Annotated in this window: 96 protein-coding genes (2 of these 96 only partly in view); 30 read left to right on the forward strand and 66 right to left on the reverse strand. The window is 66.2% G+C overall.

Annotated elements, in window-relative coordinates; all coding sequences use genetic code 11:
* The 4 genes from catA to antC all read left to right on the forward strand — a co-directional run.
* Window positions 1–403: the 3' portion of a catechol 1,2-dioxygenase gene (gene catA, locus AB1Z25_RS10470; protein WP_486637198.1), read on the forward strand. The gene continues 509 nt to the left of window position 1, outside the view; only the last 403 of its 912 coding nucleotides appear in the window; the start codon falls outside the window, past its left edge; its stop codon occupies window positions 401–403.
* Window positions 404–473: 70 nt separating this feature from the next.
* Entirely contained in the window at window positions 474–1,868 is a 1,395-nt protein-coding gene (gene antA / locus AB1Z25_RS10475) for an anthranilate 1,2-dioxygenase large subunit (protein ID WP_486637199.1), read from the forward strand.
* Complete coding sequence (antB, locus tag AB1Z25_RS10480) at window positions 1,865–2,356, forward strand: anthranilate 1,2-dioxygenase small subunit (RefSeq protein ID WP_486637200.1); 492 nt, start codon at window positions 1,865–1,867, stop codon at window positions 2,354–2,356. The genes antA and antB overlap by 4 nt, the downstream gene beginning before the upstream one ends.
* A gap of 16 nt (window positions 2,357–2,372) precedes the next feature.
* Window positions 2,373–3,395 carry an anthranilate 1,2-dioxygenase electron transfer component AntC gene (gene antC / locus AB1Z25_RS10485; RefSeq protein WP_486637201.1) on the forward strand — a complete coding sequence of 341 codons (1,023 nt, stop codon included), beginning with the start codon at window positions 2,373–2,375 and terminating at the stop codon, window positions 3,393–3,395.
* 364 nt (window positions 3,396–3,759) lie between these two features.
* Here the strand turns inward: antC and AB1Z25_RS10490 are convergent, their stop codons facing one another.
* The 21 genes from AB1Z25_RS10490 to AB1Z25_RS10590 form a co-directional block, all read right to left on the reverse strand.
* Window positions 3,760–4,137, reverse strand: coding sequence for a DUF6277 family protein (locus AB1Z25_RS10490; RefSeq protein WP_253314353.1), 378 nt, complete (start codon window positions 4,135–4,137; stop codon window positions 3,760–3,762).
* Window positions 4,138–4,221: 84 nt separating this feature from the next.
* Window positions 4,222–7,677: a type VI secretion system membrane subunit TssM gene (gene tssM, locus AB1Z25_RS10495; RefSeq protein WP_486637202.1), complete on the reverse strand. Its 3,456-nt coding sequence runs from the start codon at window positions 7,675–7,677 to the stop codon at window positions 4,222–4,224.
* A complete protein-coding gene (icmH, locus tag AB1Z25_RS10500; protein ID WP_486637203.1) occupies window positions 7,674–9,299 on the reverse strand; it encodes a type IVB secretion system protein IcmH/DotU in 1,626 nt (541 codons plus the stop codon). Before icmH ends, tssM begins: the two co-directional genes overlap by 4 nt.
* A 169-nt stretch (window positions 9,300–9,468) precedes the next feature.
* Window positions 9,469–10,830, reverse strand: a complete 1,362-nt coding sequence (gene tssK / locus AB1Z25_RS10505) for a type VI secretion system baseplate subunit TssK (RefSeq protein WP_486637204.1) — start codon at window positions 10,828–10,830, stop codon at window positions 9,469–9,471.
* Window positions 10,827–11,426, reverse strand: coding sequence for a type VI secretion lipoprotein TssJ (locus AB1Z25_RS10510; RefSeq protein ID WP_107800057.1), 600 nt, complete (start codon window positions 11,424–11,426; stop codon window positions 10,827–10,829). Before AB1Z25_RS10510 ends, tssK begins: the two co-directional genes overlap by 4 nt.
* Window positions 11,426–11,812: a DUF4150 domain-containing protein gene (locus AB1Z25_RS10515; protein WP_043593253.1), complete on the reverse strand. Its 387-nt coding sequence runs from the start codon at window positions 11,810–11,812 to the stop codon at window positions 11,426–11,428. The genes AB1Z25_RS10510 and AB1Z25_RS10515 overlap by 1 nt, the downstream gene beginning before the upstream one ends.
* 11 nt (window positions 11,813–11,823) lie before the next feature.
* Window positions 11,824–12,420, reverse strand: coding sequence for a DUF3540 domain-containing protein (locus AB1Z25_RS10520; RefSeq protein WP_486637205.1), 597 nt, complete (start codon window positions 12,418–12,420; stop codon window positions 11,824–11,826).
* A complete protein-coding gene (locus AB1Z25_RS10525; protein WP_486637206.1) occupies window positions 12,420–13,499 on the reverse strand; it encodes a pentapeptide repeat-containing protein in 1,080 nt (359 codons plus the stop codon). The genes AB1Z25_RS10520 and AB1Z25_RS10525 overlap by 1 nt, the downstream gene beginning before the upstream one ends.
* Complete coding sequence (locus tag AB1Z25_RS10530) at window positions 13,496–15,712, reverse strand: DUF2169 family type VI secretion system accessory protein (RefSeq protein ID WP_227108456.1); 2,217 nt, start codon at window positions 15,710–15,712, stop codon at window positions 13,496–13,498. Before AB1Z25_RS10530 ends, AB1Z25_RS10525 begins: the two co-directional genes overlap by 4 nt.
* On the reverse strand, window positions 15,712–18,123 hold the full coding sequence (locus AB1Z25_RS10535) for a type VI secretion system Vgr family protein (RefSeq protein WP_486637207.1): 2,412 nt from the start codon (window positions 18,121–18,123) through the stop codon (window positions 15,712–15,714). The genes AB1Z25_RS10530 and AB1Z25_RS10535 overlap by 1 nt, the downstream gene beginning before the upstream one ends.
* 40 nt (window positions 18,124–18,163) lie before the next feature.
* Window positions 18,164–20,575, reverse strand: coding sequence for a type VI secretion system Vgr family protein (locus AB1Z25_RS10540; protein WP_486637208.1), 2,412 nt, complete (start codon window positions 20,573–20,575; stop codon window positions 18,164–18,166).
* 40 nt (window positions 20,576–20,615) lie between these two features.
* On the reverse strand, window positions 20,616–23,027 hold the full coding sequence (locus tag AB1Z25_RS10545) for a type VI secretion system Vgr family protein (RefSeq protein WP_486637209.1): 2,412 nt from the start codon (window positions 23,025–23,027) through the stop codon (window positions 20,616–20,618).
* On the reverse strand, window positions 23,018–25,648 hold the full coding sequence (tssH, locus tag AB1Z25_RS10550; RefSeq protein WP_227108460.1) for a type VI secretion system ATPase TssH: 2,631 nt from the start codon (window positions 25,646–25,648) through the stop codon (window positions 23,018–23,020). Before tssH ends, AB1Z25_RS10545 begins: the two co-directional genes overlap by 10 nt.
* A complete protein-coding gene (locus AB1Z25_RS10555; protein WP_107799090.1) occupies window positions 25,645–26,625 on the reverse strand; it encodes a type VI secretion system baseplate subunit TssG in 981 nt (326 codons plus the stop codon). The genes tssH and AB1Z25_RS10555 overlap by 4 nt, the downstream gene beginning before the upstream one ends.
* Complete coding sequence (gene tssF, locus AB1Z25_RS10560) at window positions 26,622–28,484, reverse strand: type VI secretion system baseplate subunit TssF (RefSeq protein ID WP_227108461.1); 1,863 nt, start codon at window positions 28,482–28,484, stop codon at window positions 26,622–26,624. The genes AB1Z25_RS10555 and tssF overlap by 4 nt, the downstream gene beginning before the upstream one ends.
* Window positions 28,481–28,927, reverse strand: coding sequence for a GPW/gp25 family protein (locus AB1Z25_RS10565; RefSeq protein ID WP_107799088.1), 447 nt, complete (start codon window positions 28,925–28,927; stop codon window positions 28,481–28,483). The genes tssF and AB1Z25_RS10565 overlap by 4 nt, the downstream gene beginning before the upstream one ends.
* Before the next feature lie 75 nt (window positions 28,928–29,002).
* Window positions 29,003–29,530 carry an Hcp family type VI secretion system effector gene (locus AB1Z25_RS10570; RefSeq protein WP_039755389.1) on the reverse strand — a complete coding sequence of 176 codons (528 nt, stop codon included), beginning with the start codon at window positions 29,528–29,530 and terminating at the stop codon, window positions 29,003–29,005.
* 166 nt (window positions 29,531–29,696) lie between these two features.
* On the reverse strand, window positions 29,697–31,208 hold the full coding sequence (tssC, locus tag AB1Z25_RS10575; protein WP_107799087.1) for a type VI secretion system contractile sheath large subunit: 1,512 nt from the start codon (window positions 31,206–31,208) through the stop codon (window positions 29,697–29,699).
* On the reverse strand, window positions 31,205–31,729 hold the full coding sequence (gene tssB, locus AB1Z25_RS10580) for a type VI secretion system contractile sheath small subunit (protein ID WP_107799086.1): 525 nt from the start codon (window positions 31,727–31,729) through the stop codon (window positions 31,205–31,207). Before tssB ends, tssC begins: the two co-directional genes overlap by 4 nt.
* Before the next feature lie 30 nt (window positions 31,730–31,759).
* Window positions 31,760–32,695 carry a type VI secretion system ImpA family N-terminal domain-containing protein gene (locus AB1Z25_RS10585; RefSeq protein WP_486637210.1) on the reverse strand — a complete coding sequence of 312 codons (936 nt, stop codon included), beginning with the start codon at window positions 32,693–32,695 and terminating at the stop codon, window positions 31,760–31,762.
* Between the two features lie 1,050 nt (window positions 32,696–33,745).
* Window positions 33,746–34,882, reverse strand: a complete 1,137-nt coding sequence (locus AB1Z25_RS10590) for a DUF4158 domain-containing protein (protein ID WP_158274267.1) — start codon at window positions 34,880–34,882, stop codon at window positions 33,746–33,748.
* A gap of 513 nt (window positions 34,883–35,395) precedes the next feature.
* Between AB1Z25_RS10590 and AB1Z25_RS10595 the strand changes: the two genes are divergently transcribed.
* Window positions 35,396–35,812: a hypothetical protein gene (locus AB1Z25_RS10595; RefSeq protein ID WP_199225851.1), complete on the forward strand. Its 417-nt coding sequence runs from the start codon at window positions 35,396–35,398 to the stop codon at window positions 35,810–35,812.
* Window positions 35,813–35,884: 72 nt separating this feature from the next.
* On the opposite strand, the gene AB1Z25_RS10600 is transcribed toward AB1Z25_RS10595, so the two are convergent.
* From AB1Z25_RS10600 to AB1Z25_RS10630, 7 genes are all read right to left on the reverse strand, one after another.
* Entirely contained in the window at window positions 35,885–36,283 is a 399-nt protein-coding gene (locus AB1Z25_RS10600) for a hypothetical protein (protein ID WP_107799084.1), read from the reverse strand.
* A gap of 271 nt (window positions 36,284–36,554) precedes the next feature.
* Window positions 36,555–38,090, reverse strand: coding sequence for an amidophosphoribosyltransferase (gene purF, locus AB1Z25_RS10605; RefSeq protein WP_107799083.1), 1,536 nt, complete (start codon window positions 38,088–38,090; stop codon window positions 36,555–36,557).
* Between the two features lie 106 nt (window positions 38,091–38,196).
* Window positions 38,197–38,691, reverse strand: a complete 495-nt coding sequence (locus AB1Z25_RS10610; RefSeq protein WP_048415279.1) for a CvpA family protein — start codon at window positions 38,689–38,691, stop codon at window positions 38,197–38,199.
* Between the two features lie 5 nt (window positions 38,692–38,696).
* Window positions 38,697–39,524 (reverse strand): SPOR domain-containing protein, encoded by an 828-nt coding sequence (locus tag AB1Z25_RS10615; protein WP_486637211.1) that lies wholly within the window; start codon window positions 39,522–39,524, stop codon window positions 38,697–38,699.
* A 7-nt stretch (window positions 39,525–39,531) separates the two neighbouring features.
* Window positions 39,532–40,800 (reverse strand): bifunctional tetrahydrofolate synthase/dihydrofolate synthase, encoded by a 1,269-nt coding sequence (gene folC / locus AB1Z25_RS10620; RefSeq protein ID WP_486637212.1) that lies wholly within the window; start codon window positions 40,798–40,800, stop codon window positions 39,532–39,534.
* Window positions 40,797–41,240 carry a protein YgfX gene (locus AB1Z25_RS10625; RefSeq protein ID WP_486637213.1) on the reverse strand — a complete coding sequence of 148 codons (444 nt, stop codon included), beginning with the start codon at window positions 41,238–41,240 and terminating at the stop codon, window positions 40,797–40,799. The genes folC and AB1Z25_RS10625 overlap by 4 nt, the downstream gene beginning before the upstream one ends.
* A gap of 3 nt (window positions 41,241–41,243) precedes the next feature.
* On the reverse strand, window positions 41,244–41,597 hold the full coding sequence (locus AB1Z25_RS10630) for a hypothetical protein (protein ID WP_107799079.1): 354 nt from the start codon (window positions 41,595–41,597) through the stop codon (window positions 41,244–41,246).
* 123 nt (window positions 41,598–41,720) lie between these two features.
* Here AB1Z25_RS10630 and AB1Z25_RS10635 point away from each other — a divergent pair, with 123 nt between their 5' ends.
* Window positions 41,721–43,649 (forward strand): ATP-binding cassette domain-containing protein, encoded by a 1,929-nt coding sequence (locus AB1Z25_RS10635; protein ID WP_486637214.1) that lies wholly within the window; start codon window positions 41,721–41,723, stop codon window positions 43,647–43,649.
* Here the strand turns inward: AB1Z25_RS10635 and AB1Z25_RS10640 are convergent.
* Entirely contained in the window at window positions 43,646–44,881 is a 1,236-nt protein-coding gene (locus tag AB1Z25_RS10640; RefSeq protein WP_486637215.1) for a PrpF domain-containing protein, read from the reverse strand. The genes AB1Z25_RS10635 and AB1Z25_RS10640 overlap by 4 nt on opposite strands.
* A gap of 167 nt (window positions 44,882–45,048) precedes the next feature.
* Between AB1Z25_RS10640 and AB1Z25_RS10645 the strand changes: the two genes are divergently transcribed.
* Entirely contained in the window at window positions 45,049–45,609 is a 561-nt protein-coding gene (locus tag AB1Z25_RS10645) for a C40 family peptidase (RefSeq protein ID WP_486637216.1), read from the forward strand.
* 256 nt (window positions 45,610–45,865) lie between these two features.
* Here the strand turns inward: AB1Z25_RS10645 and AB1Z25_RS10650 are convergent, their stop codons facing one another.
* From AB1Z25_RS10650 to AB1Z25_RS10685, 8 genes are all read right to left on the reverse strand, one after another.
* The gene (locus AB1Z25_RS10650) at window positions 45,866–47,224 is read right to left on the reverse strand and encodes a glycosyltransferase (RefSeq protein ID WP_486637217.1); all 1,359 of its coding nucleotides are present in this window, start codon (window positions 47,222–47,224) and stop codon (window positions 45,866–45,868) included.
* Window positions 47,225–47,485: 261 nt separating this feature from the next.
* Window positions 47,486–49,123, reverse strand: coding sequence for a methyl-accepting chemotaxis protein (locus AB1Z25_RS10655; RefSeq protein WP_486637218.1), 1,638 nt, complete (start codon window positions 49,121–49,123; stop codon window positions 47,486–47,488).
* Between the two features lie 461 nt (window positions 49,124–49,584).
* Window positions 49,585–50,655, reverse strand: coding sequence for a protein-glutamate methylesterase/protein-glutamine glutaminase (locus tag AB1Z25_RS10660; protein WP_486637219.1), 1,071 nt, complete (start codon window positions 50,653–50,655; stop codon window positions 49,585–49,587).
* Window positions 50,645–51,511 (reverse strand): CheR family methyltransferase, encoded by an 867-nt coding sequence (locus AB1Z25_RS10665; RefSeq protein ID WP_486637220.1) that lies wholly within the window; start codon window positions 51,509–51,511, stop codon window positions 50,645–50,647. The genes AB1Z25_RS10660 and AB1Z25_RS10665 overlap by 11 nt, the downstream gene beginning before the upstream one ends.
* Window positions 51,511–52,053, reverse strand: a complete 543-nt coding sequence (locus tag AB1Z25_RS10670) for a chemotaxis protein CheW (protein WP_235088588.1) — start codon at window positions 52,051–52,053, stop codon at window positions 51,511–51,513. Before AB1Z25_RS10670 ends, AB1Z25_RS10665 begins: the two co-directional genes overlap by 1 nt.
* 13 nt (window positions 52,054–52,066) lie before the next feature.
* Entirely contained in the window at window positions 52,067–53,731 is a 1,665-nt protein-coding gene (locus AB1Z25_RS10675) for a methyl-accepting chemotaxis protein (protein ID WP_486637221.1), read from the reverse strand.
* Between the two features lie 27 nt (window positions 53,732–53,758).
* Window positions 53,759–55,858 carry a chemotaxis protein CheA gene (locus AB1Z25_RS10680; protein ID WP_486637222.1) on the reverse strand — a complete coding sequence of 700 codons (2,100 nt, stop codon included), beginning with the start codon at window positions 55,856–55,858 and terminating at the stop codon, window positions 53,759–53,761.
* Window positions 55,845–56,144 (reverse strand): STAS domain-containing protein, encoded by a 300-nt coding sequence (locus AB1Z25_RS10685; protein WP_486637223.1) that lies wholly within the window; start codon window positions 56,142–56,144, stop codon window positions 55,845–55,847. Before AB1Z25_RS10685 ends, AB1Z25_RS10680 begins: the two co-directional genes overlap by 14 nt.
* Window positions 56,145–56,301: 157 nt before the next feature.
* Between AB1Z25_RS10685 and AB1Z25_RS10690 the strand changes: the two genes are divergently transcribed.
* A complete protein-coding gene (locus AB1Z25_RS10690) occupies window positions 56,302–57,993 on the forward strand; it encodes a methyl-accepting chemotaxis protein (protein ID WP_486637224.1) in 1,692 nt (563 codons plus the stop codon).
* A 46-nt stretch (window positions 57,994–58,039) separates the two neighbouring features.
* Window positions 58,040–59,785, forward strand: coding sequence for a methyl-accepting chemotaxis protein (locus AB1Z25_RS10695; protein ID WP_486637225.1), 1,746 nt, complete (start codon window positions 58,040–58,042; stop codon window positions 59,783–59,785).
* 88 nt (window positions 59,786–59,873) lie between these two features.
* On the opposite strand, the gene AB1Z25_RS10700 is transcribed toward AB1Z25_RS10695, so the two are convergent.
* Window positions 59,874–60,623 (reverse strand): endonuclease/exonuclease/phosphatase family protein, encoded by a 750-nt coding sequence (locus AB1Z25_RS10700; RefSeq protein WP_486637226.1) that lies wholly within the window; start codon window positions 60,621–60,623, stop codon window positions 59,874–59,876.
* Window positions 60,624–60,944: 321 nt separating this feature from the next.
* Here AB1Z25_RS10700 and AB1Z25_RS10705 point away from each other — a divergent pair, with 321 nt between their 5' ends.
* The 3 genes from AB1Z25_RS10705 (at window position 60,945) to AB1Z25_RS10715 (ending at window position 63,974) form a co-directional block, all read left to right on the forward strand.
* Entirely contained in the window at window positions 60,945–62,591 is a 1,647-nt protein-coding gene (locus AB1Z25_RS10705; RefSeq protein WP_486637227.1) for a methyl-accepting chemotaxis protein, read from the forward strand.
* Window positions 62,592–63,070: 479 nt separating this feature from the next.
* On the forward strand, window positions 63,071–63,442 hold the full coding sequence (locus tag AB1Z25_RS10710) for a hypothetical protein (RefSeq protein ID WP_486637228.1): 372 nt from the start codon (window positions 63,071–63,073) through the stop codon (window positions 63,440–63,442).
* 340 nt (window positions 63,443–63,782) lie between these two features.
* Window positions 63,783–63,974, forward strand: a complete 192-nt coding sequence (locus AB1Z25_RS10715) for a hypothetical protein (RefSeq protein WP_107799064.1) — start codon at window positions 63,783–63,785, stop codon at window positions 63,972–63,974.
* A gap of 74 nt (window positions 63,975–64,048) precedes the next feature.
* On the opposite strand, the gene AB1Z25_RS10720 is transcribed toward AB1Z25_RS10715, so the two are convergent.
* Together AB1Z25_RS10720 and AB1Z25_RS10725 are read right to left on the reverse strand one after the other, a co-directional pair.
* On the reverse strand, window positions 64,049–65,668 hold the full coding sequence (locus AB1Z25_RS10720) for a methyl-accepting chemotaxis protein (RefSeq protein WP_486637229.1): 1,620 nt from the start codon (window positions 65,666–65,668) through the stop codon (window positions 64,049–64,051).
* A 122-nt stretch (window positions 65,669–65,790) separates the two neighbouring features.
* Window positions 65,791–67,410: a methyl-accepting chemotaxis protein gene (locus AB1Z25_RS10725; protein WP_486637230.1), complete on the reverse strand. Its 1,620-nt coding sequence runs from the start codon at window positions 67,408–67,410 to the stop codon at window positions 65,791–65,793.
* A gap of 171 nt (window positions 67,411–67,581) precedes the next feature.
* Between AB1Z25_RS10725 and ggt the strand changes: the two genes are divergently transcribed.
* The 6 genes from ggt (at window position 67,582) to aac(6') (ending at window position 72,066) form a co-directional block, all read left to right on the forward strand.
* Window positions 67,582–69,339 (forward strand): gamma-glutamyltransferase, encoded by a 1,758-nt coding sequence (gene ggt / locus AB1Z25_RS10730; protein WP_486637231.1) that lies wholly within the window; start codon window positions 67,582–67,584, stop codon window positions 69,337–69,339.
* Window positions 69,340–69,529: 190 nt separating this feature from the next.
* Window positions 69,530–70,291, forward strand: a complete 762-nt coding sequence (locus tag AB1Z25_RS10735) for a substrate-binding periplasmic protein (protein WP_107799060.1) — start codon at window positions 69,530–69,532, stop codon at window positions 70,289–70,291.
* Between the two features lie 274 nt (window positions 70,292–70,565).
* Window positions 70,566–70,940: a DMT family transporter gene (locus tag AB1Z25_RS10740; RefSeq protein WP_486637232.1), complete on the forward strand. Its 375-nt coding sequence runs from the start codon at window positions 70,566–70,568 to the stop codon at window positions 70,938–70,940.
* Window positions 70,937–71,257: an SMR family transporter gene (locus tag AB1Z25_RS10745; RefSeq protein ID WP_486637233.1), complete on the forward strand. Its 321-nt coding sequence runs from the start codon at window positions 70,937–70,939 to the stop codon at window positions 71,255–71,257. Before AB1Z25_RS10740 ends, AB1Z25_RS10745 begins: the two co-directional genes overlap by 4 nt.
* A gap of 130 nt (window positions 71,258–71,387) precedes the next feature.
* On the forward strand, window positions 71,388–71,546 hold the full coding sequence (locus AB1Z25_RS10750) for a hypothetical protein (protein WP_486637234.1): 159 nt from the start codon (window positions 71,388–71,390) through the stop codon (window positions 71,544–71,546).
* Window positions 71,547–71,622: 76 nt separating this feature from the next.
* Window positions 71,623–72,066: an aminoglycoside 6'-N-acetyltransferase gene (aac(6'), locus tag AB1Z25_RS10755; protein ID WP_486637235.1), complete on the forward strand. Its 444-nt coding sequence runs from the start codon at window positions 71,623–71,625 to the stop codon at window positions 72,064–72,066.
* A gap of 128 nt (window positions 72,067–72,194) precedes the next feature.
* Here aac(6') and acnB read toward each other — a convergent pair whose 3' ends face one another.
* Window positions 72,195–74,780 (reverse strand): bifunctional aconitate hydratase 2/2-methylisocitrate dehydratase, encoded by a 2,586-nt coding sequence (gene acnB, locus AB1Z25_RS10760; RefSeq protein ID WP_474456764.1) that lies wholly within the window; start codon window positions 74,778–74,780, stop codon window positions 72,195–72,197.
* 215 nt (window positions 74,781–74,995) lie between these two features.
* On the opposite strand from acnB, the gene gcvA reads away from it, so the two are divergent.
* Window positions 74,996–75,892 carry a transcriptional regulator GcvA gene (gene gcvA / locus AB1Z25_RS10765; RefSeq protein WP_107799053.1) on the forward strand — a complete coding sequence of 299 codons (897 nt, stop codon included), beginning with the start codon at window positions 74,996–74,998 and terminating at the stop codon, window positions 75,890–75,892.
* Between the two features lies 1 nt (window position 75,893).
* On the opposite strand, the gene AB1Z25_RS10770 is transcribed toward gcvA, so the two are convergent.
* On the reverse strand, window positions 75,894–76,667 hold the full coding sequence (locus AB1Z25_RS10770) for a substrate-binding periplasmic protein (protein ID WP_486637236.1): 774 nt from the start codon (window positions 76,665–76,667) through the stop codon (window positions 75,894–75,896).
* Between the two features lie 202 nt (window positions 76,668–76,869).
* On the opposite strand from AB1Z25_RS10770, the gene AB1Z25_RS10775 reads away from it, so the two are divergent.
* Window positions 76,870–77,877 carry a class 1 fructose-bisphosphatase gene (locus AB1Z25_RS10775; protein WP_107799051.1) on the forward strand — a complete coding sequence of 336 codons (1,008 nt, stop codon included), beginning with the start codon at window positions 76,870–76,872 and terminating at the stop codon, window positions 77,875–77,877.
* 65 nt (window positions 77,878–77,942) lie between these two features.
* Here AB1Z25_RS10775 and ybiA read toward each other — a convergent pair whose 3' ends face one another.
* A complete protein-coding gene (gene ybiA / locus AB1Z25_RS10780) occupies window positions 77,943–78,491 on the reverse strand; it encodes a riboflavin biosynthesis intermediates N-glycosidase (protein ID WP_227108498.1) in 549 nt (182 codons plus the stop codon).
* A 430-nt stretch (window positions 78,492–78,921) separates the two neighbouring features.
* On the opposite strand from ybiA, the gene AB1Z25_RS10785 reads away from it, so the two are divergent.
* Entirely contained in the window at window positions 78,922–79,158 is a 237-nt protein-coding gene (locus AB1Z25_RS10785) for a helix-turn-helix domain-containing protein (RefSeq protein WP_107799049.1), read from the forward strand.
* Between the two features lie 18 nt (window positions 79,159–79,176).
* Here AB1Z25_RS10785 and AB1Z25_RS10790 read toward each other — a convergent pair whose 3' ends face one another.
* The 4 genes from AB1Z25_RS10790 to AB1Z25_RS10805 are packed head-to-tail and all read right to left on the reverse strand — an operon-like array spanning window position 79,177 to window position 82,683.
* Complete coding sequence (locus tag AB1Z25_RS10790) at window positions 79,177–80,325, reverse strand: osmoprotectant ABC transporter ATP-binding protein OsmV (RefSeq protein WP_107799048.1); 1,149 nt, start codon at window positions 80,323–80,325, stop codon at window positions 79,177–79,179.
* Window positions 80,325–80,984, reverse strand: coding sequence for an ABC transporter permease (locus AB1Z25_RS10795; protein ID WP_107799047.1), 660 nt, complete (start codon window positions 80,982–80,984; stop codon window positions 80,325–80,327). Before AB1Z25_RS10795 ends, AB1Z25_RS10790 begins: the two co-directional genes overlap by 1 nt.
* Window positions 80,985–80,994: 10 nt before the next feature.
* Window positions 80,995–81,915 carry a glycine betaine ABC transporter substrate-binding protein gene (locus AB1Z25_RS10800; protein ID WP_227103200.1) on the reverse strand — a complete coding sequence of 307 codons (921 nt, stop codon included), beginning with the start codon at window positions 81,913–81,915 and terminating at the stop codon, window positions 80,995–80,997.
* Window positions 81,916–81,966: 51 nt separating this feature from the next.
* Window positions 81,967–82,683 (reverse strand): ABC transporter permease, encoded by a 717-nt coding sequence (locus AB1Z25_RS10805; protein WP_486637237.1) that lies wholly within the window; start codon window positions 82,681–82,683, stop codon window positions 81,967–81,969.
* A 445-nt stretch (window positions 82,684–83,128) separates the two neighbouring features.
* Between AB1Z25_RS10805 and AB1Z25_RS10810 the strand changes: the two genes are divergently transcribed.
* A complete protein-coding gene (locus AB1Z25_RS10810) occupies window positions 83,129–84,028 on the forward strand; it encodes a LysR family transcriptional regulator (RefSeq protein ID WP_253315313.1) in 900 nt (299 codons plus the stop codon).
* Window positions 84,029–84,066: 38 nt separating this feature from the next.
* The gene (fabG, locus tag AB1Z25_RS10815) at window positions 84,067–84,840 is read left to right on the forward strand and encodes a 3-oxoacyl-ACP reductase FabG (RefSeq protein WP_486637238.1); all 774 of its coding nucleotides are present in this window, start codon (window positions 84,067–84,069) and stop codon (window positions 84,838–84,840) included.
* Here fabG and AB1Z25_RS10820 read toward each other — a convergent pair.
* From AB1Z25_RS10820 to AB1Z25_RS10845, 6 genes are read right to left on the reverse strand one after another with little or no spacing between them, the layout of a single operon-like run.
* Window positions 84,837–85,268: a GNAT family N-acetyltransferase gene (locus AB1Z25_RS10820; protein ID WP_227103203.1), complete on the reverse strand. Its 432-nt coding sequence runs from the start codon at window positions 85,266–85,268 to the stop codon at window positions 84,837–84,839. The two genes, fabG and AB1Z25_RS10820, sit on opposite strands and share 4 nt — an antisense overlap.
* Complete coding sequence (locus tag AB1Z25_RS10825; protein ID WP_227103205.1) at window positions 85,265–86,182, reverse strand: EamA family transporter; 918 nt, start codon at window positions 86,180–86,182, stop codon at window positions 85,265–85,267. Before AB1Z25_RS10825 ends, AB1Z25_RS10820 begins: the two co-directional genes overlap by 4 nt.
* Entirely contained in the window at window positions 86,179–87,456 is a 1,278-nt protein-coding gene (locus AB1Z25_RS10830) for an aspartate aminotransferase family protein (protein WP_486637239.1), read from the reverse strand. The genes AB1Z25_RS10825 and AB1Z25_RS10830 overlap by 4 nt, the downstream gene beginning before the upstream one ends.
* Complete coding sequence (locus AB1Z25_RS10835; RefSeq protein WP_486637240.1) at window positions 87,440–88,930, reverse strand: hypothetical protein; 1,491 nt, start codon at window positions 88,928–88,930, stop codon at window positions 87,440–87,442. Before AB1Z25_RS10835 ends, AB1Z25_RS10830 begins: the two co-directional genes overlap by 17 nt.
* Window positions 88,931–88,972: 42 nt before the next feature.
* Window positions 88,973–89,974 (reverse strand): TenA family protein, encoded by a 1,002-nt coding sequence (locus AB1Z25_RS10840; RefSeq protein ID WP_107799038.1) that lies wholly within the window; start codon window positions 89,972–89,974, stop codon window positions 88,973–88,975.
* A gap of 9 nt (window positions 89,975–89,983) precedes the next feature.
* Window positions 89,984–90,973: an iron-containing redox enzyme family protein gene (locus tag AB1Z25_RS10845; protein ID WP_199225850.1), complete on the reverse strand. Its 990-nt coding sequence runs from the start codon at window positions 90,971–90,973 to the stop codon at window positions 89,984–89,986.
* Window positions 90,974–91,569: 596 nt separating this feature from the next.
* Between AB1Z25_RS10845 and AB1Z25_RS10850 the strand changes: the two genes are divergently transcribed.
* From AB1Z25_RS10850 to AB1Z25_RS10870, 5 genes are all read left to right on the forward strand, one after another.
* A complete protein-coding gene (locus AB1Z25_RS10850; protein ID WP_486637241.1) occupies window positions 91,570–93,165 on the forward strand; it encodes an ABC transporter substrate-binding protein in 1,596 nt (531 codons plus the stop codon).
* 299 nt (window positions 93,166–93,464) lie between these two features.
* On the forward strand, window positions 93,465–96,176 hold the full coding sequence (locus tag AB1Z25_RS10855; protein ID WP_486637242.1) for a type VI secretion system Vgr family protein: 2,712 nt from the start codon (window positions 93,465–93,467) through the stop codon (window positions 96,174–96,176).
* Window positions 96,173–98,239, forward strand: a complete 2,067-nt coding sequence (locus AB1Z25_RS10860) for a phospholipase D-like domain-containing protein (RefSeq protein ID WP_486637243.1) — start codon at window positions 96,173–96,175, stop codon at window positions 98,237–98,239. Before AB1Z25_RS10855 ends, AB1Z25_RS10860 begins: the two co-directional genes overlap by 4 nt.
* Window positions 98,240–98,243: 4 nt before the next feature.
* Window positions 98,244–99,605, forward strand: a complete 1,362-nt coding sequence (locus AB1Z25_RS10865; RefSeq protein WP_486637244.1) for an SEL1-like repeat protein — start codon at window positions 98,244–98,246, stop codon at window positions 99,603–99,605.
* Window positions 99,606–99,810: 205 nt separating this feature from the next.
* Entirely contained in the window at window positions 99,811–100,776 is a 966-nt protein-coding gene (locus tag AB1Z25_RS10870; protein ID WP_486637245.1) for an SEL1-like repeat protein, read from the forward strand.
* On the opposite strand, the gene AB1Z25_RS10875 is transcribed toward AB1Z25_RS10870, so the two are convergent.
* Entirely contained in the window at window positions 100,773–101,813 is a 1,041-nt protein-coding gene (locus AB1Z25_RS10875) for an arginine deiminase-related protein (protein ID WP_235088540.1), read from the reverse strand. The genes AB1Z25_RS10870 and AB1Z25_RS10875 overlap by 4 nt on opposite strands.
* Window positions 101,814–101,886: 73 nt before the next feature.
* Window positions 101,887–103,002 carry a succinylglutamate desuccinylase/aspartoacylase family protein gene (locus AB1Z25_RS10880; RefSeq protein WP_486637246.1) on the reverse strand — a complete coding sequence of 372 codons (1,116 nt, stop codon included), beginning with the start codon at window positions 103,000–103,002 and terminating at the stop codon, window positions 101,887–101,889.
* Between the two features lie 118 nt (window positions 103,003–103,120).
* Between AB1Z25_RS10880 and AB1Z25_RS10885 the strand changes: the two genes are divergently transcribed.
* On the forward strand, window positions 103,121–103,594 hold the full coding sequence (locus AB1Z25_RS10885; RefSeq protein WP_107798939.1) for an Lrp/AsnC family transcriptional regulator: 474 nt from the start codon (window positions 103,121–103,123) through the stop codon (window positions 103,592–103,594).
* On the opposite strand, the gene AB1Z25_RS10890 is transcribed toward AB1Z25_RS10885, so the two are convergent.
* From AB1Z25_RS10890 to AB1Z25_RS10905, 4 genes are all read right to left on the reverse strand, one after another.
* On the reverse strand, window positions 103,586–104,314 hold the full coding sequence (locus AB1Z25_RS10890) for an ABC transporter permease (RefSeq protein WP_235088535.1): 729 nt from the start codon (window positions 104,312–104,314) through the stop codon (window positions 103,586–103,588). The two genes, AB1Z25_RS10885 and AB1Z25_RS10890, sit on opposite strands and share 9 nt — an antisense overlap.
* A gap of 10 nt (window positions 104,315–104,324) precedes the next feature.
* Entirely contained in the window at window positions 104,325–104,999 is a 675-nt protein-coding gene (locus AB1Z25_RS10895; protein WP_486637247.1) for an ABC transporter permease, read from the reverse strand.
* A gap of 97 nt (window positions 105,000–105,096) precedes the next feature.
* Window positions 105,097–105,855, reverse strand: a complete 759-nt coding sequence (locus AB1Z25_RS10900) for a transporter substrate-binding domain-containing protein (RefSeq protein ID WP_486637248.1) — start codon at window positions 105,853–105,855, stop codon at window positions 105,097–105,099.
* A 98-nt stretch (window positions 105,856–105,953) separates the two neighbouring features.
* Complete coding sequence (locus AB1Z25_RS10905) at window positions 105,954–106,715, reverse strand: dimethylarginine dimethylaminohydrolase family protein (RefSeq protein WP_486637249.1); 762 nt, start codon at window positions 106,713–106,715, stop codon at window positions 105,954–105,956.
* A 282-nt stretch (window positions 106,716–106,997) separates the two neighbouring features.
* On the opposite strand from AB1Z25_RS10905, the gene AB1Z25_RS10910 reads away from it, so the two are divergent.
* Window positions 106,998–107,906 (forward strand): aspartyl/asparaginyl beta-hydroxylase domain-containing protein, encoded by a 909-nt coding sequence (locus AB1Z25_RS10910; RefSeq protein WP_199225841.1) that lies wholly within the window; start codon window positions 106,998–107,000, stop codon window positions 107,904–107,906.
* A 6-nt stretch (window positions 107,907–107,912) separates the two neighbouring features.
* Here the strand turns inward: AB1Z25_RS10910 and AB1Z25_RS10915 are convergent, their stop codons facing one another.
* From AB1Z25_RS10915 to AB1Z25_RS10945, 7 genes are all read right to left on the reverse strand, one after another.
* A complete protein-coding gene (locus AB1Z25_RS10915) occupies window positions 107,913–108,896 on the reverse strand; it encodes an amidohydrolase family protein (protein WP_486637250.1) in 984 nt (327 codons plus the stop codon).
* Window positions 108,897–108,987: 91 nt separating this feature from the next.
* Complete coding sequence (gene nbaC / locus AB1Z25_RS10920) at window positions 108,988–109,551, reverse strand: 3-hydroxyanthranilate 3,4-dioxygenase (protein WP_107798933.1); 564 nt, start codon at window positions 109,549–109,551, stop codon at window positions 108,988–108,990.
* Window positions 109,552–109,617: 66 nt separating this feature from the next.
* Window positions 109,618–110,034: a RidA family protein gene (locus AB1Z25_RS10925; RefSeq protein WP_227103231.1), complete on the reverse strand. Its 417-nt coding sequence runs from the start codon at window positions 110,032–110,034 to the stop codon at window positions 109,618–109,620.
* Window positions 110,034–110,810: a 2-keto-4-pentenoate hydratase gene (locus AB1Z25_RS10930; protein ID WP_253313667.1), complete on the reverse strand. Its 777-nt coding sequence runs from the start codon at window positions 110,808–110,810 to the stop codon at window positions 110,034–110,036. The genes AB1Z25_RS10925 and AB1Z25_RS10930 overlap by 1 nt, the downstream gene beginning before the upstream one ends.
* On the reverse strand, window positions 110,807–111,826 hold the full coding sequence (dmpG, locus tag AB1Z25_RS10935; RefSeq protein WP_486637251.1) for a 4-hydroxy-2-oxovalerate aldolase: 1,020 nt from the start codon (window positions 111,824–111,826) through the stop codon (window positions 110,807–110,809). Before dmpG ends, AB1Z25_RS10930 begins: the two co-directional genes overlap by 4 nt.
* A 10-nt stretch (window positions 111,827–111,836) precedes the next feature.
* Window positions 111,837–112,775 (reverse strand): acetaldehyde dehydrogenase (acetylating), encoded by a 939-nt coding sequence (locus AB1Z25_RS10940; protein WP_227103237.1) that lies wholly within the window; start codon window positions 112,773–112,775, stop codon window positions 111,837–111,839.
* A protein-coding gene (locus tag AB1Z25_RS10945; RefSeq protein WP_107798928.1) for a 2-keto-4-pentenoate hydratase crosses the window boundary here: on the reverse strand, window positions 112,772–113,119 show its 3' portion. Its footprint extends 465 nt past the window's final position; the window shows 348 of its 813 coding nt (coding positions 466–813); its start codon lies beyond the right edge, outside the window; its stop codon occupies window positions 112,772–112,774. Before AB1Z25_RS10945 ends, AB1Z25_RS10940 begins: the two co-directional genes overlap by 4 nt.

Raw genomic sequence — 113,119 nt, forward strand, 5'->3', positions numbered from 1 at the left:
GCGCCGCAGCATCCGCACCGATGAGCAAGGCCGCTACCGCTTCCGCAGCATCATGCCCTGTGGCTACAGCGTGCCGCCGGACGGCGCCACCGACCGGCTGCTGCGGCAATTGGGCCGTCACGGCCACCGTCCGGCCCACGTTCACTTCTTCGTGTCCGCGCCGGGCTTCCGCAAGCTGACCACCCAGATCAACATCCAGGACGATCCGCATCTGTGGGACGACTTCGCCTTCGGCTCCCGCGAAGGACTGGTGCCGGAGATTCAACGCGTCAGCGCGCCGGAGGAACTGCGCCAGAGCGGCGTGGGCAAGCCTTTCGCCCGCATCGAGTTCAACTTCACCCTGCACCGCGCAGCGGCTCCGGCCCCCTCCACCGAGGTCAGCCGCGCCCGCGCCCAGGCCTGATGGACTAACTGAAACCGCGGCCCGCCGCCCGGCGCGGCGGGTCCGTTGGAACGCAGAGAGGGACATTACGATGAGCACAACCTTCCGCACCACGGCGCAATGGCGCAGCTTCGTCGGCGGCTGCCTGGACTTTCGCCCGGACGACGGCGTCTACCGCATCGCCCGCGACATGTTCACCGACGCGCAGCTGTTCGAGCTGGAGATGGAGCTGATCTTCGAGAAAGTCTGGATCTACGCCTGTCACGAAAGCGAAATCGCCGAGCCCAACGACTTCATCACCCTGCAGGCCGGCCGCCAGCCGCTGATTGTCAGCCGCGACGCCAACGGCAGCCTGCACGCGCTGGTCAACGCCTGCCAGCACCGCGGCGCCACCCTGGTGCGCCAGTGCAAGGGCAATCAATCCACCTTCACCTGCCCCTTCCACGCCTGGTGCTACAAGAACGACGGCCGCCTGCTCAAGGTCAAGGCCCCGGGCGAATATCCGGCGGACTTCGACAAGGCCGGCCGATCGCTGAAACAGGCGCGCGTCGCCAGCTACAAGGGCTTCGTCTTCGTCAGCCTGGACGCGGACGGCGCGGACGCGCTGGAAGACTATCTGGGCGACGCCAAGGCCTTTTTCGACATGATGGTGGCGCAGTCCCCCAGCGGCGAGCTGGAAGTGCTGCCCGGCAAATCCAGCTACACCTACGACGGCAACTGGAAGCTGCAAAACGAAAACGGCCTGGACGGCTACCACGTCAGCACCGTGCATTACAACTACGTGGCCACGGTGCAGCACCGCCAGGAAGTCAGCCGCCAGCAAGGCGAAGCGCAGGCCGCCACGCTGGACTACAGCAAGCTGGGCGCCGGCGACGCCGCCACCGACGACGGCTGGTTCTCCTTCCCCAACGGCCACAGCGTGCTGTTCAGCGACATGCCCAACCCCGCGGTGCGGCCCGGCTACGCCAGCATCATGCCGCGGCTGGTGGCCGAACACGGCCAGGCCAAGGCGGAATGGATGATGCACCGGCTGCGCAATCTCAACATCTACCCCAGCCTGTTCTTCATGGACCAGATCAGCTCCCAGCTGCGCATCATCCGCCCGCTGGCCTGGAACAAGACCCTGGTGCAAAGCCAATGCCTGGGCGTCAAGGGCGAATCCGCCGCCGACCGCGAAAACCGCATCCGCCAGTTCGAGGACTTCTTCAATGTGTCCGGCATGGGCACGCCGGACGATCTGACCGAGTTCCGCGAGGCCCAGCGCGGCTTTCAGGGGCGGCTGGAGCGCTGGAGCGACATCTCGCGCGGCCACCCGCGCTGGCAGACCGGCGCCACGCCCAATAGCCTGACCCTGGGCATCCGCCCCTGCCTGACCGGGACCGAAATCACCCATGAGGGCCTGTACGTCAACCAGCACAGCGCCTGGCGGCAATTCCTGCTGCAAGGGCTGGAGCGGCGCGCCGCCGTCGAGGGAGCCGAGCAATGAATATCGAACTGCATTATCAGGTGGAGCAGTTTCTCTACCGCCACGCCGAGCGCTGCGACAACCAGGACTGGGACGCCTACCTGGCCGATTACGCGCCGGACTGCGAATACCACGTGCCGCAATGGGACGCCGAGCATGTGTACACCACCGACCCCAAGCGCGAGATGTCGCTGATCTACTACGCCAGCCGCGCCGGCCTGGAAGACAGGGTATTCCGCATCCGCACCGGCAAATCCGCCGCCTGCAACCCGATGCCGCGCACCTTGCACCAGTTGGCCAATATCCGCGTGGAACGCGGCGCGGACGGGCTGGTGGAGGCGCGCGTCAACTGGGCCACCTTCTACACCCGCTTTGGCGAGACCCACTATTTTTACGGCCGCGCCGCGTACACGCTGGCGCAAAACGGCGACGGCTGGCTGATCCGGCGTCAGCATGTGCTCTTGCTGAACGATACCGTCAACGCGGTGTTGGACTTCTACCATCTTTGAATCGGAAAGCGCCGATATGCATCAAGTGGCTTTGAATTTTCTCGATGGCAGAACGCTATTTCTGGAAGCGCGGCCGGGGGAATTGCTGCTGGACGCCGCGCTGCGCCAGGGCATCAAGATCCCGATGGACTGCCGCGAGGGCGTATGCGCCACCTGCCGCGGCCGCTGCGACCGCGGCGATTACAGCCAGGACTATGTCGACCCCGAGGCGCTGTCCGCGGAGGAATTGGCGGAACGCAGCGTGCTGTCCTGCCAGACCCGGGTGCTGTCGGACGCGGCCTTTTCCTTCGACTTCGACTCCAGCCTGTGCCGCGGCGCGCCGGCCGCCCGTCTCAGCGCCGTGGTCAGCCGGGTGGAGCCGGTGTCGGACAGCTGCGCCGTGCTGTGCCTGGACGCCTCCGCCGCAGCAGGCGCGCTGTCCTTCCTGCCCGGCCAGTACGCCAGGCTGCGCGTGCCCGGCGGCGAGCAGTGGCGCGCCTACTCCTTCGCCCACGCCCCCGGCGCGGACAAGCAGCTGCGCTTTCTGGTGCGGCTGCTGCCGGACGGCGCGATGAGCAATTATCTGCGCGACGGCTGGCGGGCCGGCGACCGCATCGAGCTGGAGGCGCCGCTGGGCAGCTTCTATCTGCGCCACATCGACAAGCCGGTGCTGATGCTGGCCGGCGGCACCGGCCTGTCCGCCTTTCTCGGCATGCTGGATCAATTGGCGGAACAAGGCGGCTGCGGCCAGCCGGTGACGCTGTATTACGGCGTCAACCGCGAAGGCGATCTGTGCGAGCTGCCGCGCTTGCGCGGCCTGGCCGAACGGCTGCCCGGCTTTGTCTGGCATCCGGTGGTGACGGCGCCGGGAGAGAATTGGAGCGGCAAGCGCGGGCTGATCCCGGATCATCTGGACGCGGACGCGCTGCGCGCGCGGGCCGCCGACATCTATCTCTGCGGCCCGCCGCCGATGGTGGACGCGATGCGCGACTGGCTGCGCCGTTACGGCTGCGAGCGCCTCAAGCTCTATCTGGAGAAGTTCGCCGACAGCGGCGGCTAAGCCGTAGTCCATTGAATCCGCTACGCGGATGATGATTTGCATTGCCGGGGCTGCCCGGCGGGCAGGAAGGGGAATTTGCTCGGCCAAATTCCCCTTCACCCCAAAGGCCGCCCTGCAAACCTGGCCTACGGCTTCCCGCCGGTTCCCGTCAGGCCCGAGGCGCGGCTGAACTCGCGATTTGCTAACGTCAAATCGCTCAAACAGGGCAGCCGCTTAAGACCTCGGGCCTGCCACCCGACGGCAGGCTTGAAGGGACCGGGGCACATCGGACAAGTTGCCTCCTGCGTATCCAACAACGCGCTAGCACAACAAAAGATCGCTGCCGGTTCCCAAGTCCAAACTCGCCCTGATCCAGGGCCCGCCTTTATTTACGCATGAAGGGCGCGAAGAAGGCTTCCGGCATTTCCGTGGGGAAGCCCTTGGCGTCGCTGGGGCGCAGGTCGGACATGTCCGGCTGGAAGTCGTAAGTCTTCTGCCGGCGCTGCTGGTCCTGGTGCACCGCCACCTGCTTGTCCACCGCGGACTTGATCGCCGTCATGTGATCCAGCATCTGACGGCCCACGTCCTGCACATTGCCTATCATATTGCTGGCGTTGCTGCCGGAGGCGGTGGACATGCCCGGCACCGAGTTCATGAACGGCTCCGCCATGGAGCCGCCGGCGCTCTGGCCGTACTGGTGGGCGGCGCTGCACGCCTTGAGGATTTCCGCCGGGTTGATCATGTTTTCTGCGGCCTTGGTCATGGTGTTTCCTTTCAGTGGGTCATGGAATGAAGCAAACGGCGGCAATGCTGCCCGGGACCGGCCGCGCCGGCCCCGGAGCCGTTGTCAGCCGCCTTGCGGACAACGGAAGGACTGGATCAGCCCGGACCACAGCGGCGACGGCGAGGACAGCGACTGCCACTCGATGCGCACCGAACCCAGGCTGCCCTGGTACAGACGCTCGCGGCGGTCCGCGGTCCCGCCCACGCCGCGGCCGGCGTCGAAGAAGCGGAACAGCGCCCACGGCCCGTCGTATTGCAGGGTGTTGACCCGGCCGTCCACCGACTTCATCTGCAGCCGTATCGCCAGCTTCTGGCTCTGGCCGTTCCAGTCGATGCGCTGCGGCGTGGTGGCGCCGTGGGCGAAGCGCAGGGTCTGGCCGGCCAGATCCAGTTGCACCTCGGCCAATTGCGGGTCCATGTCCAGGAAGCGCAAGACCGTGGGCACGCGCAAGCGTCCGCCGTCGTCCAGCATCGCGTCGCGGATGCGGCTGGCGCTCTCGTAAGCGCCTATCACGTCCGGGCTCAGCAGCGCCTGCTTGCCGCCGTCCACGCTGCGCGCCTTCCACGGCGCGACCGAGGTGTCGACATAGGCGGCCAGATGCTCGCGGAAATACACCGCCATCGCGCCCTGCGGCGCGAACAGCCGCTCAAAGCCCTCCACGCTGGCGTCCGCGCCGGCGCCGCGGCGGAACGGATAGCGTCCGGTCAGGCCCTGGTCGCAGGCGCTGCGCGTGGCGCCGGCCGCCCCCTTGTTGAGCACCGCCTGGGTCTGGCTGGAAGTGGCGGCGCTGCCGTTGTTGATCAGGTCCAGCATGATGCCGCGCACCGGCTCCGGCTGCAGGCCGGCGTCGCCGCGCAGCTTGGTGAACACATCGTATTGCGCCGGCAGCACCTGGCCGGTTTGCAGCGCGCCGTTGACCAGGCCCAGCTGGCGGTACAGCGAATCGAACAGCCGCGCCAGCGGATTGCTGCCGCTGTTGTCGTTCCTCTCCAATTGCTTGGCGATCTGGCGCAAGGCCTGGAAGTGCTCCTCCACCGCGTGTTCCGGCAGCAAGGTGGTCCGGTAGCGCTCGCCGTTGATCTCGCCCACCAGCGAGCGGCGGCTTTTCTCCAGCCGCGCCTTCTGGCGGTCTATCCAGCTGTCCATGCCGCCGTCGTAGTTGCCGGTCAGCATGGTTTCGCGTCCGGCGAAGCGCAGCAGATTGGCCAGCGGGGACTGCGAGTTCATCATCGACGCCGCCAGTTGCGCGGCGTCGTCGAGGCCGGTGACGGAGCGCACGCTGACATTGGCCAGAAAGCTTTGCCAGGCGGTGATGTAGTCCTGCAGATACTGGTTGCGGGCGCTGTCGGCCAGCTTCTGCACCAGGCTGTCGATTTCAAAGCCGTTGCCGCGCAGCGGTTCGTTGCGCAGCACCCAGCTCTGCTCCTCCAGCATGGCGCGGGCGCTGGTCTCCAGCCGCGGCAGGAAGGCGTCGACATAGCCGGCGCGGGTGTACCAGCCGGAAACGGCGCTGTCGGTGTCCGGCACGTTGTTGCGCATGCGCAAGCTCATCGCGGAGCCGAAGCCGGCCGCGCGCGCCAGCGAGATGTCCTGAATCTGCGCCGGCAGGCCCTGCTCCCGCACATGGTTGAGCACCCGGGTCACCACCGGAATCTGCGAGGCGCGGGCGCGGGCCGTCTGCACCAGATTGGCGTCCTCCGGCGCCGCCGGCAGGCCGGGCAGCGCGATCAGCGCGCGCGCGTCGGCGATCAGCATGCGCCGGTCCTCGTCGTTGTACTGGCCTTCGGACAACGCCTCCCAGCGCCCGGCGATCCAGCGCTCCACCGCGTCGGCGGAGCGGTATTGCGGCCGGCACAACATCAAGTAAACCTTGAGCGTCAGGAAGATGTCGCCGGGGCTGCCCTCGGTCTGCGCCAGCAAGGTGCGTTTCACCTCGTTGTACAGCTCCGGCATCAGCGTTTTCTGCAGATGGCGGTGATAGGTGGCGGTGGCGGTTTCGGCCACGCGGCGGTGCTCGAAATACGGGGTTCTCATCCCGCGCTCGGCGCTTTCCGCCTGAGCCTGGGCGTAACGCATCTGCGCGGCCACCGCCAGCAGCGGCGATCCGGCGCTGGGCGCGCTGCCGGCCTGTTCCCGCGCCAGCGTCTTGCCCTCGCTGAACTGGGCCCAGACGTATTCCAGATAGTTGCGCTCGGCGAAATAGCCCCAGGCCACCCAGACCAGCAGGCCCAGCGCCAAGGCCGGCAAGGCCGCCCAGCGCAGCGCGTTCAGCAGGCGGCGCTTGCGCGAGGGCGGCGCGGGCGGGGCCGGCCGTTCCCGCGCCTGGCGCTCGGCCGCGGTCAGGTTCTGCTCCATCAACTGCCGTTCCACCGCCACCTGGCGCAGCAAGGGCGTCCACAGCTCGCCCAGCGGCCGCGTCGCCGGTTCCGGTCCGTCGATTTCGATGTCGGCCACTTCCGCCACCGAGCCCAGCCACAGGCCGCGCAGATGAGCCGCGTCCTCGTCGCCGTCGCGGGCGAACAGCGGCGGCAGCAGGCCCTGCAAGGCCTGGCGCAGCCGGCCCAGCGCCTCCACGAAGCGCAGCTGGGCGTGGTTGGCCTCCACCTCGCCGGCCAGGGGCGCGGCGAACTGCACCTGGCGCTGCACTCTTTGCTCCAGACTGTGCAAGGCCGGCGCCCAGGCGCCGGCGGCGTCCGCGCCAGCTTCCAGCGGCAGCGGGAAGCCGATGCCGCGCGCCCAACGCTCCGGCCGCATCTGGTTCAGCATCGCCAGCGCGCCGTCCAGCCGGTCCGCCCCGGTCAGGGCCAGGTAAACATTGGGGGTGCGGCCCAGGCCGTCGCGCAGCTTGAGCAGGCGCTGGCGCAAGGTGGCGGCCATTTGCTGACGGCGTTTGGACGCCATCGCGATCAAATCGTCGCCGCCCACGCACAGCACCACGCCGCTGACGCTGACCTTATCGCGCAGGGCCGCCAAGCCGGCCAGCAGCTTGTCCCAGGCGGCGGAGGCCTCCTGGTCGTAGCCTTCGCCGACATTCCACTGGCCCTGGGTGTCCAGCCACACCGCGTCCGAAGACAGGCGGAAATCCAGGCCCAGGCCCTGCCCTATCGCCGTCGCCGGCGCCGCGCCGTCGCGCAGCGTCCAGGACAGCAGGCTGCTTTTGCCGCTGCCGGCGGCGCCCAAGAGCAGATAGCACGGCAGCGGCGCGCCGCCGCGGCGGCTCAGCTGGCGTTCCAGTTGCTGCAAGGTGTCGCTGATATAGTCCGGCGGGCCGGGGTCCGGCTCCGGTTCCGGCGCGGGCTTGGGCGCGCGTCGGAAGGCGCGCGGCGCGGCGGTCAGCCGGCCCCACAGCCAGCTCAGCAGCGGCCAAAAGCCCCAGATCAGCGCCGCCGCCACCAGGATGTGCCGCAGCAAGGCCCAGCCCAGCGGCCGGTAGACGCCGATGGAGATCAGCGGGCCTATCCACCAGATCGCCAGCGCGATCAAAAGCGCGATCAAGACGCGCATGCTTTGCCGGATCATGGTTGTTGCTCCTTATAGCCGGGCTCCAGCGGGCTGGGGCCGTTGGCGATGCCGACGCCCGGGGCCAACGCCAGCGGGGCCGGCGTCTGAGCGCTTTGACCGGGCGACGGGACGGCGGCCGCCGCGCCCTTGGCCGCGTCCGCCACTTTCCACAACACGTCGACGCGACGGTTGCGCTCATAGGCGGCCGGTGTCTGCGCCGCGTCCAGCGGCGCGCTGTCGCCGCGGCCGGAGGAATCGATGCGCCGCGCCACCGCGTTGTCGGGCGCTTGCGCGCCGCCGGGAATCGCCGTCTGGCGCAGGGTGTCCGCCACCGAGCGCGCACGCGCCTCGGACAGGCGCTGATTGCTGGGGAAGGCGCTGGTCTGGATCGGCTGGCGGTCGGTATGGCCTATCACCTCCAGATCGCCCGGCCACGGCGCGAAAGCCTGGCCCAGCCGTTCGATGTTTTTCTGGAAGGAAGCCCTCACCTCGGCCTTGCCCACGTCGAAGGCGCCGTCGCTGCGGAAGACCAGCAGCCAGCCTTGCGGGTGCTTATAGGCCACCAGCCAGCCTTCGGACAGCAGCTGCGGCAGCGGCGGCGGCAAGGTGGTGGCCAGATTGATGCTGCGCAAGGGCGGGGTCCAGGCCGCCAGCGCTTCGCGTATCGGCCGGCCCAGCAAGTCCAGGCTGATATTGGCCGCGCCGTAGGCCAGCGCCACCACGCCCAGCGCGATGGCGCCGCCGCGCAGCGGGGTCAGCCAGCGCTGGCGCGGCGGGGCTTCGGGTTCCGGCGGCGGCGGCGGGGGCGGCGGCGCGATCAATTCCGCGCCCAGCGGCTCCGGTTCCCGCTGGCGCCAGATCGCCGCGTGCAGCTGCGAGCGCAAGTCCTGCAGCAGCGCCTCGCCGCGATCCAGCACCCGGTAACGGCCTTGCCAGCCCAGGGCCAGCACCAGTTCGTACAGCTCCAGCAAGGGGGTGGGCGACGGCTCGTGGCGCAGCCAGCGCTGCAGGTCGGCGAAGGCGTCTTCCCCGCCCCAGGCGTCGTCGTGGAACTCCACCAGCAGGCTGCGCTCGCCGTCGTAGGGCTGCTGGCCGGCGCCGCGCGCCGCGTCGTTGCAGACCTCGTCCAGATAGGTGCACAGCAGGTAGGAGGCGTCCTGGGCCTGTTGCCACTCGCAGCCGGAGGCCGCCAGGCGTTCGCGGTAGAGCTTGAGTTCCAGGCCCAGCTGGGCGCGGATCTGCGCCTGGCTCTCCGCCGCGCCGCCTTGCAGCCGCTGCAATTGCAGCACCGCCGGCAAGGCGTGGGAGATGAAGGGATTGTCCCATTGCGCCTGTTGCAGGCCGGCCTTGAGCAGGCCGCCGCGCGCGCCGGAGCGCTGATAGATCACCGGCACGTCGTCGGGCTCGGCCTGCGCCCTGCCCGCGCCCGCCGTCGGCGGCGCGGCGGGCGGCAGCGCCAGCGGCAAGGCGTCCAGCGTCTCAGGCTCCGGCTGGGCGTCCAGCGTGGACACTTGCTGGCCCGGCATCAGCAGCGGCAGGTTTTCCAGCCGGCTGCGCATCGCGCCTTCCAGCATGCCGCTGTTCAGGTGCGCGGTGGAGGCCCGGCGAAAGATGGAGGAAAAATTATGCAGCAGATTCATTTAGGTTCACTCTTTCGGCTATTGGGTTTTGAACCTGTTTACGAGCTTGCGAGCTAAGGCGAGACAAGGCGAAAACGGCTGAGAAAGCGGAATGTACGGTTGGTACATGAGCATTTCGAAGACGTTTTCAACGCCGTATCGCCGACGCGCAGCCGATCGTAAACAGGTTCTAAGCGACCTTGCCTTCGCGCAACCCCCAGGCCTCAAACCTCAAGTCCTGGAAGTCCCCGACGATGCGCAGCGCCAGCGCCGAGCCGGCGAAGGCCTGCGCCCAGAACGGGTCGCTGGATTCCACTTCGAAATACACGCTCTGCGCGTAGTACGGCACCTGGCGCGGCGGATTGGGCGCGGGGATCAGGCGCGCGCCCGGCAATTGCAGGTCCACCAGTTTCTGGATCTGCTCCACCGCGCCCAGCTTGGCCTGCTGCGGCAGCAATTGGCGCAGCTTGTCCGCCGGCATCGCCGCGGAGAAGGCGAACACCATCTTCTGCAGCTTCCACTGGCGGTCCACCACGCAGACGTGGACCTGGTCGCCGCGGTCCTCGAACTTCAGCGGCAGCACCGGGGTTTCGATCACCCTGGCCAGCGCGTAGCGCAAGGTGGCCGCCAGCGGTTCGAACCCGGCTTGCAGGTCGTTGTGCTGATAGACGAACTGCCGCTCGGCCAGGGCCTCGTCCACGCCGGGCAGCACGCTGAGGCGGCCCAACAGGCCGATCAGCTCCTGGAACAACAAGGCCGGCGGCAACGGGTCGAAGGCGTCCAGGTGGGCCAGCCGCATCCGGTATTCGGCGATGCCCTGGCGCAGCATCAGCTCCACCAGATCGGCCAGGCCGCCGCCGGCGGACAGCAGGCGCAAGCCGGCGCTGCCGGCCAGCCGCACTTGCAGCGTGCTTTGCAATTCCTCGATCAGCGCGCGCAGCGTCTGGTGGGCGCGGCTGTCCAGCAGCGGCGGGATGAAGCGCGGGTCCAGCAGCAGGGTCAGCGCGCTGCTGCGCCCGGCCACCCGGGCGAAGGGCAAGGCGGTTTCATCGGCGCGCAATTGCGATTGCCAGCACAGCCGCGTCATCATGCGGCCGGTTTCCAGCGTCAGCCGCCGCGGCGAGCCCGGCGCGTCCAGGCCCACGCTAAGATCGGGCACTTCGGTGGCGGCGGCGTGGTAGCGCGCGGCGGCCGGCGCGTCGCCGAAGGCCATTTCCGGGCCGCCGCAGCCGGCGGCCGGCAAAGCCAGGCAGGCGATGTCGCCGGCCTGGGCCTCCGAGGTGTCCAGCGGCGCCGGCAAGGGGTCGTGCGCCGGCAGCGCGAACGGGGTGCCGTCCGGCAGCACGCCTTCGGCGGCGCGCAGGCCCAGCCGGCCCAGGCCCAGGCCGTCGCTGTCCACGTCCAGCCGGGAAAAGCCCCAGCCGTGGTTGGAAGTCTGGCGCATCCGCAGGCCGAACTGATGGGCCAGATGGCGTTCCTGCTGCTGAAAATGCTGGGTTTCTATCAACATGCCGTCGCTCCAGGCGACGGGTCCTACCGGCAAAGCGCTCATGGGCTTTCCTCCAGATGGGCGATGGGCGCCTTGCGCGTTTTGCGCCAAGGCTTGCGGCCGGGCTTGGCCGGCGGCGGCGACGCGGCGGGCGCCGCCGCGGAGGCGTCCGCCGGCAAGGGGGCGGGCCGCAGCGCGTCGACGATGCGGCTGCGCTCCAGCAGCACCGCCAGATGGATCAGCTGGCGGCCGTCCACCCGGATGCGCAGCGGCGCGTAGCCGGGCGGCTTGCTGGCAAAGTCCGCGTCCGCCAGCAGCCAGACCGGGTCCGAGCCGGAGGCCGGCAGCAGCACTTGCTGCACCTGATTGGGCGCCACCACGTGGCGGGATTCGGCCGCCACTTCGCGGCCGCGCTGGGCGCAGCTGGAATCCTCCAGCCCGGCCGGCGGCAGCCAGTTGGCCTCCCGCACCACGTACAGGCAGACCTGCACCGGCCGCGGACCGCCGCCGCTGTTGTTCAGCTGGCCGCCGCCCACCAGGGTGACGTGCAGCTGGCGCGGCCCCTCGTCGCTCCGCGAGGAGAACAGCGAGGAGCAGCCCGCCAGGCCGGCCAGCGCGCACAGCAGCAGCGCGCGCCGGACAAAGGAGAAGGAGGTCATTAGCTCAAGGTCATGGTGATGGTCTGAGAAGGAGCCACCGTCTGCCCGGCGGTGTTCTGGTTATTGGGCAGATTGGTGTCGGTCAGCCGCGTCTGCGGCGCGCCCTGGATCAGCACCTTGCCGGAGCCGGTCACGTGGCGGGACAGCGCCGCCACGGTGCCGGAAGCCACGCCGCCCATCGAACCGCCCTCGTCGCCGTGGGTCATCGGGATGATGGTGTTGAGGTTGTGCACCGGGCCGCCGGCGTAAATGATGGTCGGCACATTGGGCACCGCCTCCGGCTTGTTGGCGATATTGGCGTAGGTGGACGGAATCCCCAGCGGCGGGGTCTTGCAGACGTCGGAGGCCGCCAGGGCCATGCCGCCCGCGGAACAATTGGCGAACATCGCGATTCTCCTCAAGCTACGTGGATCTGGCCGGCGTCCAGCTTCAACAGCGAAGCCGAACTCAGCGCCGTGCTCTTGGCGTGCAGCCCCATGTGGCGGTCCGCGTGCAGCAGCAGGCTGCCGCAGTGCGCGGCGTCGGTGCCGCCGATATGGGTCTGCCGCTCCTGTGCCGCGGTGGCGATGGCCTGGGCGCGGCTGTTGAGCTGCTGGCCGTTCAGGCTCAGTTCGCCGTCGGCGCACAGATGCAGCTCGGCGGCGTGCAGCTGCACGCTGGCCGCGCCCAGTTCCAGCCGGCAGACGCCGCCCGGCTGCGGGCGCTCCAGCACGGCCAGCACCCAGCACCCCTCTTCCGACGCCGCCAATTGCACCAGATCGCCGCGCTGCGGCCTCACCAGGCAGCTGAAGGCGGCGCGCGCCTGGCGCAGCGCGCCGGTCGGCAGCCGGACCAGCCATTCGCCGTCTCCCTCGCCTTGCGCGCACACCCGCGCCGGCAGCCATTCCTGGCTGGGGCGCGGCGTCGGCGCGGCCACGCGCAGCGCGCGCAGCACCGGATCGGATTCGGCCGGGATTTCAGCCCAGGCCAGGGCGCTCTCTTGCATCCATGTCATCATGCGGCTCCTCTAGGTCCGGGCTGCGCCTGTTGCCGCCAGGCCCGGTCTTGCTCAAGTTTGCTATCGTCGAACAGCGCGCCGGCGGTGTCCGCCGCGCTCCATGCGCCGCGCGGCTGGCCTATCAGCCTGCCGCCGCGGCAATCGCAGCCGGACAGCTTCACCGACTGCAGCGCGGCGCCGCTGGCGTCCAGCCCGCGCAAATTGGCGCCGGACAGATTGACCTGTTCCAGCCGCGCCTGCCGCAGCGACAGCCGCGGCGCGCTCAATTGCTCGAAGGCGCAGTCCTCCAGCCGCGCGCCGTCGAACAGGGCCTGCTCCAGATCGGCCTCGCGCGCTTGCACCCGCCGCAGCCGGGCCTGGTCGAAACTGGCGCCGGCAAGACGGCTGGCTCGGATGGCGCCGCCATTCCAGACGCTGTGCGACCAGGCCGCCTGGCGCAGCTCGCAGTGGTCCAGCGCCATATGCTCCAGCTCGCAATCTATCCAGCGCGCGTTCAGGCCCCGGCAGGCGCTCAGCGCCACGCGCCGCGCCCGGCTCTGGCCGTGGATGAAGTTGCGCAGCTCCGCGCCTTCCACGCTGAAACCGTCCAGCTGATTGCGGATCCAGGCGCTGTCCGACCAGCGCCCGCCCTGCAACTGCCACTCGCGCAGCCGGCAATCGACGAAGGAGCCGTGCGCGCTGTGCACATCGCTCAGCCGCCAATCGGCCGCGTCCAGCTCCACGCAGGAAAAGTCGCGCTGCCGCCCGCCGCGCCACTGGGCCCCGGACGCGCTCACCCGCTGCCAGCCCACCCGTTCCAGTTCGCATTCGTCCCAAACGCAGTCGATGAACTGGCTGTCGGCGCAGCCCAGCTCGCGCCAGACGCAGCGTTCGAAACGGTTGGCCTCGAAACGGCAGTTGACGAAGCGGACCTCCTCGAAGCGGCACCGCTGCCAGTGAACGCCTTCGAAACGGCAGTCGATGTAGACGGCGCGGTTCAGCGTCGCCGCCGGCGGCGCGTCGAAACGCAGCCCCTCCACCACCGCCGGCAACTGCCCGGCCAGCTCCCGCAAGACCTCCTCTCCCGCCGCGCTCATGGCGCCCTCCTCGGCCAGTCCTGGCGTCCGGTTTCCAGATTGCCTCTCCAGCCGCCGCCGGACGGCGGCCGCATCCAGGCGGTTTTGGCGTCGATCAGATTGCAGCCCTCCATCCGGCTGTCCTCCAGGCTTGCGCCGTAGAACAGCGCGTCCTTCAAGGCGCAGGCCTCGAAGCGGGCGCGCGTCAGATCGGCGTGGGTGGCGTTGAGGCCGTCCAGCGCGCAGCCCCGCCACAGCGAATCCGGCGCCCGCAGCCGCTGAGCGTGCAGTTGCGGGCAGGCGCAGTGCTCCATCCGCAGCTGCGCCGCGTCCAGCTCCTGCCAGCTGCACGACAGCAGTTCGCAGTCTTCCAGCCGCGCCTGGCGCAGCGAGCTGCCGTGCGACACCACGCCGAAGCGTTGCTGGCAGCGCTGCCAGACGCTGGCGGACAGATCGGTGTCCAGCGCGCTGAACTTCAGCAGCCGGCATTGCCGCCAGCCGCTGCGCGGCAGCTGGCATTCCACCAGCCCCAGGCCGTCGGCCTGCAGGCCGGTGAAGCGCCAGTCCTCGGCGCGCACCCGGCACCAATTGACCTGATCCCAGCGCAGCTGGCCGATCCGGCCGCCGGCGCCGCCCTCGCCCTGCACGGTGACCGCGCGCCAGGCGCCGCCGTTGACCGCGATGTCGTCCAGCCGGCAATCCTCTATGCCCAGCTGCGCCAGCTCCACGCCGTTCCAGACGCTGGCGCCCAGATTGCAGCGGTTCAAGCCGCCGCCGCTCCAGCGCACCGCTTCCAGCACGGCGCCGGCCAGCGAGCAATCGACGAACTGCACCTGCTCCAGCCGGCATTGCCGCCAGCGGCCGTGATCCAGCTTGCAGCGTTCGAAGCGGACCTGGTTCAGTTCGCGGCCGTCGATGACCAGGCCGCTCAGATCGGCGTCGCGTATGGTCAGCTCGCTCCAGGGGCCGCGCTCGCTTTGCAGCCGCGCGCGCCAGTCTTCCTCGTCAGCCGCCGCCTGCGGCAGGCCGGCCAAGGCGTTTTCATTGGCGCGGACAAAGGACTGCAGCCGGCTTTGCGCCGCCTGCGCCTCGCGCAAATCCTCGCGGTTCTGTTCCAGCCGCGCGCGGATCTCGGCGCGATCGCGCGGCGGCGGCGCGAAGCGCGGATGGTCGGCGGAGTCCAGGATCTGTTCCCAGACCCAGCCGCGCGCGGGGTCCGGCATCAGCGCGTGATCGGCCAGCAAGAGCGGGTCCTGGTCGTCCAGCCGCGCGCGGCGCTCGGCGAAGGCGGCAAGCTCCGCCGGCCGCTCCGGCTCGGCGGCGTCCTTGAAGCCCAGCGCCAGCCGGCCCACGCTGTCGTCCAGCACGTAATCCAGCGGCAGGAAGCCGTTCCACCACATCACGCCCAGATCCGCGTCCGGCAGCAGCCATACGGTTTGCAGCCTCAGTTCCGGGCGCTCGTCCAGCGGGCCGTCGCCGCGCCCGGCCAGCAGCAGCGGCCGCAGGGCCGGCAAGCGGCCCTGAAGCTCGCCGCCGCGAAAACCGCTGAGCGCGTACGGCGCTTGCGCCGGCCAGCAAGCCTGCTCCGACCATTGGTCCGGCGCCGCCTGCTGGAAGAAGCGCAGATCGGTGGCCGCCGGCCAGCCCATATGGCTGCCGTCCTCCGCCATCGCCTGCGGCGAGCCGGCGAAGCGCGGCTGCCATTGGCGGCGTTCCGGCCAGTCGCTGCCCAGCGGCCCCATCGCCGCCAGCGGCGCCGGGCTCACGCTCAGGCCGCGGACCCGTTGCAAGGGCGGCGCCGCGTGGCGTTGGCCGAAAGGGTTTTCGCCCTGCAGGCCGGCGGCGGCCTGACGCGGGTCCAGCGCCAGGCTGGCCTCGGCGCGGCCGCCGTCCACGCGCGGCCGCGCCCGGCAACTCGCGATCTTGCGCACGCCGCCCAGCTCGGCCTCGGCCAGCCAGTCCAGCGCGCCGGCGCCGGCCGCCGGGCCGCGATAATGCGCGCTGCCCAGCAACAGCCATTCGGCGCGCAGCTTGGGCATGGCCGGCTCGAACAGCGGCAGCGCCGGCTCCGCGGCCTTGATCGCCTCCCAGCACGCGGCCTCGTGCGCCAGGATGAAGGGATCGCTCAGGCGGAAGCCGACGCCGACGCCGACGCGCAACATGGCTTGAGCGCCGATCTGGGTGCGCGACGAGGACACGAGCGCCGCCTGGGGTTTGATATGACGCAAGGGCATCAGCTTTTGACCTCCATGCCGACTTTTTTCAGATCCACGCCGGTGTCCGAGTAGGACGCGCCGGTGTAGGAGTATTTGAAACCGGTGGTGGAGTTGCTGAAGCCGGTGCTGCTGACCTCAGACCCCACCGAACTGATGCTGGAACCGGTGGTGGACATCTTGCTGCCCACCGCCTTGGTCTCGGAACCCGTCATCGAGGTATCGCTGCCCACCAACTTGACCGAAGCGCCGGTGGTGGACACCGAACAGCCGGTGACGCCGACGTCGGACCCGGTGGTGGACATCTTGCTGCCGGTCACGCTGGTGGATGAGCCGGTGGTGGACATCGAGGTGCCGGTGATGCTGACCGAGGAACCGGTGTCCGACATCGAAGTGCCGGTCACGCTCTTGGAGGTGCCGGTCACCGACATCTTGCTGCCGGTGACGCTGGTGGAGGTGCCGGTATAAGAAGACGACACCCCGGTCATGCTTTGCGACATGCCGGTGGCCGACACGCTGGTGCCGGTCATCGAGGTGGAAATGCCGGTCATGCCCTGCGAGGTGCCCGTCACCGAGGTGCGCGTGCCGGTCAGGCTGGTGGACACGCCGGTAAAACCGGTGGACACCCCGGTGAAACCGGTGGAAATGCCGGTGAAGCTGGTGGAGACGCCGGTAAAACCGGTGGACACCCCGGTGAAGCCGGTGGAGACGCCGGTGAAGCTGGTGGACGCCCCGGTGAAACTGGTGGACAGGCCGGTAAAGCTGGTCGATACCCCGGTGAAGCTGACCGACAGGCCGGTGAAGGACACCGACACCCCGGTGAACTTGATCGACGCGCCGGTGACCGAGGTCGACGTGCCTTTCACATCGATGTTCTGGTCCTGGCCCACCGCCTCCGAACTGTTGCGCTCGGTGGTCTGCTGCATGTCCCGCTCGGCGTGCACCATCACCCGCTCCGCGCCGCGCTGGTCGTCGAAGGTGATCTGGCTGGCGTTGCTGTAACGGCCCTGCTTCAAGGAACGCGTGACCAGACCGGTGTAGCGGATGTCCTTGGGCAGGTCGTAAGGCGTCGGATTGTCGCCGTTGTAGACGATGCCGGTGATCATGGGCCGGTCCAGATCGCCATCCACATAGGTGACCAGCACTTCCTGGCCCACCCGCGGCAGCGCCAGCACGCCCCAGCCCTTGCCGGCCCAGGCTTGCGACACCCGGATCCAGCACGAGGCGTCTTCTTCCTGGGTCTTGTAACGGTCCCAGTGGAAGTGCACGCGGATGCGGCCCAGCTTGTCGGTATGCACTTCCGCGTCCACCGGCCCCACCACGGTGGCGCTCTGGATGCCGGGCAGGATGGGCTTGGCCGTCAGCCGCAGCGGGCGGAACGGACGGTCGTCCGCCATCGCCCGGAACACGGCCATCACATTGCGGCCCTGGCCGCTGCTGTCCGGCCCGTCCTGCAAGAAAGTCAGCTGGCTGGCGGTCACGTAGTAGCGGCGGTTGCGCGCCGCGTCCGGGTGGCCGTCCAGCGTGAAGGCGCCGCCGGTGGCCAGGCCGCGGGCGTTGGCGGTGCCGGTGAGCTGGTGGGAATCCGCCTGCAAGGCCTCCAGCCGCAGCCGCGCCAGCCGGTCGCCGCCGGCCTGATCGCTATAGCCGGCGCCGTAGTCGTAATGCTCCAGCCGGATGCCGTCCAGGCTGGCTTGCGCCTCCTGAGCGTCGCTGTCCAGCCGGTTGGACGGCGCGTGGTAGTCGAAGTCGCGCAGCGCAACATTGGTCGGCCGCACCCGCCGCCCGCGTTGCAGCCGCTGCACCCCTTCGCGGCCCGGCACCGGACGGAATTCGTCGCCGTCCGGCAGGAAGCGCAGCAGGCCGTAGCCGGCGGTCAGATCGTCGAAACGCTGGGTGTCGGACAGCACCACCACATGACGCTCCGGCTGGTGCTCGATCCAGAAGTAAATGCCCTCGTCCTCCAGCAGCCGCTTGACGAAGTTGAGGTCGGTCTCCAGGAACTGCACGCAGTATTCGCGCGGCTCGTAAGCGTGCTCCAGCTCGAAACGGAAGTCCGGCCGCTGATGTTCGCCGAAGACCTGCTCGACGATCTGCGGCACCGTCAGCTGCTGGAACACGCGGCAGTTCTGGTTCTCCGCCAGGAAGGACAGCCAGCTGCCCAGCTCCAGCGTATAGGTGTAGCTGTCCTGGGTCTGGCCGCTGTCGTAGCCGCCCAGCACCTGGCAATGGAAAGGCCGGACGCCCTCGTCGCCCAGGTCGATGTCCACCGTCAGCCGCGAGCCGAGCAGCCCGTCCAGGTCCAGCGCCGGGTCGGCGCAGGCGATGTCGAGCTGGTAACTGGGCTCCTGCGACAGGCGCTCGTCCGCCTTGAAGCTCAGCGCGACGCTGTCCGCGTCCAGCAAGGGGCTGTGCAGTTCGATCAAGCGCATCTCCGCTCTCCTTTCCCGTGTCCAAGCCTGCGCCGCGTCATCAGCTTTTCACCTGCATGCCCAGCTTCTTCAAATCCACGCCGGTATCCGAATAGGACGCGCCGGTGTAGGAATAGCTGACCCCGGTGGTGGAGCAGCTGGAGCCGGTGCTGGATACGCTGGAACCGGTGCTGCTGACCGAGGAACCGGTGGTGGACATGCTGGAGCCGGTAACCCCGGTGGACGAGCCGGTGACCGAGACCGACGAGCCGGTGACGCTGGCGGAAGCGCCGGTGGTGGACACCGAGCAACCGGTGACGCTGGCGGACGAGCCGGTGGTGGACATCGAGGTGCCGGTGACGCTGGTGGACGAACCGGTGGTGGACATCGAAGTGCCGGTGATGCTGGTGGACGAGCCGGTGTCCGACATCGAGGTGCCGGTCACGCTCTTGGAGGTGCCGGTGACCGAGGTGCTGGTCCCGGTGACGCTGGTGGAGGTGCCGGTATAAGAGGACGACACCCCGGTCATGCTTTGCGACATGCCGGTGGCCGACACGCTGGTGCCGGTCATCGAGGTGGAAATGCCGGTCATGCTCTGCGAGGTGCCGGTCACCGAGGTGCTGGTGCCGGTCAGGCTGGTGGACACCCCGGTAAAGCTGGTGGACACCCCGGTGAAACCGGTGGAAATGCCGGTGAAGCTGGTGGAGACGCCGGTAAAACCGGTGGACACCCCGGTGAAGCCGGTGGAGACGCCGGTAAAACCGGTGGACACCCCGGTGAAACTGGTGGACAGGCCGGTGAAGCTGGTCGATACCCCGGTGAAGCTGACCGACAGGCCGGTGAAGGACACCGACACCCCGGTGTAGCTGATCGAGGCGCCGGTGACCGAGGTGGACGTGCCCTTGACCGAGGTGTTCTTGTCCTGCCCCACCGCCTCCGAGCTATTGCGCTCGGTGGTCTGCTGCATGTCCCGCTCGGCGTGCACCATCACCCGCTCCGCGCCGCGCTGGTCGTCGAAGGTGATCTGGCTGGCGTTGCTGTAACGGCCCTGCTTCAAGGAACGCGTGACCAGACCGGTGTAGCGGATGTCCTTGGGCAGGTCGTAAGGCGTCGGATTGTCGCCGTTGTAGACGATGCCGGTGATCATGGGCCGGTCCAGATCGCCATCCACATAGGTGACCAGCACTTCCTGGCCCACCCGCGGCAGCGCCAGCACGCCCCAGCCCTTGCCGGCCCAGGCTTGCGACACCCGGATCCAGCACGAGGCGTCTTCTTCCTGGGTCTTGTAACGGTCCCAGTGGAAGTGCACGCGGATGCGGCCCAGCTTGTCGGTATGCACTTCCGCGTCCACCGGCCCCACCACGGTGGCGCTCTGGATGCCGGGCAGGATGGGCTTGGCCGTCAGCCGCAGCGGGCGGAACGGACGGTCGTCCGCCATCGCCCGGAACACGGCCATCACATTGCGGCCCTGGCCGCTGCTGTCCGGCCCGTCCTGCAAGAAAGTCAGCTGGCTGGCGGTCACGTAGTAGCGGCGGTTGCGCGCCGCGTCCGGGTGGCCGTCCAGCGTGAAGGCGCCGCCGGTGGCCAGGCCGCGGGCGTTGGCGGTGCCGGTGAGCTGGTGGGAATCCGCCTGCAAGGCCTCCAGCCGCAGCCGCGCCAGCCGGTCGCCGCCGGCCTGATCGCTATAGCCGGCGCCGTAGTCGTAATGCTCCAGCCGGATGCCGTCCAGGCTGGCTTGCGCCTCCTGAGCGTCGCTGTCCAGCCGGTTGGACGGCGCGTGGTAGTCGAAGTCGCGCAGCGCAACATTGGTCGGCCGCACCCGCCGCCCGCGTTGCAGCCGCTGCACCCCTTCGCGGCCCGGCACCGGACGGAATTCGTCGCCGTCCGGCAGGAAGCGCAGCAGGCCGTAGCCGGCGGTCAGATCGTCGAAACGCTGGGTGTCGGACAGCACCACCACATGACGCTCCGGCTGGTGCTCGATCCAGAAGTAAATGCCCTCGTCCTCCAGCAGCCGCTTGACGAAGTTGAGGTCGGTCTCCAGGAACTGCACGCAGTATTCGCGCGGCTCGTAAGCGTGCTCCAGCTCGAAACGGAAGTCCGGCCGCTGATGTTCGCCGAAGACCTGCTCGACGATCTGCGGCACCGTCAGCTGCTGGAACACGCGGCAGTTCTGGTTCTCCGCCAGGAAGGACAGCCAGCTGCCCAGCTCCAGCGTATAGGTGTAGCTGTCCTGGGTCTGGCCGCTGTCGTAGCCGCCCAGCACCTGGCAATGGAAAGGCCGGACGCCCTCGTCGCCCAGGTCGATGTCCACCGTCAGCCGCGAGCCGAGCAGCCCGTCCAGGTCCAGCGCCGGGTCGGCGCAGGCGATGTCGAGCTGGTAACTGGGCTCCTGCGACAGGCGCTCGTCCGCCTTGAAGCTCAGCGCGACGCTGTCCGCGTCCAGCAAGGGGCTGTGCAGTTCGATCAAGCGCATCTCCGCTCTCCTTTCCCGTGTCCAAGCCTGCGCCGCGTCATCAGCTTTTCACCTGCATGCCCAGCTTCTTCAAATCCACGCCGGTATCCGAATAGGACGCGCCGGTGTAGGAATAGCTGACCCCGGTGGTGGAGCAGCTGGAGCCGGTGCTGGATACGCTGGAACCGGTGCTGCTGACCGAGGAACCGGTGGTGGACATGCTGGAGCCGGTAACCCCGGTGGACGAGCCGGTGACCGAGACCGACGAGCCGGTGACGCTGGCGGAAGCGCCGGTGGTGGACACCGAGCAACCGGTGACGCTGGCGGACGAGCCGGTGGTGGACATCGAGGTGCCGGTGACGCTGGTGGACGAACCGGTGGTGGACATCGAAGTGCCGGTGATGCTGGTGGACGAGCCGGTGTCCGACATCGAGGTGCCGGTCACGCTCTTGGAGGTGCCGGTGACCGAGGTGCTGGTCCCGGTGACGCTGGTGGAGGTGCCGGTATAAGAGGACGACACCCCGGTCATGCTTTGCGACATGCCGGTGGCCGACACGCTGGTGCCGGTCATCGAGGTGGAAATGCCGGTCATGCTCTGCGAGGTGCCGGTCACCGAGGTGCTGGTGCCGGTCAGGCTGGTGGACACCCCGGTAAAGCTGGTGGACACCCCGGTGAAACCGGTGGAAATGCCGGTGAAGCTGGTGGAGACGCCGGTAAAACCGGTGGACACCCCGGTGAAGCCGGTGGAGACGCCGGTAAAACCGGTGGACACCCCGGTGAAACTGGTGGACAGGCCGGTGAAGCTGGTCGATACCCCGGTGAAGCTGACCGACAGGCCGGTGAAGGACACCGACACCCCGGTGTAGCTGATCGAGGCGCCGGTGACCGAGGTGGACGTGCCCTTGACCGAGGTGTTCTTGTCCTGCCCCACCGCCTCCGAGCTATTGCGCTCGGTGGTCTGCTGCATGTCCCGCTCGGCGTGCACCATCACCCGCTCCGCGCCGCGCTGGTCGTCGAAGGTGATCTGGCTGGCGTTGCTGTAACGGCCCTGCTTCAAGGAACGCGTGACCAGACCGGTGTAGCGGATGTCCTTGGGCAGGTCGTAAGGCGTCGGATTGTCGCCGTTGTAGACGATGCCGGTGATCATGGGCCGGTCCAGATCGCCATCCACATAGGTGACCAGCACTTCCTGGCCCACCCGCGGCAGCGCCAGCACGCCCCAGCCCTTGCCGGCCCAGGCTTGCGACACCCGGATCCAGCACGAGGCGTCTTCTTCCTGGGTCTTGTAACGGTCCCAGTGGAAGTGCACGCGGATGCGGCCCAGCTTGTCGGTATGCACTTCCGCGTCCACCGGCCCCACCACGGTGGCGCTCTGGATGCCGGGCAGGATGGGCTTGGCCGTCAGCCGCAGCGGGCGGAACGGACGGTCGTCCGCCATCGCCCGGAACACGGCCATCACATTGCGGCCCTGGCCGCTGCTGTCCGGCCCGTCCTGCAAGAAAGTCAGCTGGCTGGCGGTCACGTAGTAGCGGCGGTTGCGCGCCGCGTCCGGGTGGCCGTCCAGCGTGAAGGCGCCGCCGGTGGCCAGGCCGCGGGCGTTGGCGGTGCCGGTGAGCTGGTGGGAATCCGCCTGCAAGGCCTCCAGCCGCAGCCGCGCCAGCCGGTCGCCGCCGGCCTGATCGCTATAGCCGGCGCCGTAGTCGTAATGCTCCAGCCGGATGCCGTCCAGGCTGGCTTGCGCCTCCTGAGCGTCGCTGTCCAGCCGGTTGGACGGCGCGTGGTAGTCGAAGTCGCGCAGCGCAACATTGGTCGGCCGCACCCGCCGCCCGCGTTGCAGCCGCTGCACCCCTTCGCGGCCCGGCACCGGACGGAATTCGTCGCCGTCCGGCAGGAAGCGCAGCAGGCCGTAGCCGGCGGTCAGATCGTCGAAACGCTGGGTGTCGGACAGCACCACCACATGACGCTCCGGCTGGTGCTCGATCCAGAAGTAAATGCCCTCGTCCTCCAGCAGCCGCTTGACGAAGTTGAGGTCGGTCTCCAGGAACTGCACGCAGTATTCGCGCGGCTCGTAAGCGTGCTCCAGCTCGAAACGGAAGTCCGGCCGCTGATGTTCGCCGAAGACCTGCTCGACGATCTGCGGCACCGTCAGCTGCTGGAACACGCGGCAGTTCTGGTTCTCCGCCAGGAAGGACAGCCAGCTGCCCAGCTCCAGCGTGTAGGTGTAGCTGTCCTGGGTCTGGCCGCTGTCGTAGCCGCCCAACACCTGGCAATGGAAAGGCCGGACGCCCTCGTCGCCCAGGTCGATGTCCACCGTCAGCCGCGAGCCGAGCAGCCCGTCCAGGTCCAGCGCCGGGTCGGCGCAGGCGATGTCGAGCTGGTAACTGGGTTCCTGCGACAGGCGTTCGTCCGCCTTGAAGCTCAACGCGACGCTGTCCGCGTCCAGCAAGAGGCTGTGCAATTCGATCAAACGCATGCGGTTTCTCCCGGGGCGGCGGATTCGGCCGGCGCGGCCGGCGGCAGCGGCACGCCCTCCCCGTCGTCGAAAATCAGTTCCAGTTTTTCGGCGGCGCTCAGGCGCACGCTGTGCAGGGCGCGGTCGGCGGCGCGCGCTTCCAGCACGCCGCGGGCGATGGCCGGCATCACCCGCTGGCGCAATAGATCGCCCACCGCGCGGCCGCTGGCCGGGTGCCTGGCCACCGCTCGGGCGATCCAGTCCGCCGCCTCGGCGTCGGCGCGCCAGTCCAGGCCGTTGGCGCTCAGGCGCTGGCCGATGTCGTCCAGGGCCTGGCGCGCGATGCCGGCCAGCGCCGGCTCGCCCAGCGGCCGGAAGGCCACCACCCGCATCCGCGCCAGCAAGGCCGGCGCGAAACGGCGCTGCAAGCGTTCGCGCGCCAGCGCGTCCAGCCGGGACTGAGAGACTTCGGGTTCGGCGGCGCAGGCGGCTTCGATCTCGGCGTCGCCCAGATTGCTGGTCAGCAGGATCAGGCAGTTGCGGAAATTGATGTGCCGCCCCTCGCCGTCCTCCATCCAGCCCTGATCGAACACCTGGTAGAACATCTCGTGCACGTCCGGATGGGCGCGGTCGAACTCGTCCAGCAAGAGCACGCTGTAGGGTTTTTTGCGCACCGCCTCGGTCAGGCGGCCGCCTCGGCCGTAGCCGACATAGCCCGGCGGCGCGCCCTTCAGCGTGGACACGGTGTGGGCTTCCTGGAATTCGTTCATATTGAAGCGCAAGAGATTGCGTTCGCCGCCGAACAGCGCCTGCGCCAGCTCGGCCGCGGTCTGGCTCTTGCCGGTGCCGGTGGGGCCGGCCAGCAGCATCACCGCCATCGGCCGCCGCGGATCGCCCAGGCCGGAGTGCGCCACTTGCAGCGCCTCCACAATGGCGTCCAGCCCGCTTTCCTGGCCCTGGATGCGCTGGTTCAGCCCTTCGCGCAGCGCCATCAGCCGCCGCGCCTCGTCCTGAGCCATCTGGGTGACCGGCACCTGGGTCCATTCCGACAGCACTTCGGCGATGGCCTGCGCGTCCACCCACGGCCGCACCAGCCGTTCGGCCCCGCTCAGGGCCTCGGCCCGCTCCGGATCGGCGCCGCCCGTTTCCAGATCCTCCAGCCAGGCGCCCACCTCGGCGCGCTGCTCGCTCAGGGCCGCGTCCAGCGCGTCGGCGCGCGCGGCGGTTTCCTCGCGCTCCCTTTCCAGTTCCGCGCCGTCCGCCGGCGCGGCCAGGCCCAGCCGCGCGTCGCTGGCGCGCCAGTTCAGCGCCTGCTCCAGCGTCATCGCGCGATGGCGCAGCCGGTCCAGCGCCGCCGGCTGGCAGCTCTGGCTCATCGCCACCCGCGCGCAAGCGGTGTCCAGCAGGCCGATGGCCTTGTCCGGCAGCTGCCGCGACGGCAGATAGCGGCGCGACAGCGTCACCGCGGCGCGCAAGGCGGCGTCGACGATGCGCACGCCGTGATGGCCGGCGAAGCGCGGCGCGATCATGCGCAGCATGTCCACCGCGGTGTCGTCGTCGGGCTCGTCCACGGCCACGGTCTGGAAGCGGCGCACCAAGGCGGCGTCCGGCTCGATGAACTGCTTGTATTCCGACCAGGTGGTGGCGGCCACCATGCGCAGCTGGCCGCGCGCCAGCATCGGTTTGATCAGATTGGCGGCGTCGCCGGTGCCGGCGTTGCCGCCGGCGCCGATCAGGGTGTGGGTTTCGTCGCAGAACAGGATGACGGGCGCCGGCGCGGCGATCACCGCGTCTATCACCGAGCGCAGCCGCTGTTCGAACTCGCCGCGCGCGCCGGCGCCGGCTTGCAGCCTGGCCACGTCCAAGGCCCAGATCTGCGCGCCGCGCAGGCCCGGCGGCACTTCGCCGCGATGGATGCGCTGGGCCAGCGCCTCCGCCACCGCGGTTTTGCCGACGCCGGCCTCGCCCACCAGGATGGGATTGTTCTGCCGCCGCCGCGACAACACGTCGATCACCGCGCGCAATTCGGCGTCGCGGCCTATCACCGGGTCCAATTCGCCGGCCGCCGCCTGATCGCTCAGGCTGACCGCCCATTGCCGCAGCACCGCGGCCGGATCGGCGGCTTCGCCTGCGGCCCCCTGGGCGGCGGTTCCGGCGGGCGCGTCGGCCGCTTCCGGCCAAGCGCCGGCCAGCGCCTCGTAACGCGCGACGATATCGTCCAGCGACAGCTTGGCCAGCGCCTGACCGATGCGATGCTGCAGCCAGCGCCGCGTCGGCTCCTCGTCCAGCCAGGCCAGCAAGAGATGGCCGCTGCGCACCTTGGCGGCCGGCGCGGCCACCTGGCTCCAGCTGATGGCCGGCGCCACGCTGCGCTCCAGCGCCGGCGAGATGTCGCGCAGCGATTCGCCGCCGGCCTCGGCGGCGTCCAGCGCCTTGCCCACGCGTTGCAAAGCGGCGGCCGGCTCGCAGTCCAGCGCCTCCAGCAAGAGCGCGACGTCGCCGCCGCCGCGGCGCAGCAGGCAAAGCAGCCAATGATCTAGGTCCACCAGCGCGTGCCGGCGCGAGCGCCCCAGGGCGGTGGCTTCCACCAAGGTGTCGTATGCGGTTGGGCCTAAGCGGCCGAAAATGCGTTCTCGGTTCACAGCGGATCCTGGAAAGATTCATACACGGTGAGAGTCCGGAGCGAGACGCCTGGGCGGGACCATGCGTCCACCCCCAGGCGCATGCGCCCCACCTTGCCTGCCAGTTCCGGCCGGGTGCGGACCTGGACCTTGATGACCGGGGCGGCCCGGCCATCGGCGAAATCTGCGGCGACGGCGAACATCGCCAGCACCGCGGGCGCGCCGCGCCGCCAGCGGGAAAACTCGGCGGCGTCGATCGGCCCTATGGTGATGTCCAGCGCGTGCTGGGCGTCCCAGATCCGGCTGCCCACGCGCCAGCTCCCCAGCCGGCGCGGCCCGCCTGCGCCTTCCCGCAGCGGAATCCAGCGGCCCTGGCGCGGCGACAAGCGCACCGGCGCGCCGAAATAGCCGGCCAGGATTTTCTGCAAGTCCGCCAGCGAGCGGCGCGGCGCGTGATAAGCGCCGGGATGGCTGCGCCGGCAGGCGGCGGCGTGCGGGTCCAACAGCGGCTCCGCCTCCGGCGCGGCGCCGGCCAGCGCGGACACGCGCTCGGCGAAGGGGTGGCGGCCGCGCTCGTAGCCCAGCGCCGGATGCATCGCCGCGCGGGCGGCGTAGTGCAGCCAGGCCAGATCGCCGCAGGCCAGGTTGACGAAGCGTTCGAAGGCGGCGTTGCGTTCCAGCCGGCGCTCGTGCAGCGCGTGCTCGGTGATGTGCAGCGGCAAGGGCCCGTAGGGCGCGAACAGGCCGAAATGGCGGCAAACCACGCTGACGCGCGGCGCGGCGTCGTCCTCCGCCTCTTCCACCTTCACCCCGCTGATCTCGCTGCTGGCGAAGTGCATGTCGGCGGCCTGTTCCAGGCCCAGCCAGTCCGGCCGGCGCCGCAGCCGGCCCGCCGCGGCGGCGTCCGGCAGCCGCCATTGCCAGGTTTCCACGCGGCGCATCAGTTCGAAGAAGGTGCGCTGCGGCTTAAGCTCCCGGATCATCTGCTGTCGTTTCATTGCAGTTCTCCGTCCGCGCGTTGGGTGTTGCCGTGCCGGCTGACCGGTTCGCCGTCCAGCCTCAGGCTGACTTCGATGCCGTCGTTGAGCGTGACCGCCTGGGCCAGCGCCTGGGCCAGCAGCCGGCCGAACAGCCAGCCGCCGCGGTCCGCGTGCATCACGGCGGCGATGTCGATGTCCACCAGGGAGGCGCGCACCAGGGCCTGCGGCGAACCGCGGCCGGCGGGCAGGAAGCCGGCTTGCAGATGCGCGGCCTTCAGGCTGTCTATGCGCTGGCGGTCCAGCGCCAGTTCCGGCTGCGCGGCCAGCCGCAGCTGCTCCGCCAGCCGCGCGGCGATGTCCTGACGGCCGGCGCCGCGCAGGCTCAACGGGTTCTGGCCGATATGGGCCACCGCCTGCCAGCAGCGCTCCAGGTCCGGAATCGGCCGCGGCGCGCTGGCCGGCCACAGGCACTCCAGCCGCGCCACCGCGCCGCCCTCGGCGCGCAGCTCCGCCGCCGGCAGGTCTTCCGGCCGCCAGCCGCGGTCCGCCACCAGCGCGCGCCCGGTCAGGGTGGCGATGTCGTCCAGGCCCAGATCGCCGGCGCAGGCGGAAATGGTGATCAGATCATGGCTGCCCAGCGCGTCCGGGCGCGCCTGGCGCGGCCCCTCGCTTTGCAGCGCCGGCTCGCGGCGCAGCGAATAGCGCGCCGCCGCCGGGGCGCTCTGGTAGCCGCCGGCGTCCAGCGCCGGCCGCGCCTCCCGCGAGCGGCCGTTGCTGTCGCAGACATTGATTTCCAGCAAGCGCCACAGGTGGTGTTCGGCCGGCCGCATCCGGTCCACCGGAATCCATTGCTCGGTCTGGTTCGGATCGTAGGGCACCGGGTCCAGGCGCTTGGGATAGAGATTGATCGCCGGGGTGGCGAACAGGCGGAACTGGCCGGCGTCCACCTCGCCTATCAGGTCCAGCGGCGCCTGGCGCAAGGCCAGGATCAGCTCGAAGCCGCGCGCCGACGGCGCCCGCGCCGCCAAGGCCGCCAGCGCGTCCAATTCCACGCTGAGCAGCCGCGCCGGCTGGGCGAAGTATTCGCGCAGCAAGCGCAAGCCCGGCAAGCCGCCCGCCTCGGCCGGCAGCAGGGCCTCGCCCTCGTCGGCGGCGGACAGGCGCAGGCCGCCAAGCGGCAACTCCAGCAGGACTTCGCCGCCGCGGCCGTCGTCGGCCGTCGCATACCAGGCGCCGACGTCGGCCAGCATCGCGCGGTGCAGCGCGTAAGCGCGCGGCAGATCGCCGGCCAGGCTCAGGTGCAGCGGCTTGGCGCCGCCCTCCGTCGCGGCCAGATCGCCCAGCGACACCGTGCCCTCCAGTTTGAAGCTCAGGCGCAAGGCGGCCTGGGACGAGGCCAGCCGCCGCGCCAGCTCGGCGGACAGCCGGGTCAGGCCGCGGCCGCACTCCGCCCGCTCCAGCCGCAGCGGCAGCAGGGTCACCTCGCGCCCGGTGGCGAAGGTGATGGGCCGGGTCGAACCCGGCAAGGTCGCCTGGATCAGGGTGCCGCGCGGCAGGCTGCGGCCGCGGAAGGCTTCCGGCGAGGCGAAGTCCGGATGGAAGGCGAAGCTGCTGATCGCCGGCGTGGCGCTCAGATACAGCGGGCAGACCTGGGCCAGCGCCTGACGCGCAAATTCCGCGCACTCCAGATCCAGCCGGGTCTGCACCCGGGCGGACAGAAAGGCCACGCCCTCCAGCAGGCGCTCGACGAAGGGATCGGCGACCGAGTTCGGCCGCAGGCCGAGCGCCGGGGCGATCTGCGGATGCTCGCGGGCGAAACGCGCGCCGGCCTCGCGCAGATGGCGCAATTCATTATTGTAGTGATCGAGGAAATTCATCCGGCCGCCCCCGCCTCCGCGGCGCGCGGCAGGCCGAAATAACCGTCCAGATAATCCAGCGTCAGGCTGAGCCGCAGCGCTTCGCCGCCGTCGCGGGTCACCGCGGCTACGTCGAAATACAGCAGCTGCCGCGCCTGCGGCCCGCTTCCGGCGCGCGCGCTCACTTCCAGCCGTTCCGGGTCCAGCCGCGGCTCGAAGCGGCGGATGGCGTCGCGGATGTGGGCGCTGACGCGCGCCGGGTCGATCCGGCTCGACTTTCTCTCCGCCAGCGGCGGCCGTCCGTAATTCCACACCGAAGTCTCCAGCTGGCTGCCCGCCGCCAGCGGCAGGCGCGCGCCGCGCAGCGCGGCGTTCATCAAATGCGCCAGATCGCGCGCGATGCTGGCGGCGAGCGTCTCGCGCCCTGCGCGGGCGGACAGTTGGTCGAATAATCGTGGCGTCATGGCTGCCCGGCGCCGCCTGGGCGACGCCGTCCCGATAGAGAGGAAAGAAGGCCGGAAAGTCCCGGCTCATAGTGCTTAAACGGCTGCGTTCAGCTTCAGGTCATAACCCGCCTTGATCACCGCGCCCATGGTTCCGTCATTGCGCTGTTCGCGGTATTCGAACTCGATCTTGGCGAAGTTGATCTTGATCTCGTCGGTGGGCAGCACGCTTTCCACATCGCCGCTGCCGTGGCCCATGATGGCGTACGGCATATTGCCCAGCGTGCGGAAGGAGGACACCAGACCGCTGGCGAAGGTGATGATCATGAAGTCCTGCTGGCCGTTGCCGGACTTGCGGCAGATCAGCTTGGCGCGCGGGATGTGTTCGCCGGTGGCGCACATCAGGAACAGCTTGGGCGAGGCCTTGTTCGAGACCATGCGGAACTCGAAGTCCTTCATTTCCACCTTGCCGGCGCCGCCGCCGCTGCCGAAGCCCCATTTGCCCGAGTTCTCCTCGGCCCATTGCCAGCTCTGGATCTGGATCAGGCCCGAGTACTGCTGGTCAGTTGATTCCCCCTCGACTCCTTCAATCTGCAGAAAGTAGTCAACCAATGCATTTGCCATGTTGCGATACTCCGAAAAAAAGTGATGGACAAGCCAGACCTGAAACGGAATGCAAGCGCCGGGGCGACTCAGGTCGTTCCCGCCCCGCGCCAAACCGGCCGCCGTCAGCTCTTGCTTAAGCTAAGCGCGGCGGTGAATGAACGGGCTATCGGAAGCGAGCCGCGCGCTAGCGAGCCCCCTCCTGCTTGGCCGACGGCAGCTTGGAAACCAGCCGCAGCGACACGGTCAAGCCTTCCAGCTGGAAGTGCGGCCGCAGGAAGAACTGGGCGCGGTAGTAGCCGGGGTTGTCCGGCAGCTCGTCCACCAGCACCTCGGCCGCGGACAGCGGGCGCTTGGATTTGGTGACCTCGCTGGAAATGCTGGGATCGCCGTCCACGTAGTTCATCAGCCAATCGTTGAGCCAGCGCTGAGTGTCTTCCCGCGATTTGAAGGAGCCGATCTTGTCGCGCACGATGCACTTCAGGTAATGAGCGAAGCGGCAGGTGGCGAAGATATAAGGCAGGCGCGAGGACAGATTGGCGTTGGCGGTGGCGTCGTCGTCCTCGTACACCGCCGGCCGGTGCACGGTCTTGGCGCCGATGAAGGCCGCCATGTCCGAGTTCTTGCGGTAAACCAGCGGCATCAGGCCGGATTCGGACAACTCGTGCTCGCGGCGGTCGGAGATGGCGATCTCGGTGGGGCAATGCAGCTCCACTTCCTTGTCCTGCGACGGCAGCACAAATTTGGGCAGCACCTCCACCGCGCCGCCGGACTCCACGCCGCGGATCTTGGTGCACCAGCCGTAGGTGCTGAAGGCGCGGGTGATGTTGGCGGCCATCGCGTAGGCGGAATTGGCCCAGCAAAAATCGCTGGCGCGGTTGGGGTCCACCTTCTCCTCGAAGCCGAACTCCTCTATCGGCTGGGTCTTGGGCCCGTAAGGCACCCGCGCCAGGAAGCGCGGCAAGGTCAGCGCCAGGTAGCGCGAATCGTTGCTTTCCCGCAGCCGGCGCCAGAACGCGTATTCGGTGGCGGTGAAGATCTTGGACACGTCGCGCGGATTGCCCAGCTCGCTCCAGTCGTCCATCTGCAACAAGCTGGGCGCGGCGGCGGAGATGAAAGGCGTGTGCGCGGCGGCGGCAATCTTGGACATCTCGGTCAGCAAGGCCACGTCCTGCGCGCTGTGGTCGAAGTGATAATCGCCCACCAGGCAGCCGAAGGGCTCGCCGCCGAACTGACCGTACTCCTGCTCGTAGATCATCTTGAAGATGGGACTCTGGTCCCAGACCACGCCCTTGTAGCGGCGCAGGGTCTTGCCCAGCTCTTTCTTGGAGACGTTCAGGTAGCGGATTTTCAGATTCTCGGTGGTGTCGGTGTTGGACACCAGGTAGTGCAGGCCGCGCCAGGCGCCTTCCAGTTTTTGGAAGTGCTCGTTGTGCAAGACCAGGGTCAGCTGTTCCGAAATCTTGCGGTCCAGCTCGGCCACCAATTGCTCCACCGTCTGCGCCACGTCCTCGCGCACCACCACCCGGCTGCGGCGCGCATAGGCCAGCAAGGTCTGCACCGCGCTTTGCACCGCCTCGGCGGCCTCATTGGTGCGCGGCCGGAACGAGCGGCGCAGGATGTCCTTCAGGCCGTCGTCCACCGTGGTTTCGGTCTGGCCGGCTGCGGCCGGCGCCTGCATCTCGGCATGGGTGCTCATCTCGCCTCCCCGTCGGCCTGGGCCGCCTCGCCCGCCGCGGCGTCGTCCGCGGGCAGATGCAGGTCCTTCAGCAGCTGCTCGATCAACTCCTCGGCCGCCACCTTGCCGTCCATATAAGTCAACAATTCCTTCAACTGGCTGCGCGCGTCCAACAGCACCGCCAGCTCCGGGATTTTCTTCACCACCTCGGCCGGCTCGAAGGACTCCATGGAGTCGAAGCTCAAGTCGATCGGGATCAAGGTTCCGTCATCGGTGATCACGTTCTTCACGTGGTAGCTGAGTTCCGGCGCGATCTGCGCCATCCGCAAGTCGAAGTTCTCCACGTCGATCTCGGTGAAACGGCGGTCCTCCACCGCGCCCAGCGCTTCGATGTTGTCGCCGGACAAGTCCGCCAACACCCCGGCTACAAAAGGCAGTTCCACCTTTTTCTGCGAACCGTAGACTTCCACGTCGTATTCGATCTGCACGCGGGGCGCACGGCTTTCCCCGATGAACTTCTGCGCATCCTTCTGTCGCGCCATGGCATATGTCCTTTCCCTGATATTGCTTGACTACCCTTGTAAAGGCCGGGGGCGATCCAATTTCGCCACCAGCGCATCCGATTCGGCGAACAGCTCCGCCATCAACTCCTCAAAGCCCGCGCCCAACATCCGCTTGGCGCGCAGCAGAAAGATGGGCGCCGGGTGCCCGGGCTCGTGCTCGCGGAAATACGCGACGATCAAGTCCAGCGCCGCCGCCACCTCCTCGCGGCTGTTCAAGGCGCCGGCCGGCAACGCGCGCGCCGCCGGGGCGGCCTCGCTCAAGACGGGCGCTTCTGCGGGGACCGCGGCAAGCATCGGCGTCAGCGCCGCATCCAGCTCATCCAGCAAGGCGTGCAGACCGGCGCAGTCAAACTGCTCGGCGAAACCCTCGCGCTGGCTCAAATCCGTCAAACCGGCCAGGCCGGCGCGCAGCCGGGACAGGTCCCGCAACGCCCGCTCCCGCTCCGCCGGCGGCGCGGCGGCCGGGTCCTTGGCCAATTGGCCGACGCGCAGCTCGCTGTCCGCGCTCAGCCGGCTGTGCGCCAGCTGATGCAGGAAGGCCGGCCCGCACAGCCAGGCCAGATGCAGCGCGTGGGTTTCACCCGCCGGCGCGTCCGGCTGCCCGGCCGGCCGGATGTTTTCCAGCGGCTGCGCCGCGATCGCGGCCAGCGCCGCCAGTCCTTCCGCCGCCCCGGCCAGACCGCGCTGGGCCAGCGCTGCGCGCAGCAGCCAAACGCCAACCCGCACATCCGCGGCCTTGCCAAGCAGGCCGCGGCAGGCGCTTTCCACGCTGATCCAGTGGAAGGGCTCCGCGCCCTTGCGCAAAGGCACCTGGCCCACCGCGTCGTATTCGCAGATCGCGGCGTCGACGCGGGCGAAGTCCGCGTCGAAATCCAGCTCTTCCGCGGCCGGGGTGTCCGGCAAGGCGATATCGGCGATGGCGTGGTTCATGGTTTCAGCGTTCATGGCGAAAGTTTGCTTCCAACGGCGGCCCTGCCCGGCCCGCCTCAATGTTTTGAATAAGGCGCCGATAAACGGCTGGCGCGCTTTCACAAAAACTCGAGAACAAAGTTATAAGCAAACGCTTGAGTCTGTCCAAATAAACGCCCGGCGGCGGGTTTACCGGTAAACACCGGGGAAACGGGGCGAAACCGCACGGCAATACAAATGCATAAACCGTTTTTCATGACGGCCGCGCATGCAAGGACTTGGGGAAATAGTTAAGCGCGCAGCCGGCAGAATGGCTTGCGGCAGAGCAGAATACGGAAGGAAGACGCTGAGTTTGACGCGGCCGCCGGCTTAATCGGCATCGATTTTCAAGGCCCGCCGATAAAATAAGCTCGGCAATCGCAAGCGCAAGATTTTATTTGCATTTTTAGCGAATATCGGCCGCGCCCGATCCATGCTCGGTGAGTGCGCAAGCACGGCGGAGCCAGTCGCGGCGCGCCGCGCGCTCGTCGGCGCGACCTGCCGGATCAAAGAAGCGATCCAGGCGGCGGACAATGTGCAAAACACATACTTATTAGGATAATTTGGAGAAAAGTTTTTAATGCCGAGACTTGTTTGGTGTAAATTGGCATAAGCCGTCTATTTTCTAAAACGCTTATGCGCAAATGGCGATTTTATTAAGCCAAGACTTAATAAATCATGGAAAGACGGATCTCAAGCGGCTAAAACGTGGAAAGTGCAAATTCACATTTTGCTCAAACTTTGTTGCATTTGATACACAAAACCCAGGCATTGGGAATAACGCTTTTTCCGCACGTTAGCATATTTAGATAGTCCCGCATGTCCGCGCGCCTTATTTGCATAAATAAAAAACAAGATCAGGGTTTTCCCTAATGATCGGCAATAAAATAAACGATTGTTTAATTTTGTAACCGTTTAGTAATTTTTATTAAATATCTTGGACGCGCTAAAAAAAATAAACCCCGTCAATGACGGGGTTTAGGATTCAGCAATTTTCATTCATTTCGCTTGCGCCGCGGCACATCGCCGCCGCGCGCTCAAGCCGGATCACATCAGTTCGCCGGCCTCCAGCGTTTTGCCCACCAGGCGCTCGCGCAGATCGAGGATTTCCTTGACCAGGGCGGCGCGCAGCTCCAGCACCAGGGCCAATAAGGTGGCCATGCGCCGGCGCGGCTCCAGCTTGGCCAGATCCTTGGGCTTCATCTGCCGGCCCTCGGCCGCCAGCCTGCCCATCCTCTGTTGCGACACCAGATTCTGCAAACCGGCGGGCAGCGACAAAGCGTCAATCGCCTTCAGTTTTTCCAGGTTCTGCAACATGCGCAGCAGGGCCGCGCGCGCCTGCAACACGATGGCCACCAGGGTGGCCATGCGCCGCGGCGGCTCCAGTTCGGCCAGATCATGGCAGCTCATGCCGTCGCCGGCGCGGGCCAATTCCTGCATCCGCCCCGGCCCCACCAACTGAGTCAGGTGGGCCGGCAAGGCCAGCGCTTCCACCACTTGCAAGCGCTCCAGCTGCGGCGCCGCGCCGCGCGCGCGGTCAGCGTTCAGCCGCAGCCAGGCCAGCGTCGTCAGCTTGCCGCCCTCCCGCAGTTCCAGCAGGGCGTCCAGCCGTTGGCGCTGGCAGGCGCTCAAGGCCTCGTTGAGCCGGGAGTAGACTTGACGCGACCCCAGCGTCAGCGCCGCCGCGCAGCTGCGGTCAATCACGCCTATGGCCGGCAGCACGATGCGCCTCTGGCGCAGCCAGGACACCATGGCCTGCGCCAGGCACAGCGGCTGATCGGTTTGAGTGGCCAGCCGGGCCAGGTGGCGCAAGACCGCCTGGCCGTCCTCGGCCCGGTACGGCCTCAATCCCAGATAGGCGTAGAGTTTGACCAGATGCTCGCGCCGGGTCTGATCGCGGGTGGCGTAGCGTTCCCAGTCCTCCTCTCGCGCGCCCAGCGCGGCCGCCACCCGCCGCAACAAACGTGGTGCGGGCTGGCAGCCCTCGTCCAGCGCGATGCCGGGATGGCGCAGATAGCACAGCAGCACGGCCACGCCCAAGCGGTTGGCGCTGCCGCGGTGCTGCTGGATCAAGGCGAAATCCTGTTCGCTGAAGGCGGTTAACTGATCTAACTCGTATTCGTCGTCTGGAGGCTCCAGCAAGCTGGCGCGCTCTGGCGGCGAGAGCAACGGACGTCTCGGCATAGTTCTCTTCCCCTGGCCTTGGCCAATGCGCGAAGCGCCGGTGTTTCTGCGGGCCGGCTGCCTCGCTTGGGCTCCACCGCTCTGACGGCGGCACTGGAGCCGGTGACGCCCTTTGCCGGCCATGTCCGCCGACGAAAGGGCTAACTAAAACATTATGAAGTTCAAGTTGCTTCACTGGTAAGCATTACTTTGTGATGGACCGCATTTGCGGTAGTTCCCGGAAATATGCCGATTTCTTAATTTGAATAGTGAATTAGTCACACGACAAAGGTTTCCACCCCCATAAAATGCCAATGTATTTATTTTTGCCATGATAAGTCCGGGTAAAAATAGCCGATGGGCGATTAGAATCACCGCATAAGGGCGCGCGCCGCGCGCTCGCCGCGGGAAAGACGGGAACTTCTGTCATTCCAAACGAATCCCATGCTTCCAGAAAGTGCTTAATATTGTCAGTTTCGCGCGCGAAGCGGGCCGCCGGTCCGACGCCGCCCACGCCTTGCAAGGAAGACGCCGATGTTCGAGTCCTGGATCCGTTTTTCCGTGCTCCTGTCGATAGGAGTCACCGTGTTGTCGCTGGCCATCACCGGCTTTCTGCTGTTTCGCTCTTTCGACTGGACCTCGCAATTGCGCGGACTGTCCGGTCCCTGGCAGCGAGAAAGCGTGAAAGACGGCGTCCGTCTCAACGCCGACGTCTTGTCGATCCGGCAAACCGGCCTGCTGGTGAACCAGGTGCCGATGATGCGATTGGAGTTGAGGGTGTGGCAGGACGGCTTCAGCCGGGAACTGACGATTGAACAACTGATAGATCTGGGCAATATGCCGCGCGCCGGCGAACGGGTGGAAGTCATGGTGGACCGCCAGGACCCGTCCCGCGCGTCCTATCTGCGGCTGGCGCCGGCGGGCGACGCGCCGCCTGCTCGCCTGCCTTGAAAACCGGCAAAGTCCGCCTCGCGCGGCGGACGAGCGCTCGCGAGGCGGGGCGCTCCTTCCGCTCGCGCGGCGCTAGGCCCGGGTGGGTTTGCGCGGCCGCCGCGCGCGCCGCTGCAACAATTCCTCCAGTTGCGCGCTGATTTCCAGCGAGGCCTTCGCGCCCAGACCCTGCTGCAGCGCGTCGCGCTGCGGCGGCGCCGCCTGGGCGAACAGCATGGTTTCCCGCAACAGGGCGTTCATCGAATCCAGCCCGCCCTGCGCATGCGTCTGCAAGCGCGCGTTGATGCGGCGCAGGCTGTCGGACACGTCGATGGAATCCGTGACCGCGCTGTTCAAACGCATCAGCTGCCCTATCTTCAGATAATCCTGCAGCTTGATGGTGCCGCTTTGGTTCATGGTCAGCACCAGGCCTTCGATAATCCTCTCCAGCGCGGCTTGCCGCGCAACCAGCATCTCCAGAATGTCATCCATATCCACTCCTCAATATCAGGCGCGTCAAAGGCAGACTAACAAGTAAACAGTTTTAAATACATATTAATTTAGACCAGTTTACGCGGCTGCCTTATCACGCCGGGTTTTTATCGGCTTATGGCATTAAATATTCAATATGGGAAATGGGTTTGGCAAGCGAAATACCGCAGGATCCGGCTATCGCCGGCGCGGTTGTCGCCAAATTGCGTCGGGAAACGGATAAAAAAAGACGGCGGGCATTGCCCGCCGCCGTTTGGAAGCTAAATCACTATTACATTAGATTCTGTTCCGCCACGTTCAGGTTCAGATCGATCATATGTTCGCTGCCGCCCTGCTCCGCTCCGGCCTTGCCGTCCAGACGCTCGGCCTCGATCGCGTCCAGATAGGCCGGCGTGATGTCGCCGGTGATGTATTCGCCGTTGAAGCAGGAGGTTTCGTAGCAGCTCAGCTTGGGGTTGACGCTGCTGACCGCCTCTTCCAGCGCGGACAGGTCCTGATAGATCACCGCGTCGGCGCCGATCTCGCGCGCGATCTCGGCCTCGTCGCGGCCGGTGGCCAGCAGTTCCGCCCGCGTCGGCATGTCGATGCCGTAGACGTTGGGGAAGCGCACCGCCGGAGCGGCCGAGGCGAAATACACTTTCTTGGCGCCGGCGTCGCGCGCCATCTGCACGATTTCCTTGGACGTGGTGCCGCGCACGATGGAATCGTCCACCAGCAGCACATTGCGGCCCTTGAATTCGCAGGCCACCGGGTTCAGCTTCTGGCGCACCGATTTCTTGCGCACCGCCTGGCCCGGCATGATGAAGGTGCGGCCGATGTAGCGGTTCTTGATGAAGCCCTCGCGGTACGGCAGGCCCAGGTGGTTGGCCAGCTGCAGCGCGCTGGGGCGACTGGTGTCCGGGATGGGCATCACCACGTCGATGTCCAGCTCCGGCAAGGCGCGGCGGATTTTCTCGGCCAGCTTTTCGCCCATCACGATGCGCGCCTGGTAAACCGAAGCGCCGTCTATCACCGAATCCGGGCGCGCGAAGTACACGTATTCGAACAGGCAAGGCGCGTGGCGGGTGTCGCTGGCGCAGCTGCGGGCGTGGAATTCGCCGTCGAAGCTGACGAAGACGCCCTCGCCCGGCTGCACGTCGCGCAGCAGGCTGAAACCGGAACAGTCCAGCGCCACGGATTCCGACGCGAACATGTATTCGGTCTTGCCGCTGTTGACGCAAGTGCCTATCACCAGCGGGCGGATGCCGTTGGGGTCGCGGAAGGCCACCAGGCCGTAGCCGGCGATCATCGCCACCACCGCGTAAGCGCCGCGCACGCGGCGGTGCACCGCCTCGATGGCGCCGAACACCGCGTCCACGCTCAATTCGTTGGCGCTGAGGCGCTGGGTCAGCTCATGGGCGAACACGTTCAACAACACCTCGGAATCGGAATTGGTGTTGATGTGGCGCAGATCGTGGCGGAACATGTCCGCCTTGAGCTCTTCGGTATTGGTCAGGTTGCCGTTGTGCGCCAACACGATGCCGAACGGCGAGTTGACGTAGAACGGCTGCGCCTCGGCCAGGCAGGAGGCGGAGCCGGCGGTGGGATAGCGCACATGGGCGATGCCGGCCGCGCCCAATAGGGAACGCATATTGCGCGTGCGGAACACGTCGCGCACCATGCCGCTGCCCTTGTGCATGTGAAAGGTCTTGCCATTGGCGGTCACGATGCCGGCGGCGTCCTGACCTCGATGTTGCAGCACCTGCAAACCGTCATACAGCAACTGGTTGACCGGAGCCTGACCGACCACGCCTAGAATTCCACACATCTTTTGCTCTCTTCCCTACTACTAAAGAAACGGACAAAAAAACAAGACAAAGAAAAAGGCGGAATCTTGAAGTGAAGATATCAAGATATTCCGCCTTGTTCACCAGCTACCCGGTGTAGTGGAGGTTATCGGCCAGCATCGCCGGTAACCAGGGCCTTAATGATAAGGCCACCGATTCAAATGGCGCCGAGAGCACGGCATTCCTCCACATGGGTTGTCGCGGCAGATCGCTCAAGCCGCCCACCAAAACCAGGGCCGTCACCAGCACCAGCCCGCGAGCCAGGCCGAACACAGCCCCGAACAATCGATTGACTCCGCCCAGCCCCACGCTGTCCAGCATGCCGGTCAGCGTGACCCGCAGCAAGGCCGTGGCCAGCCAGGCCAGGAAAAACACCGCCACGAAACCGGCCACCAGCCGCAAGCCTTCCGAACTCAATTCGCCGGGCAAAAACGCCGACACCACCGGCGAAAACTGCTTGGCGCACCAGAAGGCGATCAGCCAGGAGCCCAGCGACAGCACTTCGGCCACCAGGCCGCGCATCATCGCCACCAGGATGGAACCGGCGATGATGGCGATGGCAATATAGTCGAAGATGGTCATGACGGCTACTTGGTCACGATAATGCCGTTAACGCCGGCCTTGGCCAGCTTCTGCAAGGTGGCTTGCGCCTCGGCGCGGCTGTTGAACGGGCCCACCCGCACCCGGGTCACCTCGCCCTTGCTGGTCTGCACCTTGCTGAAATGAGCGGACACGCCTATCGACGACAGCTTGGACTTCAAGGCGTCGGCCTTGTCCGGGTCCGACAGCGCCGCCAGCTGGATCACCGATTTGCTCTCGCCCTTGGCCGCCGGCTCCTCTTTCCTCGCCGCCGGCTTGTCCAGCGAATCGAAGCGTCCTTCCAGGATAGCCGCCGGGTCCGGCTTGCGGGCCGGCTTTTCGTCCAGCTTGATTTCGGGCTTTTTATGCTCGGGCTTGGCCGGTTTCGGCTCCGGCTTGTGTTCGGGTTTGGGCTTGGCCTCCGGCTTGGGCTCCGGTTTGACTTCCGGCTTGGGCTCGGGTTTCGCCGCGGGGGCCGGCTGCGCGGCCGGCATCGCCGGCGTCATCGTGGACAGATTGGCCGCCAGTTCGGTGGCGCCGGGCTTGGCCGCGGGCGAGACTTCGGCCAGCGCGGCGGAGGCCGCGGACGGCGCCGAGGCCGGCTGGGCCGGCGGCGGCAAGGCGCCCGCCGGCGCTTCGGCGTGATTGGCGGCCGGCGCGGAAGCGCCCGCGCCCAGCACTTCTATGGACTCCGGCTTCATCTGCTGCTCGGGCAGGCGTCCCACCACGTTCCACAAAACGACGGTGGCGACGGTAACCAAGACGACAGCGCCCACCAGACGGCGTCTGGCGCGCTTGCGCAACAGGATCAACTCCTCGTGGGTGGATAAAGCCATGCTTTCCTCAAGCCGGGTGTTGCCGGGCTTCCATCACCTCGGCAACGGTGTGGAAGGAACCAAAAACGACAATTCTATCACTCTCCTCCGCCTGCGATAAGGCCGCCGACCAGGCTTGCGCCACGGTGGCGAAGGATTGCACCCTCTCAACGCCCATTTCCGCCAGCCTGGCGGCGATGCGTTCGCCGCTCTGGCCGCGGGGCATGTCGAGGCCGCCGACGAACCAGGCGTCGAACGCCTCGCGCGCCAAGGCCGCCACCTGTTCCAGGTCCTTGTCTTCCAGCATGGAGAACACCGCCAGCCGGTTGCGGGCGAACGGCAGCTGCTTCAGGCTGGCCGTCATCGCCTTGACCGCGTGCGGATTGTGGCCCACGTCCAGCACCACAGCCGGACGGCCCGGCAGCACCTGGAAACGGCCCGGCCACTCCACTTCCAGCAGGCCGCGCTTGACCGCGCCCAGGTTCACCGGCAGCCGCGGTTTCAAACACTCCAGCACGGCCAGCGCCGCCGAGGCGTTGACCATCTGATAGCCGCCGCGCAGCGCCGGCAAGGGCAAGGCGTGGCGATGGGCGTCGCCCATGTGGAAGGACCATTGATTGTCCATGCGCTGATAGCCGAAGTCCGGCCCGTACAGCTTCAGGTCCGCGCCTATGGCGCGCGCGTGCTCGATCAGCCTGGCCGGCGGGTTCGGGTCCGCGCACAAGGCCGGCTTGCCGGCGCGGTAGACGCCGGCTTTCTCGAAGCCGATGTCCTCGCGGTTGTCGCCCAGGATGGCCTGGTGGTCTATGTCCACGCTGACCACCACCGACACGTCCGGCTCGAAGATGTTGACCGCGTCCAGGCGTCCGCCCAGGCCCACCTCCAGCACGATCACGTCCACTTTTTCGGCGACAAAGCTGTGCACCGCCGCCAGGGTGCCGAATTCGAAATACGTCAGCGAGGTGTCGCCGCGCGCGGCGTCTATCGCCTCGAAGCTGGCGACGATGCGCTCATCGCTGGCGGGCGCCAGATCGATGGCGATGCGCTCGTTGTAACGCAGGATGTGGGGAGAGGTGTAAGTGCCCACCTTGAAGCCGGCGCAATGCAGCATGGCGGACAGCATCGCGCAGACCGAGCCCTTGCCGTTGGTGCCGGCCACCATCACCACCGGGCAGGACGGTTGCAGTTTCATCGCGGCGCGCACCCGCTCCACGCGGGCCAGGCCCATATCGATGGCGGTGGCGTGCAGGCTTTCCTGCCAGCTCAGCCACTCGGCCAGAGTCTTGTGTCCAGTCATTTCGTCTCAGTGTCGTCCGCGGCTTGAAACCACAGCAAATAAGTCCGCAAGCGGCGGCGGCCGTCCGCCGGCGCCGAATCCGGCCACACCATCAAGGCGCGCCGGCGGCCGCCGATGCGCACATTCAATACCGTCAGCCAAGGGGTGACGAAGCAATCGTCCAAGGCCTGCGCCGGCAGCGCGGCTTCGCGCCACACGCTCAGCCGCCCCAGGCCGTCCACTTCCAGCCGCCGGAAACGGCCGGCGTCGCCCCAGCCGTCGGCGCGCAGCGCCCGCATAAGCAAGAAGGCCTCGGCCGGCAACAAGGCCAGCCAGATGGGCGGCAGATGGCGGATCACCGCCCAGGCCAGCAGCGCGGCGGCGGAAACCGTCAGCGCCAGCCAAAGGCGCGAAGGCCTCAGCTCGAAGCCGAAAGGCTCCAGCCGGGGCCGCCGGTTCATGGTTTAGAGATCCAGCGCCGGGGTGTTGCTGATGTCGGCGTCCACGCTGTCGATCACCGTGGAGTGGATCTCCACGTCGAACCATTCCCAGAAGGCTTTCAAGGACAGATCCTTGGGCCATGTGTCTTCGTCCTCGTACCAGGACGCCAGTTCCATCTTGAACAATTGTTCGTAGATTTCGTCGATGTAGGCGACGCCCTCTTCCGGCTCGTCGAACTCCGGCAGCAGGATCACGGTGCAGTCGGTGCGCAGGCTGTCCAGCGCCAGATCCATGTCGTTGTCCGGGGCCTGGTTCAGCCAGTCCAGGAACGGTTGTTTCGGTTTGATCACGGCCACCGAGCGGTCAACGAAGTACATAGCATGCCTTTCATTCAAGTTTGGCCGGCATTGTAACAGCACAAACCGCGCGGCGCTAAGCGTGGAAAGGTGAAGCCCATGTTACAATCCGCCCAACTTTCCATACAGAAAACAACACGCACCATGGCTCTGATTACCGTCGAAAAAGCCTGCCTGGCTTTTGGTCACCACGCATTGCTGGATAACGTCGATTTCGCGCTGGAACCGGGCGAAGTGGTCGGCCTGATCGGCCGCAACGGCGCCGGCAAGTCCTCGCTGCTCAAGAGCGTGGCCGGCGCGGTGGCGCTGGACGACGGCCGCGTCAACATCAAGGGCGACGTCAAAGTGGCCTATGTGCCGCAAGAGCCTGAACTGGCGCCGGAACACACGGTGTTCGAAGCCGTGGCCGAAGGCCTGGGCGAACTGAAAAGCCTACTCACCGAATACCACCAAGTCACCCATCAGCTGACCCAGGCCGACGCCGACCACGAGCAGGCGCTGGCGCGGATGGAGCACATCCAGCACGAGCTGGAGGCCCGCGGCGGCTGGCAGTTCGACGCGCTGATCTCCTCCACCCTGTCCCATCTGGGCCTGAATCCGGACGCGCGGATCGAGGAGCTGTCCGGCGGCTGGAAAAAACGCGTGGCGCTGGCGCGCGCGCTGGCCGCCAGACCCGACGTGCTGCTGCTGGACGAACCCACCAACCACCTGGACGTCTCCGCCATCGAATGGCTGGAAACCCTGATCAAGAACTACGGCGGCAGCGTGCTCTTGATCACCCACGACCGCCGCTTCCTGGACAATGTGGCCACCCGCATCGTGGAACTGGACCGCGGCCTGCTGCGCAGCTACCCGGGCAGCTTCTCCAGCTACCATGTGCGCAAGGCGGAAGAACTGGCCGTCGAGGAAGAGCAAAACCGCATCTTCGACAAATTCCACGCCCAGGAAGAGGTGTGGATCCGCAAGGGCATCGAGGCGCGCCGCACCCGCAACGAAGGCCGGGTGCGCCGGCTGGAGGCCATCCGCCGCGAGCGCTCGGCGCGGCGCGAGCGCGTGGGCCAGGTCAACTTCCAGCTGGACGCCGGCGAACGCTCCGGCAAGCTGGTGGCGGAGCTGGAACACGTCGGCAAGGGCTTCGAGGGCAAGACCCTGATCCGCGACTTCACCACCCGCATCCTGCGCGGCGACAAGATCGGCCTGATCGGCCCCAACGGCGCCGGCAAGACCACGCTGCTCAAGCTGATTCTGGGCCAGCTGGACGCGGACAGCGGCAGCGTCAAGCAAGGCAGCAAGCTGGAGATCGCCTACTTCGACCAGTTCCGCGAACAGCTAGACGAGGAAACCAGCGTCGCCGACATCATCAGCCAGGGCAACGACTTCGTTGAAATCGGCGGCGTGAAGAAGCACGTGATGAGCTATCTGGAAGACTTCCTGTTCTCGCCGCAGCGCGCGCGCAGCCCGGTGCGCTCGCTGTCCGGCGGCGAACGCAACCGCCTGCTGCTGGCCCGGCTGTTCACCCGGCCGGCCAATGTGCTGGTGCTGGACGAGCCCACCAACGATCTGGACATCGACACGCTGGAACTTCTGGAAGACGTGATCGCTCAATACTCGGGAACCGTGTTCCTGGTCAGCCACGACCGCGCCTTCCTGGACAACGTGGTCACCCAGGTGATCGCCTTCGAAGGCGACGGCCGGCTGGAAGAGTATCCGGGCGGCTACCAGGACTGGATCGACACCAAGGCGCGCATGGCGGCGATGAAGCCGGCGATGAAGCCGGCGGAGAAGCCGCGGGACGCTTCGGCCCCGCAGGAGAAACCCAAGGACAAGCCCAAGTCCGCGCGCAATAAACTGTCCTACAATGAGACGCGAGAGCTCGCCGCACTGCCGGACGAGATCGCCGCGCTGGAAACCGAGCAAGCCAGCCTGAATCAGCAATTGCTGGACCCCAACTGCTACCGAGACACGCCCAAGGAGGCCATCGCCTGGCAGCGCCGGGTGGAGGAAATCGACGAATTGCTGATGGACAAGCTGGCGCGCTGGGAAGAACTGGAGTCAAAGCAACAGCGCGGTTAAGCTACTCCGCTGCAAGCGGCCAGCGCCGCCGTCAGCTCGGCGGAGGCGCGGTACAGCGGCACCTGCCCTCGCATCAGTATCTGGGCATTACGCTGATAGCCGATCCGGCGTACGTCTACACCCCCGGCGCCTATGCCGGCCTCCACTTGCGCACGCAACAAACCGGCGGGATTCGCCAGAGCGATTTCCACGCGAAAATCCTCATCCCGCACCGGCAAATCCATGCCGGCCAATTCATGCGCCACCGTGCCCGGCAGCAGGCAAGCCGATGCGATGCAACAAGCGCCGGACACCGCCAAGGAGGCATGCGCCTGCTGCGGCGTGAAATAGCGCACGCGCAGCCGCGCCTCGCCGTCACCCTCCGCCAGAATGGCAACTTTGGGCAGGGTTTCACTGAGAGCGAGTTCGTGCTCGCTCAACAAACGGCCTTCGGCGTCGCGCAATTTCATATTCAGCGCCGCCGCCACCCACAGCCGGCGCAAGGCGGCCATGAAATCATCATCGGCTTGCAGCTCCGCCGGCGGCTCGGCCGCGGTCTTGCCCAAGTCCGCAGCACGAATTAACACCATCGGCACCGCAACATCCACACAGCTGACCTCTATTCCATCAATCATGTCGCGCGCCGCGCCGCTGGGTAATAGGAGCCCGGTTTTAGCGCCCACGGGCTGATTCAGATAAAGATTGACCCCAGGCCAGCGGCCATCCACACCGGGGATCTCCACCTCGCGCGGCCGCCCATCGTCCTCCCGCAACATTAGCGCGTCGCTAATGACGCCGGTGTTGGTGTTGCGAATACCGATTCGGCACTGGCCATCCGCGTCGGGCTCCAGCAAGCCCACATCCTGAGCCCACAATGGCAAGGCGGACGACAAATTGCCGCAGTTGACGCGCCAGTCAATCGCCGAGGTGTGCGCGGCGAGCTGCGCCAGCGTGCTGACCAAGCGCGGCCGCCCGTTCACCGTCTCGACATCGACGAGGAATACCTTATTGCTGGTAGCCGCTCCGCGGCCCAGCCCCGTTAACTGCCTGTTGCCCGGCAAGTCCCCGCTCAGCGGCACCCCCATTAAATGACGCAGCAACTCGTCGCGCAGCGCCGGCGCTTCGGGCACCAAGGCCTTCTGCAACACCAGGCCGGTGGAAGTGCCGCCGCGCATGAAGTGCGCCGGAAAATGCCACACGCCCGAGGCACGGCAAAGGTTCAGCGGATAGGAGGGGAACGGCGGCTTCATCATGGACTCCAAGACAGCTAGAACGCGACAGACTCCAGTATAAAGCCCGGCTGACTGACTAGAACAGTTTGGTTATACTGGCCCGCGCCACCAGCGCCCTCTCTCAACTACGCAATGGCGCGGACAAATAATAATATATTGAAGGATGGAAACCTGGAGCCCAAGCAACAATGAGCAAAACCCCACCGTCTTTCCCCTCTTCGCCGTTGGACCGCCGCGCGCTGCTGCGCGGCGCCGCGCTGCTATCGCTGGCCGGCCTGCTGGCCGCCTGCGGCACCACGCCCTCCAAGGTGGCCGGCGGCCGCAAGCCCCGCCCTTCCGGCGACCTCAGCCTGTCCGGACTGAAGGCCGATGGCGCCAGCCGGGAAATCCTGATCTATACGCTGGGCCTGCTGGGCCTGGACTATAAGTTCGGCGGCACCAACCCCGAGGCCGGCCTGGATTGCAGCGGCATGGTCGGCTACATCTACCAGAACGCCGTCGGCGTCACGCTGCCGCGCACCGCGGCCGAGATCGCCGGCGTGGCGCGGCCCATCCCGGACAGCCGGATGCGAGTCGGCGACCTGGTGTTCTTCAACACCATGAACCGCCCGTTCTCGCACATGGGCATCTTCATCGGCGACGGCAAGTTCGTGCACGCGCCGCGCACCAACAGCTCCATCCGCGTGGCGCGGCTGGACAATAGCTATTTCGCCGCCCGTTATGAGGGCGCGCGCACGCTGTTCAGCTAAGAAGCTGTTCAAAGTCTGCTGCGCTTCGGCGATACGGCGTTGAAAACCAGCTCAAAATGCTCATGTACCACTTGTACATTCCGCTTTTTCGCTAGTTTTCGCCTTGTCTCGCTCTAGCTCGCTAGACTTTGAAAACCACAAAAGTCTGCCGCGCTTCGGCGGGATTTTAGACAAAGGCGCTCAAACCCGCTTCGAAACGCTCATGCACCGCATGTGCATTCCGCTTCCTCGGCGGGTTTCGCCTTGTAGAGCCTCGTCACCCCTCCGCCAAGGCCGGCCTGGCGCCGGATTTTTCCGCCGCGCGTCCGGGTTTCCCCAACAAGGCCTCCTCCACGCCGTCCAACAGCGCCCGCGTCGCTTCCGCGCCGGCCGCCATGCGCAAGGCCAGCTCGCGGCAGGCCGGACCCGGGCCCGGCTCGGCCAATAAGCGCGCCAACAAACGCTCCATTCTCCCCGCGGACACGCGCTGCGCGTGCAAGACCTCGGCCACGCCCAGGCGCTTGGCGCGCTTGCCGTTGTCGAACTGATCGTAGGCGTAAGGCACGATCAATTGCGGGATCCCGGCGCGCATCGCGTCCGCCATGGTGCTGACGCCGCCGTGATGCGTCAGCGCCGCCACCCGCGGCAACAGCGCGGCGAAAGGCGCGTGCGCCTGCCACAGTACATCGGTCGGCAAAGCCGGCGGCAACTGCGCCGCGTGCGGCGTGACGAAAATCCCGCGCCGGCCCAGCCGCCGCAAGGCCCGCAGCGCGGCGTCAAAGAAGGCCGCGGCGTGCCGATGGCCGGTGCCCGGCGTAAACACGACAGGCGCATCGCCGGCGGCCAGAAAGGCCTCCAGTTCGGCGGACAGCCCCGCGCCCCGCTGCGCGGCGGGCAGCAGGAAATCCCCTTCGAAGAACGGCCGCGGCCAATCCGGCTGCAAGGCGGCGAACCAGCGGGGAAACAGGCCTATCGAGGCGTTGGGGGCTCTCAGCATATGCTCGAAAAAATGCGGCTCCGCCGGCAGGCCGCGCTGTGCGCGCGCCGCGTTCAGACTGGGCAAGGTCTGGGCGTTGAACCAGCGATGCAGCGCCCACCACAGCAGGCCGGCTCCGGCCGGCGGCAGCCAGCCGGGAATCCGCAAGGAGCCCAGGGTGAGCAGGTCGTGGCGGCTGCACAGATTGGACGGCGCGAGATAGGCCGTCACAATGCGCAAATCCGGCCGCGCCGCTCGCGCCAGCGCCGCCATCGGCACCAGGACGGGGTGGCACAAGACCACGCAGTCCTCATCCGCCGGCAGATCCCTCACCCGCTCCCGCAAGGCGTCCAGATCCGGCGCCAGGCTATCCCAGAGCACGCCCCAGCTCTTGCGCTCATGCCATAGATCGGGGTTGTCCAACGCCGCCTGTTCCCGCTCGACGCTGCCGAACAGCCAGTACGGCAGGCCGGCCGCCCGCGCCGCTTCCTCCTGCAAGGCCGGCGCCAGCATCCGCACCCGGTGGCCGCGCTCGCTCAAGCCGCGCGCCAGCGCGACGAAGGGCTGCATGTCCCCGCCGGTGCCGCTGGACGCCACGATGATCAAAGGACCGCGCGCCGGGTCCGCGCCGGCATGCGACAACGACAGCTCCCGCTCCATGACCCGCCTCCTTCCTTTAGGATGACAAGCCACTTTACGCCAATGTCATTTATATGGCAAAAAGAAAACCGCCCGAGGGCGGTTGCGTGCGCATGGCGACCCTGCGCCGCGCCATGGCTTAGAGCCTGTTCAAAGTCTCGCGAGCAAGAGCGAGACAAGGCGAAAACAGCAGAGAAAGCGGAATGTACATACGGTACATGAGCATTTCGAAGGTGTTTTCAACGCCGTATCGCCGAAGCGCAGCAGACATTGAACAGGTTCTTAGAGCGTGAACTGCTGCACCACGCCGCGCAAGGACACCCCGCGCTCCAACAGATTGACCACGCCCTGCTGAGCCTCTTCCGCCGCCAGCCGGTTTTCCTCAGCCGAGCTGCTGACCGACTCCACGCTGCCGGCCAGGTGCTGCGAAGCGTTGGCCTGCTCGCGCACCGCCGCCGAGATATCGCCCATGCCGCGCGACACGCCCTGGATCTGCACCGAGAAGCCCTGCAAGGTGTCCTGCGCCTCGCCGGCGTGATTGACGCTGGCGTCCACGCGGTCCACCGCCGCGCGCATGCCGGAGATGGCGGAGGCGGAATCCTGCTGCACCGAAGCGATCATCGAGCCGATCTCCACCGTGGCGTTGGCGGTGCGTTCGGACAGCTTGCGCACCTCGTCCGCCACCACCGCGAAACCGCGGCCCTGCTCGCCGGCGCGCGCCGCCTCGATCGCCGCGTTCAAGGCCAGCAGATTGGTCTGATCGGCGATGTCCTTGATCACCGCCACAATCATATTGATCTCATTGGTGCGCGAATCCAGCTGATCCAGCTTGCCGGCCAGCTGGGTCACTTCCTGCTGCACCGTCCGCATGCCTTCCACCGCGTTCTGGATGTATTGCACCGTGGTCTGGGTCTGGCCTTCGAACGAAGACATCAGCGTGGCCGCGTCCTCGGCGATTTCCGAGACATGGGCGATGCTCACCGCCAGCTCCTCCACCGCCGCCGCGCTGCCGCGCACGTCCTCGGCCTGCTGGCCGGAACGCGCGGCCACGCCGCCCACCAGCTGATCGATGTGCTGGGATTCGCTCTGCACCGCGTCGGATTCGCCGCGGATCTCCAGCAAGCGCTCACGCAGGGCCGCCATGAAGGTGTTGAAGGAAGACGCGATGCGGCCCACTTCGTCGCGGCTGCGCACCGGCATGCTGCGCACCAGGTTCCAGTCGCCGCCGGCCAGTTGCTGCAGGGCCACGTTCAACTCGTTCACCGGCTGCACCATGCGGCTGGCCAGCAACAGGGCCGCCAGCTGGGACATCAGCAGCAGGCCCAGGCCCACCGCGCCGCTTTGCCACAGCACCTGGGTGCGCAAGGCCTCCACTTTTTGCAAGGACGTGTCCACCCCCACCACGTAGCGCATGCCGCTGGCCGAGGTGAAGGGCACGAACACCGAGCGGAACAGGCCGAACTCGCCCTGGTATTCCTCAAACTGGGTGGAGCCGCTGCGCAAGGCCGCGGCCAGGCCGGCCGGCACATCCTTGTATTCCGCCAGGAACCACTGTTGGTACTGGCCGGACTTCACCTCGTCGGGGCTGGCGGAAGAACTGGTGTACAGCACGCGGCCGCCGCGCTGAATGGTGGAATAGGCGTAGGCCAGACCGCTGTCGCGCGCAAAATCGGTCAGCTGCTTGGTGGTGACCTGGCTATTGGGGTTGCTGTCCGGCAATTGATCGTGGAAGTTCTCGCCCACCATCTGGCGCGCCGCGTAGGCGGCGGTCAGCAGGGTCTGATCCACGCCCTTCATTTCGGAGTCGACCGTGCTGCGATAAGCGTAGATCGAATAAACCGCCACGATCAGCAGGCTCACCAGAGTAAAAGCGGCGGATAGTTTGGCCCGCAAGCCCCAGTCCTTGTTCAAGACACTCATACGGATGCATTCCTTCGACATTCATTCCAAAAACGGCTCCCCGCCGCCGGCGGCGCATCCGGAGCGCGCCGGACCGGCGCCGCAGGTCCAGGCAGTGGATCAGGCAGTAATCGACAAGAGACGATGACGGCGCCGCGAAGTGGTGCGGAGCGGGCGGGGAAAGATAGACAGGCGGCGGCGCGCCGGGACAAGCGGCCCAGTGCGGCGGCGAGCGCTGAATATGGAAAGTGATGATAACGCCAATTAAACGCGAATCAATGCGACTGGCTTTGGTAGTTTGCACATAGCAAGTGCATAATCGCTTTTTCTCGAGGTGAAGCGACCTGCGCCGGCTTTGTTTTTAAAAGATTTTTTACAAATAGACGCCGGCAAGCATCGGTATTTACGTAAAAACACCTATCGCATCTGTATCTATCTTGAGGGCCGCGTCCGCCGCCGCGCGGCGGACCATGGACAGACTCTCAGGCGCGCAGGCCCTGCAACAGCCGCGCCAGGCGCTCCAGAGACATCACCTCGTCCACCCCGCCGCGGGCGATGGCCGCCTGCGGCATGCCGAACACCACGCAGGACGCCTCGTCCTGGGCCAGCGTGCGCGCGCCGGCGTCGTGCATCTCGCGCATGCCGCGCGCGCCGTCGTCCCCCATGCCGGTGAGGATCACGCCCACCGCGTTGGCCCCGGCGCTCACCGCCACCGAGCGGAACAACACGTCCACCGACGGCCGGTGCCGCGACACCGGCGGCCCGCCCTTGACCTCCGCGACGAACTGCTTCTGCCGGCGGTGCAAGAGCAGGTGCTGGCCTCCCGGCGCAATCAGCACCGTGCCGGCGCTGAGCACGTCGCCGTTCTTCGCCTCCCTTACCTCCACCTGGGCCAGTTGGTTGAGCCGGCCGGCGAAAATGGTCGTAAAGCCCTCAGGCATATGCTGCACCACCACCATGCCCGGGCAATGCGGCGGCAGGCTTTGCAACAGGAACTCCAGCGCCTGGGTGCCGCCGGTGGACGCGCCCAGCGCGATGACGCGCTCCGCGCCCTGTGCCGGCCGCCGGCGCTCCGACGGCGCGTCCAGAATGGCGTCGGCGGTCAGCTTCGGCGCGGGATAACCGGCCGGCGCCGTCTGCTTCAAGGCCTCCGCCCTCACCCCCGCCGCCGCGCGCACCTCCTCCACCAGCCGCTTGGCGTTCACGGCGAAATTCGTCCTCGCATTGGCCAATGGCTTGAGCAGCACCGACACCGCGCCGGCGCTCATCGCCTCCAGCGACACCAGCGCGCCCTCGGTGGTCAGGGCCGAGCAGATGATCACCGGCGTGGGCCGCTCCGCCATCACCTGGCGCAGAAAGGTCAGGCCGTCCATCCGCGGCATGGCCAGATCCAGGATGATCACGTCCGGCCAGCGGATCTTCATCCGGTTCATCGCGTAAATGGGGTCCGGCGACGCGCCCAGCAGCTTGATGTCCGGCGCGGTGGCCAGCATCTGGCCCAGCATCTCCCGCGCCACCGCGGAGTCGTCAACAATCAGAACGCTAATGCTCATCGATTCTTCCGCCCGCCAAGTGGGCATCCAGCCGGTAGCGCGACGGCGCCTCCTGCGCCAAGGGCAGCGCCAGGTGCCGGATGGATTCCGAATGCCCGATGATCAAATGCCCGCCCTGCCGCAGCTTGTCGCACAGCGACAGCAAGACCCGCAGCTTGGTGGCCTCGTCGAAATAAATCAGCACATTGCGCAGGAAAATCACATCGAAATGGCTATGGTTGAAGTCCGTCGCGTGCAGCAGGTTCAGATTGGCGAAACTCACCTTCTTCGCCAGCTCCGGCGCCACCTTGACCATGCCGGCGTATTCGTCGCGGCCGCGCAGGAAATAACGCCGCCACAGTTCGGGCGGCGTCCTGCGCGCGCGCTCCACCGAGTACACCCCTCGCCGGGCCAGATGCGTGACCCGGGTATTGATGTCGGTGGCGTACACCCGCCACTGGCCCAGCAGGCCCAGCGCCTCCGCCAGAATCATCGCCACCGTGTACGGCTCCTCGCCGGTGGAGCAGGCCGCCGACCACACCCTGAATTCGCCCTTGCCCTGCAGCCGCGCCGCCTCTTGCCGCAGCCAGGCGAAGTGTTCCGGCTCGCGGAAAAAATAGGTTTCATTGGTGGACAGCAGATTGATCGCGTACTGCCGCTCCGCCACATTGGCCGGGTCCGAGATCAGACGCCAGTAAGCCGCGTAGCTGTTCAGCCGCAAATAGCGGATGCGCTTGGCCAGGCGCGACTGGATCAGCGAACGCTTGCTCATCGGCATGGCGATGCCGGCGGTCTGGTAGATGAAGCGGCGCAGCTGGAAAAACTCCCCATCCGTCAACAAGGGCGCGGCGGCCAGCGTCTCTTCCAGGGCGAGCATTACAGCGCCTCGATGTCGTCGCTCAGAAACTGCTGGGTCACCGCCTCCGCCATCGCGCTGAGCTCGGACACCGACAGCGCCTGGCGCACATTCAGCAGGATGGCGAAGCGTTGATTGATGGTGGCGATGCCCTGGATGAAGTCGCTGCGGATATTGGAGCCGAAGCTGGGCGAGGGATCGATCTCGCTTTGCGGGATCTCCAGCACCTCGCATACCGAATCCAGCAGGATGCCGATGTCGGCGTAGCCGCCCTCCAGGCCCGGCAAGGACAGGATGGCCACGCAGGTGGACGCCTTCAAAGCGGTCTGGCCGCGGCCGAAGCGCACCGACAGATCGATCACCGGCACCACCGCGCCGCGCAGATTGATGATGCCGCGCACGAAGTTGGGCATCATCGGCACCTCGGTGATGCCGTCGAACTCGATGATCTCCCGGATGAAGTTGATCTGAATGCCGAACAAATCCTCGCCCAGGATGAACGTGACGCAATGGAATTTCTGGTCGCCGCCGTCCTGGCCGGCCGGCTGTTCGCTGTTTCTCATCGCAGCCTTCCTCTCAGTACTTTGAGAACTTGTCCTCGTCCACATTCAGGTCCAGATCGTCATCGTCGTCCATCGGCGGCGGCGGCGCGGCCTTGCCGCCGTGCAAATGGCCGATGTGCACCAGCCGTGACTTGCGGCCCCCGCGGGTATTGCGCAGCTTGAACTGCTGCATCAGTTCCTGCAGCTGCATCGCCGCGGAACTCAGCTCCTCGGAGGTGGAGCTCAACTCCTCGGCCGACGTGGCCGAAGACTGCATGCCGCTGCTGATCTGCGTCACCGCGCTGTTGATCTGATCAATGCCGGTGCGCTGCTCGCGCGAGGCAGCGGAAATCTCCTGCACCAGGCCGGCGGTCTGGTCTATGCCGGGCAACATCTCCTGCAGCAAGGTGCCGGCCTTCTCCGCCACGCTCACCGAGCGGCTGGCCAGATCGCCTATCTCCTTGGCCGCCACCTGGGAGCGCTCCGCCAGCTTCCTCACCTCCACCGCCACCGTGGCGAAGCCCTTGCCGTGCTCGCCGGCGCGCGCCGCCTCGATCGCCGCGTTGATGGCCAGCAGATCCGTCTTGTTGGCGATATCGTTGATCACCGTGATCCGCGACGCGATCTCCTTCATCGCGTGCACCATATCGCTGACCGCGCTGCCGCCCTGGGTGGCGCTGGACGCGGATTTGGACGCAATGCCCTCGGTCACCCGCGCATTGTCGGCGTTCTGCGTCACCGTGGCGGCCATCTCCTCCACCGAGGCGCTGGTCTGCTCGATGCTGGACGACAACTCGGACGACGTCTGCGCCAGGGAGTTGGCGGTGGACGACACCTCCTCGGACGCCGAACCTATCGCCTCCGACATCGCGCTGACCTCGGACAGGGTCTCGGACAGCCGGTGCGCCATGGATTTGATCGAATACAGCAGGCTGGAAGTATCGTCCGGATGCAGCTTCACCGGCACCGACAAATCCCCGGCCGCCACCCGGCTCACCACCTGCACGGTGTAGGACGGATCGCCGCCCAATTGCTTGAGCAGGCTGCGCGTCACCATCACGCCCAGCGCGATGCTCAGCAGCACCGCCGCCACCGCGATGGCCACCAGCACCCGCAAGGCGTCCGTGCTGATCGCCTTGGTTTCCACCAGGGAGTTGTCGGCCAGCTTGGCGTTCAGATTGATCAGCTCGGTCAGCACCCCGTCCACCGCCTGGAAGGCCGGCCAGCCCTTTTCCGCCATTAGCTTCAGCGCCAGCTTGTTGTTCTCCCCGTCGCCGCGGTCGGTATAGGACAGCCGTTTCACCTCGGTGGCGTAGGGCTGGTAGATGGCCCAGGCGGCGTCGAAGCGGCGCAGCGCGTCCACCTCGGGCGGCGTCAGATCCGTCTTGCGGTAGGCGTCTATGCTGGCGTTCATGCTCTTCTCGAAGCCGACCATCTCCAGGTCCACCGTATCCATGGCCTTGGTGTCGGTCTCGGCGATATAGCGGTACAGGGAGCGGTTGCTGGCCATCGCGTTGCGCGCCGCGCTGCCGATATCCTTGATTGGCGTCAGCTGGTTGTCGAACAGATTCACCATCACGCCGGTGATGCGCTCGGTGGCGGAGTAGCTGACAAAGCCCAGCGCCAGCAGGAAAGCCAGCACCACGCCAAACGACAGACCCAGCTTGGTCTTGACCTGCGCATTGTGAAACCACTGCATGACTACCTCCCGGCGCGCGTCGGCGCGCTAAATAACGTCGCTCGCCTGCGTCTCGCTGGACTGGCGAATCCGCCGCCGCTCGCGGCGGCAGGCGTGGTGGATCAATTGCGGAATGTCCAGCACCAGCGCCGGCTTGCCGTTGCCCAGAATGGTGGAGCCGCTGATGCCGCGCAGCGAGCGGAAAATCTCGCCCAGCGGCTTGATCACCGCCTGCACCTCGCCCATCAGCCGGTCCACCACCACGCCGGCGCGGTTTTCCCCGTAATGCACAATCACCACGTACTCCGGCTGCGCGGCCGGCGGCAGATTGAACAGCTCCCGCAAGGACACGAAGGGCAGCCAATCGCCGCGCACATTGATCTGGCGCGCGTTCTGCCGCATCGTCTCCTCCGGCATGTCCACGCACTCGATCATCATGTCCAGCGGCATCACCAGCGAGGAATCGTTCACCTCCACCCGGAAGCCGTCGATGATGGCCAGCGTCAGCGGCAGCCGCAGCCGGAAGGTGGTCCCCTGGCCCGGCTGGGAAAAGATTTCGATCTCGCCGCGCAAGAGTTCGATATTGCGTTTCACCACGTCCAGGCCCATGCCGCGGCCGGACAGATCGCTCAGCGCGTGCGCGGTGGAAAAGCCGGGCAGGAAGATCAGCTGCAGGGTTTCCTGCTCGCTCAACTGGCGGCCCTCGCTCAGCAAACCGCGCTCCAGCGCCTTGGCCAACACCTTGTCGCGGTCTATGCCGCGGCCGTCGTCCTTGATTTCCACCACCACCGAGCCGGCGTCGTGAAAGGCGTTGAGCACCACCTTGCCGGTTTCCGGTTTGCCCGCCTCCCGCCGTTCCGCCGCCGTTTCCAGGCCGTGGTCCACCGCGTTGCGCACCAGGTGCATCAGCGGGTCGGTCAAGCGCTCCACCATGGATTTGTCGATCTCGGTGTCCGCGCCCTGAATCGTCAGCTGTATGGATTTGCCCAGTTGCCGCGACACCTCGCGCACCATGCGCGGAAACCGGCAGAACACCTCGTCCACCGGCACCATGCGCAAGGTCAGCGCGTCGTCGCGTATGCTTTCCACCAGCGTGTTGATGATGGCCACCGACTCCAGCAGCTCCGCGTCGCAGCGGCTCTGCGCAATCAGCTTGGTGCCGGCGGACGCGATCACCAGCTCGCCCACCCGGTTGATCAGCCGGTCCAGCTTGCCGGCCTCCACCCGGATATAGTGACTGTCGCCGCGTGCCGGCCGGCCCGCCGCCGTTCCGGCCTCCCCGCTCCGCCCGCTCTCCGGCCGCGCCAGCCAGCGCGCCTCCCGCACCCGTTCCGCCTCCGCCGCCGTCAAGGCCCCGCGCGCCAGCCAGCGCGACAGCTGCGGCTCTATCGATTCCCCCAGCCGCTCCGCCAGCGAGCGGAAGGCCGCCAGCGGCGCGCGCGGCGGCAGAATGCCCAGCATGCTGTCTTCGGCGACGAACTCGAACACGTCGCGCACCTGCTCCAGGCTGGCCGCGGATTCCAGGCTCAGCTCCAGACCGATGAAGCAATCCGTCGGCTCCAAGTCGGCGAAGGCCGGCAACGGCGGCCAGACCAGCTCCACCTCGCGCAGCGCGCCCAATTGGCTGAGGAAGCGCAGGCAGGACAGCGGATCGAAGCCGTCGCGGAACAAATCGGGATAAAAGCGCAGCGACAACTGCCACAGCGGCGTGACGGCGGCGTCCAGCGCCTCCTCCCCGGCCACCGCGCAGGGTGCCCCGTCCAGCAGGAACAGCTGCAAACGCTGCAACAGCGGCGCGCCGTCCGGCCAGGCCGGCTCCGCGTCCAGCGCGGAGGCCTCCACCGCCTCCAGCATCCGCCGCAGATGATCGTTGCAGCTCAGCAGCAGGCTGACCAGATCGTCGCCCAGCGCGATCTTGCCGCCGCGCAGCCGTTCCAGCACGCTTTCCATCGCATGGGCGAAGGCCACCAGCGCGTCGAAGCCGAAGGTGCCGGCGGAGCCCTTGATGGTGTGCGCGGTGCGCAGCAGCAGGTTGAAGGTCTCGGCGTCGGCGGGAAAGGCGGCCGGGTCCAGCAGCGCGCCTTCCAGCGCGTCGCACAGCTCGCGGGACTCCTCCAGGAAAATCGCCCTGGCCTTACTCCAGTCCATCCTCGCCTCCCGGCGCCGTCAGCTTCACGCCCAGCAACTGGAAGGCCTCGCTGACCAAAGGGTTGTCCGCCAGCAGCTCCAGCCGCCGCAGCTGCCGGCCAAAGGCCAGCAGCAACTGCAAGGCGCAGCCGTCCACCTCCGTCACCTCGGCGAAGCTCAGCGACACCGCCTCGTGCGCCAGCAAGGGCAGGAGCTCGCTTTTCAGCTGCTCCGCCGTGTAAACGCTCAATTCCCCGCTCAGACTGGCCCTGGCCCAACCTTCGCCGGTTTCGACGTGCAATCTCATTAGGCCCCCAGACCAAAGCCAAGCGGCGGTTAACTCGCTGTTTTTACTTAAGTGTCCACACTAAAAGTAGTCAAGAAACAGATTGTTTTATAAAAAACAGTAAGCAAGCCAACGCGCGACGGCGCGGATACGGCAACAGCAGCATGGCGGGAGGCCTATGAAACTGAGCATCAAATCCCTGCTGACGGCCGGCGCCGGCGTCTTCGCCCTGCTCTTGCTGCTGCTCCTGCTGTGCACCCTGCGCCTGCGGCACGAGCTGGATCTGCAAGCCCAGGCCGAATCCCAGCGCAATCAAAGCTATCTGCTGGCCAACGAGCTGCGGCAAAGCTCGGACGACCTCACCCGCCTGGTCCGCACCTACGCGGAAACCGCGGACCCGCGCTACGAGCGGCAATACTGGGCGGTGCTGGCGATACGCAACGGCCAGCAGCCGCGCCCGCAGCACTACAACCGCATCTACTGGGACTTCATGGCGGCTAGCGACAACAAGCCGCAGCCGGACGGCCCCGCCGTGCCGCTGCAACAGCTGATGCGGCAGGCTGGCTTCACTCAGCAGGAATTCGACAAGCTCGGGCTGGCCCAGGCCAACTCGGACCGGCTGGTCAATACCGAAACCGTGGCGATGAACGCAATGAAGGGACGCTTCGCCGACAGCCAGGGCGGCTTCAGCCGCCAAGGCCCGCCGGACCCGGAACTGGCCCGGCGCATTCTGCACGACCGCCAATACCACCTGGACAAGGCCGCCATCATGCAGCCGGTGGACGCGTTTTATCAGTTGATGGAAGAACGCACCAACCAGGCCGTCGTCCAGTCCCGCGCCCAGGCCGAGCTATGGCTGGCCATCGTCATCGGCCTGATGCTGGGCTGCTGCGCGCTGGGCTTGCTGATGTTCTGGACCATTTACCGGCGCCTGTTCGCCATGCTGGGCGACGAGCCCTTGCGCGTCACCCGGCTGATGCGGGCGGTGGCGGCCGGCGATCTGGCCGCCGCGGCCCCGCCCGGCGGCTACCCCAGGGACAGCCTGGCGGAAGCCATGCTCCAGACCGTGACCACGCTCAGCCGCGCGATAGCGGATTCCCAGCGCGGCGCCGGCCATCTGTCCATGATGTCGGCCCAGATCAACCACAGCTCCCAGCAACTGTCCCTCAACACCAACGGCCAGGCGGCCAGCCTGTCCGAGGCCGCCTGCTCGCTGGAGCAGATCTCCTCCGCCATCAACCAGAGCAGCGACAACGCCAAGCTCACCGAAACCATGGCCGTCCAGGCGGCGGACGACGCGCGCCAGGGCGGCGAAATCGTCGAACACACCGTGCGCAGCATGCAGTGCATCGCCGAGCACATCTCGGTGATAGACGACATCGCCTATCAAACCAATCTGCTGGCGCTCAACGCCGCCATTGAAGCCGCCCGCGCCGGCGCCCAGGGCAACGGCTTCTCCATCGTGGCCCAGGAAGTGCGCAAACTGGCGGAACGCAGCCAGCTGGCCGCCAGGGAGATCAGCGGCATGGCCGCCAGCGGCGTTCAGCTCGCCGGCCAGGCCGGCGCGCAACTGGCCGCCATCGTCTCCTCCAGCGGCAAGACCGCCAGCCTGATCCAGCAAATCGCCGTGGCCGCCAACGAGCAGGCGCAAGGCGTGGGACAAATCAACGCCACCATTCAGAGACTGAGCGCCGCCACCCAGCAAAACGCCAGCCTGGTGGAAGAACTCGCCGCCATCTCGGCGGACAGCCGCGGCCATGCGGACCAAGTGCATGCTCAGATGCAGCGCTTCCACGCCGCCGCCCCCGCTCCCCCAGGAGAAACCAGCGCCGCCGGCCGCGTCACCGCGGGCCATGGACCCCGACATTGACCGGCCACCACAACATCGTTCAGCTGCACTGTGAGGACCTCTCCATATGAAAAATTTTCGCGCCAACCAGGCCATCACCGGCCTGCTGATTCTTATCGCGCTCACCTTTATCGGCGTGATCTACACCTTCATTTCCATGCGCCAGGCGGTGGACGTGATGAGCGCCGCCAGCGAAAGCCGCTATCACTCCTACCTGCTGGCCTCGGAGTTGCGGCAAAGCTCGGACGATCTGACCCGGCTGGGCCGCACCTACGTCGTCACCGGCGACCCCGGCTATGAACAGCAATACAACCGCGTGCTGGACATCCGCAACGGCAAGGCGCCGCGTCCGAAGGAATACAACCGCATCTATTGGGACTTCGTCGCCGCCGGCCAGGAAAAACCCCGGCCGGACAGCGAAACCGTGCCGCTGCAAACCCTGATGCAGCAAGCCGGCTTCACCGATGGCGAGTTCGCCAAGCTCAAGGAAGCGCAAGCCAACTCCGACGGCCTGGTCAAGCTGGAAGTGCGGGCGATGAACGCGGTCAAGGGCAAGTTCGCCGACGCCCAGGGTCAGTACAGCGTCAGCGGCCAGCCGGACATGGAACTGGCGCGCAAACTGGTGCACAGCAAGGAATACCACCAGTTCAAAGCCCAGATCATGAAGCCTATCGACGACTTCTTCGTGCTGCTGGACCAGCGCACCAACGCCGCGCTGGCCCAGGCCAAGGACAGGCTGTCCAGCGCCCAGCTGCAATTCCTCACCGCCATCGTGCTGCTGGTGGGCGAAATCCTGCTGCTGATCCTGCTGGGCCGCCGCCAAATCCATACCCAGCTGGGCGGATCGGTCACCGACATCGAAGGCGTGTTGCAGGAAATCGCCTCCGGCAACCTGGCCGTGGACGTGCCCAAGGCGCCGGAAGCCAGCGCGCTGGGCCAGATCGGCGTGATGAACCAGCGGCTGCGCCGCTTGATAGGCGAAGTCAACAATAACGCCGGCCAGCTGGTCAGCGCCGTCGGCTCGCTGCATCAGACCACCAGCCGCATCAGCGAGGACGCGGACCAGGTCAACCAGGCCATCAGCTCCAGCGCCGCCACCATTGAGCAGATCACCGTCAGCGTCACCCATGTGGCCGACACCACCGCCGACGCCAACGCCATTATCTCTCAGGCCAACAGCAGCGCGGAGCGCGGCCGCCACGCCATGCATCAGGTTTCGGCCGAGGTGGGCAAACTGTCCCAGGCCATGTCCACCCTCAGCGACACGCTGAACTCGCTGGGCACCCGCTCCGAGGAAATCAGCTCCATCGTCAACGTGATCAAGGACATCGCCGACCAGACCAACCTCTTGGCGCTCAACGCCGCCATCGAAGCCGCGCGCGCCGGCGAAATGGGCCGCGGCTTCGCCGTGGTGGCGGACGAAGTGCGCAAGCTGGCCGAGCGCACCGCCCAGGCCACCACCGAAATCACCCAGATGACCCAGGGCATGCGCCAGCAAACCGCCGGCACCGTGGCCAGCATGCAGCAGGCCCGCTCCACCGTGGATCAAAGCGTGGGCCTGGCCCAGGGCGCGGCCAGCGAGATTGAAAACATCGGCGGCCTGATGCGGCAAGTGGTGGACACCTTCACCCAGATCACCCACGCCACCCGCGAGCAATCCACCGCCGTCGGCAATATCGCCCACACCACCGAGCACATCAACGGCATGACCCGCAGCACCTCCGAGGTGGCGCAAGGCGCCAGCGCCACCCTGAGCGAGCTGAACGGCCACGCCAGCAAGCTGAAGAACGTGGTGGAGCGCTTCCACCTCTAAACCGGTCCGTGATAAAGCGACAGGGCTCCGCAATGCGGAGCCCTGTTTTCCTTCATTGGACTCTCAGAACCAGTTCAAAGTCTACCCCTCAAATCGGCGCCAAACTGGCGGACAGCGGCAAATGATCGGACAAGCGCGACCACGGCGCGCCCTTCAGCACCTCCGCCCCCAAGGGCTTCAGCCCGCGCACATAGATCCGGTCCAGCGGCAGCATGGGCATGCGCGCCGGAAAGCTGCGCGCATGGCGGCCGAACAACTGATCAAACACCTCCACCATGCCCAGGCTGTCCATCAGGTGATCCGTCGCCTCTTCCCGCCAGTCGTTGAAATCGCCGGCCAGAATCAGCGGCGCGTCCGGCGGCACGTTCTCGCGCACATAGCGCGCCAGGTCCAGATACTGCTTGCGCCGGTCCCGCGCCAACAGATTGAAATGGCCGCACAAGGTCACCACCGGCCGCTTCCAGCCCGCCGGCGTCAGCTGACAGTGCAGCAGGCCGCGGTTTTCGAAGCGGTTGACCGAGATGTCGCGGTTGCACCAGGTATTGATGGGAAAGCGCGTCAGCAAGGCGTTGCCGTGATGGCCGTGCTCATAGGCCGCGTTCAGACCGTAAGCCGCTTTGTGATCCAGCCGGCGCGCCAGGAAATGATGCTGCGGCAGCTTGGGCCAGCTGGCGTGCTGCAAGGCGCGTTCTATGTTCTTGCCCTGCACCTCCTGCAAGAACAACACGTCGGCGTCTATGGATTCCAGCGCGGAGGCCATATCGCCCAACCGCACATGGCGGTTCAGCGGCGACATGCCCTTGTGGATGTTGTAAGTGGCTACGGTAATGGCTTTCATGCAATACGCTTCTTTATCGGGCGGACATACCCTCCGCCGCTTCTAACTGCCCCGTGAACAAGCTAAGTCAGACCGCCGGCCGCCGGCCCCGTTCCCGCGCCCATTGTCCGCCGCCTCAGTTTCAAAGATAAGCGCTGGCCGCGCAAATTCAATCTCCACCCCCAGGCAAACAGGGAACTGAAAATCATTCACCTAAAACGGACTGCCCGTCTGCAAAATTTCCTACATCAAGCATTGCAAGATGAATACAGCTGCACTACACACTTATAACAGTAGCTAGAAAACAATACATGATTATCGGCGGAAGTTAGGGAGCGAGCGATGGGAAACTTTCTTGCGCAGTTCAGCATCAAGGTCAAGATCTTTGGGCTGATTCTGCTAGGCGTGCTGGCCAGCGTGATCATCGGCATGGTTGGCGTCAAAAGTACCGCGGAGATGAATAATCTCACCATTGACATGCATGACAACCTGCTGATGTCTGTCAATTGGGTGGCCAGCGCCAACCAGTACGCCATCTACGCCAGCCGGTCCGACTACCGCTTCATCGCCGAAAGCGAGAAAAAGCAGATGGACCAGGTCACCATCAATCGCGCCAAATACGTGACGGAAATGAACCGGCTGCTGGATCTCTATCGCAAGACCGAACTCACCCCCCCGGAAGTGGACGCGCTCAAACGCTTTGACGCCGCCTGGCCGGTAATGGAGGAAGTCTGCAAGAAAGTGCGCGACCTCAGCTACAGCGATACCGGTGACGGCGCCAACAACAAGAAAGCGCTGGAACTGATGGCCAAGGAATGCCGACCCAAGTTCCAGGTTGTCGACGACATCATGAGCCAGATCGTCGATATCAATGTCAAAGTGTCCGATCAAGCTTTGAAAAACGCCGCCGACAAGTACCAGCAAGCGCGCAACACCATCGTTACCGTGCTGGTCATTGCCTTGATCGTACTGTTTTTGTTGGGCATGACAATACAGAACGGCATCATCGGCAGCCTGAAAAAAGGCATGGAAGCGCTGTTCCAGCTGGGGAGCGGCGACCTGACCGGCACCATTGAGGTGCAAGGCCGGGACGAAGTGGCCCAGATGATGCAATCGTTGTCCGACACCCAGAAAAAACTGCGCGTCACCGTGGGCGACATCATCAACTCCGCGTCCAGCGTGGCCGCCACCGCCGAGGAGCTGGCCGCCTCCACCGAGCAAGTCAGCGCCAGCATCGGCCAGCAGGTCAACGCCACCTCCAGCGCCGCCGCCTCGATCGAAGAGCTGACCGTCAGCATCGACCAATGCTCCAACAACGCCTCGCTGGCGGACTCCCAAGCCAGCGAAGCCGGCAGTCAGGCCAAGATAGGCAATAAGGAAGTGCAGGACTCCACCCAGCAAGTGCGCAAGGTCAACGACAGCGTGGCCGCCTCCGCCAACAACCTGGAATCGCTGTCCGAACAGGCGCAGATGATCAGCAGCATCGCCACCGTGATCAAGGAAGTGGCGGATCAGACCAATCTCTTGGCGCTCAACGCCGCCATCGAGGCCGCGCGCGCCGGCGAACAAGGCCGCGGCTTCGCCGTGGTGGCCGACGAAGTGCGCAAGCTGGCCGAGCGCACCACCGGCTCCGCCACCGAAATCACCCAGATGATCGCCAAGATCCAGGCCGGGGCCAAGGAGGCGGTGGACAGCATGCGCAGCAGCCGCCACATCGTCAGCCAGGTGGTGGAATCGTCGGAACATGTGTCCACCACCATCAGTTCAGTGGAAGAAAGCGCGGAAGGCGTGGTGGGCGCCATCAGCGACATCGCGCTGGCGATGCAGGAGCAGCGTCAGGCCAGCACCGATCTGGCCGGCCGCGTGGAGGCCATCGCCCAGATGTCCAAGGAAAACGGCGTGGCCGTGGACGTGTTCTCGCAAGCCACCCGCGAACTGGCGGTGGTGGCGGAGCGGCTGCAGCAGACCACGCTGGCCTTCAAACTTTAAGAACCGGTTTACGATCCGCTGCGCGTCGGCGATACGGCAACCACTTCTACAATCAAACGGCTTCAAATCCCCCGCCCCGCCGGCCTGATCCGCGGGGCGGTTTTTTCACGGATGCCGTCCCTTCATTGACAGCAAAGGCCCGCCTCGCCAACAATAGCCCCGCGCCGCTGCAATTGCGGCGCTCGGGCTTGGACTCCCGACGTTAAGACTATCCGGCAGACCGCGGCCTCCCCGCGCTCTGTCTCGCTATTGCTTTGCCTATTCGGGCGGGCCATGGCGAGGGCACCTCGCGGTGCGCCGGTCTTGGATAGTCTCCCGGTAGTCCAACCTTGTCATGCGCCCGCCTAGCCGCGCCCCGCGGCCAGGCCGGCATCCGCTTGAGGAGGTAGCAATGTCGAAATCCATTAGGCGCTTATCCCGCCCCGCGTCCCCGTCTTTCCCCGCATCGGCGCTTGCCTGCTTCAACCAGGAGGCCCGCCATGAGTAAAACCAAGGAAGAACTGCGCGCCTTCTACCGCCTGCTGGAAGCCCGCGAAGCCAAGCTGCCCTTTGTCGGCCCCTCGCCCGAGCGCAGCCAGCCGCATTACTGGCGTCTGCCTCTGTGCCGGGATTTTCCGGAGGCCTATGCGCTAGGCGAGCGTCACGGCCGCGCGCTGGTTGAGCTGTTCCGCCAGCACCCGGAACACGCCGGCCACGGCCTGCTCTCCCGCATCGCCCATGATATGAATTTGTTCGACTTCAGCCCGCAGCGCGGCGCTTGGGCCGGTTTCTTCGACCATCTGGAAGTGTTGATCGCCGTCAGCATCCGCATGCATGAGTCGGACGCGGAGGCGCAAGCCGCGCTTCCCTGAGCCGCAAAACCAGCCCGGACGGCCCTCGTCCGGGCGGCAATGGGGAATGTGACAATGGCTGGCGCCGGCAATCTATGGTAAAAAGCCTGCAATCCTTGCTGGAAAGCGTTAGCAAGGCGGCTGCGCGAGTCACCTGTTTGATCCATTCACCCTCCCTCTTGGTGCCGGATAAAAACCACAGGCGGGTGACTCGCCCAGCCGAAATGCTTGTCATTCCCGCCCCCTCCCCCTGCGGCTTTCACGCCTTCCCCCATCCGTCAATGGCCTAAAGACCCGGTGCTTATTCCCCCCAACGCCTTACCATGGGGCTTCGATTCATCAATCCGTAAAGGAGAGTCAGATGGCCAAGAACAAGCGCGCCGCCAAGAAACTGGCGGCGCTGGCGGACAAGGTGCGCGGACAGAAGAAGGCCACCAAATCGGCCAGGAAGCTGGCCGCCAAGGTGCTGAAGCACCCGATGACCGACAAACCGGCCAAGAAGAAGGAGCTTAAACGCGCCAAGCGGGACAAGGCCGACAAGCAGGCTGAATAAGCCGGCTCCCGCACGCCAAAAGGCGGCGAACGGCAAGCATGCCGCGCCGCCTTTTGGCATTCCGGCGCCGGGCTTTACACCTGGTAGGCCGACACCGTCTGCAAGATCACCCGCGCCTGCTTGCTCAACTGCCCCGCCGCGTCCGCCGATCCGCTGGACGCCGACGAATTTTCCTCGGCCATCTGCGCAATCTGCTCCACGCGCTGGGCAATGGTGTTGCTGGCCACGCTCTGCTCGGAAATGCTGTTGGAGATGTCGCGCACCAATTCCATCGCCTTGCCGCTGCTGTCCCGTATACCGTCGATGGCGTCGTTGGCGGCGCGGGTGTTGGCGGTCTCCTGGTGCACCTGATCCACCACTTTCTCCATGCTCTGCACCGCTTCCAGCGTGCTGCTTTGCATCTTGTTGATGATGTTGGCGATCTCGGTGGTGGAGCTGGCGGTGCGCTCGGCCAGCTTGCGCACCTCGTCCGCCACCACGGCGAAGCCGCGGCCCATCTCCCCGGCCCGCGCGGCCTCGATCGCGGCGTTGAGCGCCAAGAGATTGGTCTGATCCGCAATGTCCTTGATGACCCCCATCACCGAGGCGATGGTGGCGCTGTCTTCCTTCAACTGCCCAATGCGTTGCGCGGCGTCGGTAATCGCGCCGGCCACCTCGGTGATGCCGCGCACGGTGGCGGAAATCACCTGACCGCCCTCGGTCGCCCTCTCGCCGGCCTGCTGCGCCTGCCCGCGCGCTTCCACCGCGCTGGAGGCGACATGGTTGATGCTCACCGTCATCTGCTCCACCGCCGCCGCCATCGCCGCCGCGGATTCGCTTTGCATTTCCGAACTGCGGGCAATCTCATGGGTATTGTTGGCCAGGCCGGACATCGCGCCGTCTATGGCGCCGATGCTGTCGCGGATATCCCGGAAGCTGCGCTGCAGATTCTCCAGCAGCTGGTTGAAGGCGGAGGCGGTTTCGCCCACTTCGTCCATGCGTCCCACCGGCGCGCGCAAGGTGAAGTCTTTGTCCTGATTCACCTTGAACAGCGTGGAGCGGATCTGGTGCAAGCTGGTCCGGATATGACTGAACAACAGCCAGCCCAGGCCGCCGCTCAGCAGCAGACAGGCGGCGATTACCGCCACCGAGCTGCCGAAGGCCATGCTGTAAGCGGCGGCGTTGTCCTTGGACAGGCGGTCCGCCATGGAGTAATTGAAGTCGATGTGGTCGTTGAGGTCTTTGGCCAGGGCCTTGGCGGAGTCCGGTATCGGCCCGGCCACCAGCATGGCCTGCGTCGCCGGCCCCGGGTGTTCGCGCGAAGCCTTCAAAAAGCTCTCGCGATTATTGCGGTAGGCTTGCAGGTCCGCCCGGTCCTGTTGCAGCAGCTTGCGGTCCGCGTCGTTGGACAGCAGGTCTTTCTCGTAAGCGGTCAACACCTGATCCAGGGTCTTGTCGCCTTCGGCGATCTGCGCCTCGGCGTCCGCCTTGCTCTTGGCGTCCGCGGCGATGCCGTGGCGGTAAGCCGCCACCCGCATCTTGGTCAAGGCCAGCAGGCCCTGGTCCAGCGCCTGTATGCTGGGAAAGGTGTTGTTCTTCAAATAGTTGAAACGTTCATTGCCGCTGTGCAACTGCCACAGGCCGTAACTGCCGACGCCGATCAAGGCCAGCATGGCCACCATCAAGGTCAGCAAGAGCCGCTGTGAGATATTCATCCTTATTCTCCGTGTCTTCGCCCGATACCACATGTAGCTTTGTTATAGGCGCAGTCAGAAAACAGGAGAAAGTACTAAGTGAGAATATCTATTAAGAACATGAATTTAGCGGCGACGCGGCCCTACACTTGATACTGGGTCACGGTGTTCAGAATATTCTTGGCCTGCTGCTGCAATTGCTCCGCCGCGTCCGCCGAGGCGCTGGAGGCGGACGCGTTTTCTTCCGCCATCTGCGCAATCTGCTCCACTTTCTGGGCAATGGTGTTGCTGGCGGTGCTCTGCTCATTGATGCTGCCGGAAATATCCTTGACCAGTTCCATCGCCTGGCCGCTGCTGTCCTGAATCTTCTCTATCACGCTGCTGGCTTCGCGGGCGTTGTCGGTTTCCTGATGCACCTGTTCCACCACTTTTTCCATGCTTTGCACCGCTTCCAGCGTGCTGCTTTGCATCTTGTTGATGATGGAGCCGATTTCCGTGGTGGAGCTGGCGGTGCGCTCGGCCAGCTTGCGCACCTCGTCCGCCACCACGGCGAAGCCGCGGCCGGTTTCGCCGGCCCGCGCCGCCTCGATGGCCGCGTTCAGCGCCAAGAGGTTGGTCTGGTCCGCAATGTCCTTGATCACCCCCATCACCGAGGCGATGGTGGCGCTGTCTTCCTTCAATTGCCCAATGCGATGCGAGGCGTCGCTGATCGCGCCCGCCACCTCGGAAATGCCCAGCACGGTGGCGGAGATCACCTGGCCGCCCTCGGTGGCCATGCTGCCCGCCTGCTGCGCCTGGGTGCGCGCCTCCACCGCGTTGTCCGCCACATGGTTGATGCTCACCGTCATCTGCTCCACCGCCGCCGCCATCGCCCCGGCGGATTCGCTCTGCACTTCCGAGCTGCGCGCAATCTGATTGGTATTGGCCGCCAGGCCGGAGGTGGCTTTGTCGATTTCCGAGATATTGTCGCGTATGCCGCGGAAGCTATGCTGCAGATCGTCCAGCAAATGGTTGAAGGCGGCGGCGGTGCGGCCGATCTCGTCCTTGCGCAAGACCTTGGCGCGCAGGCGGAAATCCTTGCTGGCGCTGACCTGATCCAGGGTTTCGCCAATCTGGTTCAGGCTGCTGCGTATGCTGCGGAACAGCGCGAAGCCCAGCGCCCCGCTCAGAATCAGGGCGCCCACAATCACCACCAGAGAGGACACGAAAGCCTCCTGATACGCCGTGGCGTTCTCACCCGCCAACTTCTTGGCCAGGCCGTAGTTGAATTCAATGTGCTCCTTGATGTCCTTGACCACGGTCTTGGCCGTGGCCAACAGCGGACCGCCCACCAGCTCCCGCCGCGTGGTTTCCGGCGGCTGCTCGCGGGAGATCTTGAACACGGAGTCTCGCTGCTGGCGGTAGATCCGGATGTCCGCGCGGTCTTTTTCTATCATCCGCCTGTCCTCGTCGTCGGAGACCAGATCTTTCTGGTAATAATCCAGCGCCGTGTCCATCTGCTTGTCCAGCTGCGCGATATTGGCTTCGATATCGGCCTTGACCTTGGGATCTTCGCTGATGCCGTGGCGGTAGGTCAGCACCCGCATATCGGTTTGCGCCTGCAAGGCCTGATCCAGGGTGTGGATGCTGGGAAAGGTGTTGGCCTGCAGATAGTCGAAGCGCTCATTGGCCCGGTGCAGCTGGAGCAGCCCGAAGCTGCCCACAATGAACAAGCCGAGCAAGGCGACCGCCAGGGTCAGCAGCAGACGTTGGGATATGCTCATGGTAGCCCCCTAGGTGATGACTTATGAAACTCGATTCTTTATAGGCGTGTCTGCTTGGAATTTTCAAATCATTTGGCATGGAAAATCAGGCTTTTACGACAGGCGGCGGCACCGTAGAATGTTCTCGCAATCACAACAGTCATAAAACGCCAACAACAAAGGAGAATCACCATGACGCCATTCCGTCCCCGCCCAAGACTGCTGCTGAGCGCGCTGGCGCTGGCCCTGAGCCTGGGCTTCAACGCCCCGGCCCTGGCGCTGAGCCCGCCGGCGCCGCCGCAGGTCAAATACGATTACGACTACGATGTTTTCCATCCGGTCTACGCCCGCAACGGCATGGTGGCCACCGAACAGGGCCTGGCCACCCAGGTGGGCCTGGACATTCTGCGCCAGGGCGGCAACGCGGTGGACGCCGCGGTGGCGGTGGGCTTTGCGCTGGCGGTGACGCTGCCCAACGCCGGCAACCTGGGCGGCGGCGGCTTCATGGTGCTGCACGACGCCAAGAGCGGCCGCAATATCGCGCTGGATTTCCGCGAGATCGCGCCGGCCAAGGCCAGCCGCGACATGTATCTGGACGCGCAGGGCAAGGTCGTGGACGGCCGCTCGCTTTACACCCATCTGGCGGTGGGCGTGCCCGGCACCGTGGCCGGCCTGGCCCACGCTCAGCAGCGCTGGGGCAGCCTGCCGCTGGCCAAGGTGATTGCGCCGGCGGTGAAGCTGGCGGAGCAAGGTTTCCCGGTGTCTCAGACGCTGGCGGAAATGCTGGAAGTGGAAAAAGACAATCTGGGCCGCTGGGACAGCAGCCGGGCGGTGTTCTTCCGCGACGGCCGCCCGCTGCGCGCCGGCGAGAAGCTGGTGCAGCGCGATCTGGGCAAATCGCTGCGCCTAATCGCGCGACAAGGACCCAAAGCCTTCTATCAGGGCGACATCGCCGACAAGATCGTGGCGGAAATGGCGCGCCACGGCGGCCTGATCAATAAGGCCGATCTGGCCGGCTACAAGGTGGAGGAACGCGCGCCGGTCAGCGGCACGTATCGCGGCTACCAGGTGGTGTCCATGCCGCCGCCCAGCTCCGGCGGCATCCACATCGTCCAGATCCTGAACCTGCTGGAACGCTATCCGCTGGCCGACTACGGCCCCAACAGCGCGCAGACCATCCACTATCTGGCCGAGGCGATGAAGCTGGCCTACGCCGACCGCTCGGAATACCTGGGCGACCCGGCCTTCGTCAAAGTGCCGCAGGCCGGCCTGACCTCCAAGCGCTACGCCGACCAGCTGGCCACGACGATAGACCCGGTCAAGGCCCGCCCCGCCGCCGAGATCAAGCCCGGCAAGCCGCAGCCCTATGAGAGCGACCAGACCACCCATTACTCCATCGTGGACAAGCAAGGCAACGCGGTGGCGGTGACTTACACCCTGAACCTGAATTTCGGCAGCGGCATCATCGCCGGCGGCACCGGCATTCTGCTCAACAACGAGATGGACGACTTTTCCGTCAAGCCCGGCGTGCCCAACGCCTTCGGCCTGATCGGCGGCGACGCCAACGCGGTGGCGGCCGGCAAGCGGCCGCTGTCCTCGATGTCGCCGACGCTGGTGCTGAAAAACGGCAAGCCCTGGCTGGTCACCGGCAGCCCGGGCGGCGCGCGCATCATCACCACCACTTTGCAGACCATCGTCAACGCCGTCGATTTCGGCATGAACCCGGCGGAAGCCGCGTCCACGCCGCGGGTGCACCATCAATGGCTGCCGGACGAATTGCGGGTGGAAAAGGGCCTGAGCCCGGATACGCTGCGCCTGCTGCGCGAACAAGGCTACAAGATCGCGCTCAAGCCCAGCATGGGCCGGACCCAGACCATACAGCTGCGCGACGGCGGCTTGTACGGCTATTCCGACCCGCGCAACCCTGACGGCGCCACGATGGGCTATTAAGACGCGCCGGCCGGGCGCCGTTCAAGGACGCGCCCGGCCGGCCGATAAAGCGAGAAACCCGCGTCAAAACTCAACCATAATGTAATAAGGAAACTGTTCAAAGTCTGCCGCGCTGCGGCGATACGGCGTTAAGACCGGCTTTCGCCTGAGCGCCGCCGGCCCCGCGCCGTCACTGGGGAGAAGCCCGCACATGCTGAAATTGTCGAGCAGCGCCGCGCTGGTCTTGTCGCTGTCGCTCCCCGTCAACGCGGCCACCCTGCACTTCGTCACCCAGGATTTTCCGCCCTTCATCGAGGTGACCGACAAACCCCAGCCCCAAGGCCTGATGGTGGATACGCTGGTGGCCGTCTGCCAGCGGCTGAACTGGAACTGCGAAATCCAGGCCATGGTCTGGCGCCGCGCCCTGCTGCTGGCCGATGAAGGCAAGGTGGACGGCATCTTCCCGGTGCAGGACACCCCCGAGCGCAGGATGTCGCTGGCCTTGAGCGCCCCGGTGTACAACAGCAGTTACGGCCTGTTCGCCACCGCCAGCTCCACCTTCCGCTACCAGCGCCCCCAGGACCTGCTCAACCACCGCATCGCAGTCTACGGCCCGTCCATCTCTCAAAACGCCCTGGACAAGCTGATCGCCGGCTTGCCCAATATGAACATCTCCGTGGAAAACAATCAGGAAACGGTGTTAAAAAAATTGGCCGCGATGCGTTACGGCGCAGACGCGGTGGTTTTCGCCAACGAAGACGTCACTCGCTACATCATCCGGCGCGAAGCGCTGAGCGGCCTGCGCCCGCTGGCCACCATACAGCCGCTGACCTATCTATACGGATTCCCTTTGAAATCAGTGAAACCCGGCATGGTGGCGGACTTCAACCAGGCCTTGAACGCGCTGTGCCACGACGGCACGCTGCCGCGCCTGGCGCGCCGCTACAACGTCAGGATGGCCGCGTGCAAATAGCATTTGAAAGTTTTTGCTATCAATTAAATTGAACAACTATTAGCGTTGTGTTATATTTGTTCAAAATATCAAACAGCCACCATAAGCGCCTCGCCTTTGTTAGGCGCTTATCTTGCGCTTCAATGCGATAAACAACCCTTCTGTCCCAAACGGTTTCACGGGGCAGCCTAAGCGACCGACTGTCTTTGCTGACGGCGTCATCCGCGCTTTTAGCGGAGCGTTGTTGCGCCTCTAGCGCATGTGGCTTCCGGATTTCCAATCACAGGAGCGTAGCATGCAAACTCAATCGTCTTCCCCAGCCTGGCTGGGCTGGGCTTTTCTCATGGTGGCCATCGCCACCGAAATCCTGGGCACGTCCTTCATGGCCTACGCCGCCCGCACCGAGAGCTACTGGGGCTACGGCGTGATGGCGGCGGCGCTGGCGCTGTCCTATTACTTCCTGTCCCTCGCCATCCGCACCATTTCCGTGGGCGTCGCCTACGCCGCCTGGGAAGCCCTGGGTCTCGCCGGCCTGGCGCTGATCGGCGTCTATTTGTTCGGCGAAACGCTGCTGACGCAGGAAATCATCGGACTGGCCTTGTCCGTGGTGGGCATCGCCTGCGTGGTGGCCGGCGAAGCCGATGAACACACCCAGGAGCAAACCGCATGAAAACCGTATTTTATGTATTCGTGGTGTCCTCGGCCCTGATCGAGGTGGCCGCCAACCTGATGCTGGAAAAATCCAACGGCTTCCGCAACAAGGCCTGGGGCTTCGGCGCCATCGCCATGGTCTGGGTGGCTTTCACCCTGCTGGGCCAGGCGGTGCGCGGCATCGATCTGGCCGTGGCCTACGCGCTGTGGGGCGCGCTGGGCATCATCGGCACCGCCATCGGCGCGCGCATTTTCTTTGGCCAGCGGCTCAAGCCGCTGGGCTGGGTGGGCATGGCGGTGGTGATTTCCTCGGTGGTGGTGCTGACCACCGCCTGATAAGCAACGGCGGCGTTCAGTGACGCTTTTATGACGCGCCGCCCAGCCCGACCTGTCCTATCTGAGTATGGCGACCCGCGCCATAACGGTTTAGGGTACGGGCTCCATCCAAGCAATGAAAGGCTGAGACATGCAACAGTATCAAGTCTTGAGCGGCATGAGCCAAGAGTCCTTGGAAAACACCCAAGCCTTGCTCACCCTCTGCGAGCACTGCGCCAGCGATGTCGGCATCCTGGCCATCCACGGCGAAACGGATCTACCTTGCGAGCTGTGCGGCGAAGTCGATTGACGCGCCGCCTTCGACCACACACCGGGCCGGCCATGCCGGCCCCTTGTTTTTCCCCGCCGCGCGCCCTGAGGACGATATGCACATCCGAACACTGGAACTCGCGACGCTGCCGGCCTGGCAAGCCCTGCGCCGACAATTATGGCCGCATCACGACGACGCCGCGCACCGCGCGGACGGCGAGCACATCCTGGCCTCCCGCCACCTGACGTCCTTCCTGGCCCTGGACGACGACGGCCAGGCGCTCGGCTTTGCCGACGCCGCGGTCCGCCAAGACTACGTCAACGGCTGCGACGGCAGCCCGGCGGCTTTTCTGGAAGGCATCTTCGTCGCGCCCGCGCACCGGCAAGCCGGCGTCGCCCGCCAACTGGTGGCGGCGGTACGGGCCTGGGGCCTGGAGCGCGGCTGCGCCGAACTAGCGTCCGACGCGCCGCTGGACAATCTCGCCTCCCAAAGCATGCACGCCCGGCTGGGCTTCGAGGAGACGGAAAGAGTGGTGTTCTATCGGATGCCGCTGCGCTGAATCCCGCTCGCGCCCAATAAAAATACCCCGCTCGCGCGGGGTATTTTCTTGGGGGTATCTCCGGGGGCATCCATCGAGACGCCCCGGATTTCTCAAGCAAAGCTCAGGCCGTCAAACCATGGCTTGGCTTACACCTTCACGGTGTCGGCCAGTTCCTGGTAATCGGCGATCTCGTTGAAGTTCATGTAGCGGTACACTTCGCCGGCCTTCTGATTGAGCACGCCGATGTCGGTCATGTATTCCTCCTTGGTCGGGATGCGGCCCAGACGGGAGCAGATCGCGGCCAGTTCGGCGGAACCCAGGTAGACGTTGGAGTTCTTGCCCAGACGGTTGGGGAAGTTGCGGGTGGAGGTGGACATCACGGTGGCGCCCTCCTTCACCTGCGCCTGGTTGCCCATGCACAGCGAGCAGCCCGGCATTTCCATCCGCGCGCCGGCGGTGCCGAAGGTGCCGTAATGGCCTTCCGCGGTCAGCTGTTCGGCATCCATCTTGGTCGGCGGCGCCACCCACAGTTTCACCGGGATGTCGCGCTTGCCTTCCAGCAGCTTGGAAGCGGCGCGGAAGTGGCCGATATTGGTCATGCAAGAACCGATGAACACTTCGTCGATCTTGGCGCCGGCCACGTCGGACAGGGTTTTCACGTCGTCCGGGTCGTTCGGGCAGGCCACGATGGGCTCGTGGATGTCGGCCAGATCGATCTCGATCACCGCCGCGTATTCCGCGTCGGCGTCGCCCTTCAGCAGCTGCGGATTGGCGATCCAGGCCTCCATCGCCTTGATGCGGCGCTCCAGCGTGCGCGCGTCCTGATAGCCGTTGGCGATCATGGTCTTCATCAGGGTGATGTTGGAGGTCATGTATTCGATGATCGGCGCTTTGTCCAGATGCACGGTGCAACCGGCGGCGGAACGCTCGGCGGAGGCGTCGGACAGCTCAAACGCTTGCTCCACCTTCAGATCCGGCAAGCCTTCGATTTCCAGGATGCGGCCGGAGAAGGCGTTTTTCTTGCCGGCCTTGGCCACGGTCAGCAGGCCTTGCTTGATCGCGTACAGCGGAATGGCGTTGACCAGATCGCGCAGGGTCACGCCCGGCTGCATCTTGCCCTTGAAGCGCACCAGCACCGATTCAGGCATGTCCAGCGGCATCACGCCGGTAGCGGCGGCGAAGGCCACCAGGCCGGAGCCGGCCGGGAAGGAGATGCCGATCGGGAAACGGGTGTGGCTGTCGCCGCCGGTGCCCACGGTGTCCGGCAGCAGCAAGCGGTTCAGCCAGCTGTGGATCACGCCGTCGCCCGGGCGCAGCGACACGCCGCCGCGGGTGGAGATGAAGGCCGGCAGTTCCTTGTGCATCTTCACGTCCACCGGCTTGGGATAAGCGGCGGTGTGGCAGAAGGACTGCATCACCAGATCGGCGGAGAAGCCCAGGCAAGCCAGGTCTTTCAGTTCGTCGCGGGTCATCGGGCCGGTGGTGTCCTGGGAGCCGACGGTGGTCATCTTCGGTTCGCAGTAGGTGCCCGGGCGCACGCCCTGGCCTTCCGGCAGGCCACAGGCGCGGCCGACCATTTTTTGCGCCAGGCTGAAGCCCTTGCCGGAATCCACCGGGGATTTGGGCAGGCGGAACTCCGTGGACGCCGGCAGGCCCAGCGCTTCGCGCGCCTTGCCGGTCAAACCGCGGCCGATGATCAGGTTGATGCGGCCGCCGGCGCGCACTTCGTCCAGGATCACTTCGGACTTGAGCGCGAAGTCGGCGATCTTCTGGCCGGCCTTCTCGATCTTGCCTTCATACGGGTAGATGTCGATCACATCGCCCATGTCCATCTTGGACACGTCCACTTCGATCGGCAGCGCGCCGGAGTCTTCCTGGGTGTTGAAGAAGATGGGGGCGATCTTGCCGCCCAGGCACACGCCGCCGAAGCGCTTGTTGGGCACGTAAGGAATGTCTTCGCCGGTGCCCCAGATCACGCTGTTGGTGGCGGATTTGCGGCTGGAGCCGGTGCCGACGACATCGCCGACGTAGGCGACCAGATGGCCTTTTTGCTTCAGGTCTTCGATGAACTGCATCGGGCCGCGCTTGCCGTCTTCTTCCGGGGTGATGCCGGGACGGGCGTTTTTCAGCATGGCGAGGTAATGCAGCGGGATGTCCGGGCGGCTCCAGGCGTCCGGCGCCGGGGACAGGTCGTCGGTATTGGTTTCGCCGGTGACCTTGAACACGGTGACGGTGATTTTATCGGCCACCGCCGGACGGCTGGTGAACCATTCCGCGTTGGCCCAGGATTCCACCACCTGCTTGGCGTGGGCGTTGCCCTTGTCCATTTTCTCCTTCACGTCGTGGAAGGCGTCGAACATCAGCAGGGTTTTCTTCAGGCCGTCGGCGGCGATCTGCGCCACGGCGGCGTCGTCCAGCAGGTCGATCAGCGGCTTGATGTTGTAGCCGCCCAGCATGGTGCCCAGCAGCTGAGTGGCCAGCTCGCGGGAGATCAGCGGGGATTGGGCGTCGCCCTCGGCCACGGCGGCCAGGAAGGAAGCCTTGACCTTGGCGGCGTCGTCCACGCCCGGCGGCACGCGATGGGTGATCAGTTCGACCAGGGTGCTTTCCTCGCCCTTGGGCGGGTTTTTCAGCAGTTCCACCAGCGCTTCCACCTGCTTGGCGGACAGCGGCAGCGGCGGGATGCCCAGCGCGGCGCGCTCGGCCACGTGTTGACGGTAAGCTTCCAGCATGACTTTTGACCTTTATGGCTTGGGTTGTTGGCAGCGTCCCCGGCAAGGCCGGGACTCCGACGCTGCGGGACAATGAGGTAAGGCTATGGCTGCGGCCATCAAGACCGCGCCGCAACGCCGGGCGGCGGCCTTGATTTCATGCCTGAAGATTACGCTGTTAGCCGTCCGCTTTCAAACGAGTTATCGCAACATAGATTGTGAGTTAAAATCACAGCATGAGCACTTACCCCCCTCTCAACACCCTGCGTATTTTTGAGGCAGCGGCCCGGCTGGAGAGCTTTTCCGCCGCCGCCGGCGAACTCTTCGTCACCCACGGGGCTGTGAGCAAGCAGATCAAGCAGCTGGAGGATTGGCTGGGCGTGCCGCTGTTCGAGCGCAGCGGCGGCAGAGTCAAGCTGACCGACCCCGGCTGGCGCTATCTGGTGCAGGTGCAGGACGGCCTGGATCTGATCGCCAACGCCACCTCTCAGCTGCTGCAGGCGGACCGCCGCCGCCGGATCAGCATCAATTCCACGCCCACCTTCGCCATGCACTGGCTGCTGCCGCGGCTGAGCCGTTTTCGCGAGCAGTTTCCGGAGCTGGAGCTGCATCTGGCCACCTCGGACCGCGACATCAGCCGGCTGGACAGTCCGTTCGACATCGCCATCCGCCGCGGCCCCGGCGATTGGCCCGGCCACATCGCCAAGCCTTTTCTGAAGGAATGGGAGCTGCCGCTGTGCGGTCCGGCGCTGCTGGCCGCCGCGCCCATCGCCAGCCCGGCGGATCTGGCGCGGCATACCCTGCTCTACGCGGACACCCGCCCCACCGCCTGGCAGCGCTGGCTGACTCTGGCCGGGGTGCCGGAGCTGAAGCCGGCCAGCGCCATGCATTTCGACAGCTTCTCGCTGGCCTTGCAGGCTGCGATGGACGGCCTGGGCGTGGTGCTGGGGCCGATGCCGATGGCGCAGGCGCAGATAGACGCCGGCGTGCTGCTGTCGCCGTTGCCGGCGCCGGTGGCCACGGTGCGCGACTACTGCTGGGTGGCCCCGCGCGCGGCGGCGGAGGACGCCGCCGTCGCGGCCTTCTGCCGCTGGCTGGAGGGCGAGGCCGTCCGCCCGGACGCGGCCGCCTGAGTCAACGCGCGGAACCGGGGGGCAGGCCAATCAGCTTGAGCTCCATCGGCGCCGCGTCGCGCGGCAGCCATTTGCTGTAGATGCGCTTGAAGCTGCCGTCTTTCTTGACGGCGGCGAAGGCGGTCTGCCAGCGCTTCACTTCCGCCGCCGAGGTGCCGCGCGAAAACGCCAGGTAGAGTTCCAGCGTTTCCAGCACCCGCACCACTTCCACCGCGTCCGGCGGCTGATGGATGTCTTTCAGCACCGAGGCCACGACAAAGCCGCCTTCCGACCACATATCGTAGCGGCCGACCAGCAGCTTCTGCGCGGTGATCTGCGGAGTGGGCGCCAGATCCACCTCGATGAAGCCAGCCGCGATCGCCGCGTCGGCGAAGATGCTGCCGCGGTAAGCGCCCACCGGCCGGTGATAAATGCCGTTGCCCAGCGCCAGCAGGCCGGCCGCCTCGCCCTTGCGCGCCAGCAGCACGGTCTGCGAGATGGCGATGGGGCCCAGCAGCGTCATCTGTTTTTCCCGGGTGTCGTTGCGCCCCACGGTGAACAGCATCACGCCCGGCGTGGTCAGCAGCTCCTTATAGCCGCGCGCCCAGGGCACCACGTCGATGGCGCTGTTGTCGTGCATGCGCGACTGGATCTCGCGCACCACTTCCACCGCCATGCCGTCCGGCACGCCGTTGTGCTGGAATGTGATGGGCGGCCAGTCTTCGGTGTAGATGGTGATGGCCCGCGCCTGCCAGGCCGCCAGCAGCAATAGCAGCGTCAATAAACCCTTAGCCATGGTCTTTCCCCGTACCGCGTGAACCCGATTTTATTCATAGCCGTTTCACGCGCCGCCTGCCTGCGATTTCCGCCCGCCCCCGCGCGCCCGGGGGGGCATGACGACCGCAACTCGCTTATCCGTTATAATGTGGCGGTCAAGCCGGCCCGTGCCGGCATATCGAGCATTTGTTTCGCGCACCCACCCAAAGCTAAGGATTGCCATGAGCCGCATCACCCTCTCCCGCTTTTTGATCGAACAGCAACGCAAGGCCGGCACGCTGCCGCCTGAGTTGCGCCTGCTGATCGAAACCGTAGGCCGCGCCTGCAAGGCCATCAGCTATTCGGTGAACAAGGGGGCGCTGGCCGACGTGCTGGGCGAAGCCGGCACCGGCAATATCCAGGGCGAGGCGCAGAAGAAGCTGGACGTGATCGCCAACGATTACCTGCTGGACGCCAATGAATGGGGCGGCAGCCTGGCGGCGATGGCCTCCGAGGAAATGGAACTGCCTTACCACATCCCCGGCGAATACCCGAAGGGCGAGTACCTGTTGATGTTCGATCCGCTGGACGGCTCATCCAATATCGACGTCAACATCTCGGTGGGCACCATTTTCTCCATCCTGCGCTGCCCGCAGGGAATTGACCACGCCACCGAGGGCGCCTTCTTGCAGCCGGGCACCGAGCAAGTGGCCGCCGGCTACACCGTGTACGGCCCGCAAACCCTGCTGGTGCTGACCTTCGGCAGCGGCGTCCACGGCTTCACGCTGGACCGCGAACAAGGCTCTTTCGTGCTGACCCACCCGGACATGAAAGTGCCGGAAAGCACCGGCGAGTTCGCCATCAATATGTCCAATATGCGCCACTGGGACGAGCCGGTGAAACGCTATGTCGACGAACTGCTGGCCGGCAGCACCGGTCCGCGCGGCCGCGATTTCAATATGCGCTGGGTGGCGTCCATGGTGGCCGAGGTGCATCGCATCCTGACCCGCGGCGGCATCTTCATGTATCCGCGCGACGCGCGCACCCCGGACCAGGCCGGCAAGCTGCGGCTGATGTATGAAGGCAATCCGATGGCCTTCGTGGTGGAACAGGCCGGCGGCGCCGCCACCAACGGCCATCAGCGCATCATGGACATCCAGCCGCAGAAGCTGCACGAGCGGGTGGCGGTTTTCCTCGGCTCCAAGGAAGAAGTGGAACGCGTCACCGCCTACCACGCCGAGCAGCAGTAAGCGGCTCCGCCCAACAAAAAACCCTGCCGAAACCGGCAGGGTTTTTTTAATGTCGGCCGCCTGCGTCAACGCAGGCGTTCGCGCACTTCCATCAGGGCGAAGCCCAGCAGATTGCTGCCGTCCCACATGTCCGGCAGACTGGCCTGCGGGTCGTCCTCGGCCCAGCCTATGCCCCAGATGCAGTCCACCGGGCTGGCCTCCACCAGGATGGCGTCGCCGGTGCCGCGCAGGAAATCGCCCAGCGCCGGGTTTTGCTCGAACTTGGCCAGATTGCCCCGCATCACCACCTCGCAGCAACGCTGCTGCCACAAGGCGGAATCAAAGCCGCGCACCTGGCGGCCCAAGGCCTTGGCGTCCGCCGGCGTGGCCGCGGCCAGTATCCTGCCCCGGGTTTCCGCGTCTTCGAACAAGCGGGCTTTCTCCGCCATCATATAATGCTCGGCGCTGGCGTAGCTCACGCCGTCCAGCTCGAAGCCCACCGGAAACCACTGACTCAGGCAGCTCTTGCAGACGCCGTCCTCGTGTTTGGGCCTGTGTCCCCAGAAAAACAGAAAATCCAGCGTTTCGCCGGCCGCAGCCCGCTTGCGCAACTCGCTTACTGTCCGGATCGCCATGGTCCGCGTCCTCCACTTCCTGCGCGGCCATATGCCGCAAAAAATGCCAAGAGCCCCTCTTTGTCCGCTGTCGCCGCGGCGCTGAACATCTTCATGGCCATCACTATAAGGAGCCGGAACCGGGTTCGACAAGCGCGGCGCGAAGCCGGGCCGCGCGTGCGTCCGCCGATTTCGATGCAAACAGACGAAAACAATGATTAATTACCGCGTCGCGATGATTTCGCCGCCGCCGCCCGCATCGCGAGCGCAGTGGATACGCAACACCGCCCTACCAACATAGGTCCGTCCACCCCGCTTGCCCATAGGTAAAACTACTCAGCGCGGACGCAACCGTCCGCATTGCCACAGGATGGCGTAGCGGAGTATGTTTCCCCACATAAGCCTGTAAGCCGCTGTTGGAAAAGACATTAAAAACCCTGGGGAGACCGGCATGGCTATCGTGATCACGCTGGACGTCATGCTGGCGCAACGCAAGATCAAATCCAAGGATCTGGCGCGGGCCATCGGCATCACGCCGCACAATCTGTCGCTGTTGAAGCTGGGCAAGGTCAAGAGCCTGCGCCTGGACACGCTGGACGCGCTGTGCCGGCAGCTGGGCTGCCAGCCAGGAGATTTGTTGAGCCACTCGCCGGAAGCGGACCCGGCCGACGGAGAGCCATCGGTCTGACTCTCCGCCCTTCCCGCCTCAGCCCGCCGGCTGACGCGCGCCGCGCGTCGAGGTGCGGCCCGAGTTCAGATAGCCGGCGATGTAGTCTTGCGACACTTCGCCGTTGTAGCGGCCGTCGTCGTCCAGCACCGGCATCCAGGTCAGATTGTGCTCGTACAGGCGGGACAGCACCACGCGCAGGTTTTCGCCCGCCGCCGCGGTCACGCTCACCGGCTTGATCTTGTCCGCGCACACGCCGTCCGCGCCGCGCGCGTCGCGGCGCCGGACAAAGCCCAAGGGCTGTCCGTCCGCGTCCACCACGGTCAGGTGCATCAGGTCGTTGTCGTCCATCAGGCCGTAAGCGGCCGCCAGCGGCGTATCCAGCCGCGCGGTCAGCGTTTCCTGCTGATCCGCCACCTCGCCGGCCTGCACCAGCAGCAAACGCTTGAGCGTGCGGTCCTGGCCGACGAAGCTGGCGACGAAATCGTCCGCCGGACGCGCCAGGATCTCGTCGGAGCCGGCGCACTGCACCATGCGGCCCTGACGGAACACGGCGATGCGGTCGCCCAGCTTGATCGCTTCGTCGATGTCGTGGCTGACCAGCATCACGGTCTTGCCCAGTTGGCGCTGCATTTGCAGGAACTCGTTCTGGATCTGTTCGCGGTTGATCGGGTCCACCGCGCCGAAGGGCTCGTCCATCAGCAAGACCGGCGCGTCGGCCGCCAGCGCGCGGATCACGCCGATGCGCTGCTGCTGGCCGCCGGACATCTCGCGCGGATAACGTTGCAAGAAGCGGTTGGGGTCCAGAGCCACCATGCTCATCAGTTCGCGCGCCCGCTCGCGGCAGCGCTTCTTGTCCCAGCCCAGCATCCGCGGCACCACGGTGATGTTGTCCTCAATGGTCATATTGGGGAACAGGCCGATCTGCTGGATCACGTAGCCGATCTGGCGGCGCAGCGTCACGCTGTCTATGCCGGCGGTGTCCTCGCCGTTGATCAGCACCTTGCCCGAGGTGGGCTCGATCAGGCGGTTGATCATTTTCATGGTGGTGGTCTTGCCGCAGCCGGACGGGCCCAGCAGCACGCAGATTTCGCCTTCCGGCACATGCAGATTGACCTTGTCCACCGCCTGGAAGACCTGGCCGTTTTTCTGGGTAAATTGCTTGCAGAGATTTTGCAGTTCAATCATCAACGAATTCCTTTCGGGGTCAGCGCGCGCTGAGCGCGCAGCAACAACCAATCCATCGCGACGGCGAGCACGCTCACCGCCACCGCGCCGGCAATCAGCTTGCGAATGTCGCTCTGGCTGATGCCGTGCAATATCAAAGTGCCCAGGCCGCCGGCGCCGACGATGGCGGCAATCGCCATCACGCCGATGTTCAGCACCACCGCGGTGCGGATGCCGCCGAAGATCAGCGGCGTGGCCAGCGGCAGTTCCACCCAGCGCAGGCGCTGCCAGAAGGTCAGGCCCAGGCCGCGGCCGGCTTCTCTCACGCCGGGCTCCAGATGGGTCAGCGCGGTGTGGGTGTTGCGCACGATGGGCAGCAGGGAGTACAGGAAGGCGGCGGTAATGGCCGGCACCGCGCCTATGCCCTGCCCGATCATGGAAAACAGCGGCACCATCAGGCCGAACAAGGCGATGGCCGGAATGGTCAGCACCACGGTGGCCAGGCCCAGCACCAGGCCGGCCAGCGCCTGAAAGCGGACGATCAGCACACCCAGGGGCACGCCCAGCACCACCGCCAAACCGACGGCGATGCCCACCAGCCTCAGATGTTGTTCCGCCAAGGCGGCGATTTGCGGCAGGTCTTGCCAGATGAACTGGCAGGTTTGCAATAGGGTTTCCATGCGGCCTCCTTTAGATCAGGCCGCGCTGGCGCAGGAATTCGCTGGCGACTTCCTTCACCGGACGGTGTTCGATGTCCACTTTGGCGTTGAGCTCGGACATGGTGTCGTTGTCCAACAGCGCGGCCAGCTTGTTCAGTTCCTCGGCCAGACCGGGGTTGCGTTCCAGCGTGTCGCGGCGCACCACCGGCGTGGCGGCGTAAGCCGGGAAATAGCCCATATCGTCCTGCAGCACCACCAGGTCGAAGCCTTTGACGCGGCCGTCGGTGGTGTAGACCAGGCCGGCGTCGACGAAGCCGTCGCGGATGGCGTTGTAAACCAGGCCCGGGTCCATCTGGCGGATCTGCGGCCGGCTCAATTCCATGCCGTACAGCTGCTGCATAGGCTTGAGGCCGTCCGGACGCCCGGCGAACTCCATGTCGAAGCCCAGCTGCCAGCGTTTGGACGAACCGTTGTTTTCATTGACCCGCCGCGCCAGATCGGACAGCGTGCGCACGCCCTCGGCTTCGGCGCGCACGCGCTTCATCGCCAGCGCATACGTGTTGTTGAGCGGAGCCGGGTTCAGCCAGATCAGCCCCAGGGGCTCGTCCAGCTTCTTGACCGTGGCGTAAGCCTCCTCGTTGCTCATTTTTTTCTGGATGCCGTGATGGATGATCAGGCCGGTGCCGGTGTAATCCCACACCAGATCCAGCTGGCGGTTTTCCAGCGCGTTGCGCAGGATCACCGTCGCCAGGTCCGGCTTTTGCGTGACCTGGTAGCCCTTGCTGCCCAGGTACTGCGTGGTGATGTCGGACAGCAGATGCTGTTCGGTGAAATTCTTGCTGCCCAGCACCAGGCCGGCGGCGAAGGCCGGCGCGGCGGTCAGCAAGGCCGCCAGCGTCAGCGCGCGGCGCGCCAGCCGACGCCAGGGCGAAAAGGAAAGTGCTTTTGTCATAGAGGTCCTCCGTGCGAGCGCCCGCCGGAACGGGCGACAAGGGGGTTCGAATCAGGCCAGGCTGCGGGCGGCGGCCAGGCGGCCCAGGCCGGCCAGCGTCAGGTCCAGCGTCAGCGCGATCAGCGCGGTGCCGCCGGCGCCCAGCAGCAGCGCGGTGTGGTTGTTCAGGTAGATGCCGGGGAAGATCAGTTCGCCGTAGCTGCTGGCGCCGATTAGGAAGGCCAGCGGCGCGGTGCCCACGTTCAGCGCCAGCGCCACCCGCACGCCGGTCAGAATCACCGGCAAGGCGTTGGGCAGCTCCACCCGCCACAGCCGTTGACGCGGGGTCATGCCCAGCGCGTCGGCGGCCTCCAGCAAGGCCGGCTGCAGGCCGGCCAGGCCGGCGTAGGTATTGCGCACGATGGGCAGCAAGGACGCCAGGAACAGCGCCACGATGGCCGGCGCGTCGCCGATGCCGACCAAGGCCATCGCCAGCGCCAGCACCGCCATGGGCGGCAGGGTGTTGCCGATATTGAAAATCTGCATCCAGTGCTCGGCGCTGCCCCGCAGCCGCTGACGGCTGAGCAGCACGCCGCTGGGCAGGCCCACGGCGAGAGCCAGCGCCATGGAGACGCCCACCAGATAGAGATGCTGCCGGCCCAGGTAGATCAGATCTTCCCGGTACTCGGTCCATACGGCTGGGCTTACACCGTAAATCAATCCCGCCGCCGCTACGGCGACCAGGATCAGCCCGATCATGCTGCGCTTGCTAAACGCTCTTTTGTGCATCTGCGTCCTCCTTGGCGAAAGCAATGGCCGGCAAGGCCACGGCGATCCGCTGTAATGATCGCGACAACTAGAGAGCTGCCAGTAAATAGACGTCCGGCGCGGGCCGGACATGAGGTGCGTTTAAGGCGAGGCTCGACGGCGCGAAACCGTCGATTTTGAGTGGCGCGGTGTGCGCCTGATGAAAAACCTAATAAGTTATAACACTGTTTGTATCGAACATGCAAATTTTCTAATGTACTTCGCCGCACTTGACAGACAAGGACAAGGCCTTGAAAACGCTTTATTTCTTTCCGTTCACGTCAAACCAAATGGATAAGCCGGCCGCGCTCCGCCGCTCCGCCCTATAAGGAACGCGCGCGGCGCCGTCCCAACGGCCACTTGCCGCCTTCCCGCCCCCGGCCCACAATGCTCTGTTTCGCCCATTGCAACAATCACGGCAAAAAACATGGATCGATTGCACTTGATGACCGTATTCATCGCGGTGGCGGAAGCGGAAAGCTTTGCCGGCGCGGCGCGCAAGCTGGGCATGTCGCCGCCGGCGGTGACGCGCGCGGTGGCGGCGCTGGAGACGCGGCTGCAAGCCCGTCTGCTCAACCGCAGCACCCGCCATGTGCGCGCCACCGAGGCCGGCCAGCGTTATCTGGAGGACGCGCGCCGGGTGATCGCCTCCGCGGACGAGGCGGACGAAGCCGCCTCCGGCGGCAAGGCGCCGCCGCGCGGTTTGCTGACCGTCACCGCGCCGGCCTTGTTCGGCTTGCGCTACGTGATGCCGGGCATCAACGACTACCTGCGCCGCCATCCCGAGGTGACGGTGGACGCCTTGCTGCTGGACCGGGTGGTCAATCTGCTGGAAGAAGGCGTGGACGTGGCCATCCGCATCGGCGAACTGCCGGACTCCAATCTGCGCGCCCTGCGCGTCGGCCAGGTGCGGCGGGTGGTCTGCGCGTCGCCGGCCTATCTCGCCGAGCGCGGCGTTCCGCTCACCCCGGCGGATTTGCAGCGCCACGCGCTGATCGCCTCGCGCGGCGTGGGTTCCTGCCACGAATGGCGCTTCAGCGACGGCGGCAAGCCGCTGAGCGTCCGCCTCAAACCCCGGCTCACCGTCAGCAACAACGAGGCGGCCATCGCCGCCGCCGCGGCCGGACTCGGCGTCACCCGTCTGCTGTCTTATCAAGTGGCGCCGCAATTGGCCGCCGGCCAATTGCTGCCACTGCTGGCCGAATACGACGACGCCAGCCAGCCCATCCACATCCTGCATCAGGAAGGCCGGCTGGCCTCGGCCAAGACCCGCGCCTTCATCGAACTGATGGCGGAGCGGCTGCGCGGCCATCCCGAGCTGCGCTAACGCCATCGACATCGCCATCCCCCACAAGGAGATTCATCATGTTGACCCCGCTTCAAGACAAAAACGTTCTCATCACCGGCGGCACCGCCGGCATCGGCCTGGGCCTGGCCCGGGCCTTCGCCCGCTCCGGCGCGCGCGTCACCATCAGCGGCCGCAGCCGGGACAGGCTGGACGCCGCGCTGGCCCGCCTGCGCGCCGACGGCCTGAACGCCGTCGGCCGCGTCGCCGACGTGGCCCGTCCCGAGGACGTGGCCCGCCTGCTGGCGGACACCGCCGCGCCCAACGGCCTGGACGTGCTGTGCTGCAACGCCGGCATCTTCCCGTCCGCGCCGCTGGAGAGCATGAGCGCGGAGGAATGGGATCAGGTGCAGCACACCAATGTGCGCGGCAACTTCCTTTGCGTGCAGGCGGCGCTGCCCTATCTGCGCCAGGCCGAGTACGGCCGCGTGATCCTGACCTCCTCCATCACCGGCCCGGTCACCGGCTACGCCGGCTGGAGCCATTACGGCGCCAGCAAGGCCGCGCAACTGGGCTTCATGCGCAGCGCGGCGCTGGAGCTGGCGCGCGACGACATCACCATCAACGCGGTGATGCCGGGCAATGTGCTGACCGAGGGGCTGCGCGAGCTGGGCGAGGACTATCTGGACAAGATGGCGGCGGCGGTGCCGCTGCGGCGGCTGGGCAGCGTGGACGATATCGCCAACGCCGCGCTGTTCTTCGCCAGCAAGGAGGCGGGCTTCATCACCGGCCAGACCCTGATCGTGGACGGCGGCCAGGTCTTGCCTGAGTCTCTGGACGCGCTGACCGGCTAGCCCTGGTAGACATCCGGCCGGTGCAGCTCCATATAACGCTCAGGGTGTTCCAGCGCGGCGAAGCCGAAGGGCCGGTAGACCGCGTGGGCGTTGGAGGTCACCAGCACGATGCGACGCAGCCGGGCCAAGGCCGGCTCGGCCGCGACGCCGCGCATCAGCTGCCGCGCATAGCCGCGGCCGCGGTGCTCCGGCGTCACGAACACGTCGCACAGATAGCCGAAGGTGGCCAGATCGGTCACCACGCGGGCGAAGCCCACTTGCCGCCCGTCCAGATAGGCGCCGAAGCACAGCGAGCCGGCGATGGCCTGCTCCACCGTGGCGCGCGAAATGCCCTTGGCCCAGGGCGCGTGATCGTGCAAGAAGGCGTGGATCAGCGCCAGGTCCAGCCGGTGCTTGTCGGTGGAAATCTCCAGTTCTGCCTCCTTCATCGCGGCGCGGTCCTCTTGTTCAGTTGGACGGCCAGCCAGCCGCGCGCGGCGTCCAGTTTGCCGGCGTAAGTGTTCAAGGCCAGCGCGGCGACGATCAAGGCCGACGCGACGATGCTGAGCGCGTCGTAATGTTCATGCAGGATCCAATAGCCGCCCAGCAGGCCGAAAACCGGGCTGAGCAACGAAAACGGCGCCACCAGCGTGGCCGGATACAGGCTGAGCAGCTTGCCCCAGCTGCCCAGCGCGAACAGGGTGCCGACCAGGGCCAGGAACAACAGCGCCAGCGTGGCGGTCCAGCCGAAGCCGGCCACGGCGCTCCAGGCCGCCGCCGGTCCGCCCTCCAGCGCGAAGGACAGCAGCAGCAGGGGCAGCGGCGGCACCAGGCTCATCCACACGGTGAAGGCGAACATGTCCACCTTGCCGGCGCGCTTGAGCTCCACATTGCCCCAGGCGAAGCCGGCCGAGCCGATCAAGGCCAGCGCCAGCGGCAGCAAGGGCAAGGCGTCCTGGTAGCGGGCGTAGCCCAGCAGCAATACGCCCAGCAACGCCAGCGCCATCACCGCCTTTTGCAGCCGGGAGCGCGTTTCGCCCAGCAGCAGACTGGCCAGCAGCAAGGTGATGAACACCTGCAACTGGGCCAGCACCGACACGATGCCGGCCGGCATGCCCAGCTTGATGGCGGAAAACAGGCCGGCGAACTGGATCACGCCCAGGCACAGCCCGGCGCGCAGATACCAGCGCCAGGGCAAGGACGGCCGCGTGAACCACCAGGCCCCTACCGCGAACACCACCACGAAGCGCAGCGCCGCCAGCAAAAGCGGCGGACACTCGGTCAGCCCTATCTTCACCACGATGAAGCTCAGGCCCCAGATGGCCGCCACCAGCACCGCCAGCAATACGTGTCGTATCTTCATGATGTCGTCGCCTCTTGTTCCAGCGCGGCGATGGCGCGCCGGCAGGCTTCCAGGAAAAAGTCCAACTCGGCTTCCGCCACGTTCAAGGGCGGCAGCAAGCGCAGCGCGGCGGCGTCGTGCGCCGCCGGCACCGTCAGCACGCCTTCTTGCAGCAATTGCAGCCACAGCAGGCCGGCGGCGCCCTCGCCCAGCCGGTCTTGCGCCGCCGGGCCGGCGCGCAGCGCCAGCATCAGGCCCTGGCCCTCCAACTCGAAGCCCTCCAGCCCGGCCTCCCGCCAGCGCCGCCGCAAGGCCCGGCCGCTCTCCCGCGCCCGCGCCGGCGCGTCCAGCTGGCGCAACAGCTCCAGCATGCGCAGGCCGCAGCTCAAGGCCAGCCGGTTGCCGCCGAAGGTGGAGCCGTGGATTTTGGCGCAGCCGGGCCGGGCGAACACCGCCTGGTAGATGTCTTGGCGGAACAGCAGCGCCGACACCGGCAGCACGCCGCCGCTCAGGCCCTTGGCGACAATCAGCAGGTCCGGCGCCGGCGCGCCCAGCGCCTGATAGGCGAACCAGGCGCCGCAGCGGCCCAGGCCGGACAGCGCCTCGTCGTAGATCAGCCGCGCGCCGTGGCGGCGGCACAAGGCGGCCAGCTCGGCCAGCTCCTCGCCGCGCCAGGCGCGCGCGCCGGCGCTGCCCTGCACCGGCTCCAGCAGCACCGCGGCCACGTCGCCGCGCGCCAGCTCGGCCGCAGCCGCGGCCAGATCGCCCCAGGGCAAGACCGCGCAGTCCTCGCGCCGCGGCAGGCCCTGCCGCCAGAAATCGCCGCCGGCCAGCTCGGTGGCTTCCAGGGTCAGCCCGTGAAAGCCGCCGTCGAAACTCAAGGCGCGCCGCCGGCCGCCGGCCATCCGCGCCAGCTTCAGCGCGCCCTCCACCGCCTCCGCGCCGGTGCTGGCGAACAGGGCCTTGCCGTCGGCGAAGCCGGCCAGCGTCAGCAGCGCCGCGGCCAGATCGCCGGCCAGGCCGGAAAAGCCCAGCGGATGCAGATTGGGCGCCGGATCGAACAGGTCTTCCGCCAGGCCGGCCAGCAGCGCCCGCGGGCGATGTCCCAGCGCCGCCGCGCCGTAGCCGGCGACGAAGTCCAGCCAGCGCCGGCCGTCCTCCAGCCGCAGCCAAGCGCCCTCCGCCTCCAGCGGCCGGGCGTCCAGCCCGCACTGCCTCAACGTTTCCAGCCAGGCCGGATTGACGCTGGCGGCGTAGGCGGCTTGCGTCGCCGCGCGTTCAGCCGGCGACGGCATAGCCGTCCAGCGAGCAGACGGCCAGCTGCGCCTGCGGACCGTAGAAGTCCGCCACCTGGTCCATCGCCCGCAGATTGAGCTCCAGCAGATACGCCAGATTGGCCTCTGCGCGTTGCTGCGTCCGCGGCGACAAGGCGCTGATTTCGCGGAAGAACAGCCGGGACAAGGCGGCGTGGTTGAGCTCCAGATTCAAATCGTCGTGGCGCTTGGCCACGCGCTGGTAATCGGCGCGGAACTCCACCAGCGACTCCAGCCGCTCGTGCACCGGATTGTCCACGCCCAACATGCCCTCGGTGACCATGATGGAGCTCAGATAGCCGATGGGGTCGTAACGGCCCAGCACGGTGAAGGCGTCGACATAGGCCTGGAACAAGGGCAGCGGCAGCGCCTGGTCCAGCCAGGCCGGCGGCACGCCCAGCGCTTCGCAGGTGGCGCGCTCGTAGACTTCGTGGCCCAGCTCCTCCTGGAAATAACGGTAGACCCGTTGCTTCAGCGGGCTGCGCAGCCGCTTGGTCATCAGCGGCGCGATGATTTCCACGAAACGCTGGGTGACGTGGTATTGCTCGATGAACAGGCCTTGCACCAGAGGGCCGAAGCCGGCGTCGGCGGCGTTCACCCTGCGCACATAGCGCGATTCGCCCAGCTCGGCCAGGCCGTCCAGCGCAAACTGCTCGGCGCGGCGCATGAAGTTGACGCCGCTGTCCACCGCCGAGGCCGGCTCGCGGCAGAGGAGCCGCCGCCGCGCCTCGGGCTTGGGCGCCAGCAGCAGCAGATCCACCAGGCACAGCGCATAGGCCTCCAGATGCGCCGGGCAGTAAAAGCCTTCGCTGGCTGGCATCTCCGCCGCGCCGGCCTCGCGGCGGCTGAGCCCGACGAAGCCGGCGCCGTCGGCGAAGCCGTTGAGCACCCGCCGCCACAGCGTCAGCGCCTGCGGCAGATTGTCGGCCAGGTACAGCTTTTGCAGATAGAAGGTTTGCAGCGCGAAATTGTCGCGCCACTCCGGCGCGCCCGCCTCGTCTATGCAAAAGGCGTCGGCCTGCGGCGCCGGCTCGTCCAGCAGGCGCAGCATGTTCAGCACCACCGGCGCGTAAGCGCCGCGCGCCGCGCCGGCGGTGGCCGCCAACAGCTTGTCCACGCAGCGGCGGCTCAGCGCCTCCCACTGCCGGCGCTGCCGCTCCAGCGCCGCCGGGTCCGCCGGCGCGTCGCGGATCAGCGACAGCGCGTCCAGCTGTTCCGCCAGCGACAGCTGCCAGGACGGCGCCGATCCGGCGTGGATGTCGAACCAGATTTCCGCGTCCGGATTGGCCATCGCCAGCACGCTGTCCAGCACCCGGCCGCCGTCCACGCCGGAAAACTGGATTTCATACTCCTTGGCGTCCGCCGCCAGCACCACGGTCTGGCCGTCGTCGGCCAGATGGGCGCTGAAGGGCACCAGGTGGGGCGCGCGATAATGAGTGACTTGCCAGGCTTCCATCGTTCTCTCCTTGGCTGCCGTCTCGAGGACTACTGCGGGGGATTACAAATAGAGCCGCGGCATCAAGGCGTCCGGCCGGCTGTAGTAATCGACGATTTCCTCGTCCTGCAGCGCCATGGTTTCTATGGTCAGCACCAGGTTTTTCTCCACCACCAGCTGCTCCTCGCGGCTGATGGCGCTGATGTCCTGCAGCAGTTCGGAGGTGATGTCGTCGTGCCCCAGCGTATCGTTGAGGTAGGCGTGGCGCAGCAGCGGCTCCCAAAAGCCCTTGTCCAGTCCGGCGCGTTCGCAACAGCGCACCAGCGCGCGGTTGAACTCGTCGCCGGGCATTTCGAACAGAAACAACACGCTCTTGAACGACAGCAGATGCTGACGCGCGAACACGCCCAAGGCCGCGCACAAGGCGAAGGTGGACGGCAGGGGCTGCAGATGGTCCAGGCCCTCCACTTCCATGTCCACGCTGGCCAGGCTCTCGGCCAGCATCTGATCGTGATCCAACTCCGACACCAGGAAGCGCTGGATGCTGCGCTGGTTCTGCCGGCTGTCCGCGTGCGACAGCGCGGAGGCGATCAGGCCCGGCGCCGCGCGCACCAGGTAGTAATACTCCAGCGCGTAGCCGATCAGCACATTGCGCGGCGCGCTGCCGTCGGACAGCATGCCGTACAGCCGGGAATGGCCGCGCTTGCGCATCGCCCTTTGCGCCAGATTGCGCAACCGGGTGTTGAACTCGCAACCGGACAGCGCGTCGTCCGGCAATTCGAAGCTGGCCTCGGTCACCAGGCCCAGGCGGTCCAACTCCTCCAGCAGGCCGGGAATCGTCCCCGCCAATTCCGGATGGGCGGCGCGCAGCGCCGACATGCTGGCCGGCGCGCGCTGCAGATCGTCCAGCAGGGCCAGCAATTGCAGCCGCCCTTCGTCGGCCACTTGCAGATCGCAGGACTGCTCGCGGTACAACAGGGCCACGCCGCCGTCCTGCGGCTGGATTTCCACCCCGGGCCGCAGCGCCGGGTAACGAAACAGATCATGGGTGCCGGGGCCGTGCATAGTGCCTCCTCAATAATGCTCGATGCGGCGCAGCAAGGTGTCGGCGTGCAGATAATGCCGCCAGACCGCGCTGTAGAAAGCGTCGTAGAGCTCGACGAACAAATGGGTTTGCGCCAGCAGGCGCCGCGCCGTTTCCTGATCCACCACCGGGATCTGCGCGAAGATCTTGCGGGTCAGGCTGCCGTGCTCGCCCTTCAGATTGATGTCCGAGTGCGCCTTCACCGGGCGCAGGAAATCCGCGTCCACGCCCAGCCGGTAGGCGGCGTCCAGGAAGGAGTCCTGACGGATGTCCTTGCCTTCCAAAATGCCCAGCGTGGTGAAGAAGAACAGCGGATCGTTGTGCGACCAATAGGCCAGCGCATTGCACAGCGCCATGGTCTGCGGCAGCGGCACGGCGTGCGCCAGGTCCTCGCGGCTGATGCCGATGCGGTTCAAGGCCTGCAGCAGCAGCTCGTCGTGGCCGTACTCCTCGGCGAAGAAGGCGTTCATCGCCAGCCGCGCCTGGGTATTGGGCACATAGGACAGCACCGGCGCGTCGAAATAGCTTTCGCGGAACAAAAAGTGATAGTTCTCTATCACCATGCCGTGGAACACCCGCTCCGGAATATCCCCCGGCTGGCTGGCGTTCTGGCAATGGGTCCAGAACGGATTGCGGTACAGCGTCTGGTAGAGCAGGCGGTTGGACAGGTCCTCCACCTCCAGCAGCACTTCCAGCCCGGTCTTGCCGCGCGCCGGCGCCAGCGGGCGGATCACGCCGTAGTTTTCCAGGCTGACCAGCAAACGACGCACCTCGTCGGCGGACTGGCGCGGCAGGAGGCGCTCCGCGTCCCGCTGGCTGCAGCCGCCGGCCAGGCGCGCCATCAGCGCGCTGACCTCCTCCGTGCTGGCAAGGCCTGCGGAAATCTCCAACTCCTCGTCGCCGGCGGTTTTGACCACCAGCGGCGATTGCGAAATCACATCGCCGTTCAGGCAAAAACGAAGATCGGACGGATGGGACACAAAGGAGTCTCCTCTTAAAGATGAGCGCGGCCGCCGGCAAGCCGGCGGCGCGGAATCCGGATCGGCCCAGGGCTTTGCGCCTGAAACGGCGGCCCCGTTCCTACCCGATTACAAGTGGACCGGCACCAGGACCGGACGCGGATTGCGGGGTTTGACCACAACCACCGCTTCTTGCGTGCTGGCTTGCATTTGGCTCTCCTTGGCTTAAGAGAAAACAAAAACGCCCTTTTGCAGGCCTCCCTATCTTATGCCTGCCGCCGCAATGCAGAAACGCCTGAAAACTGACACAAATAACTGTTTTTAAATATCATTCTTAAAAATGCGCCCAACTCGTCGAAACGAAAATCTCAAATGCGGGCGCGCTTACGCCGCAGCGCACGATTGACGCCGGGGCAACAATCTATATGCTGGCAGGGTCTTCCGTTCCCGCCTTAGTCGCTTGAATCCGGCATCAAACGGGCATCCCAAACGCATGCCGGGCCGCCAAAACGGCGGGAATCGGACAGATGAACAAATAGAAAGCCCCCAAGGGCCTGCCAAGCACTCATGAAGAAGGCGTCCGCGCCCTTCACCGCTCTGCAAATAGGGAAATAGCAATGAGAAAGATCCAACCGCAATTGTTGGCCGCGGCCTGCTGCGCCGCTTTCGCCGTCTCCGTCCAGGCCGCCGGCACCCTGGTCTACTGCTCCGAAGCCAGCCCGGACGGCTTCGACTCCGCCCAGTTCACCTCAGGCACCACCTTCGACGCGGCCGGCCACGCGCTGTTCGACCGCCTGGTGGGTTTCGAGAAAGGCTCGACCAAGGCCATTCCCAGCCTGGCCACCTCCTGGAGCGCCTCGCCGGACGGCAAGGTCTACACCTTCAAGCTGCGCCAGGGCGTGAAGTTCCACACCACCGACTATTTCAAGCCGACGCGCGACTTCAACGCCGACGACGTGGTGTTCACCTTCATGCGCATGTTCGACAAGAACCACCCCTTCCGCAAAGCCTACAACACGGAATTCCCCTACGCGGTGGACACCGGCCTGGCCAGCAACGTCAGCGCCGTGGAAAAAGTGGACGCGCAGACGGTGCGCTTCGTCTTGAAAGCGCCGGACGCCGACCTGGCGATCAAGATCGCCATGCCCTTCGCCTCCATCCTGTCCGCCGAATACGCCGAGCAGCTGCTCAAGGCCGGCCGCGCCGCCGACATCAACCAGAAACCGGTGGGCACCGGCCCCTTCATCTTCAAGCGCTACCAGAAGGACGCCCAGATCCGCTACGCCGGCAACAAGGCTTACTGGGACAAGAGCGCGGTGAAGGTGGACAATCTGGTGTTCGCCATCGCCACCGATCCCTCGGTGCGCTACCAGAAAATGAAGGCCGGCGAGTGCCAGATCATGTCCTATCCGCGCCCCAGCGATCTGGCGGTGATGAAGACTGATCCCAAGCTGAAAATGCTGACCGCGCCCGGTTTCAATATCGGCTACCTCAGCTACAACCTGGACAAGCCGCAGTTCCAGAAGCGCGAGGTGCGCCAGGCGCTGGACATGGCGATCAACCGCCAGGCCATCATAGACGCGGTCTACCAAGGCCAGGGCCAGGCCGCCAGCAACCCCTTCCCGTCCTCGCTGTGGTCCTACAACAAGAGCCTGAAGAACGCGCCCTACAATGTGGCCGCCGCCAAGGCGCTGCTGGCCAAGGCCGGCTACCCCAACGGCTTCGAGCTGAACTTGTGGGCGATGCCGGTGCAACGGCCGTACAACCCCAACGCCAAACTGATGGCGGAGATGATCCAGTCCGACTGGGCCAAGATCGGCGTCAAGGCCAAGATCGTGTCCTATGAATGGGGCGAATACCTGAAGCGGATGAAGCGCGGCGAGCACGACGCCGGCCTGATGGGCTGGACCGGCGACTACGCCAGCCCGGACAACTTCCTGGGCGTGCTGCTCAGCTGCGAGGCGGTGAACGGCTCCAACTACTCGCGCTACTGCAATAAGGAGTTCGACGCGCTGATCATCAAGGCCCGCACCCTGAACGACCAGGCCGAGCGCGCCAAGCTGTACTCGCAGGCGCAAACCCTCTTCAAGCGCGATCTGCCGTGGACCACCATCGCCCACTCCATCATCAATCAGCCGATGCGCAAGGAAGTGAACGGCTTCAAGATCAGCCCCTTCGGCGATTATCAGTTCAGCGGCGTCAGCGTCAAATAAGTCATCAAGTCTCCAGCGGGCGTCGCTTTGCGGCGCCCGCTTTTTTTCCGCTCCCTCGCAGGCCCAGCTTCAAGCCCTCGCCCCCAAACAACCCGCTTTATTTTTCCTCATAAAACAGATAATTAATAAATTTATTTTATAAGCCAAGCAAGCAAAACCGCCTGACTTCATCCAATGAGCCGCATTTGATTGAGCTCAAGCATTTCTCGGCATTTTCAGACTTTTCCTGATTCACACCCACGTTTAAACATGGCTGAATCGCCATTGACATGCGCTGTTTTTAAATAAAGGAAATTGCCATGCCTTTGAATAGTCAGCCTTCAAATCATTACCGTTTGAAGATCGCCGAACTGCCGGCCGAGCTGCTGTCGGTCGAATCCTTCACCCTGGACGAAACCCTGGGCCGGCCCTTCTCCGCCGACATCCGCTTCACCTCCGCCCAGCAAGACATCGACCTCGTCTCCCTGCTGGACCGCTACGCGCTGTTCTCCATCCACGGACCCCACCCGGACGCCGCCCTCTTTCCCGACACCCCGCCCCAGCTGCTGCGCCGTTGGCGCGGCGTGGTCAGCCATGCCCAGCGCCTCAGCGCCAGCCGTGACGAGGCGCTGTATCAGGTCCGCGTCGAATCCCAGCTCGCCCGCCTGGCCGAAGGCCGCTTCTCCCGCATCTTCCAGCAGCAAACCGTGCCGGACATCATCGAAACCGTGCTGCGACGCCACGGCTATCGCGGCCATGAAGTCGCCTGGCGGCTGCGCCCCTTGTTCGGCCAAGACCCCAATCCCTATCCCAAGCTGGAGTTCGTCACCCAGTATCAGGAGTCCGATCTGGACTTCATCCATCGGCTGGCCGAGAAAGCCGGCCTCTATTACTACCTGCTCACCGAACCCGACAACGCCGCCTGGGAAACCATCGTCTTCGGCGACGACATCGACGCCTACGTCCGCACCGGCCGCGATCCCACCCAGCCGCCCCAGGGCGGCGTCAAGCTCAAGCTCCGCCCCCAGGCCGGCATGGCCGACAACGAAGAAACCCTGAGCCGTTTTGAACTGGCCGCCCAGCCCATCCGCGCCCGCCTCCAGCGCAAGGACTACAACTACCGCGACGCCAACCAGCCGCTGTTGGCCGAAGGCGGCCCGCCGGCCAAGACCCCCGGCGCCCGCGGCGTCGATTACCAGTGGGGCGAACACTACAAAGACCCGGCGCAGGGACAGCGCGCGGTGCTGATCGCCCTGCAGCGCGAGCATTGCCGCCAGTGGATCGCCGCCGGAGACGGCAACTGTCTGCAAGCCTTCGCCCCCGGCCAAATCTTCAAGCACGACGGCCCGGCGCTGGCTCCGGCCCCGGACGGCTGGCTGCTGGTTTCCGTCCGCCATCAGGGCGGCCGCCGCGACGCCTACCGCAACGCCTTCACCGCCACGCCCGCCGACCGGCCCTATCGCCAGGAACGACTGACCCCGGTGCCGCGCCTCTCCGGCGCGCTGCCGTCCCGCGTCGTCGCCCCGGAAAAAACCCATTACGGCGCCATCGACCTGCAAGGCCGCTACTGCGTGCGCCTGCCTTTCGATCTGGACGAATGGTCGCCCGGCGGCGACAGCCGCCCGCTGCGGCTGGCCCGGCCTTACGCCGGCCCGGAATACGGTCTGCACTTCCCGCTGCACCCAGGCACCGAGGTGCTGGTCAGCTTTGTGCTGGGCGATGTGGACCGGCCCTATATCAGCGGCTGCCTGCACAACTCCGAACTCACCGACAGCAACCCCGGCGCGCACTGGGACAGCCGCAACCTGATCCGCACCTGGGCCAACAACAAGCTGCGGCTGGAAGACCGCAAGGGCCAGGAGCACATCAAGCTGGCCACCGAGTTCGACAAGAGCCAGCTCAATCTGGGCCACGCCGTGGACGGCCAGCGTGCGCCGCGCGGCGAAGGCTTTGAACTCAGAACCGACGGCTGGGGCGCGCTGCGCGCCGCCAAGGGGCTGTTCCTCAGCACCGACGCCCAACCCAAGGCGCGCGGCAAGCAACTGGACATGCAGGCGGCGCTGGATCAGCTGGAAGAAGCGGCCCAGTTGGTGGACAGCCTGCGCCAGGCGGCTCAGCAGGCCCAGGCGGAACTGGCCGACCTGAACGCGCAGAAACAGCTGCTGCAACAGACGCTGGCCGAACTGAAGCAGCCGGCGCTGCTGGCGCACGCGCCGGCCGGCATCGCGCTGGCCACCCCGGCCCAGCTGCAACTGGCAGCCGGGCAAAACCTGGCCTTCAGCGCCGGCGCCCAGGCCGATGTGTCGGCGCTGAAGCGCTTCACCGTGGCCGCCGGCGAAAGCATCAGCCTGTTCGCGCAAAAACTCGGTCTCAAGCTGATCGCCAACCAGGGCGCGGTGACGATGCAGGCGCAAAACGGCCCGATGCAGCTGCACGCGCTGGAAAGCCTGAACATCAGCAGCAGCAGCGGCAAGATCGCCATCGCCGCCAAGGAGGAGCTGACCCTGCTCTGCGGCGGCGCCTACCTGCGCCTGAAGCAGGACGGCACGGTGGAAATCGGCAGCCCCGGCAACCACACCGTCAAGGCGCGGAACTGGACCATCACCGGACCGGACCAGCTGCAAGCGGAGCACCCGGCCTACCCCAAAACCCTGTTCAAGGAAACACTGCGGCTTAAAGTGAGCCGTGGGCCGGAAAGCGATAAGGGTTGGGCCGGCATGCCCTATACCCTGCTGGCCGACGGCCAGGAAGTCAGCCGCGGCGTGCTGGACGCCCAAGGCCGCCTCGCCATCGCCCATGACGCCGTCACCGCCCGCTACAGCGTGCGCCTGGCCAATGGCGCAACCGTCATCCTGCCGGTGCTCACTCAATACCAGGACGATGAACAGGACCCGCTGGCCAATCTGGGATTGCATCCGCAGGACTACAACATCTCCCGCGCCAATGAAGACGGCGATGCCCAAAACCTGCGCCGGCGCTATGCCCGGCTGCTCTTCCCGCCGCCCCCCGACGCCAGCGGAGACGCGAAATGAGCAAAGCTTATTACTGCCCGCTCAACCTCAAGCAAACCCGCGAGGCCACCTTCCACTGCGAATGGATCGTGTCCGACGCCGAATACGATGCCCAGTGGGGCACCTTCCTGCCGCTCAACTGCGGCCAGGCCGCCTTCGACGCCGTCCACCGCGCCATCGCCCAGGCCCGCCGCAGCGTCGACATCATCTGCTGGGGCTTCCAGCCCTCCATGCACTTCATCCGCGACGGCAAACAGCCGCCGATCGGCCAGTTGCTGGAACAAAAAGCCGCCGCCGGCGTGGAGGTTCGCATACTCGGCTGGGATCTGGAACCCACCCCGGCGCTTGCCGCCGCCGCGCTGCTGCAACACGCCCCGCCCCCGCTCGGTACCCTGGGCCAGGTCGCAGCCATCGGGGCCGCTGTCGGCAGCATCACCGGCATCAATGTCACCGGTGTCAGCGAATCCAACCTCCCCGGCAAGGATCGCGTCCGCGTCAAGAGCCGCCCCGGCAAACATACGCTGGATCAATACGCTGATGACAAACGCTGGTTCCGCACCTACGCCTACCGCAGCTCCATCGCCACACCGTTGGTGTTCCCGCTGCATCAGCCCTGGCGGCCTGCGCAGCAGCGCAATCTGATCTTCATCGGCCGCGGTTTCAGTACCAAGGAGCGACTGGAAATCCTCTACGCCGCCCGCTACCACGCACTGTCCCCCACCGCCTTCACCCAGCAACTGGCCTCGGCCGCCGCTCCCAGCCATCACCAAAAAATGGTGCTGATCGACATGGGAGACCCCACGCTCGCCTACGGCTTCGTCATGGGCCATAACATGCTGGACGAGTACTGGGACACCCCGGCCCACAGTGTCAGGGTTCACCCACCGGATCAAGGCCGCAACGGCACAGGCCCGCGCCAGGACATCTCCAGCCGCGTCAGCGGCCCCATTCTCCAACACCTGCACCACAACTTCGCCCAAGCCTGGCAACAGGAAACCGGCGAAGACCTGCTCGCCCTGCGCAAGGCCAAGGACGTCCACCCGCGGCTGCCGCTACGCACCGACATCGACCCCAAGGGCAAATGCATGCTGCAAATCCTGCGCACCCAGCCGCAGCAGCGCCACCCGCTCAGCGGCAAAAAAGGCATCAAGGACATTGAGAAGATGTATCTGCAGGCGGTCAACAACGCCGTCGACTACCTCTATTTCGAAAACCAGTACTTTCGCTGGCCGGCGCTGGCCGACAAGATCAACGACGTCGCCGCCAAGCTGACCGGCGCCGGTCGTGAAGCCGGCCGGCACGGCTCCCTGCACGTGTTCGCCGTCACCAACGCCTCCGACGAAGGCATGGGGGACGGCACCGTCAACACCTATCACATGCTGGACATCCTGGGCCGCGCCGAACTGATTCCCAATGTCGCGCGCAAGCGCGAAGTGCTCTGGCGTGAACAACAACTGAAGGAGGCGCGGCAAGCCGCCGCCAAGCTGGACAAACAGGTGAGCCGGTCCGCCGCGCGCAAACCGCAACCGGACGCCGGCCACGCCGCACTGCTGCAACAGGCCAACGCCGCTCGTGACGCCGCGGTCAAGGCAGAGGTCGAACTGCAAGCCAGCCGGGAAGCCGCCCGCCAGATGCAAAAAGCCGGCCAGCCGCAAACCATCACCCCGCAGCCGCGCCCCGGCCTCAAAATCCATGTCTGCACGCTGGTGGCGCCGGACTCACCGGCCGGCAAGCCCTGGTTGCCGGTCTACATCCACAGCAAGCTGACGCTGATCGACGATGTGTTCACCACCCTGGGCTCAGCCAATCTCAACACCCGCAGCATGCAGGTGGACAGCGAGCTCAATATCGCCCACCAGCACGGGGCGCTGACCAAAAACCTCCGGCTACAGCTGTGGAGCCAGCACACCTGGGACCGGAATAAGAAGGTGGCGCTGGGGGCGCAGGAGGATGTCGCGGAAGCGTTCAAGGAATGGGGCGAGCTGATTGAGAGAAATAAAAAAGCCCAAGACAAGGGATTTAGTCCCATCTCCCCGCTGGTCGAGTTCTACCGCGACAGCCCCGCCGTCAGCAATCTGGACTAAAACGATGCGCCGACGCCTGCTGCCCCTCGCCCTGCTCACCCTCGCGCTCACCGCCTGCAAGGAGACCCGCATGCTGCCCGATGCTGGAAACATCGACACCAAACTGGCTTTTAGCTGCCGCTACGAGGCCGACGCCAGCCCGGCGCCGGAGCCTGAACTGCAACAGATCTTTGAATACGCGCGCTTTATGCAAAAGAACAATCTGCTGGACCCGCAGACCAGCGCCAACGTCGAAATCGCCCGGCTCTACCGCATCGCCGCCGCCCATGGCCACATCAAGGCCAATTACAATCTGCAAAACGGCCTGCGCCGCGGCGATTTCGACGGCAGCGTCATCGAGGTGCTGGACCTCAACGACCAGTTGATCGCCGCCCAGGTCCCGGCCGGCTACTACCTGCTCGGCGTCTACATCAACAGCGGCTTCGGCTATGACGCCAACCCGGAGCTAGCGCTGCGCTACTTCCGCAAGGCCGCAGACCTCGGCAATCCGCCAGCACAATACTATGTCGGCAACAAGCTGGTCTCCGGCTTCATCGGTCAGCATGCAATTCAGGCCATCGGCATGCAGATGAAGCGCTGCGCCGCCGAACAGGGTCATGCCAAGGCCGCCGGCGAAGCCGGCACCTGGGCAGAAGGCGAGGACAATGTTCAAGCGCTGAAGTACTACCAACTGGCGGTCAAGGCGGGCAATGACATTGCAGCCAATGCATTACGCAAATCCTTTCTCGCCCCTGGCTCCGGTGATCTGAATGACCTCGGCTTGGCCTATGACGCCGAGCGCAGCCGCCGCTACAAGATCATCAGCAAGACTCTGGGCGACTGGTCCTACCGCCAGCCCACCGTGCCCGATATCGACGACATCGTGCCGCTGCCGCCGGCGCCGCTGCCGGCCTGGGACGGCAAGATCCAGTGGCTGCGCGACCACGAGGCCGGCGTCGCCCCGCTGGCGCCCAGCGAGGAGCGGCTGCGCGCACTGGCCGAGGCCAAGCGGCTGGACCCGGCCACCGGCCTGCCGGACGAGGCGCGCCGCGCCCGGATCGCGGCCGACAAACAAGCCGCCGCCGACGAGGCGCGCCGCCGCGCCGAACGCACTCCGCCCTTTGCCGACGCGCTGCCGCTGCTCAGCCGCCGCCAGACGGGCCACGTGCCCAATGTCGCCGCCCACTGGCGGCCGCTGCCGCCCAAGGGCTGCGTGCCCTGGGCCGGCGAACACCCGACCACGCTTTGCTCCGCCGGCCAGCCGCTGCCGCAGTTGAATGTCGCCTACCCGCTGCCGTGGTGGAAGCAATGGTTTGGCGATGCATGGCTGGTCTACCGGCCGGTCGCCGTGGAGTGGGAGCTGGTGCGCTACCACCTGCCGGCCTGACCGGGGAGACCGCGAAATGAACCACGGCCAAGCCCGGCGCAAAACCGATTTAGCCACCGCGGCATGGACCCGCGCGGTGCGGGTAGTCCGTGTGTGGCCCGGTGTTCCCGCGGCAAAAAAGACGGTACGGGTTCTGTCACGGCCACCAACACTAGGCGGGCTGCTCCTGCTCCTGGCCTTATCCGCCTGCGGCCAGCAGACCCGCATGCTGCCCGATGCTGGAAACATCGACACCAAATTGGCTTTTAGCTGCCGCTACGAGGCTGACGCCAGCCCGGCGCCGGAGCCGGAATTGCAGCAAATCTTTGAATACGCGCGTTTTATGCAAAAGAACAATCTGCTGGACCCGCAGACCAGCGCCAACGTCGAAATCACCCGGCTCTACCGCATTGCCGCCGCCCATGGCCACGTCAAGGCCAATTACAATCTGCAAAACGGCCTGCGCCGTGGCGACTTCAACGGCAGCGTCATCGAGGTGCTGGATCTCAACGACCAGTTGATCGCCGCCCAGGCCCCGGCCGGCTACTACCTGCTCGGCGTCTACGTCAACAGCGGCTTCGGCTATTCCGCCAATGACGAACTGGCGCTGCGCTACTTCCGCAAAGCCGCCGACCTCGGCAATCCGCAGGCGCAATACTATGTCGGCGACAAGCTGACTTGGCTGGGGCCGGATCATCCGGCATTCCCAATTGGCTGGCAGATGTACCGCTGCGCCGCCGAACAGGGCCATGCCAATGCTGCGGGGGAATATGCAACCTATCTAAACGACAAAGACAGAGGCCAAGCGCTGAAGTACTACCAGCTGGCGGTCAAGGCGGGGAATACCGTATCTGCTTACAGATTATCTGAGGAGTTCCTGGCACCACCCCCTGATAGCGACGGCACCTTGGGGCTGGCCTATGACGCCGAGCGCAGCCATCGTTACGACATTCTACGCAAAACCCTAGCCGACTGGTCCTACCGCCAGCCCACCGTGCCCGATATCGACGACATCGTGCCGCTGCCGCCGGCGCCGCTGCCGGCCTGGGACGGCAAGATCCAGTGGCTGCGCGACCACGAGGCCGGCGTCGCCCCGCCGGCGCCCAGCGAGGAGCGGCTGCGCGCACTGGCCGAGGCCAAGCTGCTGGGCCCGGCCACCGGCCTGCCGGACGAGGCGCGCCGCGCCCGCTAGCGGACGCGCGGCAGGAACAACTCGGCCAGCATGCAGCGGCAGCTGCCGCCGCCCACCGCCTCTATGGTGGGAATGGGGTTGACCACCGGCTGCCCGTGGCGCTCCAGCGTTCTTTGCTGCGCCGGCGTGAAACCGTTCCAGGCCTGCTCCGACATCGCGATCAGCGGCTGGCCGCCGGCGCCGCGCAGTTGCAGAATATTGCCGCAGAAGCTGCGCTCCACCTGGGCCAGGCTGATGTCGATCACCTCGTGGTGTTCGCCCAGCGCGCTCAGCACTTGCCGCCGCTGCTCCGGCCGGTGCAGGCTTTCGGAGCAGATCACCGCGAAGCCCTCGCCCACGCTCATCATCACATTGGTGTGGTAGATGGGCACGCCGCGGCTGTCCACGGTGTCGAACAGGTGCACCGCTTCCAGACCGCGCCGGCGCGCGTAACGGTAGAGCGCGCCCGGATGGCAGCGCTGCGAGCGCGCCGCGTACACGCGCTTGCGCGGATGGTCGAACACCATCACCCCGGTGCCCTCCAGGATCAGTTCCTCTTCCAGCGGATGGCCGGCCCACACCACTTGCTCCACCTCGTAGCCGTGGCTCAGCAGCAATTGGCACAGCTCCTCCACCCGCCGTTCCCGGCGGCGGTTCAGCGTGTGCATCGGGTAGACGTGCAGGCTGCCGTCCACGCTGGTGCTGAACCAGTTGTTGGGAAACACCGCGTCCGGGGTTGGATAGCCGTCCGGACTTTTTTCCAGCACCAGCACTTCGACGCCGCGGTCGCGCAGCCGCTGCGCCATGGCGTCGAATTCCGCCAGCGCCCGCGCGGTGACCTGGGCCGGCGGCAGTTGCAGCCGGTGCTGGAACACATTGTCGGCGCCGGTTTGTTCATTGAAGGCGAAATCGTGAGGGCGCACCATCACGACGGCGCGGGCCAATTGGCCTTGTCTGGCGCGGAGCCAGATGGGCTCCAGGTTTTCTTGCGCCGGCGCGTCGGCGGCGGCGATGGCTTGGGCTTGCATGGTGGGCGGCTCTTGGGTGGGGGTTCGCATGGCCGCCCGCGGGCGGCAAATCATTCTACTGACAGTACGCGTTGCGGCCATGCCGGAAACATGACGCGAACGTTCAAGCAAGCGACACGCGCGCGCCGGCGTCGGCCCGGCCCAGAATGCGGCACAGCTCCATGCCGGCCTGGGCGTAGCGCAGCGGGTGGCTGACGTAGAGCAGCCCCGCCGCCGGGCTGAGCACCGGGACGACCCGGTTTTCCAGCGGGTCGATCAGCTCCAGCAGCGGCTGGCCGCGCTCCACTTCCGCGCCGACCGCGCAATGGCGCAGCACCAGGCCGGGCGCGGGCGCGCTCACGCTGGTCATGCCGCGCCAGGTCCATGGCGCGGGCACCGGCGGCGGCAAGGCCGGCGCGGCGCCGGCGATGTGGCCGCGGCTTTGCAGATAGGCGTACAAAGCCTCCGCGTCCCGCCGCGCCTGGCCGTGGTCCAGATCGCCCTGCCCGCGCAGCTCCACCGTGGCGGCCACGCAGCCCAGCGGCAGCGGATGCGCCGGCCCCAGTTCGCCGGCCAGCCGCCACCAGCTCTGGCCGCAGGATTCCTCGAAAGTCGTGCCGCCCGGCGCCTCGTTCAAGACCGCCGCGGCCACGCCCAGATAGCGCGCCAGCGGCTCCAGCGCCGGCCAGAACGGCGCGTCGGCGTACACGTGCAGCAGCGCCTGGCTATCGCAATGCAGGTCCAGCACCAGGTCGCTGTCCAGCGCCAGCCGGCTCAGGGCAAGGCGCAGCGCCTCCAGTTCCGTGACCGGGGTTTGCGCGTCCAGCGCGGCGCGCATCCGGGCGCGCACCGTCCGCAGATTGGCGGCGGCGTCATCGCCAAGGCCGGCCTCCAGGCCGGGGCGCAGCAGCGGGTGGAAATCGGTGAAGCGGCGGTTGAAGTTCTCGCCGCTGCGCAGTTCGAAACGCCCGGGCTGCTGCTGCAACAGCGCCTGGGCCAGCCCGATGGGATTGGCCGCCGGCACCAGCACGATTTCGCCGCGCAGCAGGCCGGCCGCTTCAGCCTGGTCCAGCAGCCGACGCAGATGGTGGATCACCAGCATGCCGGGCAGTTCGTCCGCGTGCAGGCTGGCCTGCAAATAGGCCTTGGGCCCGGCGCCGCGCCGGCCGTAATGCAGGCTCAAGAGTTCGCGCCGCATGCCTATGCTGGCCTGTGGCAACGCCTGGGTGACGAGCTCCATAAAACGCCCTCCCTTTCCATGTCATTGAAATATCAAAACCACGCTGGACGCGCCGCCTTGACACTGTCGGCGCCTGAGGCTCAAATCATCAGGCAGCCCATCCATCCTGAAACCCGCCATGAACGACAAGAAACCCAGCCTGGACCGTATCGACCTGAAAATCCTCGCCGCTTTGCAAGCCGACGGCCGGATGTCCTTTCAACGTTTGTCCGAGCAGGTCAATCTGACGCCTCGGCCCTGCCTGGAGCGCGTGCGCCGGCTGGAAAAAGCCGGCGTGATCCGCGGCTACCGCGCCGTGGTGCAGCTGCCGGAACCGGCCTACCCCGTCATCGTGGTGGCCCAGGTGGCGCTGGCCGATCACGCGCTGTCGCAGCAGGCCTTCATCAAGGAACTGCAACGCAGCGAGGCGGTGCTGGACGCCTGGCTGGTGGCCGGCAGCTTCGATTTCCAGGTGCGCGTCGGCTGTCGCGACATCCAGCAATACCGCGAGCTGGCCGAGCAATGGCTGAACAGCGCCGCCTTCAAGATCGACAAGATCATCACCATCACCGAGCTGCAGGAGATCAAGCGCAGCGCCGGCGCGCTAGGCTGAACGCGGCCGCAGGAACTTCAGCCAGCGGCGTTCCGCCTGACGAAAACCCGCCAGCAGCGCGAAGGTGCAGCCCAGGTAGATCGCCGCCGCCATCAGGAAGGGGAAAAACGGCGCGTAGGTGGCCGCGTACAAGGCGCGCGCCACGCCGGTGACGTCCAAGAGCGTGACCGTGGACGATAAGGCGGTGGCGTGCAGCAAAAACACCATTTCATTGCTCAGCACCGGTATCGAGCGCCGCAGCGCGCCGGGCAAGACGATGCGGCGGATGACCCGCGCCCGCGACATGCCGAAGGCCTCCGCCGCCATGATTTCCTCGCGCGGGTAGCCGGCGAGCGCGCCGGACAGGATTTCCTGCGCGTAAGCGGCAGTGTTCAACACATAGGCGAGGATGGCGCAGAAGGTGGCGTCGCGGAACAGCAGCCAGAACGGGTCTTCCGCCTGCCAGCCTTCTATCACCCAGCTGAATTGCGACACGCCGTAATAGATCAGCATCAGCTGCATGAACAAGGGCGTGCCGCGGAAGAAATAGCTGAAGGCGGCCACCGCCCAGCGCAGCGGCGCCGGGCCGTAGACCCTGAGCAGCGCCAGCAGCACCGCCAACAACATGCCCAGGCCGCCGGACACTAGGAACAGCTTGGCGGTGAGCGCCAGCCCGCTCCATTGGCCGCCCTCTCCCCATAGATAGCTGGGCAAGGCGCGCAGGATTTCGTCTAGCGTCATCGTTTTCCCCTCAAAGCAGGCCGCGGCTGTAACGCAGCCCCAGCCAGCGGAACACCCCGCCGGAGGCGGCGGTGAACAGCAAATAGACCAGGCAGACCAGGAAATAGAACAGGAAAGGCATCTGAGTGGCGCGGCCGGCCTGCTCGGCGAGCCAGGCCATGTCTTCCAGGCCGATCAGCGACACCAGCACCGCCGACTTCATCAGCGCCAGCCAGTTGTTGTTGATGCCGGGCAAGGCGTGGCGCAGCATCTGCGGAAACAGGATGCGCCGAAACAGCCGCCACGGCCGCATGCCGTAGGCGACGCCGGCCTCCAACTGGCCGCGCGGCACCGCCAGGAAGGCGCTGCGGAAGGTTTCGGTGTAATAGGCGCCGAAGATGAAGCCTATGGTCAGCACCCCGGCCAGGAATTTGTCGAACTCCACCGCCGGCAGCCCCAAGGCCGCCAGCAGCAGATTGAAGACTTTCTCGCCGCCGTAGAACAGCAGCAGCATCATCACCAGCTCCGGAATGCCGCGGATTACCGTGGTGTAGGCGATGGACGCCGCCCGCAGCCAGCGCGGCCCGAACAGCTTGACGCAGGCGTTGGCGAGGCCGAACAGCAGGGCCAGCCCCAGCGCGGCCAGCGCCACGCGCAGGCTGAGACAGGCCCCGCTCAGCAACAGGGGCAGATAGGACGCCACCATGGCCGCCCTCCTTGGGGAAGCGGCCGGCGGGCGCCGGCCGGGGGTGGATAGGGATGGAAGCGGTGCGCACGCCGCGCAGCAGACGATGAACAGGTGCTTAGTGGTAGATATCGAAGCCGAAGTACTTCTTGCGTATCCCCTCGTACACCCCGTTGGCGCGGATGGCGGCGATGGCGCGGTTGATCGCCGCCTTCAGTTCCGGATCGTTCTTGCGCACCGCGACGGCCACCGGATTGGACTCGCCCAGCTTGGGGCCGGCGAAGGCGAACTGCCGGCCGCGCTCAGTGCGCAGAAAGCTGGTCTCGGCCTGGATATTGTCCTGCAAGGCGGCGTCGATGCGGCCGGAGGCCAGGTCCAGGTAGACATTGTCCTGGTTGGCGTAGGTGACGATCTTGACCTTGCCGCCGCCCCAGTTGGCCTTGGCGTACTGCTCGTGCACCGAACCGGACTGCACGCCCACGGTCTTGCCGGCCAGCGACTGCGGCGTGGGCCGCAGCGGGCTGCCCTTGCGCGCCACCAGCTGCGAGGCGGACGCGTAGTATTTGTCGCTGAAATCCACCTGCTTCCGCCGCTCCGCCGTCACGTTCAGCGAGGCGATGACGGCGTCGAACTTATTGGCGTTGAGCGCCGCTATCATGCTGTCGAACGGCTGCTTGACGAAGACGCAGCGGGCCTTGAGTTCGGCGCAGACGGCTTTGGCGATGTCCGGATCGAAGCCGGTGATCTCGCCGTTGGGCGCCAGCACGTCGAAAGGCGGGTAGCCGCCGTCCACGCCCCAGCGGATTTGCTGGATGTCCTTGGCCAGCGACGGGCCGGCGCTCAGCGCCAGCAAGAGCGCGATGCTGATGGTTTTCATCTGGTTTCTCCTTGAGAGCCTGTTCCTCGCCGGCTCCGCGTCGGCGACAGGTTCTGAATCTTCCCGGCTCTGCGGCCGGTGGCGAATGGAACGGTTTTTCAGAAGCGCAGGGACATGCAGGTCAAGCCCCCGTCCATCTTGCGGATTTCGCTGGTGTCGGTCTCGATGATGGGCAGGCCCAGGGTCTTCAGCTTGCGCAGGGTGTCCGGGTAGCCGCTGGGCGTGATCAGGGTGTCGTTGATCCACAGGGTGTTGCCGGCGTATTCCTCGTCCCTGGCCAGCACGATCTGCTGATAGCCGCGGAACACCGGATCGTCGGCGCGGTCTTCGGACAGGATCAGCGTGTTGCGGCCCACGTAGTTGACGATGGATTTCAGATGCAGGCCGGCGCTGACTTCCACCGCGGTGACGACATAGCCGAACTTTTCCACCGCGGCGGCGAACTGGCTGACCCCGGCCTCGTTGGTGCGGCTGGTCAGGCCCACGAAGAAGCGCTTGTCTATCATCAGCACGTCGCCGCCGTCCATGCGCGCGTCGCCGTCCATCGATACGGCGTGGCGGAAGCGGGACACCAGGGGCGCGATGCTGCGCACCTCGCCGCGGCGGGACGGCGCGCCGGGTTGGGTGAGCACCGCCAGTTCCGGCATCAGCACCGCGGTGTCTTCAACGAAATGGGCGTCGGGATAATCGGGCTGGGCCGGCAGCGTGCTGACGGTCAGGCCCAGGCTCAGCAGAATGTCCACGTAGTCGCGGAACTGGGCGCGGGTCAGCGCCGGGTCCGGCGCGCCGATATCGGCGGTGGTCAGGCCGCCGGCCACGGTGTCGGCCGGCAAACGGGTGATCGCGTGGGTGAAATGCATGGGCAGGCTCCTTGGTCGGGCGGCCCGGCAAGCGAATGATTGCCGGGGACGGCGCGGGGCCGTTCTCGCTCGAACCATTCTAGGCAGCGCCCCTTGCGGGTGTCGGCCGTATGCGGCGGCCGGCACAGCCGGTTTCGGCTGTTTTCCGGCCCGATACAGCCGTTTGCGCGGCCCGCCGCGGGGGGCGGCGGCGGCAGGATTTTGCTAAACTATCCCAACTACCAGTCGTCCAAAACCGGTATTTGCTTGAAATTGAGCATATCCATGCACAGGCGAGCCCATATGCCGTATATCAAACTCTCCATCCTCCTCGTTTTCGCGCTCTGTACCGTCTATATCCACTATCGCGGCCGCCAACGTCTGGGTTTCTGGCGGCAGTTGACCGATCACTCCACCTTCATGGCGCCGATCAACTGCTTCTGCTACTTGTTCTCCACCTTGCCGGCCCGCCCCTATTTACCCTTGCAACAGTTTCCGGAATTGCGGACGCTGAACGACAACTGGCAGCGCATCCGCACCGAGGCGCTGGCCCTGTCCGACGGCGGCGCGATCAAGGCCTCCGACCGTTACGACGATCTGGGCTTCAATTCCTTCTTCAAAACCGGCTGGAAGCGCTTCTATCTCAAGTGGTACGACCAGCCTCACCCGTCCGCGGCCAAGCTGTGTCCGTACACCACCGCCTTGCTGGAGGGCATTCCCACGGTGAAGGCGGCGATGTTCGCCAGCCTGCCGCCGGGCAGCCGCCTGGTGCGCCACCGCGACCCCTTCGCCGGATCGGTGCGCTTCCACCTGGGTCTGTCCACGCCGCAAAGCGAGGCCTGCTACATCGAAGTGGACGGCGAACGCTATAGCTGGCGCGACGGCGAGGCGGTGCTGTTCGACGAAACCTATTTGCACCACGCCGAAAACGCCACCAAGCACCAGCGCATCATCCTGTTCTGCGATATCGAACGGCCGATGCGCTTCCGGCTCGCCGCCTGGTTCAACCGCCGGCTCAGCCGCCTGCTGCTGGGCGCCGCCAGCGCCCCCAATCAGGACGGGGACCGCACCGGCGCGCTCAACCGCCTGTTCCGCTATGTGCAGGCGGTGCGGCTGTTCGGCAAGCGCATCAAGGCGCAGAGCCGCCTCGGCTATTACGCGCTGAAATGGCTGTTGTTCGGCGGCTTGTTGCTGGGCTGGCTGCTGAGTTGAGCCGCCCTATAAACTGAAGAAGGCCCGCGCATTGTCCGCCAGCAGCCGCCGGCGGATCTCGGCGTCCGCCACCGTCTCGCGGACCAGGCCGCCCACCGTCTGCTCGCCCAGCGGAAAAGGCGCGTCCGAGCCCAGCATCACCCGCTCCGCGCCCATGGTGGCGATCAATAGCCGCAACGCGCCGGGATCGAACACCGCGGAATCCACGTAAAACCGGTCCAGATAGCTGGACGGCCGCCGCGGACAGTCTTCGCGCACGATGTCGCGCTGCTCCCAGGCGTTGTCCACCCGGCCCAATAGATAGGCGAAGCTGCCGCCGCCGTGGGCGAAGCAGATTTTCAGGCTGGCCGGCAGGCGTTCGAAAGCGCCGGACAGGATGAGCGACAGGATGGCCAGCTGGGTTTCCGCCGGCATCGACACCAGCCAGGGCAGCATCCAGCGCTTCATCCGCGCGCCGGCGCCCATCATGTCCCATGGGTGCACCAGCAGCGGGATGTTCTCGGCCGCGCAATGGCTGAGAAACGTCAGCAGGCCTGCGTCGTCCAGATCCCGCTCGCCGACGTGGTTGCCGATCTGCACGCCGATGTGGCCGGCGTCGCGGGCGCGGCTGGCTTCGCGGCAGGCGGCGTCCACGTCCTGCAAGGGCACTTGCGCCAGCACTTTCAAGCGTTGCGGCGCGATGGCCGCCATGTCCAGCGCGCGATCGTTCATCAGCTGCGCCCAAGGCAAGGCGCGTTCTATCGGCGCGGCGTAGGCGAACATCACCGGCGTCGCGCACATGATCTGGATGTCTATGCCCTGCTCGTCCAGCCAGGCCAGCCGGCGCGCGCCGTCCCAAAGCGCGTCGTGCACCGGCCGGAACGGCTGCTCGCCCACCATGATCTGCCCGTTGCGGCCGGAGGTTTCCAGCCAGGGCCCGCGCCGCGGGTCCAGCCGGGCCGCCTCGGCCTGGCTGATCCGCGGGAAGAAATGGGAGTGGATGTCTATCATGGCTGCGTTTCTCGGTTAATTAAGCTTGCTTCAAGAATCGGTTCCCGTCTTGCGAGCTAGGGCGGGAACGCGGCGGTCATGGAACGGGCGCTCAATGACGGGAACGCTGCCGCAACTCGTGCCAGGCGGCGTAATCCTTGCCGGGGTGGACGGTGCCGCAATGGCGGCAGCGGCGCTCGTCCTCGCTCAAGGCGTAAAACAGCTGATAGGCCTTGGGCAGATCGTCCACCAGGCTTTCCAGCTGCTTGGAGAAACGCCAGATCTCGGCCGCGCAGACCGGACAGTACCATTGCAGGCTGTCGTACTGGCCGACCGGCCGCGGCTTCTCCACCAACAGGCATAGGCCGGGCTCGGGCCGTTGCGGCGAGTGGATGACGTGGGCCGGCAACAGGAAGGCGTCGCCTTCGCGCAACTCGATGCGATCGAAGCGCCCGCGGTCCCAGATCTCCAGATAGGCGTTGCCCTGGATCTGGTAGAAAATCTCCTCGGTGGGGTTGTCGTGAAAATCGGTGCGGGTATTCGGCCCGCCCACCATATTGATGATGTAGTCGCCGTCCGACCAAACAGCCGCATTGCACACCGGCGGCTTGAGCAGACCCTGGTTGCGCTGCGCCCAGTCCAGCAGATTGAGCGGCATGCCGTATTGCAGTTCCATCTCCTCTCTCCTTCTCTTGTGCTTGATTACACCTCAAAGAACCTACTCGCCGCCGTAAATACGTTCTTAAAGCGGCTTGTAGGCGATCGCCTTGATCTCAATGCGCAAATGCGGATGCGGCAGCTGATGCACCGCCACCGTGGTCCGCGTCGGCCCTTCCTCGTCGAAGTAGTCGGCGTAAACCCGGTTGTATGCGGCGAAATCGTTCATATCCACCAGGTAGGCGCTGATTTCAACCACATCGGCCAGCCCGGCGCCGGCCGTGGCCAGGATGTCGCGGATATTCTCGATCACCGCCCGGGTTTGCAAGGCGATGTCCAGCCGCGTCGCGCCCATGGCGTCGGCCTCGGCGCCGGCGATGCTGTTGTCCGGCCGCCGGGAACTGGTGCCGGAGACAAAGAGGAAGTCCCCGGCCCGCTTCAGGTGCGGAAAGCGGCCGCGCGGCGCGGCCTTGCCGCTGACGGTGGTGGCTTGGGTGCTCATCAGGCGCTCCCTTCGGTTTCAAACTCGCAGCGGCCCAGGCCGGCGATCTCCACGCCAACGTGCAGGCCGGCGCGCAAGGGCTCGGCCGCGGTGGCCGCGCCGGCCAGCAGCAAGGAGCCGGCCGGCAGCGTGCGCCCTTCCGCGTGCAGCAGCGCGGACACTTCCATCAGCGCGCGCAGCGGCTGGCCCAGGATGGCGGCGCTGCTGCCCAGCTGCACCGGCCGGCCGTTGAAGCGCAGCGTCACGCCCAGATTGTCCAGCGGCGTGTCCGGCGGGCTCAGCGGGCCGACGACGAAATGGGACGATGAGCAGTTGTCCGCCACCACGTCCTCCAGGCTGAAACGGAAGTCGCGGTAGCGCGAATCGATGATTTCCAGCGCCGGCGCCACGCCGGCCAGCGCCAGCCCGGCCTCGGCCAGGGACAGCGGCCGCGAGATCTCCTGCGCGGTGATGAAGGCGATTTCCGGCTCCACCCGCGGATGGATCAGGCGGCCCAGCGCCAGCTCGCCGCCGTCCGCCAGCTGCATGGCGTCGGTCAGTTCGCCCCAGATCAGCGCGTCCACGCCCATTTGCACGCGCTTGGCCCGGCTGGTGAAGCCCAGCTTCAAGCCCAGCGCGCGCTCGCCGCGCTGCTGGCGCAGCGCGATGCCGGCCTGCTGGATACGATAGGCCTGCGCCAGATCGAAAGGCCGCCGCGCGCTCAGTTGATCGACGGCTTCGCCGGTTTGGGTCGCGATGTCCAGTTCGCGGGCGCAGTTTTGAACAAAGTCCGTCATGCCGCGCCTCCTTTGGCCTTGAGCAAGTCCAGCGCCACGTCGACTATCATGTCCTCCTGCCCGCCCACCATGCGGCGGCGTCCCACTTCCAGCAGGATGTCCAGGGTTTTCAAGCCGTATTGCGCCGCCGCCGTTTCCGCATGGCGCAGGAAGCTGGAGTAGACGCCGGCGTAGCCCAGCGCCAGCGTCTCGCGGTCCACCCGCACCGGGCGGTCCTGGGTGGGCCGCACCAGATCGTCGGCGGCGTCCATCAGCCGGATCAGCTCGCAGCCGTGGTTCCAGCCCAGGCGCTCGGCGGCGGCGATGAACACTTCCAGCGGCGCGTTGCCGGCGCCGGCGCCCTGGCCGGCCAGCGAGGCGTCGACGCGGCGGCAGCCTTCTTCCACCGCCACAATGCTGTTGGCCACGCCCAGGGACAGATTGTGATGGGCGTGGATGCCGGTTTCCGTCTCCGGCCGCAGCGCGTCGCGCAAGGCGCGGAAGCGGTCGCGCACCTGCTGCATCAGCAGAGCGCCGCCGGAATCCACCACGTAGACGCAATGGGCGCCGTAACTTTCCATCAGCTTGGCCTGTTCGGCCAGCCGCTGCGGCGTGGTCATGTGCGACATCATCAGAAAGCCGACGGCGTCCATGCCCAGTTCCCGCGCGTAGCCGATGTGCTGTCTGGCGATGTCGGCCTCGGTGCAGTGGGTGGCGATGCGCGCAATGCGCGCGCCGGCGTCGTAGGCCTCGCGCAAGGCGCGCGCAGTGGCGATGCCGGGCAGCAGCAAGGTGGCGATCTTGCTGTTGCGCACGGATTCGGCCGCCGCGGCGATCCATTCCACGTCGCTATGGGCGCCAAAGCCGTAGTTGAAGCTGGAACCCTCCAAGCCGTCGCCGTGCGCCACCTCGATGGAATCCACCCCGGCCGCGTCCAGCGCCGCGGCGATGGCGCGCACCTGGGCCAGCGAATAACGGTGGCGGACCGCGTGCGAGCCGTCGCGCAGGGTCACGTCGGAAATATACAGTTTGTCCATGCCGGGCTCCTCAGGCTTGCAGCAGGCGGGCGGCGACGCGTTCGCCGCAGGCCATCGCCGCCGATGTCATGATGTCCAGATTGCCGGCGTAGGCCGGCAGATAGTGGGCCGCGCCTTCCACCTCGATGAAGACGGACACCTTGAGCCCGCCGCTCCGCGCCAGTTCCGGATAGGCCGTCAGCGCTTCCGCCGGCAGCGCCTCGAACTGCACCTCCTGCTTCAGCCGGTAGCCGGGCACATAGGCGCTGACCTTGTCCGCCATCGCGGCCACCGAGCGGGCGATGGCGTCCCGGTCCGCCGGCGCGGTCAGGCAAAACACCGTGTCCCGCATCATCAGCGGCGGCTCCGCCGGGTTCAGGATGATGATGGCCTTGCCGCTGCGCGCGCCGCCGACGCCGACAATCGCCTGGGCGGTGGTTTCGGTGAATTCGTCGATATTGGCGCGCGTGCCGGGGCCGGCGGATTTGCTGGCGATGGAGGCGACGATTTCGCCGTAGAACACCGGCGTCGCCGCGGCCACCGCGGCCACGATGGGAATGGTGGCCTGGCCGCCGCAGGTGACCATATTGATATTGGGCGCGTCCAGGTGCGCGTCCAGGTTCACCGCCGGCACCACATGGGGGCCGATGGCGGCGGGCGTCAGGTCTATCACCCGGACGCCGCGCGGCCGCAGCAGCTGTTCGTGACGCGCGTGGGCGCCGGCCGAGGTGGCGTCGAACACCAGGCGGATGTCGGCGGCGCCGGGCATGGCCAACAGCCCTTCCACGCCCTGGTGGCTGGTAGCCAGGCCCAGGCGGCGCGCGCGGGCCAGGCCGTCGGAATCCGGATCGATGCCTATCATGGCGGCCAATTCCAGCTGCTGGCCGTGACGCAGTAGTTTGACCATCAGATCGCAACCGATATTGCCGGAACCGATGATGGCCGCTTTGACGCGAGCGGGATGGCTCATGAGGATGCTCCCTGAAGTGGGGCGAAGCGGGCCGACACTTCGCCCAGGCCCTGGATGCGGGCGGTGAACACGTCGCCGGCGCGCGCCGGCGCCATCGGCCCCAAAGCGCCGGTCAGCACGATGTCGCCGGCCTTGAGCGGCTCGCCGCGCCGCGCCATCGTGTCCGCCAGCCACAGCGCGGCCAATAAGGGATTGCCGAGACAGGCCGCGCCGGCGCCCACCGAGACCGGCTCGCCGCGCAGCTCCAGCGTCATGCCGCAGCCGAGCAGATCGACGTCGGCCAGCCGCCGCGGCCGGTTGCCCAGCACGAAGAGGCCGCTGGACGCGTTGTCGGCGATGGTGTC

The organism is Chromobacterium sp. HL1 (genome assembly GCF_057418835.1).

What these genes read in the sequence shown, in the direction of transcription:
- antA (WP_486637199.1), top strand. Translation starts at nt 474, where the DNA reads ATGAGCACAACCTTCCGCACCACGGCGCAATGGCGCAGCTTCGTCGGC.
- antB (WP_486637200.1), top strand. Translation starts at nt 1,865, where the DNA reads ATGAATATCGAACTGCATTATCAGGTGGAGCAGTTTCTCTACCGCCAC.
- antC (WP_486637201.1), top strand. Translation starts at nt 2,373, where the DNA reads ATGCATCAAGTGGCTTTGAATTTTCTCGATGGCAGAACGCTATTTCTG.
- AB1Z25_RS10490 (WP_253314353.1), bottom strand. Translation starts at nt 4,137, where the DNA reads ATGACCAAGGCCGCAGAAAACATGATCAACCCGGCGGAAATCCTCAAG.
- tssM (WP_486637202.1), bottom strand. Translation starts at nt 7,677, where the DNA reads ATGATCCGGCAAAGCATGCGCGTCTTGATCGCGCTTTTGATCGCGCTG.
- icmH (WP_486637203.1), bottom strand. Translation starts at nt 9,299, where the DNA reads ATGAATCTGCTGCATAATTTTTCCTCCATCTTTCGCCGGGCCTCCACC.
- tssK (WP_486637204.1), bottom strand. Translation starts at nt 10,830, where the DNA reads ATGAGCGCTTTGCCGGTAGGACCCGTCGCCTGGAGCGACGGCATGTTG.
- AB1Z25_RS10510 (WP_107800057.1), bottom strand. Translation starts at nt 11,426, where the DNA reads ATGACCTCCTTCTCCTTTGTCCGGCGCGCGCTGCTGCTGTGCGCGCTG.
- AB1Z25_RS10515 (WP_043593253.1), bottom strand. Translation starts at nt 11,812, where the DNA reads ATGTTCGCCAATTGTTCCGCGGGCGGCATGGCCCTGGCGGCCTCCGAC.
- AB1Z25_RS10520 (WP_486637205.1), bottom strand. Translation starts at nt 12,420, where the DNA reads ATGACATGGATGCAAGAGAGCGCCCTGGCCTGGGCTGAAATCCCGGCC.
- AB1Z25_RS10525 (WP_486637206.1), bottom strand. Translation starts at nt 13,499, where the DNA reads ATGAGCGCGGCGGGAGAGGAGGTCTTGCGGGAGCTGGCCGGGCAGTTG.
- AB1Z25_RS10530 (WP_227108456.1), bottom strand. Translation starts at nt 15,712, where the DNA reads ATGCCCTTGCGTCATATCAAACCCCAGGCGGCGCTCGTGTCCTCGTCG.
- AB1Z25_RS10535 (WP_486637207.1), bottom strand. Translation starts at nt 18,123, where the DNA reads ATGCGCTTGATCGAACTGCACAGCCCCTTGCTGGACGCGGACAGCGTC.
- AB1Z25_RS10540 (WP_486637208.1), bottom strand. Translation starts at nt 20,575, where the DNA reads ATGCGCTTGATCGAACTGCACAGCCCCTTGCTGGACGCGGACAGCGTC.
- AB1Z25_RS10545 (WP_486637209.1), bottom strand. Translation starts at nt 23,027, where the DNA reads ATGCGTTTGATCGAATTGCACAGCCTCTTGCTGGACGCGGACAGCGTC.
- AB1Z25_RS10555 (WP_107799090.1), bottom strand. Translation starts at nt 26,625, where the DNA reads ATGAAACGACAGCAGATGATCCGGGAGCTTAAGCCGCAGCGCACCTTC.
- tssF (WP_227108461.1), bottom strand. Translation starts at nt 28,484, where the DNA reads ATGAATTTCCTCGATCACTACAATAATGAATTGCGCCATCTGCGCGAG.
- AB1Z25_RS10565 (WP_107799088.1), bottom strand. Translation starts at nt 28,927, where the DNA reads ATGACGCCACGATTATTCGACCAACTGTCCGCCCGCGCAGGGCGCGAG.
- AB1Z25_RS10570 (WP_039755389.1), bottom strand. Translation starts at nt 29,530, where the DNA reads ATGGCAAATGCATTGGTTGACTACTTTCTGCAGATTGAAGGAGTCGAG.
- tssC (WP_107799087.1), bottom strand. Translation starts at nt 31,208, where the DNA reads ATGAGCACCCATGCCGAGATGCAGGCGCCGGCCGCAGCCGGCCAGACC.
- tssB (WP_107799086.1), bottom strand. Translation starts at nt 31,729, where the DNA reads ATGGCGCGACAGAAGGATGCGCAGAAGTTCATCGGGGAAAGCCGTGCG.
- AB1Z25_RS10585 (WP_486637210.1), bottom strand. Translation starts at nt 32,695, where the DNA reads ATGAACGCTGAAACCATGAACCACGCCATCGCCGATATCGCCTTGCCG.
- AB1Z25_RS10590 (WP_158274267.1), bottom strand. Translation starts at nt 34,882, where the DNA reads ATGCCGAGACGTCCGTTGCTCTCGCCGCCAGAGCGCGCCAGCTTGCTG.
- AB1Z25_RS10595 (WP_199225851.1), top strand. Translation starts at nt 35,396, where the DNA reads ATGTTCGAGTCCTGGATCCGTTTTTCCGTGCTCCTGTCGATAGGAGTC.
- AB1Z25_RS10600 (WP_107799084.1), bottom strand. Translation starts at nt 36,283, where the DNA reads ATGGATGACATTCTGGAGATGCTGGTTGCGCGGCAAGCCGCGCTGGAG.
- purF (WP_107799083.1), bottom strand. Translation starts at nt 38,090, where the DNA reads ATGTGTGGAATTCTAGGCGTGGTCGGTCAGGCTCCGGTCAACCAGTTG.
- AB1Z25_RS10610 (WP_048415279.1), bottom strand. Translation starts at nt 38,691, where the DNA reads ATGACCATCTTCGACTATATTGCCATCGCCATCATCGCCGGTTCCATC.
- AB1Z25_RS10615 (WP_486637211.1), bottom strand. Translation starts at nt 39,524, where the DNA reads ATGGCTTTATCCACCCACGAGGAGTTGATCCTGTTGCGCAAGCGCGCC.
- folC (WP_486637212.1), bottom strand. Translation starts at nt 40,800, where the DNA reads ATGACTGGACACAAGACTCTGGCCGAGTGGCTGAGCTGGCAGGAAAGC.
- AB1Z25_RS10625 (WP_486637213.1), bottom strand. Translation starts at nt 41,240, where the DNA reads ATGAACCGGCGGCCCCGGCTGGAGCCTTTCGGCTTCGAGCTGAGGCCT.
- AB1Z25_RS10630 (WP_107799079.1), bottom strand. Translation starts at nt 41,597, where the DNA reads ATGTACTTCGTTGACCGCTCGGTGGCCGTGATCAAACCGAAACAACCG.
- AB1Z25_RS10635 (WP_486637214.1), top strand. Translation starts at nt 41,721, where the DNA reads ATGGCTCTGATTACCGTCGAAAAAGCCTGCCTGGCTTTTGGTCACCAC.
- AB1Z25_RS10640 (WP_486637215.1), bottom strand. Translation starts at nt 44,881, where the DNA reads ATGATGAAGCCGCCGTTCCCCTCCTATCCGCTGAACCTTTGCCGTGCC.
- AB1Z25_RS10645 (WP_486637216.1), top strand. Translation starts at nt 45,049, where the DNA reads ATGAGCAAAACCCCACCGTCTTTCCCCTCTTCGCCGTTGGACCGCCGC.
- AB1Z25_RS10650 (WP_486637217.1), bottom strand. Translation starts at nt 47,224, where the DNA reads ATGGAGCGGGAGCTGTCGTTGTCGCATGCCGGCGCGGACCCGGCGCGC.
- AB1Z25_RS10655 (WP_486637218.1), bottom strand. Translation starts at nt 49,123, where the DNA reads ATGAGTGTCTTGAACAAGGACTGGGGCTTGCGGGCCAAACTATCCGCC.
- AB1Z25_RS10660 (WP_486637219.1), bottom strand. Translation starts at nt 50,655, where the DNA reads ATGAGCATTAGCGTTCTGATTGTTGACGACTCCGCGGTGGCGCGGGAG.
- AB1Z25_RS10665 (WP_486637220.1), bottom strand. Translation starts at nt 51,511, where the DNA reads ATGCTCGCCCTGGAAGAGACGCTGGCCGCCGCGCCCTTGTTGACGGAT.
- AB1Z25_RS10670 (WP_235088588.1), bottom strand. Translation starts at nt 52,053, where the DNA reads ATGAGAAACAGCGAACAGCCGGCCGGCCAGGACGGCGGCGACCAGAAA.
- AB1Z25_RS10675 (WP_486637221.1), bottom strand. Translation starts at nt 53,731, where the DNA reads ATGCAGTGGTTTCACAATGCGCAGGTCAAGACCAAGCTGGGTCTGTCG.
- AB1Z25_RS10680 (WP_486637222.1), bottom strand. Translation starts at nt 55,858, where the DNA reads ATGGACTGGAGTAAGGCCAGGGCGATTTTCCTGGAGGAGTCCCGCGAG.
- AB1Z25_RS10685 (WP_486637223.1), bottom strand. Translation starts at nt 56,144, where the DNA reads ATGAGATTGCACGTCGAAACCGGCGAAGGTTGGGCCAGGGCCAGTCTG.
- AB1Z25_RS10690 (WP_486637224.1), top strand. Translation starts at nt 56,302, where the DNA reads ATGAAACTGAGCATCAAATCCCTGCTGACGGCCGGCGCCGGCGTCTTC.
- AB1Z25_RS10695 (WP_486637225.1), top strand. Translation starts at nt 58,040, where the DNA reads ATGAAAAATTTTCGCGCCAACCAGGCCATCACCGGCCTGCTGATTCTT.
- AB1Z25_RS10700 (WP_486637226.1), bottom strand. Translation starts at nt 60,623, where the DNA reads ATGAAAGCCATTACCGTAGCCACTTACAACATCCACAAGGGCATGTCG.
- AB1Z25_RS10705 (WP_486637227.1), top strand. Translation starts at nt 60,945, where the DNA reads ATGGGAAACTTTCTTGCGCAGTTCAGCATCAAGGTCAAGATCTTTGGG.
- AB1Z25_RS10710 (WP_486637228.1), top strand. Translation starts at nt 63,071, where the DNA reads ATGAGTAAAACCAAGGAAGAACTGCGCGCCTTCTACCGCCTGCTGGAA.
- AB1Z25_RS10715 (WP_107799064.1), top strand. Translation starts at nt 63,783, where the DNA reads ATGGCCAAGAACAAGCGCGCCGCCAAGAAACTGGCGGCGCTGGCGGAC.
- AB1Z25_RS10720 (WP_486637229.1), bottom strand. Translation starts at nt 65,668, where the DNA reads ATGAATATCTCACAGCGGCTCTTGCTGACCTTGATGGTGGCCATGCTG.
- AB1Z25_RS10725 (WP_486637230.1), bottom strand. Translation starts at nt 67,410, where the DNA reads ATGAGCATATCCCAACGTCTGCTGCTGACCCTGGCGGTCGCCTTGCTC.
- ggt (WP_486637231.1), top strand. Translation starts at nt 67,582, where the DNA reads ATGACGCCATTCCGTCCCCGCCCAAGACTGCTGCTGAGCGCGCTGGCG.
- AB1Z25_RS10735 (WP_107799060.1), top strand. Translation starts at nt 69,530, where the DNA reads ATGCTGAAATTGTCGAGCAGCGCCGCGCTGGTCTTGTCGCTGTCGCTC.
- AB1Z25_RS10740 (WP_486637232.1), top strand. Translation starts at nt 70,566, where the DNA reads ATGCAAACTCAATCGTCTTCCCCAGCCTGGCTGGGCTGGGCTTTTCTC.
- AB1Z25_RS10745 (WP_486637233.1), top strand. Translation starts at nt 70,937, where the DNA reads ATGAAAACCGTATTTTATGTATTCGTGGTGTCCTCGGCCCTGATCGAG.
- AB1Z25_RS10750 (WP_486637234.1), top strand. Translation starts at nt 71,388, where the DNA reads ATGCAACAGTATCAAGTCTTGAGCGGCATGAGCCAAGAGTCCTTGGAA.
- acnB (WP_474456764.1), bottom strand. Translation starts at nt 74,780, where the DNA reads ATGCTGGAAGCTTACCGTCAACACGTGGCCGAGCGCGCCGCGCTGGGC.
- gcvA (WP_107799053.1), top strand. Translation starts at nt 74,996, where the DNA reads ATGAGCACTTACCCCCCTCTCAACACCCTGCGTATTTTTGAGGCAGCG.
- AB1Z25_RS10770 (WP_486637236.1), bottom strand. Translation starts at nt 76,667, where the DNA reads ATGGCTAAGGGTTTATTGACGCTGCTATTGCTGCTGGCGGCCTGGCAG.
- AB1Z25_RS10775 (WP_107799051.1), top strand. Translation starts at nt 76,870, where the DNA reads ATGAGCCGCATCACCCTCTCCCGCTTTTTGATCGAACAGCAACGCAAG.
- ybiA (WP_227108498.1), bottom strand. Translation starts at nt 78,491, where the DNA reads ATGGCGATCCGGACAGTAAGCGAGTTGCGCAAGCGGGCTGCGGCCGGC.
- AB1Z25_RS10785 (WP_107799049.1), top strand. Translation starts at nt 78,922, where the DNA reads ATGGCTATCGTGATCACGCTGGACGTCATGCTGGCGCAACGCAAGATC.
- AB1Z25_RS10790 (WP_107799048.1), bottom strand. Translation starts at nt 80,325, where the DNA reads ATGATTGAACTGCAAAATCTCTGCAAGCAATTTACCCAGAAAAACGGC.
- AB1Z25_RS10795 (WP_107799047.1), bottom strand. Translation starts at nt 80,984, where the DNA reads ATGGAAACCCTATTGCAAACCTGCCAGTTCATCTGGCAAGACCTGCCG.
- AB1Z25_RS10800 (WP_227103200.1), bottom strand. Translation starts at nt 81,915, where the DNA reads ATGACAAAAGCACTTTCCTTTTCGCCCTGGCGTCGGCTGGCGCGCCGC.
- AB1Z25_RS10805 (WP_486637237.1), bottom strand. Translation starts at nt 82,683, where the DNA reads ATGCACAAAAGAGCGTTTAGCAAGCGCAGCATGATCGGGCTGATCCTG.
- AB1Z25_RS10810 (WP_253315313.1), top strand. Translation starts at nt 83,129, where the DNA reads ATGGATCGATTGCACTTGATGACCGTATTCATCGCGGTGGCGGAAGCG.
- fabG (WP_486637238.1), top strand. Translation starts at nt 84,067, where the DNA reads ATGTTGACCCCGCTTCAAGACAAAAACGTTCTCATCACCGGCGGCACC.
- AB1Z25_RS10820 (WP_227103203.1), bottom strand. Translation starts at nt 85,268, where the DNA reads ATGAAGGAGGCAGAACTGGAGATTTCCACCGACAAGCACCGGCTGGAC.
- AB1Z25_RS10825 (WP_227103205.1), bottom strand. Translation starts at nt 86,182, where the DNA reads ATGAAGATACGACACGTATTGCTGGCGGTGCTGGTGGCGGCCATCTGG.
- AB1Z25_RS10830 (WP_486637239.1), bottom strand. Translation starts at nt 87,456, where the DNA reads ATGCCGTCGCCGGCTGAACGCGCGGCGACGCAAGCCGCCTACGCCGCC.
- AB1Z25_RS10835 (WP_486637240.1), bottom strand. Translation starts at nt 88,930, where the DNA reads ATGGAAGCCTGGCAAGTCACTCATTATCGCGCGCCCCACCTGGTGCCC.
- AB1Z25_RS10840 (WP_107799038.1), bottom strand. Translation starts at nt 89,974, where the DNA reads ATGCACGGCCCCGGCACCCATGATCTGTTTCGTTACCCGGCGCTGCGG.
- AB1Z25_RS10850 (WP_486637241.1), top strand. Translation starts at nt 91,570, where the DNA reads ATGAGAAAGATCCAACCGCAATTGTTGGCCGCGGCCTGCTGCGCCGCT.
- AB1Z25_RS10855 (WP_486637242.1), top strand. Translation starts at nt 93,465, where the DNA reads ATGCCTTTGAATAGTCAGCCTTCAAATCATTACCGTTTGAAGATCGCC.
- AB1Z25_RS10860 (WP_486637243.1), top strand. Translation starts at nt 96,173, where the DNA reads ATGAGCAAAGCTTATTACTGCCCGCTCAACCTCAAGCAAACCCGCGAG.
- AB1Z25_RS10865 (WP_486637244.1), top strand. Translation starts at nt 98,244, where the DNA reads ATGCGCCGACGCCTGCTGCCCCTCGCCCTGCTCACCCTCGCGCTCACC.
- AB1Z25_RS10870 (WP_486637245.1), top strand. Translation starts at nt 99,811, where the DNA reads ATGCTGCCCGATGCTGGAAACATCGACACCAAATTGGCTTTTAGCTGC.
- AB1Z25_RS10875 (WP_235088540.1), bottom strand. Translation starts at nt 101,813, where the DNA reads ATGCGAACCCCCACCCAAGAGCCGCCCACCATGCAAGCCCAAGCCATC.
- AB1Z25_RS10880 (WP_486637246.1), bottom strand. Translation starts at nt 103,002, where the DNA reads ATGGAGCTCGTCACCCAGGCGTTGCCACAGGCCAGCATAGGCATGCGG.
- AB1Z25_RS10885 (WP_107798939.1), top strand. Translation starts at nt 103,121, where the DNA reads ATGAACGACAAGAAACCCAGCCTGGACCGTATCGACCTGAAAATCCTC.
- AB1Z25_RS10890 (WP_235088535.1), bottom strand. Translation starts at nt 104,314, where the DNA reads ATGACGCTAGACGAAATCCTGCGCGCCTTGCCCAGCTATCTATGGGGA.
- AB1Z25_RS10895 (WP_486637247.1), bottom strand. Translation starts at nt 104,999, where the DNA reads ATGGTGGCGTCCTATCTGCCCCTGTTGCTGAGCGGGGCCTGTCTCAGC.
- AB1Z25_RS10900 (WP_486637248.1), bottom strand. Translation starts at nt 105,855, where the DNA reads ATGAAAACCATCAGCATCGCGCTCTTGCTGGCGCTGAGCGCCGGCCCG.
- AB1Z25_RS10905 (WP_486637249.1), bottom strand. Translation starts at nt 106,715, where the DNA reads ATGCATTTCACCCACGCGATCACCCGTTTGCCGGCCGACACCGTGGCC.
- AB1Z25_RS10910 (WP_199225841.1), top strand. Translation starts at nt 106,998, where the DNA reads ATGCCGTATATCAAACTCTCCATCCTCCTCGTTTTCGCGCTCTGTACC.
- AB1Z25_RS10915 (WP_486637250.1), bottom strand. Translation starts at nt 108,896, where the DNA reads ATGATAGACATCCACTCCCATTTCTTCCCGCGGATCAGCCAGGCCGAG.
- nbaC (WP_107798933.1), bottom strand. Translation starts at nt 109,551, where the DNA reads ATGGAACTGCAATACGGCATGCCGCTCAATCTGCTGGACTGGGCGCAG.
- AB1Z25_RS10925 (WP_227103231.1), bottom strand. Translation starts at nt 110,034, where the DNA reads ATGAGCACCCAAGCCACCACCGTCAGCGGCAAGGCCGCGCCGCGCGGC.
- AB1Z25_RS10930 (WP_253313667.1), bottom strand. Translation starts at nt 110,810, where the DNA reads ATGACGGACTTTGTTCAAAACTGCGCCCGCGAACTGGACATCGCGACC.
- dmpG (WP_486637251.1), bottom strand. Translation starts at nt 111,826, where the DNA reads ATGGACAAACTGTATATTTCCGACGTGACCCTGCGCGACGGCTCGCAC.
- AB1Z25_RS10940 (WP_227103237.1), bottom strand. Translation starts at nt 112,775, where the DNA reads ATGAGCCATCCCGCTCGCGTCAAAGCGGCCATCATCGGTTCCGGCAAT.